The following is a 112,811-nucleotide window of genomic DNA, read 5'->3' on the forward strand; positions in this document are numbered from 1 at the left end:
GAGAGTAGGACACTGCCAGGCATCAAACAAAGTCGAAAGCCTCATGCGAAAGCATGAGGCTTTTTGCTTTGCAGAAAACAGACTGTAATCTCTTCTTATTTTCATTTCACTATTTAATATTCATCACAAAAACTGCGTTTTGCCCCTTGTTTCATCACATATCCTTCGCCCGCGGTCAGGTTTAATTGTTAACTTAAACATAACAACAAAGTAATAATTAAACGGCGGGACGCCGACTTCACTGCTTATCTGGCTCGGAGAAGACAACATGACAGAAACAACCTCGGCCATTGGGGATGGGGATGCCGCCGAACTGGCGGTTCAGGATAAAAAACAGCGTATTTTCGCTATCGTTGGGGCTTCATCGGGAAACCTGGTGGAGTGGTTCGATTTTTACGTTTACTCTTTCTGTTCGATCTATTTCGCCGCCTCGTTCTTCCCCGCCGGTAACAGTACAACCCAGTTGCTGCAGACCGCCGGCGTCTTTGCTGCGGGCTTTTTTATGCGCCCGATTGGTGGTTGGCTGTTCGGTTATATCGCGGATAAGCATGGCCGTAAAAATTCGATGTTGATTTCGGTCTGCATGATGTGCGCCGGATCGCTGGTGATCGCCTGTTTGCCAACCTACGATTCGATCGGCAGTTGGGCACCGGTATTGCTGTTGGTGGCTCGGTTGTTCCAGGGCCTTTCCGTCGGGGGAGAATATGGCACCAGCGCTACCTACATGAGTGAGGTGGCGATCAAGGGAAAGCGCGGGTTCTATGCTTCCTTCCAATACGTGACGCTGATTGGCGGCCAGTTACTGGCGCTCTTGGTGCTGGTAGCGTTGCAGCAAATCCTTTCTACAGAAGAGCTGAAAGCTTGGGGTTGGCGCATTCCATTTGCGCTGGGCGCAGTGTTGGCGGTGGTTGCGCTGTACCTGCGACGTTCACTGAATGAAACGTCCGATGCGAAAACCAGGAATCATAAAGATGCCGGTTCGTTGAAAGGTCTGTGGAAAAACCGTAAGGCGTTCCTGATGGTGCTGGGCTTCACCGCCGGCGGTTCATTAAGTTTCTATACCTTCACCACCTATATGCAAAAATACCTGGTGAATACCTCAGGCATGGACGCCAAGTTGGCCAGCGGCATCATGACCGCCGCGTTGTTTATCTACATGCTATTGCAACCGCTGGTCGGTGCGTTCTCGGACAAGATTGGCCGCCGTAGTTCAATGCTGGTCTTCGCTTCGTTTGCCACACTGATGACGGTACCTATTCTGATGACGCTGAAAAACGTGTCCAACCCTTATGCGGCATTCGGATTGATAGTTCTGGCGTTGTTTATCATCAGTTTTTACACGTCGATCAGCGGGCTGTTGAAAGCGGAAATGTTCCCGCCGGAAGTGCGCGCGCTGGGCGTAGGGCTGTCTTATGCGGTAGCAAACGCAATGTTTGGCGGCTCTGCGGAGTATGTTGCCTTGTCGCTGAAATCGTTCGGTGTGGAGAACGCCTTCTTCTGGTATGTCTCCGGCATGTGCCTGCTGGCACTGATCGTTTCGCTCAAGTTGCATCGCAAGGGGAAAGAGGTCCAACTGTGAATCATCGAGTGGCGTGATACAGACTATAGCCGGTCGCTGCACCTGCCACATCCCAGGCAAAATCTTTCCAGCTCCAGCCGGTGCCGCCTTCGCGGCTGTCATACAGCTCTTTGGCCGCACCGAGCCCAATTGAGAACATCAGGCCGAAGCTGCGGCTTCTGGCCTCATTCCAGTTTTGGTGATCGCCATAAGCGGCGCCGGCGGCGGCAAAGGCCGCAGAGGCGACAAAATGCTGCGCCTTATCTTTACCTGTCCAATTGTCGTTCGCCAGATGAGTGCAACCGCTGGTGAACAGCAAAAAGGGCAGGATAAGCAAGAGGTGGAATGGGCGCATAATGAAAACATCCTGTTGTCATGACATACAAAAAACCCCAGCCTTGGCCAGGGTCTGTGATAGCTGAATTATAGCGGGATTACAGTATACGGCTAATCAAGCGGTCAATACGGATACGGCGCAGACGACGGATCAGTTTGCGCACTTTGACCGGATACTGCTGAATAGTTTGTAATTCAAGGTAGTTGCCCACTACGGTGGTATGGGTGCGGATACACTCCAGCTCTTTGTGGCGTTGCTCGCGCATCTCCTGTTTCGGATCGTGGATCAGGATGGCGTTCTCCAGATCCAGCCGCCAGGCACGCGGATTGAGGTTGTTGCCAGTGATCAACTGCCACTCGTCATCTACCCACATGCCTTTCAGGTGATAGCTGTTATCGCCGTCTTTCCACAGGCGCACGATCAACTGGCCGGTATCGATATAACGCTGCAGGCGACTGAGAAAGCGTCGTAGGTTAATTTCGTAGAGGTAGGGCAGCGCCCCGATAATTTTGAACGGCTGATCTTCCGGAATGTAAAAGTCGTTGGCCGTTTTGTCGCCGACGATGATTTCAACCTGTTTGCCCTCGCGCAGCAGATAGATGATATTGCGCACCAGCAGCGCCGGCAGGTTGAAATAGGGGGTACACAGCGTCAGCTTTTGATCGGCGCAGGACATCAGATGATGAATGGTTTTATTCAGGACGCTCTGTTTGCCGAGCCCAACCAGCGGCGTTACCGCCAGTTCATCGTTGCCCGCCGTGTTGCGGAACTGATAACCGGCCCGGCGCAGGCTGAAGCGGAATAAACGCGTTTCGTTTTTGATCTCCGGGCTTTTCGGCCGATCGTCGCGATCCAGGCGCTGTACCGCGCCAGCGGCCAGCAGGTGCTGTTTGATGTAATCGATCAGGGCATTGGCCAACGCGCCATTAGTGATCAACTGATAACGATCGTAACGGTATTTCTCATGCTGATGCAGGTAAACGTCATTGATACTGGCACCGCTGTAAATAACGGTATCGTCGATAACAAAGCCCTTCAGGTGCAGCACTCCCAAGGCTTCACGGGTATTTACCGGCACGCCGTATATCGGAACTTGCAGCCCCGGATGCTGGTCTGCCATTGAGCAGTACCAGTCGGCATTGGTATTGGCGGCCGCAGCGCCAATGCGCCCACGCTGGGCTCGATGCCAGTCAACCAAGATGCAAATCTCCAGCTCCGGACGCCGTTGCTTTGCCTGATAAAGCGCATTGAGAATGTCACGCCCGGCGTCGTCATGCTCCAGATACAGAGCGACCAGATAGATGCGTCGGGTGGCATTAGCGATCAATTCCAGCAGCGTAGTACGGTAATCAGACGGTGCGTACAGGGTACGTACGTCAGCTACCGTCTGGGGGAGTTTTGGCAGTTGTGCAAGGTGTTGTTGATGTTTGCTACGTTTAAATTTTGACAACATCACAGTGCGCTTCTTCTCTCATGATTAGATGGCCGGAACGCCAAATACGTAAAAACAATAAATCGAATAATCGGGCGATAATACCACTAGTTGTCCCGATTGTGCGTATGTTTTGGCGTTAAGTGATGGATTCGTAGCACATTGCGACACTGGTCACTGCGCTTTGTCAGGCTGCAACGGCAGGGTCAAATTCACGATCCCGTCTTCAAGCTGCACATCAATACCAAAGCCCAGCCGTTGTGCCAGCGCAATCATACCGCGGTTGTTCGGCATGGTAATGCCGGTCAGGCGGGTCAGACCGTGGGCGCGGGCATAGGCGATCATTTTTTCCAGCAATTGGCGGCCGAGACCTAACCCTTTCAAATCTGAACGCACCAGCACGGCGAACTCCGCGTCGGTATTGTCCGGATCGGAAAGCGCACGTGTTACGCCGATAATTTGTTCGTCGCGCACGGCGACAAAAGCCATCTCCCGATCGTAGTCGATCTGCGTCATGTTAGCCAAATCGTCGTGGGTAAACTCATTGATCTCACTAAAGTAGCGGTAGTAGAGGTCTTCCTTGGTCACGCGATCGATAAAGTGCTTCAGGGTTGGCTCGTCTTCCGGCAGGATTGGTCGGAACAGGCATTGTGATCCGTCTTTCAGTCGGATAATTTCTTCCAGTTCATGAGGATAAGGGCGGATCGCCAGCCGTGCTTGCGGGTCGCCCTCGAACGGCGCTATTTGCATGGAAACGTCCAGAAGCGTGAATTCGCTGCCGGAGGCCAGCACCGGATGGATGTCCAGCCGGGTGATTTCAGGGCAGTCGAGGATCAGGTTGGATACCTGTACCAACAGGCGGCTCAGCCCGGGAATATCCAGCGGTCGCAGTGCGCTGCGCCCACGGATTTTTCCTCCTTTAACCGCCTGCAGCACCAGATAGCGCGCCAGCGCCATATTCAGCGGCGGCAAGGCTACGGAGACCTGATTTTCCTGCCGCCATTCAATGCCGCCTTCGCCCAGCATGATTAGAGGGCCAAAAATAGCGTCCTGCTCCACGGCAATGCGCAACTCTTGCGCTCCGGCACGGTTGGCCATGCTTTGCACCAGCAGGCCGTGAATGCGGGCCTGCGGATAGGTACGTTTTACGCGATCGAGAATAGCGTCCGCCGCACGCTGGACCTCGGTGGCGGTGCGCAGGTAGAGCATAACGCCCTGCACCTCTGATTTGTGAGGAATATCCGGCGAGCGCAGTTTCAGCGCCACCGGATAACCGATTTGCTCGGCGATGTGTACCGCTTCGGTGCTGTCTTCGGCAATCCAGGTGGGCAAGGTGGTCAGATCATAGGCTTGCAGAATGGATTGCACTTCGTGGGTATCGAGCTGTGTCGCCCCTTCAGCCAACGCCTGATGGATCAACCGGTGGGCATCGGCGGTGTTGGCCGTCAGGCCGACCGGGAGCGCCGGTGTCTCTTTCAGCTGCTTCTGGTTGCGGCGATATTCCACCATATGCATAAAGGCGGTCACCGCACCTTCCGGGGTGCGGTAGGTCGGGATACCGGCCTCGGTAAACAATCGTCGGGCTTCTTGCGACGAGTATTCACCACACCAGTTGGTGAGTAGCGTGATGCGTTTACCGCGCGGGTGCTGGCGAACTGCATCGATAATGCGTTCGGCGGTGGCGGTGCCCGGTGCCGCCGCACTTGGGGCGTGGATCAGCAACAGGGCATCGTAGTCGTGGCTGTCGAGCAGCGCCTTGACTGCCGCCAGATAACGTTGCGGCGTGGCATCATCGCGCAGATCGATCGGGTTACCGGCGCGAATAAACTCCGGCAATGCCGCGCCGAGCTGCGCCAGGCTCTCTTCCCCCAACTGCGCCAGCTTGCCGTTGCGGCCTAGCAGTTCGTCTAACGCCATCGCTGCCGGTGCAGCGCCGTTGCTGACGATCATCAGCCGCTCACCGCGCAGCGGATGCATGTGGCTCAGAGTTTCCACCGCGGAGAACAGTTCGTGGGTGTCCTGAACGCGCAGCAAACCCGCTCGCTGGATGGCGGCATCATAAGCTGCGTCCAGACCTTGCTGGCTGTTGAGCAGCAGTTGGGCCTGTTGGCTGCGACCGCTTTTGATCACCAGTATCGGCTTGTTGCGCGAAGCGCTGCGCGAGGCAGACAAAAAGCGGCGTGCGTCGCTGATGTTTTCCAGATACAGCAAGATGGCGCTGGTTTTACTGTCGCGAGCCAGAAAATCCAGCAGGTCGTCGACGTCAATATCCAGGCTGTCACCCAGCGCGATAAAATAGGAAAACCCGACCTCGCGCTGCTGCGCCCAGTCGAGAATGGTATTGGCGACGGCGGCGGACTGAGAAATGAACGCCAATTTGCCCTTGAGGATCGGCACCGGAGAGAAGCTGGCGTTGAGACCTTGCCATGGCGCCAGCAGGCCCAGGCTATTTGGTCCAAGCAGACGCATCGAGTAACGTTGTGCGCAGGCTTTCAACTCGGCGAACTGTTCCGGTGGGGATGAGAGCACAATGGCGGCTTTACAGCCGCGTTTGCCCAGGGCTTCAATCAATGCCAGATTGCGTTGCGCGTGGGTGCAGAGTATCGCCAAATCGGGGGTAAGCGGCAGGCTGGCGACGTCAGGGTAGGCCATCACGCCGCACACGGCCTTATAACGAGGAGTGACCGGCATTACCGGCCCGCTGAAGCCACCGGCCAGCAGGTTGCTCATCATCAGGTTACCGGCGCGGCCGGGCTGTTGTGAAGCGCCGAGAACGGCAATCGATTTAGGACGTAAAAGCGCTTCTAACCCTCGCTGGCTCATGCACGGCTCCTTTTGGCAACGTTACCCCTGATTCTAGGCGTTTTGCGGCAGCTTTGCTGTGACCGGTGCCTCCGGGCGCGTAGGTTTCCCGGCCAGATACTGTTGACGGAAATAACGAAAATGCTGGTTCAAACCTTCAGATGCGGCGGCATCGCCGGCCTGCTGCAACAGCGCCGCCGCCACTTCTGCCGTGCAGTGCTGCTCGGTGCGGCTGGCTTCACGCAGTTGGTAATTGGAAGCGGCGGTCACATTGAGTGAGAATACCGGGAATGCGTTCAGATACGGGCTCTTGCGGAACATCTTGCTCGCCTCGGTCCAGGTGCCGTCGAGCATGATAAACAGTGGCGGCTTGCCACCGACCGGCAGTTCGCTGAACACCGGCCGCTCAGGCGCGGCGTAGGAAGCGGGGAAGACTACGTAAGGCTGGCGTTGCGGATCGTTAATCGCCTTCAGCAACTCGGGGTCGATCTCGGTACGCGACCAGAGGAACGCTTGGGTATCCGGCAGGATATCGGCTATCAGGCGGCCGGTATTGCTGGGTTTCAACGGCTCCGCGCCAAACATGATCAAACAGAAACGGCTGGCGGCCGGCTGCGGCTGGATGGTGTCGCACAGGCAGTTTTTATGGGGCAGCAGGCAGCCCTGACAACGCGGTACGCGATTACCGCGCGCCAGAAAAGGGCGGGTAGAGCGTTCCAGACGAAATTGGCGCAGGCGGAGTACGGCGTTGTCAGTCATAAATATCCTGGGGAAAACGGCTATTGTAGCGCAGAAAAAAGCCCGGCGGGAGCGCGCGGGCCAGTTCGAATGGCGGCGGTGTCGTCCACAATGGGCAACACCGCCTATACCCTATGGATTTCAAGTTGCAGCCAGGCGCCCAGCTCACTCACCCCAGGAGCTTACTTGGGTAAGTGACTGGGGTGAGTGAGTGCAGGTAACAACGCTGCAGCTTGAAAGGCGACGGGTATATACTTTCTGCGTTAAACTAGCTCATTAAGCCAGTTATCGAACGGCGTTTTCGGCATCGCGCCGTTGAGCATGTCGACCATTTTGCCTTCACGGAACAGCATGATGGTCGGAATGCTGCGGATACGGAAGCGGGCGCTCAGTTCCGGTTCAGCTTCGGTGTTCACCTTCACGAAGCGTACTTTGCCGGCGCGTTCTTCGGCAACGTCCTCGAAGACGGGCGCAAAGTTGACGCAGGGGCCGCACCACGGCGCCCAGAAATCGACCACTACCGGCAGGTCATCCTGCAGCAATTGGTCCAGCGTGGCTGCGGTGGCGTTGATCACTTCGCCGTCAAATAGCGGGTGGCCGCAGCGGCCACATTTCGCGCCGTCCGTCACACGTTCTTCAGGTACGCGATTGGTGGCATTGCAAGCTGCACAGACTGTATTCATGTTTACCTCGGAGACTGGGAAAGCATTCCACGCCGCAGTCAGGTTGCGGAGTTGTTTCTTTAATGCTGGTTATTATCGGTAAAAATGGCGCATTGAACAAAGAGGTTTGTTCAATGGATACGATAGTTGTTAGCTTTTGGCGCAACAAGTAGGTGGCTTAGCACCCCAACATCAGGTAATCTTCGCGCCCTGCGCGTTGGTGGAGAAGACAATGAACGATTCATTTAGTGGCAAAAACGGTAAAGTTAAAGTGATGTACGTCCGCAGTGACGACGACAGCAGCAGCGACGACCGTAACAAGAATAAACGTCCGGCCGGCAAAGGCCGTCCGGCTGACGGTGCGCGCTCGGGCCGTACCGGTCAGGACAAGCCGCGTGGCAATAATGATCGCCGTGGCTCAGATTCTCGCCGCAGTGAAAGCGATCGTCCTAGCCGTCCGGCGCGTACTGAAGACCGTGGCGGTTATGATTCGCCGTGGAAAACCGTGTCACGAGCCCCGGAAGAAGAGCCGGCGTTCGATCACGGTGGTATCAGTGGCAAAAGCTTTATCGATCCAGAGCAGTTGCGCCGTCAGCGTGCGGAAGAAACCCGCGTCTACGGTGAGAATGCCTGTCAGGCACTGTTCGCCAGCCGTCCGGACGCCATTGTCCGTGCCTGGTTCGTGCAGTCCGTTACGCCGCGTTTCCGTGAAGCGCTGCGCTGGATGGCGGCTAACCGCAAAGCCTACCACGTGGTGGATGAAGAAGAGCTGGCGAAAGCGTCCGGCACCGAACACCACGGCGGCGTGTGTTTCCTGATCAAAAAGCGTCAGGGGCTGGATGCGCAAACCTATCTGAAAGAAGCTCCGGCGAAAGATTGCGTGCTGGCGCTGGAAGAAGTGGGCAACCCGCACAACCTGGGCGCTATTGTCCGTTCTTGCGCCCACTTTGGCGTGAACGGTGTGCTGTTGCAGGATCCGGCGGTGCTGGAATCCGGCGCGGCGGTGCGTACTGCTGAAGGCGGCGCGGAACACATCAAAGCGATTAACGCCGATGATTTCCTGTCGGTGCTGGATACCTTCCGCAAAGCGGGTTACACCATCGTCACCACCTCAAGCCACAAAGGCACTCCGTTGGCGCAGGCCAAGCTGCCGTCCAAAATGGTGCTGGTGCTGGGCCAGGAACGTGACGGTCTGAGCGACAGCGCGTGGCAGCAGGGTGATATGAGCGTGTCTATCGGCGGTACCGGCAAGGTGGAAAGCCTGAACGTATCGGTCGCGACCGGCATTTTGCTGGCCGATTGGTGGCGTCAGAATCAGGCGTAACGGTTAGAAACCCGGAACCTTTGAAGCCGCTGTGCTATGGCGGCAACTTGCCATCCGCTGGGTATCATCGGAAATATAAAGAACGGGCGCCTCAGAAGGGCGCCCGTTTTGTTGGGTGAGATTCAGTGAGCGCCGCCGCCCCCGCCGCCGGAGCTGAATGGCGGTTTCGCCACCCAGACCAACGCCAGCAGGATCAGGAACACCCCCGCCGCCAGCCAGAATATCTCGTTGGCAGAGATAATCAGCCCCTGTGCGGTGATCTCGTTGGCAATGTAGGCCGAGGCTTGCTGTTTGCTCATGCCAACCTGTTCCAGCTGTCGGTACATCTCCTGCGACTGCGGGTTGTAAGGGTTTACAAACTCCGCCAGTTGCGAGTGGTGCTGCGACTCGCGCTGGGTCCACAGCGTGGTGGTAATCGAGGTGCCGATTGAACCTGCCAGCGTACGGGTAAAGTTCGACAGGCTCGATGCCGCCGCCATGCGCTCCGGTGGCAGGCCGGACAGCGTAATGGTGATCAATGGCATAAAGAAGCAGGCGATGGCGAAGCCCTGGACAAACTGCGGCCAGGCCGAAGCGCCAAAATCCATTCCCGGCTCAAATGTATAGGCGCGCCAATAGAAGCACACGGCATACATAATGAAGCTGAAGGTCACCAGCCGCCGCATATCCAGCCGATTGCCGAACTTACCGATGATCGGTGACAGCAACACAGGTAACAGCCCGATAGGTGCCGAAGCCAGGCCGGCCCAGGTGGCGGTATAGCCATAGACCTCCTGCAACAGCTGCGGCAACAGCACGATAGAGCCGAAATACAGCATGTAGGCCAGGCTGATGCACAGGCAGCCGATGGTGAAGTTGCGCGATTTGAACAGCGACAAATCCACCACCGGGTGGTCATCCGTCAGTTCCCACACCACCAGGAACAGCAACGCCACCACGGCGACTACCGTCAGGACGATAATCTCCGTCGAGTTGAACCAGTCCAGCTCTTTACCCTGATCGAGCATCACCTGCAACGAACCGATCCCGACAATCAGCAACACCAGACCGACGGTGTCGATCGGTTTGATCTCGGTTTTGGTTTCTCTGCCTTTCAGCGTCGCCATCGCCACCAGGATCACGAACAGACCAATCGGAATGTTGATGAAGAAGATCCAGCCCCAGTGATAGTTGTCACTGATATACCCGCCGAGGATCGGCCCGAAGATCGGCGCCACGATCACCGTCATCGACCAGAGCGCCAGGGCCATCGATCGCTTGGCGGGGGGATAATTATTCAGCAACAGGCTTTGCGACAGCGGGATCAACGGTCCCGCCACCAACCCCTGGATCACGCGGAAGAAGATCAGCATGCCCAGGCTGTTGGAAATGCCGCACAGCCAGGAGGCGAGGGCGAACAGCGCGGTGGACCAGAGGAACAGGCGCACTTCACCGATGCGCTTGGCCAACCAGCCGGTGATCGGAATGGAGATGGCGTTCGCCACCCCAAACGAGGTGATCACCCAGGTTCCCTGCGAGTTGGAGGACCCGAGGTTACCGGCGATGGTCGGGATCGCCACATTGGCGATGGTCGAGTCCAGTACCTGCATGAAGGTCGCCATGGCGAGCGCGACCGTCATCCAGGCTAACTGTGCGCCTTCAAGCGGTTTCTGTGCCAAGGTAGCCTCCTGCGCGCTTAGCCGGCATTCGCATGGATCACGTCGGCGATCATCTGATCAACCGGCGCCAGATTCAACGCCAGCGCGTTGGTCTGGTACAGCGGCTTGTCACGCACCACGTCAGACAGCACGCGGCCGTCCAGATTGGTGGTGTCCACTTTCACCTGCGTCGACAGACCAATGCGCAGCGGATGATCGGCAATCTGTTTGGCATCCAGCTCAATACGCACCGGCAGACGCTGAACCACTTTGATCCAGTTACCGGTGGCGTTTTGTGCAGGCAACAGCGAGAACGCGCTGCCGGTGCCCATATCGATGCCGACGACTTTGCCGGTGTACACCACGTCGTCGCCGTAAATGTCACTGACTACGGTTGCCGACTGGCCGATGCGCATATTGGCGATCTGGGTTTCTTTGAAGTTGGCGTCAACCCAGATGTGCTCGGCAGGAACCACCGCCATCAGCGGGGAACCGGCGGCGATTTGCGCGCCCACCTGTACGCTGCGACGGGAAACATAACCGGTGATCGGGCTGATGATTTTAGTCCGTTGCAACGCCAGCCAGGCGTCGCGCATCTGCGCGGCGGACTGCTGAATTGCCGGTTGTTTCTCCAGCGGAGTATCCAGCACCATCGCCTGATTGGCGTTGTATTGCTGTACCGCCACTTCCAACGCCGCTTTGGCGCTGTCGACGGCATCACGCGCATGTTGCAGTTCTTCGCGACCGATGGCGTCGACGCTGCCCAACACCACGCGGCGTTTGAGATCGTTCTCCGCCTTGCTCAGGTCAGATTTGCGCAGGGCAATATTGGCCTGATACTGCTTGCTGTTGATGATCAGCTGGTGGGTCTGGCGCACGCTGTTGGCCAGGCTGGTCTTGGCGCGCTCCAACGCCTGTTCGGCATCGGTCGGATCGAGCGTCAACAGGACATCGCCTTGTCTGACATAGTCGGTGTTATCGAAATTGACGCTGTTTACGCTGCCGTTCACCTGCGCCATGATCTGCACCTGGTTGCCGGATACATAGGCATCATCGGTTTCCTGATGATGACGCAGCACCAGGAACCAATACACTAAATAAGCCACCCCAATAACAATGAAAATAACCGTCAGCAACAGCAGCCAAAACTTGCGCTGCTTCTTTTTGCCGCTCGGCTGCTGCGGGTTTTGAGTCTCCGCGCTTGCGCTCATGGTATTCTCCAAGCTCTCTATTTTATTATGCTTTTGAATCCGCTACGGCCGGGGCTTGATAGCCACCGCCCAATGCGCGGATCAGTCCTATCTTCGCCTGCAACAAATTGCTGCTGGCTGTCAGTTCCGCCTGTTGCTGCTGCAAGAGCTGCGTCTGGCTGGTCAACAGTTCGTCGCGCCCGATAATCCCTGCCTGGTATCGTGCGTTTGCGACTCGGTACACCTGCTGCATCGATTGGGACGCGGATGCCGCCTGCAACTGCTGTTGCGCAGTACTTTGCTGGACGGTGATGGCATCGGCGGTTTCCTGCACGGCATTCAGGATGGTTTGGTTATAGGATTCCACCGCTTCGTCATACAGCGCGGATTCCTCACCCAACTTGCTGCGCAGTGCGCCGGCGTGGAAGATCGGCAGCGAAATCGCAGGCATCACGTTCCAGGCCTGGCTGGCCGCTTCAAACAGATTCGGGCTGGTGCCGGGGGTATTGGTCGTGGTCAGACCGGCAAAGGCCGAAATGGTCAGGCTGGGGTAAAATTCTTTACGCGCGGCGCTGACGCGCTGGTTGTAGGACTCCACCAGTTGACGCTGGGCGGCGATGTCCGGGCGTTTGCCCAGCAGATCGGCGGTCAGTTCACCTTTTGGCGCCATCAGCGTATTGGCGGGCAGCGCTACCGGATGCAGATTTTGCATGGCGCTCGGGCCTTGGCCGGCGAGGGCCGCCAACTGGTGTTTCAGCTGTTCAATCTGCGATTGCAACTGGAGGATCTGTTGCTTGGCGCTGTCGGCCTGCGCCTGGGTTTGTTGCGGAATATCAATGCCGGTGATACCGGCTTTATACTGCCGCTGGCGTAGTTCCGTCAGGCTTTGGTTGTTGTCCACTTCCTGTTGCAGCAGTTTTTCCTGCGCGAAATTGCTCTGCAGCTGGTAATAGGAGGAAGCCACCGAGCTGGTCAACGTCAACGCAGCCTGTTCCTGCTCGGCACGGGCCGCATCGACCTGGGCCTTGGCGGCGTTGACCTGGTTGCGGTACTTGCCCCACCAGTCAAATTCATAGGCCAGATTCAGCCCCAGCGAGTTGGAGCTTTCGTAGATGGGTTTATGCGGATACCCCAGCCCCATATTGACGTTTTGCGGGACTTTCTGGCGATTGGTGCTGGCGTTCAGATCCAGGTTCGGGCCGTTGGCGGCATTGGCTTGGCCCATGACGCTCTGCGCTTCACGCACGCGGGCCGCGGCCTGGCGCAGCGTCGGCGAGCTTTGCAGCGTTCGGGTCATCAGGGCATCGAGCTGTGGATCGTTAAGCGCACGCCACCACTGCGGGCTGACGTTCAGCGAGCTGACCTTAGGTTGCGACAGCTGCAGGCTCTGCGAGTCCATCAGAGTGGATTGCGGGGCAATATTATCGGTAGATGCACACCCGGCCAGCAGTAATACCGCGAACAGCGGGGTGAACCTCCAGTTAAATGGGGATCGCATAAGTAAGTACCTGAACAGAAATTGTGAATTAGGATAACTGTTCTGTGATTTCCATTTGATCCAGACGTGCCAATAGTTTGCGCGTCAGCTTTTCAAGCTGTTGCTGTTCATCATTGTCCAGCGTGGACCACAGGAAATGCAGACATTTGTGCTGCGGTGGCAGCAGTTGACTGAGAAACTCTTCGCCCTGCGGCGTCATATGCAGATGCAGGCAGCGGCGGTCATGGTCGCTTTCACGACGCTCAATCCAGCCGCGTTTTTCCAGCTCATCGGCAATGCGCGTAGCATTGGTGCGCGAAGAACCCAGTGCAGAGCTTAGCTCAGAAGGCTGAATGCTGTGATTTTCCTGAGCATCCAGGGTAATCAGCGCCATAAACAATGTTTCGTTAATCCCTTGTGCCTTGAGCATTTTATTGCGATTTTCCAGCAGCTTACCTTGCATGTGCATACACAGCCGGGTCAGCAGAATTTCCTGATAAGGAAAATCCTTCTGACGTTTTGCGCGAAAATTAAGCATTTGTTCAATGGGAGTAAACGAGCTTTCCATAATTTAGGGCCTCATTAATTTCGTTCGAGATAGTAACGATAGTGATTAATAATGTAAATGTTCAGCAGAGTGAATAATTTAGCTATTCGTGTCATTTGTCAGCTTTTTGTAAACGACCTATGCCCGAAAAAAGCTTTCGTGTGATGTGGCGCACGAAATTACAGGTTACTTCGGCTGAAAACCATAAGTAATTTTAATGTTAAACCAAGGATTGTCGTACTGATTTGTATGGGAAAAATGATGCTTTTGCTGCGATAAAGCCTGGATCCAGCGCGATAAAACCGGCCAGCACTTGCCACGACCTGATCGGTTGGTGCGAGACTACGGGGGCGGTAATCGCAGACTGGTTGGCGGCCACAGGGGTTAGACAAGAAAAGAAAAGGTTCTCGAGCGGGGAGGATCCCGGCTTGACGGCGCTCAGACCAAAAGCAAAGGCCACTGGCATAGAGCCGATGACGACCGGCAAACTCTCGACGATGCCGTTGATGAAAGGCGTTCTGCCGGTGAGGGCATTGTCGTTTTCTGCAGTTTGGCTTTGCATTTTGTATTCTGATCGCAGGGTATATAGGACATCAATAGTTCATGCCCAGAACATTACCAGAGAGTGAGTAACGTTTATACCCTGCGACGCTAATAAATTTCTAATATGATTATTCGCGTGCTAATCAGATTGCTGCCGGTCCCTGCGGGTCATGATGCTTGCCGCGCCACCAGATCAGCAGATTCAGCACGCACAAAACGCCTCCCGTGGCGGCGACACCAGACCACCCAGCGTGCTGATAGGCCGAGGCGGATAACAGAGAACCGAGCGCACCGCCGATAAAATAGCTGGTCATATAGCCGGCGGTCAGGCGGTTGCGCGCTTCCGGCATAATGCGGTACATCACGCTCTGATTGGTGACGTGCACGGCTTGCACTGCAAGATCGAGGATCAGAATGCCGACGATCAGCGCCCACAGCGATTGCGTAGCGAAAGCGATGGGTATCCACGACAGCAGCAGCAGCGCCAGGCCCAGAGTCGTGGTTAAACCGGCTTTACCCTTGTCCGCCAGATGCCCGGCGCGGGAGGCGGCCAGCGCACCGGCGGCGCCCACCAGGCCGAACAGGCCTATCACCCCTTCGGAATAACCAAAAGGCGGCGCCGCCAGCAGGAAGGCCATCGAAGTCCACAGCACGCTGAAATTGGCGAATGACAGCGCGCCAATCGCGGCGCGGGTACGCAGCAGCGGCGTGCCGTAAAACAAGGTGAAGATTGATTTCAGCAACTGAGGGTAATTCAGGCCGGAATGCAGTTTGTAACGCGGCAGCGCGCGCCACAGGATCAGTGCCATCAGGATCATCAGTCCGCTGGCTACCCAGTAAATGGTACGCCAGCCGCCGATCGACGCCAGCGCCCCGGCTACGGTGCGCGCCAGCAAAATGCCGAGCAGCAGGCCGCTCATGATGATGCCGACGGTTTTGCCGCGTTTTTCCGGATGCGCCAGGGTGGCGGCCAGCGGCACCAGGATCTGCGCCACCACCGAGAACAGCCCGGTAAGTGCGGTACCGAGGATCATCACCGGCAAGGTGGTTGAACTGGCGGTGATCAACATGCCGCCGGCCGCCAGCAGCGTCATGAAGACGATTAGCCCACGCCGTTCGAACATGTCGCCGAGCGGGACCAGCAGCAGCAAGCCAGCGGCGTAACCCAACTGAGCGGCGGTGACGATGAAACCGGCCTGATTGACCGACAGCGCAAAGTTCTTGGCAATGGTTTCCAGTAGCGGCTGCGCATAATAATTACTGGCGACGGCCAGGCCGGTGGCGATGGCGATCAGGGCAATCAGCGCTGGGCTGAGGCCCGGATGGGGATTTTGTTGGCTCATAAAGGCTTAATCACAAGAAGAAGTGATGCGCAGTATCGGGCAGGACAGTACGCGAAACCAATGTATAATTTTCATTTGATTAATCTCTTTTTGCGATAGATTCCATGAACCTGAAACAGATCCGCTTTGCACTGGCGGTAGCCGAAGAGCAGAGTTTTACCCGTGCGGCGCAACGCTGTCACACGGTGCAGTCGGCACTCAGCCATCAGATCGCCAAACTGGAGGAAGAGCTGGGCTGCGCATTGTTTGAGCGCACCTCGCGCCGGGTCAGGCTGACCAGCGCCGGACAGGCGTTTATTCTGCCCGCGCAACGGCTACTGGCGGCCAAGCAATCGCTGGTGGAAGAGGTGGTGGCAGCCAACGGGACGATTTCCGGTACCTTGACCATCGGGACCATTTCCACCATAAACGCGATTGATCTGACCGAAAAACTGAGCAAGTTTCATCGCCACTATCCGGCGGTTAACATCAGGTTGTATGTGGGCATGAGTGAGGAACTGCTTGAGGATGTCCGCCAACAGAAGACCGACGTGGCGTTTGTCGGGATCTGGCCGGGAGATATCGATATGCTGCCGGTATCCCATCGTCAGTTGACCGACGAGCCCCTGGTGGCGCTGGTGGCGGCGCAGCACCCCTTAGCCAGCCGCCAGCGGGTCAATCTGCAAACCCTGTCGGAAGTGCCGCTGGTGGATTTTTACAGCGGTACCGGCGCCCGGCGCCAGACCGACCGCGCGTTTCAGGCGGCGGGCATCAAGCGGCATATCAGTTTTGAAATCGATCATATCGAATGGCTGGAGAATCTGGTGCAGCGGGGGTTGGCGGCGGGCATTGTGCCGATCTCGACGGCGCAGCGCCTGAGCGCGCTGGTGTCTATCCCGATTGAAGATGGCCCACGGCGGCAGGTGTATTGCGTATGGCCGCAGCAGCTATCGAGGACCGCCGAACGCTTTTTGCAATTCAGCGGGATTGAACTGACGCAATAGGGGGCGCAGTGACCTGCGCCCCGCAGGGGGTTATTTCTTCGCGGCTTCCGCGGCGGTTTTCACCCAACCGTCGAAGGTCGCCTGGTGCGCCTTGATCCAGCCGTTAACATGGTTTTGGATATCGGCGTCGGACGCCTGGCCTTCATGCATACGCAGATTCTGCGCATTCACGTCGGCAATCGGCAGCTTCATAATGGCGAACAATTTGGCGGCCGCCGGGTTGGCTTCGGCCCACTTTTTGTTGGCGGCGATACGCATGGTGTTCACCGGGAAACCATAGTTGGCACCGTTCGGCAGCTTGGTATCCACATTTTTCTGCTCGCCCGGCAGGGAAGAGAACGGCACCTGCAGCCAGACCACGTCGCGCCCCGGCACCAACACGTCGCTTACCCAGTACGGTGTCCAGGTGTAGTAGAGTATCGGTTTGCCTTCTTTGTAGCGGGTAATGGTATCGGCGATCATCGCCGCGTAGTTGCCCTGGTTGTGCTCGACGGTTTTGCTCAGGCCATAGGCCTCGATATGGTGGTTAATCACCGCCTCGCAACCCCAACCCGGCGTACAGCCTGTCAGATCCGCCTTGCCGTCGCCGTTGGTGTCAAACAACTTGGCGATCTTGGGATCTTTCAATTGCTCTACGTTGGTGATGTGGTATTTATCGGCGGTTTTCTTGTCGATCAGGTAACCCTGTGCCGCGCCGTTGACGTACACCCCTTCGCGGTAGAATTTGGCGTCGCCACCAGCGGCCTTGTACTGATCGGCGTGCAGCGGGTCCCAGTTCACCGCGAGGAAGGTGGCGTCGCCGGAGGCGATGGAGGTGTAGGCGACGTTATAATCCACTTCGCGGGTGTCTTTGACGTCATAACCGAGCTTTTCCAGCGCCTTGCTGACCAACTGCGTCTGGAAGGTTTCTTCAGAAATGGTGCTCTGTAGCGGCTGTACCGTTACGCCTTTTCCCGGTAAGTCAGCGGCGAAAACTGCCTGCGAGCCAATCAGTGTCGTAAGGGCAACCGCCCAGATTCCTGTAGTGCGCATAGTGAAATACCTTTTTATGTTGTGAAGTCGGGATTATTTCGCTGCCGCGGCAGCGGTGTTTACCCAGCCGTCAAAAGTGGCCTGATGGGCCTTAATCCAGCCGTCTACGTGGCGCTGTATATCGTCCGCTCCGTTCTCGCCGTTGTGCATGCGCAGGTTTTGCGCGTTCACGTCCGCCAGCGGCAATTTCATGATGGCAAACAGTTTGGCGGCAGCCGGGTTGGCCTGCGCCCACTGCTTGTTGGCGACGATATGCTCGTTATTGACGGCGAAACCGTAGTTCTTGCCGTTTGGCAACGCGGTATTGCTGTCTTTCAGTGAGCCCGGGCTGGCGGAGAACGGAACGGTCAGCCAGACAACGTCCCGACCGGGCACCAGTTCGTCGCTGACCCAGTAAGGCGTCCAGGTAAAGTACAGCACCGGTTTACCCTGCTTATAGCGTGTCAGGGTATTGGCGATGATGGCGGAGTAGTTGCCCTGATTTTGGGTCACTGTGCCGCTGAGCCCGTAGGCTTTGATATGGGTGTCAATTACGCTGTCGCACACCCAGCCCGGTTCACAGCCGGCCAGATCGGCCTTGCCGTCGCCATCGGCGTCAAACAGCTTTGCCAGCTTGGGATCTTTCAACTGGGAAATATCGCTGATGTGGTATTTGTCGGCGGTTTTTTTATCGATCAAATACCCCTGCGCCGCATTGGCGATATAAGCGCCCTGGCGATAAAACTTCTTGTCGCCGCCGGCGCTGTTGTACATATCGGTTTGCAGCGGATCCCAGTTCACCGCCATGTAGGTGGCGTCGCCGGAGGCGATGGAGGTATAGGCGACGTTGTAATCCACCTCGCCGGTGGGCTGGACGTCGTAGCCCAGTTTTACCAACGCGCGGTTGACCAGTTCGGTCTGAAAACTTTCTTCCGCGAGTGTGCTTTGCAGCGGTTTAACCGTGACGCCTTTGCCGGGAAGTTCGGCGGCGAACGCCTGTGTGCTTAGCAATGAAGTCAGGGCAACAGCCCAAATTCTTGTCGAGCGCATAGTGTTTCCTTCGGTTTTATGGAGCGGCCAGCGCCCCCGACGGTTGGCCGGGGGCAGGGCATTAAGGCTTTTTGATGAAGGGGCGGGTAAGCAGCCCGATCGGGCCGTGAGCGTACCAGCGGCCCATGCCTTTGCTGCGGCGATCGCGCCCCAGCGATTGGGTGAGACGATCGAGAATAATCGCCAGGATCACGATGCCGACACCGCCCACGGCGGCCAGCCCCATATCCAGCCGGCCGATGCCGCGCAGCACCATTTGGCCCAGACCGCCGACGGCGATCATCGAGGCGATAACCACCATCGACAGTGCCAGCATCAGGGTTTGGTTAACGCCGGCCATAATGGTCGGCATCGCCAGCGGCAACTGCACTTTGAACAGAAGCTGGCGCGGGCTGGAGCCGAAGGATTCGGCCGCCTCGATCAGATCTTCCGGCACCTGTTTGATGCCGAGAATGGTCAGACGCACGATCGGCGGCAGCGCGAAGATAATGGTGACCACCACCCCCGGCACGTTGCCGATACCGAACAGCATGACGATCGGCACCAGATAGACGAACGCCGGCGTGGTCTGCATGGCGTCGAGCAAGGGGCGTATGATCTTGGCGGCATGTTTGCTGCGCGCCAGCCAGATGCCTAGCGGCAATCCGATGACAATGCAAAAGAACAGAGCGGTCAGCACCAACGCCAGCGTTACCATGGCCTGCGACCAGGCGCCAATCGCCCCTATCGCAATCAGGGACACCAGGGTAGCGGCACCCATGCTGAGGCTGGAGATCTGCCAGGCGATCAGTGAGAACACCAGAATGGCGATCGGTGCCGGCATGCCGAGCAGTAACTGCTGAAAGCCGCCGAGGATAAAGTCGACCGGTACGCGTATCCCCTGAAACAGCGGGCGGAAGTGCAGGACCAGCCAGTCTATGCCTTGAGTCACCCAGGAATCGAACGGCACCCAGGCCTTGTGGAACGGATCGAGCAGGTTGAAATGCTCCGGCTGGGCCGGTGCGCTGTTAAGCCAATCAGACCCCTGAGCGGCCTGATTGGCCGCGTCGTGTGTTGCTGGTGGCGGTGCGCTGGACCAGGCATCGCCGCCACTTTCGGCAGGAGCTGCAGAAGCGGCGGCATCAGTCGCCGGTGCGGCGCTGGAGTCGGCAGGCGCGGTGGCCCATGGATCCTGTGTTGTATCACTCATTCGCTGGGCCCTCTTTATCCAAGGCCTGTAGCAGCATGGCCTTGGAAATAATTCCGATATAGTTGTTTTCTTCGCAGACTACCGGCACCGCGCACGGGGCTTGGGCAACCAGGGAAATCAGTTCGCTCAGCGGCATATCCGCCGGTACCGGTGCCGGGGCGTCCAGCAGGGCGTCATCCAGCGTCTGGTTGGCGGCCAGCGCCTGTTTGAGCGAATCTACCGACACCACGCCGATAAATTTCTTTCCGCGTTCAACAACATAACCATAATCACGGTCTTCATCGCGCAGCAGCTGCAACGCCGAGCGCGGACCAAAACCGGGGGTTTTACGAATCAGGGCCACCGGGCGGCGTTTGGCGATATCCTTCGCGCTGAACACGTGGCTGATATCCACGCCACGGAAGAAGGTGCGGACATAATCGTTGGCCGGATTATTTAATATTTCCTCCGGCGTACCGACCTGAATCACCTCGCCGCCTTGCATAATCGCAATGCGATCGCCAATACGCATCGCTTCATCCAAATCGTGGGAAATAAACACGATAGTGCGCTGATGCCGGGCCTGTAATTTGACCAGCTCATCTTGCATTTCGGTGCGGATTAAGGGGTCGAGCGCCGAGAAGGCTTCATCCATCAATAATATGTCCGGATTATTCGCCATGGCGCGGGCTAATCCAACACGCTGGCGCATCCCACCGGAAAGCTCATCGGGATAAGAATGCGCATAATTCTCCAGGCCGACTTGTCGCAGGGCATCCAGGGCTTTTTCCTGACGCTCCTGTGGCGGTATTCCGGCTAATTCCATGCCGAAGGCGGTATTATTCAATACGGTCATATGCGGCATTAAGGCGAATGATTGGAACACCATGCTGATCTTATTTCGGCGTACGGTGCGTAGCGCACTGTCGGATATTTTCGATATATCCTCACCGTCAATCAGCACCTGCCCTCGAGTGGGTTCTATCAGACGATTGAGAAGGCGTACCAGGGTGGATTTTCCCGAACCGGAAAGCCCCATGATGACAAATATCTCGCCTTCTTCAATGGCCAGAGAGGCGTCTTTCACGCCGAGCGATAATCCGGTTTTTTCAAGCAGTTGGTCTTTTGTCAGACCTTTCTCAATCAGTTTGAATGCTCGTTCCGGATGCTCACCAAATATCTTATACAGGTTCTTTACTTCAAGTTTAATTGCCATGCAATTTGCTGTTTCCTCTGATGAATTATCAAACGATAAAAACGTCCTAATAGAAAATAATAGTCGCCTATACCCTAACACAGTGAAGTTCTGAGACAACCCTCAATGTCCCGGAATGAGAATATTGGCGGTTTACATCGGCCTGTCGATTAGTTATGGTAGCTTGGCCCACGTTAAATTATTGTTAGGATGTTTCTGAATTATATTTCTTGCTGAAAGGTGATATTTCACAGGAATAATGGCAAAAAAATCTCTCTTTATTTCCCCTGTAGACTGCCGTTCAGACAATAAAAAACCCGACCAGAGGCCGGGTAAAAGTCATCAGTATTTCATCAGTATTCAACGACAGGTGCCGATATCGAGGGGGATATCGTCGCAAGCAGTGTATCCCCCTTATATGACAGCCATATTGCAGCTTAAGCTTTGCGATACAGGCGGCGTGGATGGCCGATATTGCCGTACATCATCTCCACGCGCACGAATTGGTTGGCGACGCAGTATTCCAGGTAACGTCGGGCGGTGGTTTTGCTGATGCCGACCTGCTCGACGACGTCTTCCACCGCGTGCGCGATCTCCGGCCGGTTGATAAACAGCGCCTGCACCAGCTCCAGCGTATTGGCTTCGATGCCTTTGGCGCTCGGTTCGCTGGAAAACTGTTTGGATTGCAGGTTATACAGCGCGTCGACGCTGCTCTGGTCTATCACCTTAAAGCTGCGCTGGGTCTGTACAAACTGCATAAAACGCTCCAGCGAGTTACGCAACCGCTTGTAGGACACAGGTTTGATGATGTAATCGAAGGCGCCGTTGCGGATCGCCTGGCTGCAGGTATGCATATCGCTGGCGGCGGTAATGAAGATCACCGAACACCCGGGGTTTTTCACCGCCGGCTCTTCCATCAGCTCAATGCCCTGGCCGTCCGGCAGAAAGTTATCCAGCAGGATCAGCCGCGGCTGATGCGAGTTGACTTTGGCCCTGGCTTCGGCCAGCGTGGCGGCATAAGCCACCACCCGCAGAGCAAAGTTCTGCTCGATGAACTCTGCGTGCAGCGTTGCCAACTGTGGCTCATCTTCCACGATCAAAACATCCAGTGCTTCGTGTTGCATAATCGGGTGCTCAAGACTGTTATAAGGTTTTTAGGTCTCTATCCGTCGTCTTTCAAACCTCGGCGTTGTTGCCTGCGGCCTGAAATTCATAGGGGATAAACAAGGAAAATATGGCACCGTGCGGATCGTTGTCCGACACTTCTATGCTGCCGTGTGCCTGCGCCACGTGGCTGGCGACCAGATGCAGGCCGATGCCGTGGTCGCCTTTGTCGTCTTTGGTGGTGACGCCCTGTTCAAACAGCGTATCGCGCACCTCCGCAGCAATGCCGGTACCGCGATCGGCCACTTCAATCACCAGCTCATTGCTGCTGTCGCTGATATAGAGTTCTACCGCTTCGTGTGGCGCGTCGCAATGCAGCGTAGCCTCTACCGCATTATCCAGCAAATTACCGATGATCGACATCAGTTCGGTTTCATTCAGCGCCGCCGGGATCTGCCGCAGCTGGCAGGCGGGATCAAAGCGCAGCTCGACGCCTTTTTCCTTTGCGCTGGAGTATTTGCCCAACAGCAGGCCACACAGCGCGGCCGAGCTGAAGCGCTGCGAGATAAAGTCGAGGATCTCTTGCGCGCCTTCCGACTGAGCCTCCACATAACGGATTGCCTCGTCGTAACGCTGCATATGCAGCAGCCCGGCGAGGGTGGCGGTCCAGTTCAGCTGTTCATGGCGCATGATGCGCAGGTTGTCGGCGTAGCGCTTTACCTGGCTTAGCTGGCTGCTCAGGGTATTGATGTCATTTTTGTCGCGGAAACTGATCACCCAGCCTTGCAGCACTTCTTCTTGCATAATACGTACCCGGCTGGCGATCACCCGCACGTGGTTGAAGCGGCAAACCTCATCGTGCGTGTCGTGCCCCAGTTGCGACGCGCCGAAGAAGTCCGGCTGCGACTGGATCACTTCGCCGATTTCACGGCCCATCAAGGTGCTGGCGGGTTGCCGCAGATCCAGCAGTTCGCGCGCCGCGTGGTTGATGGTAATGATGCGCAGTTGGGGATCGACGGCAATCACGCCTTCGTAGATCGCTTCCAGCAGGGCCTTTTGCTGGCGCACCAGCAACGCAATTTCTTTGGGCTCAAGCCAGAACATTTGGCGTTTTAAATTTTTCGATAACAGCCAGGAAAAAATAAACAGGGCGATTAACAATAGCACAATGGAACCGACGATCTGCGTCAGGGTTCTGGCATTCAAATTATCGATATGTGACTTCAGATAGCCAACCGAAACAATGCCGATGACGTGATTATTTTCATCCAGTATCGGCGCTTTGCTGCGCAATGAAATACCGATGCCGCCTTTGCGGAACGAAATAATGCTTTTCCCTTCCAACACTTCTTTATTATCGCCACCGACCATCGGGGTGCCGAAGCGATCGGCGTATTCGGAATGGTAAAGATGCCGGGCGCGATTATCGCCGATGACAATATAACTGGCATCGCTGCTGGCGCGTATTTTCTTCATCAGCGCGGCGACTTGCTCAGGGTCGTTTTTTTCCACGGCGCTGACCAGGGAGGGGATCAGAGCTATCTCCCGCGCCTGCACCTGCGCCCGCGCGCCAAGGTCACGGTGCAACTGGGCATCCAACTGATAGTAGGTGTAAGCGCCAATCAACGTCAGCAGCAGACAGGAGAAGGCGACCAGGCACAGGAACAGCTTGATTTGAAATGAGAGTTTTACGCGCATGGCCGGGGTTCACCGTGAGAGTTCCTGAGCGCTTACCCTATCATGAGTCGCGGTTAATGTAATATTGCGTCCGATCAAGTTGTGATCGCAGACACGGGATTATGCTTGCCGGGCATCGTTATTCAATGGCTGCGATAAAACGGATAAGTTTTAAATAAAAAATAACATTAACACCATTAAAACCATGTCTGATTTTACATAACTACAATTAACGCCATAGAAACCATAACCACCATTAAAAACCCTTTTTTATTTTGAACAAAATCACAGCAGTTAAACCGTGCATTTCTCTATGATGGCTGAACAAACTAATAAGAGGCCAGATTATGAGCACAACAGATGATTCTTACCTCGTCGCCAAAGACAAAACGGCTGAAATACCGCTGAGAGAAAAATGGTGGCACATACTGGACAATTACAAAGTAGGGATTATTCCGTTACCGTTCTTTATTCTGGCCGGCGTACTTATTTTACTGGATTGCCTGGAAGGAAAATTACCGAGCGATATCGTGGTGATGGTCGCCACGCTGGCTTTCTTTGGCTTTGCCTGCGGCGAGTTTGGTAAACGTCTGCCGCTGATCGGCAAAATGGGGGCGGCGGCGATCTGCGCCACCTTTATCCCTTCCGCATTGGTGCATTACGGTCTGCTGCCGGACGTGGTGGTGGAATCGACCACCAAATTCTATAAGTCGACCAATATTCTTTATCTCTATATCTGCTGCATTATCGTCGGCAGCATTATGAGCATGAACCGCCAGGTGCTGATTCAGGGCTTCCTGCGGATCTTCGCGCCCATGTTGTGCGGTGAGATTGTCGGCATGCTGGTGGGGATGGCGGTCGGCATGGCGCTTGGGCTTGAGCCCTTCCAGATCTTCTTCTTCCTGATCCTGCCGATCATGGCCGGCGGCGTCGGCGAAGGTGCGATACCGCTGTCGATGGGGTACGCGGCGATCTTGCATATGGAGCAGGGCGTGGCGTTGGGCCGTATTCTGCCGATCGTCATGCTCGGTAGCCTGACCGCCATTATCCTTGCCGGCTTGCTCAACCAACTCGGCAAACGCTATCCGCATCTGACTGGCGAAGGCAGCCTGATGCCAAGCAAACAAGGTGACAGCGACATGTCCGCCGTGGATAAAATCAGCGGCAAGGCAGACGTCAGCACCCTTGCCTGCGGCGCGTTGTTGGCTATTTTGCTGTACATGGTGGGGATGTTGCTGCACCGCATGATTGGCCTGCCCGCGCCGGTCGGCATGCTGTTTGCCGCCGTGGCGGTGAAGCTGGCGCATGGCGTGTCGCCACGCATTCAGGAAGGTTCGCAGGTGGTATATAAGTTCTTCCGCACCGCAGTGACCTACCCGATCCTGTTTGCCGTTGGCGTGGCAATCACCCCGTGGCAGGAGTTGGTGAACGCCTTCACCCTTCAGAACCTGGTGGTGATTGTCAGTACCGTCTGCGCGCTGGTGGCGACCGGCTTCTTCGTCGGCAAGAAAATTGGCATGCATCCCATTGATGTAGCGATTGTCTCCTGCTGCCAGAGCGGGCAGGGCGGCACCGGTGATGTCGCTATTCTTACCGCCGGCAACCGCATGTCGCTTATGCCGTTCGCCCAGATTGCCACCCGTATCGGCGGTGCGATTAACGTCTCGCTCTCCCTGCTGGTACTGGCGAAATTTTTCTCATAACAACTAATAAGACCTTAGCATTTCTTTGCCTTTCCCCGCCCCCGCGGGGATTTTTTTTGCCCGTTCGGCGCTCAGGCCGAGCGGGCGGGGGATTACTGGTTACGCCGCCTGTTTGACGGCCGCGTCATACCAGGCGAAATAGCGTTCTACACCCTGACGGCCGGATTCAATCAGTGCGCGTTTTTTGGCTTCGCTGATGGCGAAATCCAGCGTGCCGACGTCAAGGGTGTCTACGTAAACGGTCCGCTTCCAGTCGTCGCTGTCCAGATGCACCTTGGTCTGAATATCCAGCAGGGTGTTAACCACCGCCAGGGTGAAATCGCACAGGTTATTGATGGCGGTTTTATTGACCGATTGGCCCGCCGCCTGTGCGATTTCGTTGGCGGAGTCCAGACGAATACCCAGGGTTCGGGTATTGATCTGTTGCGTGGTGACATCGATATAGGGTGGCGATGCGGTGAAGTCGTAATCGAACATCCGTACCGGATAGTTATCGATGGTGCCGCCATCGATACACAGATCGCCCAGCTGATTGTTTTTAGCGACAAAGGCAAAGGGGAATGACATGGAGATCCGCAATCCATCTGCCACCTTCATGCGCGGCGTTGTTTGGTGGGAATATACCTCGCGCAGCCCGCTGTTTAAATTGGCGCCGATAAAGTAGAGGGATTTAAATCCTTTTGTTTCTTTCAATGCTTCAAATTTCTCAAAAGTAATATCCGCATTTCCGGAATATCGCTTGATAATATTACGCGACCAAGAATAAAAATAATCGCCAGGGGCAATGCCATATTGATTAAACAGGCGATGCGCATCGTAGATAGAGCCAAAAAAACCGCCGTTATAATCGAGGAATTTCTTGAAATCCATGTCGGACAGAATTTTTGTGACCTCAGCGGCGCTGCAGCCCAGACCCACCAGCAGTGCGGCGATTGCACCGGCCGAAGCCCCGGAGGTTTTTTTGATCTGCGGCATAATGCCTTTGGCTTCCAGCAGATCCAAAACGCCGCCATAAGCGATACCTTTTACGCCGCCGCCTTCAAACACCAGATTTTCAAATTGATATTTCATAATAATTCCTTACTCGTTGTTTGGGTGAGTAAAGAAAATAACGGATTCGCGATTTATTAAATATTGATTGGGGCTGTGTGACGTTTCAGACAAAAGCATTCAAATTAAATATAATTTTTAAAATGATATAATTTAAATTTATTTATTGTGCAGGCGCGTCGGCGGTTTTGGGGTAATACTTACCGCTGTCTAATCACAACAAGGAGTCATCATGTTCTGGAAACGCTACCTGTTAGGTGCGGCATTGGCGGTTATGGCGTTGCAGGCTACGGCCGCCGCACCGCAGGTAAAAACGCCTTCACCGGGTTTTTACCGCATCATGCTGGGCAGTTATGAGGTCACTGTTTTGTCTGACGGCGTGATCCGTCTGCCGGTGGATAAACTGCTGCTCAACAGTACGCCGCAACAAATTGCCGAAGGCCTGGCTGAACATCATCAGAGCCTGCCGGTGGTTACCTCGGTCAATGCCTATCTGATCAACACCGGCAGTAAGCTGGTCATGATCGACGCCGGAGCCGGTAAGCTGTTGGGTGACGGCCTGGATCAACTGGTGACTCATCTTCGGGCGTCCGGCTATCAGCCGGAACAGATAGATGAAATTTATCTGACCCATATGCATCCGGATCATTTGGGCGGGTTGACGGAAAACGGTCGGGCGCGCTTCCCGAATGCCCTGGTGCGCGCTTCGCAGCAGGATGCCGATTTTTGGCTGAGCGAAAAGCACCTGCAACAAGCGAAGGCGCAAGAGAAGGCCAATTTTGAAAACGCGATAGCGGCGATCAAGCCCTATCAGGCCGCCGGGCATTTCAAACCCTTCAGCAACGACGGCGAGCTGTCGCCGGGCATTGCCGCATTCGCTGCCCACGGTCATACGCCGGGCCACAGCGTTTATCAGGTGACCAGCCAGGGTAAAAAGCTGTTGTTGATGGGCGATTTGATCCACGTGGCCGCAGTACAGTTTGCCCATCCGCAGGTGGCGATCCGTTTCGACAGTGACGCCAAAGCGGCGGTCACGCAACGGCTGCGGGTGTTTGGCGACAGCGCCCGACAGAGTGAACTGGTCGGAGCCGCGCACCTGTCGTTCCCTGGGCTGGGTTACCTGAACAAAGAGGGGGAAGGCTACAACTGGGTGCCGTTGGATTACGGCGCTTTGTAGCCCTCAGGCCGCCGAACAGGCGGCTTGTTATTGATTGTGTGCGGCAAAAACCTTGCTGAACCAGTCGATAAAGACCCTCACCCGTGGCGACAGTTGACGGTTGCGCGGGTACAGCAGCGAAACCGGCATCGGTGTGGAGAGGCATTGCGGCAGCAGCGGCAGCAGGCTGCCGTTGGCCAAATCGTCAAGCAGGTGATAACGCGGCACCTGAATAATGCCCAGCCCCATGCGCGCCGCCGCGACCAGGCTTTCCGCTGCACTGACCGACACCGTACTGGGCAATGTCACCTGCTGCGGCAGGCCGTTGACGTTAAATTCCAGCGGCATCACCGCGCCGGTAGCCGAGGAGCGGAACCCGACCATGCGGTGCCCCTGAAGTTGATCAAGGCTCAACGGCGTACCGAAGCGCCGCAGGTATTCCGGCGCGGCACAGGTGATTTCTTCCAGCTCCCCCAAGCGGCGCGCCGCCATATCGCTGTCTTTCAGCTTGCCGACGCGCACCACGCAGTCGATGCCTTCCCGCACCGGATCCACCAGTCTGTCGCCTTCGCTCATGTAAAATTCGATATCCGGGTACTGCGCCAAAAAGTCGGGCAGGCCCGGCAGCAGAAAGTGCCGAGCCAGCGTGCCATGCACGTCGATGCGCAATAGCCCGCGCGGCTTGGCGCCGGCAAACGCCATCTCGGCATCTTCGATATCCGCCAGAATGGTCAGGCAACGCTGATAGTAGGCTTCGCCATCCAGCGTCGGGCTGACATGGCGCGTGGTGCGCTGCAACAGTCGCACCTGTAACCGCGCCTCCAACTGTTTGATGGCATCGGTCACCGTCGAACGCGGCAGGTTCATATCCTGTGCGGCTTGAGTAAAACTGCGCTGTTCCACCACGCGGGTGAACAGGCGCATGGCATCAATTCTGTCCATCGTTATTGTTCGTTAATTTCGGATAGTGATAACGAATTTTAGGTAATTATTCGCTGGTGCGAAAGGTGCATGATCACTCCACGTTGGCAAGCCTGCCGACGCTTAACCGAAGAGGATGAGAAGATGAACAACAGCAACCCGCAAATCGCCATTGTGACCGGGGCCTCTCGCGGCATTGGCGCCGCCATCGCTGAACGCCTTGCCGCCGACGGCTTTACCGTAATCGTCAACTATTCGGGCAACCAGGCATTGGCGGATGAGCTGGTACGTAAAATTGAACAAAACGGCGGCCGCGCGCTGAGCGCCAAAGCGGACGTCAGCGATGCGGCTGCCGTCGCCCAACTGTTTGATCGCGCCGAACAGGCTTTCGGCGGCGTTGATATCCTGGTGAATAACGCCGGAGTGATTGCTCTGGCGCCTGTGGCGGAAATGAGCGATGCCGACGCCGATCGCCTGATCGACATCAACCTGAAAGGCACCTTCAACACACTGCGCGAAGCGGCAAAGCGTTTGCGTGACAATGGGCGCATCATTAACTTTTCATCCAGCGTGGTGGGGTTGTTGCAGCCGGGTTACGGCATGTATGCCGCCAGCAAAGCCGCCGTCGAAGCGCTGACCAGCGTATTGGCGAAAGAACTGCGCGGCCGCAACATTACCGTCAATGCGATTGCGCCTGGGCCGACCGCCACCAGCTTGTTCCTGGATGGCAAAACGCCGGATCTGATCGAGCGTCTGGCGCAGATGGCGCCGCTGGAACGTCTGGGCCAACCGCAGGATATCGCCGCAGCGGTATCCTTCCTGGCCGGTGCCGACGGCAGTTGGGTCAATGGTCAAACCCTGCGCGCCAACGGCGGCATCATCTGATCCTGCGCAAAGTTCGCGGTTTCCCGTTGCCGGATCGGGTATCCTGTGGCGGGCAAATTTAGGGGGCGTTTTATGGCGGGTAACAATAACTCAGGGGACGACGGCGTTCGCTCGCCCTGCATCGCCCTTTGTCGGATCGATGCCGATAAGCAGTGGTGTCGGGGCTGTTGGCGCACGCTGGATGAAATCGCCGCCTGGCCAACCGCCAACGACGAGGAGAAACGCGCCATCTGGCAACGCCTCCGGCTGCGCGCAGAGATGTTTCGCCATCATGAAGAGTAGGGGCGCTGTATGCAGCGCCCGCTCACAGGTGAGTACTACAGGGGCGAAGTGACTCGCCGCTGCGTGCCCCTCAGAAATCCCAGTCTTCATCCTCGGTATTGACCGCTTTGCCAATCACGTAAGATGAACCGGAGCCGGAGAAGAAATCGTGGTTCTCATCGGCGTTCGGCGACAGCGCCGAGAGAATGGCCGGATTGACCTCCGCCATCGCCGGTGGAAACAGCGCTTCATAGCCCAGGTTCATCAGCGCCTTGTTGGCGTTGTAGTGCAGGAAGGTTTTCACGTCTTCCGTCCAGCCCACGCCGTCATACAGCTCCTCGGTATAGCGCACCTCGTTGTCGTACAGATCCTGCAGCAAATCGAAGGCGAAATTTTTCACCTGCTGGCGGCGCGTGGCATCAACTTTCTCCAGCCCTTTCTGGAATTTATAGCCGATGTAATAACCGTGCACCGCTTCGTCGCGAATGATCAGGCGGATCAAATCGGCGGTGTTGGTCAGTTTGGCGCGGCTCGACCAGTACATCGGCAGATAAAAGCCCGAATAGAACAGGAAGGATTCCAGAAACACGCTGGCGACCTTCTTCAGCAGCGGATCGTCGCTGCGGTAGTGGGCCAGAATGATGTGGGCTTTTTTTTGCAGCGCTCGGTTCTCCTCGCTCCAGCGGTAAGCATCGTCCACGTCCGGTGTTTGGCACAGGGTGGAGAAAATCGAACTGTAAGAGCGGGCGTGCACCGCCTCCATAAAGCCGATGTTCGAATAGACCGCCTCTTCGTGCGGAGTCATTGCATCGGCGATCAGTGCCGGCGCGCCGACGGTATTCTGAATAGTGTCCAGTAGCGTCAGCCCGGTGAACACGCGGATGGTCAGCTGTTGTTCTTTCGGCGTCAGCGTGGCCCAGGAAGGGATGTCGTTCGACAGCGGTACCTTCTCCGGTAGCCAGAAGTTGGAGGTCAGACGGTTCCAGACTTCCAGATCCTTATCGTCTTCGATGCTATTCCAGTTGATGGCGCGCACCAGCGGCGCCGGTTTAACGATAGTCATAAGTTGCCTCACAGCGCGCAGGACACGCAGCCCTGCACCTCGGTGCCTTCCAGCGCCATCTGACGCAGGCGGATGTAGTAAATGGTTTTGATACCCTGACGCCAGGCGTAAATCTGCGCCCGGTTGATATCGCGGGTGGTGGCGGTATCGCGGAAGAACAGCGTCAGCGACAGCCCCTGATCGACGTGCTGGCCGGCGGCGGCGTAGGTGTCGATAATCTTTTCCGGACCAATGTCATAGGCATCCTGGTAATACTCCAGGTTGTCATTGGTCATATAGGGTGCCGGATAGTACACGCGGCCAATTTTTCCCTCTTTGCGGATCTCGATGCGCGACACGATCGGGTGAATGCTGGAGGTCGAATTGTTGATGTAGGAAATAGATCCGGTCGGCGGCACCGCCTGCAGATTTTGGTTATACAACCCGTGCATCATCACCGACTGGCGCAGCGCCAGCCACTCTTCACGGCCTGGGATGGCGATATTGGCATCGGCGAACAGCGTGCGAACCCGTTTGGTCCGCGGCAGCCATTCCCGTTCGGTATATTTGGTGAAGTAGTCGCCGGAAGCGTAGGTGGAATGCTCGAAGCCTTCGAACGCGCTGCCGCGCTCGATCGCCAACCGGTTTGAGGCGCGGATGGCGTGGTAAGCCACGGTATAGAAATAGATATTGGTGAAGTCGATGCCTTCTTCCGAGCCGTAGAAGATACGTTCACGCGCCAGATAGCCGTGCAGGTTCATCTGGCCCAGGCCAATGGCGTGCGAACTGCGGTTGCCTTCGGCGATCGACGGCACCGAGCGAATATCGCTCATGTCGGCCACGGCGGTCAGCGCGCGAATGGCGGTGTCGACCGCTTTGCCGAAATCCGGCGCATCCATGGTTTTGGCGATGTTCAGCGAACCGAGGTTGCAGGAGATGTCCTTGCCCACCCGATCGTAGCTCAGGTCATCGTGATAAGTGCTGGCGCGGTTGACCTGTAAAATTTCCGAACACAGGTTGCTCATGTTGATGCGCCCGGCGATCGGGTTCTCGCGGTTGACCGTATCTTCGAACATCATGTACGGGTAGCCGGATTCAAACTGGATCTCCGCCAGCACCTGGAAGAACTCGCGGGCATTGATGCGCGATTTGCGGATGCGCTTGTCATCCACCATCTCGCGGTATTTCTCGCTGATGCTGATTTCCGAGAACGGCACGCCATACACCTGCTCAACGTCATAAGGCGAGAACAGGTACATCTCTTCGTTATTTTTGGCCAGTTCGAAGGTGATATCCGGGATCACTACCCCCAGCGACAGCGTCTTGATGCGGATTTTCTCGTCGGCGTTTTCGCGCTTGGTATCGAGGAAACGCAGGATGTCGGGGTGGTGCGCATTGAGATACACCGCGCCGGCTCCCTGACGCGCACCCAACTGGTTGGCGTAGGAAAAGGCGTCCTCGAGCATTTTCATGATCGGGATGACGCCGGAAGACTGGTTTTCAATGCGCTTGATGGGGGCGCCCACTTCGCGAATGTTGGTCAGCAGAAACGCCACACCGCCGCCGCGTTTCGACAATTGCAGCGCGGAATTCACCGCCCGGCCGATCGACTCCATATTGTCTTCGATGCGCAGCAGGAAGCAGGAAACCAGCTCGCCACGCTGCTGTTTGCCGCAGTTGAGGAAGGTTGGCGTCGCCGGCTGGAAACGGCCGGAAATCATCTCTTCCACCAGATCCTGCGCAAGCCGGGTATCCCCCGCTGCCAGCGTCAACGCCACCATGCATACGCGGTCTTCGTAACGTTCCAGGTAACGTTTGCCGTCGAAGGTTTTCAGCGTATAGCTGGTGTAGTATTTGAAGGCGCCGAGGAAGGTCTCGAAGCGGAATTTTTTGGCGTAGGCCTGTTGAAACAGCTGTTTGATAAAGCTGAAGTCGTACTGCGCCAGCACCGCCTGCTCGTAATAGCCTTCCTCCACCAGATAGCGCAGCTTCTCTTCCAGATTGTGAAAGAACACGGTGTTCTGATTCACGTGCTGCAAGAAATAGTGCCGCGCCGCCAGCCGATCCTTATCGAACTGGATACGGCCTTCGGCATCATAAAGATTGAGCATCGCGTTGAGCGAATGGTAATCCAGCGCGCCGGAGGCGGGCCTGGTCAGTTCTGTCGTTGCCAAAATGCGGTTACTCCCTGTCGAACGTTTGCAACGTCTTGCGTGGTGCCGAGCAGCTCAAAGCGGTAAAGAAAAGGCACCTGACATTTCTTGGCGATAATGTCGCCGGCAATGCCGTACGCTGCGCCGAAGTTGGTATTCCCGGCGGCGATAACGCCGCGCAGGTATGAGCGATTCTGCGGATCGTTGAGAAAACGGATCACCTGGATCGGCACGGCCCCCACGGCGCTGCCGCCGCCATAGCTGGGCACAATCAGGATATAGGGTTCTTCCATCAGCAATTTGCTGCGGGCGCCGGCGATGGGAATGCGCATCGCCGGCAAGCCCAGTTTTTCAACGAACCTGTGGGTGTTCTCCGAACTGCTGGAGAAATAAACCAACGGGTGCATGGCGGGCCTCAGGACGCGAGGGCGTGGGCCAGGGCGCCAATCTTGTCGGGGCGGAAACCTGACCAGTGATCGTCACCGGCGATAATCACCGGAACCTGCTGATAACCCAGAGATTTAACATGGTTAAGCGCCTGTTGATCCTGAGTGAGATCGATCACCTGGTAGTCAATGCCTTGTCGATCAAAGGCGCGATAGGTGGCGTTGCACTGGACACAGTCCGGTTTACTGTAAATAATAATGCTCATGATTCGCATTTACCTTTTAAGGTGAAGGAAAGGCGGACAGGTCAGATAACGGAGCATTGAACGGCGTTTCTGACGGCGTTACCCAGCGACAAATTATACCGACACCGGATAAGCTGAATACTATATGTTGATATTTTATTTATCAACCACGCTATATATGGTGTTTTGATGATTTTTTCGTTAAGGCCGCGGTGGGGCTGGATCTGGGGGCGTGAAATTTATTTCGAGGGTATTCCGGTGGGAGAGACCCCTCTCGCAAGGAGAGGGGAAGTGCAGTCTGGTTACTGACGCATGCTGACGGCCAGGCGGTTAAAGGCGTTCATGATGCTGATGGCGAAGGTCAGATCGGCAATTTCTGCGTCGCTGAAGTGCGCCTGCAACGCTTCAAATGCGCTATCCGGTGCGCCGGTAGTGGCGATCAGGGTCACGGATTCCGCCCACTCCAGCGCCGCGCGTTCGCGCTCGTTGAATGCATTGCTGACGCGCCAGCCCGCCAGTTGGTCCAGTTTGTCGTTACTGATGCCGCTCTCGCGCAGTGCCTTGCCGTGCATCTCCAGGCAGAAGGCGCAGCCGTTGATTTGGGAGACGCGCATAAACATCAGCTCGATAGTCGCCTTGTCCAGTGCGCCTTTCTCCAGCGCCATCAGCGCACTTACCAGGCCTTTGTAGGGGGCGGCAGAGAGTTCGGCGTATTTCAATCGTTGCTTAATCATGGTCAACCTCAGTTAGCGGATAGCAAAATCATGGGGGCTACTTTAGCGGCGACATGGACTATGCTATAGGGCCATAAAATGATTATTTAACCGGGCCATGATGCGCCAATTTCTTTCCTCCCTGCGGCTGGATAACCAGCTTACCGAGCCGCTGTACCGGCAGATTTATCTGCGTATTAAAGACGCTATTGCGCAGGGGGCGCTGACGGCGGGCAGCCGGTTGCCTTCGGTGCGTGGATTGGCGAGCGATCTGGGCGTAGCGCGTGCCACCGTCGAAAGCGCCTATGCTCAGTTGATTGCCGAAGGTTTTTTGCAGAGCCGGGGGCAGGCGGGCACTTATGTTTCACCGCAGCTACCTAACCTGCCGGTACGCGCCGCGCCGGTGGCGGAACCCTTGCCGGCGGTGGTATCGAACTCGCTGCATCCGAACGGAATGATGCCGCCGTTTCAACTGGGGCTACCGGCGCTGGACGCCTTTCCGCGTGCGCTGTGGCAGCGAATTGTCGCTCGCCAGCTGCGCACCGGTACTACGGCATCGCTGGCGCATCCGCCCACCAATGGCCTGCCGGAACTGCGTGCGGCCATCGTCAATTATTTGCATCTTTCTCGGGGCATCAGCTGCCGGCCGGAGCAGATCTTCGTGTGCGCCGGTTATCAGGCGTTGCTGGACCGGGTTATCGGCACCTTGTTAACGCCGGGTGATGACGTGTGGCTGGAGGATCCGGGGTATCCGGTGACGCTGCCGCTGTTTCGCGCAGCCGGCATGCGGCCAGTGGCGGTGCCGGTTGACGATCAGGGGATGGATATCACCGCCGGTATTAGCGCCGCGCCAGGCGCACGTATGGCGGTGTTGACGCCGACGCATCAAAGCCCGCTGGGTGTGTCGCTCAGCCTGGCCAGGCGTGTGGCGCTGTTGGAATGGGCGCAGCAGCGCGCGGCGTGGATCCTTGAAGATGACTATGACAGTGAGGTCCGTTATCACGGCCGGCCGCTGCCGCCGCTGAAAAGCCTCGATCGCCAGGGACGGGTGCTGTACGCCGGCACCTTCAGCAAAACCCTGTTTCCTGCGTTGCGGATGGCTTATTTGGTGGTGCCTGCCGAACTGGTGGAGGCCTTTAGCCACAGCAGCCGGCTGCGGGGCTGCGGTTGCCCGCCGTTGATGCAAGCCGGCGTGGCGGACTTTATCAATCAGGGGCATTTTTACCGCCATTTGAAGCGAATGCGGCCTATCTATCGTCAGCGGCGTGAATGGTTGGCGCAGGCGATCGAGCAACAGTTGAGCGTGCATCTTGCGGTGGCATCGCAGGCGGGCGGCATTCAGTTGTTGGCTCGCCTGACAACGTCGTCGGGGCAGGATAAGCGTTTGGCACAGCGCGGCTGGGAGGAAGGGCTGTCGCTGCAGGCGTTGTCGGATTGGCAGATAACTCACCCTTCAGGAGAGGGGCTGTTAATGGGCTTTGCCAACTTCACACAGCGGACGGATGCGGAACGGGCGGTGGCCAGACTGGCCAGGTTATTCAACGGCGGAAATTAAACGGCCCACGGTTTCCCGTGGGCCAGACGCACATCTGTTTTATCTTTATGACTGCAAGGGGTGTTAACGCCGGGCCAGCAGAACGCCGAGGACGATGCCAACAGCGGCCCCGATCCCTACGCCCTGCCAAGGTTTGTCACGTACATAGCTGTCGGCTTGATCGACGGCGTCGCGTGCGTGTTGTGTCAGACTGTTGGAACCATTGAAGCGGGCACGGGCATCGCGTAATACGCCTTTTGCCTTGCTGTGCAGCTCTTTCAGCTCCTCTTTGGTCTTGTCACCGGATTCGCGTAGCACCTCATCCAGCGTGTCTGCCAGAAGGGTGACGTCCTGATCGATGTCGCGTTCTACTTTTTCAGATTTCCTAAACATTCGACTCTCCGTTTCGACACATGTCTATTAAGTGTAGACCATGTTTCAAACTGTGTTGGCGATCACGGAAAAAACCGCGGTTATGCTTTGTTTTCGTGACCGTTGGCCGCGTGATAACCGCTATCAACAACCGGCGGCAATAAAGTCGCCGTTGGCGCTGATCGGGATGACGGAGCTGAATAGCAGCAGAGCAAACAACACCAGCAGAACGCCGCCGACAATCATTGCCAACTGCGACGCCTGCGCCAGTCGTTTGCCCGTAAGGTTGCCGTTGGCGGCAATAAACTTTTCCCGTGCGTAATGAACGAGGGTTGCGAGGATCATGATCGACAACGCGGTCCCGAGCGCCATGCTCATGGCGGAAATCACTCCCCAGGTGAACATGCCGACAGCATTGGCAAATACGAGGATCAGGATTGCGCCGCTGCACGGACGGATGCCTATCGAGAGGACAAGCCACAGCGCATTACGCCAGTCTCCGGTCATTTCCGCAGCCCTGGGCAGGTGCCGGTGGCCGCAGGCGCAATCGTCGGTATGGCCCTGGTGCTCTGCCGTTGTTGCCGGTTTTAGGCTGTTGATTATCAGCGATTTACGCCGTTGCAGGCCGATAGCGCGCAGGATCACCACCAGTCCAAAAGCGGCGATAAACAGGGCGCTGCCTTTCTCCAGCCAGTAGCGGCTCAGGCTGAGGTCACCCATTGACAGGTTTAGCGATACCGCCAACACCAATACGAACAGGATTGCCACAACGCCCTGCAGCAGGCTGCCGAACAGAGTGATCAGGCGGCTGGCGTTCAGCTGTCGACGGTGGGTTGCCAAATAGGTGGTAATCACGAATTTACCGTGGCCAGGGCCGACGGAATGCAGAAAACCGTAAATAAAGCTGCCCAGCGCCAGCATCACGCCGCCGCTGTACTGGTGATTGCGTTGCTGCAACAGATACAGCACCAGATAGCGATGCAGGTAGATCTGGGCATTGATACAGTATTGGACGAACTCCGCCCAGTGGCGAGCAAACAAAGAGATCACGGCCAGCAGCACCAGAGTGCCGGCACCCAGACTGGCAAATTTTGCCGGCGTAATCTTCATCGATGTCGTTTTCATGGCAGGTTCTGCTTATAGAGAAGAGGGGCGTACCTACGCTCAGCATATACCTGTGTACGTTGTTCACAAGCCTTGTACATTTGGTTACGCGGCGAAACCAATCACTCACGGAAGCGGCCCATCGATTCCTCTAGTATCTGTTTCAACGGCCCAACAGGGCTTACCGAAAAAACACTCTGAGGATTTAAAGATGAAAAAAGTATTAGCCCTGATCGTTGCTGCTACCATGGGTCTGTCTTCTGTTGCTTTCGCTGCTGATACTGCAGCTGCTGCTCCAGCAACTACCACTCCGGCTGCAACCACCACCACTACTACCGCTGCGCCGGCCGCTGCTGCTGCTGAGAAAGCACCAGCTAAAGCAACGCATCACAAGAAAGCGAAGCACCACAAAAAAGCCCCAGCTCAGAAAGCTCAGGCCGCTAAAAAGCACCACAAAAAAGCCGCTGTTCAGAAAGCCCAGGCTGCCAAAAAGCACCACAAAGCCACCAAGCAAGCGCCAGCTCAGAAAGCCCAGGCTGCTAAAAAACACCACAAAGCGCCAGTACAGAAAGCTCAGGCCGCTAAAAAACACCACAAAGCTGCCAAAAAAGCCGCTACTCCAGCCGCTTAATTGAGTGAAAAATGCGGGGCCTGAAGGCGCCGCATGATCCAGACAGTATTCAGACACCCGGTCCGCCGGGTGTTTTCTTTGAGGGTTATCTCATGATGATCAATCGCTATCTGTTTGAAGTGATTTTCAGCGCCGTCACCCTGTGCGGGCTGATCGTCGCCTGGGAACTGTTTCTGGCCGACGGTTTCCTGTGATTATTGTGCGAGGGGGGTCTCATGCAGATGCCGCCAGCCCAGACCGCTTTGGGTCTGTTCAAATACGACCGTTGAGTTACGCAGCGTGGTTGCCTGTCCGGGCAGCGTTTGCCTTTCGCGATAACTGACTACCGCCCCCGTCGGCCATTCGGCCACCAACGTCATTTCTTCTATTGCGATTTCCAGGCCCGGTTTGGCAGCGCGATGCGCGCGGAAAAACGCGCACAATGCGGTGAAGTCCAACCTGCCGCCGTTTAGCGCAATCATGCTGAAGGCCGGATCAAAACGCGCCAGCAGCGCTTGCTCGTCACCCGCTCCTTTTTCCAGCCAGTTTTCAATAGCGGCGTGAGCGTCGATTACTTCGGTAAAATATCGGTTCATGAGGTTTCCTGTTGAGCGTTGAGACGGCGCACGATGGCGCGATTAGCGATGCGCAGACACAGCAGCAGCGGGATCAGCGTGCTGGCGGCGGCAAGGTAAAAACAGCTTCGATAAGCGACAATTGGCGGAAAATGTTCAAGCAGCAGATTGAGTAACAGGCTGAGCAGCGCGACGCCCAGGCAAAAACTGAGTTGGCGATTGATATTCCACAGCGCGCTGGCGTCCGCCAACTGCTCATCGGCGATATGCAGGAACGCGCTGCTCTGTGCGGTGCTGCTGCATAGGCTGCCGCCAAAGCCCATCAGGGCAAAGGCGCTAATTTGCCATCCATGATCCGCGGCGTGGGCAATCTGCGACAGCGCCAGAATACCCAACCCCTGCAACAGGCAGCCGGTAATAAATAGCGGCCGTGGGCCAAAGCGGTTGAATTTCCTGCCGGTCAGCGTGATGGCAAGGAATGAGGCCAGCGACCAGGGCAGCATCAGGCCGCCGACCTGCGCGGCGCGCATGCCCAGCTGATTTTGCAAATACAGCATGGCGACCAGGCTAACGCCGATGAACAGGCCGGGAATGCACTGATAAATCATCATCGAGGTACGCAGCAGCGGATCCTGTACCAGCCGCAGATTTAACAGCGGCTGGGCGATGCGCAGGCTGCGCCGCAGGTAATGAGCCAGCACCAGCGCGCCGCCGACCAGTAACAGCAAGCCCTGCAACAGGTTGTCGGCCTCACCTAATCGAGTCAGGCCAAGCAGGATCAGCGTCAGGGCGGCGCAGGCGCTGAGCAGCCCCTGGACGTCGAGCGCTTTGCGCTGCGGATCTGGGGCCTGGGCGCGCAGCCAAAGTGCGGCCAGCAGCAGCGCCAGGGCCGCCAGCGGCAGGTTGGCGAAAAATACCCAGCGCCAGTCGAGCCTATCGACAATCAGCCCGCCCAGCGCCGGTGACAGCGCGGGAGCCAGCAGGCCGACCAGCATAATGGCGGCGGAAAGCCCGGCGCGTTCATGGCTGCGATACAGCTGATAAGTCAGCGTCTGGCCGATGGGGATCAGCAGCCCGCCGCCCATGCCCTGTATAACCCGCCAGCCAATCAACTCGCCGATTGAGCCGGCATAGCCCGCCGCTGCGGTCGCCAGCATGAACAGCGTCAGCGACAGCAAAAATACCCGCCGCCCGCCAATGCGCTGCGCCAGCCAGGCGCTGAGTGGGATCACCAGCGTCAGGCCGAGAATATAGCCGTTGCTGACCCAGGCCAGTTCGCCGACCGAGGCGTGCAGCGCATGGCCGATGGACGGATAGGCGACGTTGGCGATAAACATGTTGATCAGATCGACGAAAAATCCGAGCAGATAGACGATTGCGACTTTGATGCGATAGGGCATGGAGCCTCCGGTTGAAGGCTGGCAGTGTAGCGGTGACGAAAGTGCGGATAAATCGGCTGAGGACGATTACACTGTCAAAAATATTTTGACAATAAAGAGTGGCAGCATGCTTAACCTGCAACGGTTGGCTATTTTCGTGGCGGTGGTGGACGCCGGGAGTTTCACCGCTGCGGCGGTGGCGCTCGGGCAAACCAAGGCGGTGGTGAGTTTCAATGTCAAACAGTTGGAGAGCGAACTGGGCGTGTCGCTGCTGGTGCGCAGCACCCGGCGGCTGGCGCTGACCGATGCCGGCGAGCGATTTTATCAGCGGTGTTTGCGGCTGTTGCAGGATGCGGAAAACGTGCTGGACGATGTACGCCGCGATCACCACGGATTGAGCGGCGTATTGCGCATCACCACCACACCGGAATACGGCGCTCAGGTGGTGGTGCCGGCGCTGGCTGCATTTTCACAGTTGCATCCGCGTTTGCGCATTCAGCACGTTTCTTCCTCTTATCATGCCGATTTGATTTCGGAACGGTTCGATGTGGCTATTCGGCTGGGGCAACTGGCGGACTCCAGCCACCGTGCCGCGCTAATCGACAGCTTTGCCATTTTGCCGGTCGCGGCGCCGGATTATCTGGCCCGCCACCCGGTCGGCTCGTTGACGCAACTGGCGCAGGCGCAGTGGATCGCCCACAGCCGCCTCAGTTCACCGCTGAGCTGGCAGGTGATCACCCCGCAGCGGCAGGCGATGCTGTTCAAGGTTGAAGACGCCGCCACGCTGATGGGCGACAGCGCCGCCGCGCTGCTGGCGTTTGCCCTGCATGGCGCCGGGGTAGCGCTGTTGCCAGAATGGCTGGTACGACCGGCCATCGCCGAAGGCAAGCTGTGCGCGCTGTTGGCGGACCACCAGTTTCCCGCGCAGAGCATCTATGCGTTGTACCCAAATACTCGCCACGTACCGGAAAAGGTGCGGGCGTTTATTGATTTCCTGCGTGAGCGGGTAGCCACGGGCGGATAAACGCCAGGATAGCCGCCAACGTTTGCCGGTGTACCGCTTCGCGCTGTTCGCCGGAAGCGGCGCACAGCATTTCACCGTCGCCTTCTTCCTCCAGTATTTGTCGCCCGTTGGGCCGGCAAAGCGGCAGAAAATCAAAATGATTGCCGCCGGTCAGCTTGAGCGCGCGGATCGGTTGCCGCCCGGCGTACGTGGCCAGCGCCGCGCCGCCAAGGCTTTGTTGCCGGTTGCCTGGCAAATAGCGTTGCGGTTCGACGATCAGCAGCGGCGCGCCGAGCCGATGCAGGCTGGTTGGCAGCAGATAGGGCGCCATACCGGGATCGAGGGCGACGGCAAAGCGGATGCGCGGGTCCCTGTAGTCGGCGTCAAACTGCCCGGCGGGGAGTTGGGCCAGTTCTACCTTTGCCCGAGTATAGAATTGGCAGTCAGGTGACTGAGGGCGTTGTCGACAACCGGCGATAAAATCGGCCAACCTGATCCGGCCGCCGAGGGCGGCAATGGCGCTGTAGCCGCCCTTGGAGTGGCCGATAACGCCGATCGCCTGACGGTTGATTGACTGGCGCCAGCGGGGATCGTCGGTCATGGCGTCAATCAATGCGGAAATATCGCCGGTCTGTAGCCACAGTTGGGCGGAAAGCGCAGGAATTGAGTTGCCGGTGGTGCTGCCTGGATGATTGGCCGCTACCACCACGGCTCCCTGCTGAACCAGCGCTGCCGCCAGCCACGCCTGGCTCGCATTATTGCCGCCGCTACCGTGGCTGATCACGATCAACGGGAAACGGCCCTTTGCCACCGGTGCATCCGGCTGGCTTTCGATGCCCGTAAACACCGGGTTTTCTCCGACCCCCTGTGGTGCGCCGGTGGCTGAGGTCGGGTAATAAATACGGCTCGCCAACTGGCGTGTACCGGCCTGAAATACCTCATCGTGTGTGGCGACCCGGTAAGTGGCGGCATTAGCCGTTCCACACAGCAGCAACCACAGAAACAGCGCTCTTTTCATTTTTACTCCTCAAGATGTATGTCAATACGCAGAAGGCTGGCATTTGCCGCTTAATCCGGCGACCTCGATCGCGATCCGGGTCGTTAAATAATTGTTTTGACAGGTTTAAGGTCCTACACTGCAGATCCCGAATGAAGACAACAAGATGTCGCCGATGCCGCTTATTCCTGTCACTTTTCTGTTTGGCCTGCTGTGTCTGGGGTTGCTGTACCGCCTTGGCCGACCGCAGGCGCGGCGCTGGGTGTTTCAGCTGTTGTTGCTGTTATGCGCCTGGCAGAGCCTGCTGGTGGGGCTGCGTTACGGCTATGGACTGACGCAGTTCAACGGGCTGCAACCCTTCGGTGCGGTGGCGATACCGCCGCTGACCTATCTGGCATTTCTTGTCAGCACTCAGGGCAGGCTGAGGTGGCGTGAGCTATGGCACCTGACGCCGTTATGCCTGACGCTGCTGGCAAGCCTCTTGGCTCCGTTCTGGCTGGATATACTGATCGTCGTCACCGATCTCGGCTACGGCGCTGCCCTGTTGTACGCGCTGCGACGCGGCGAAAATGCGTTGCAACAGGTGCCGCTGGCGGAAAGCTGGCTCAGCTATCGGCTGTGGCGCGGGTTGGGGATGTTGCTGGTGGCGATAGCGGTGGCGGAAGGGGTGATTGTGCTTGATTTCGCTTATTTCGAGGGACGACATGCCGCGATGCTGGCGACCTTCGACAACCTGCTGGTGGCGTTGAGTATTTGTCTGGTGCTGTCCCGCAGTCGGCCTTCGGAAACCCCGACAGAAAGAGTGCCTGAGCCGCCTGACAGCGTCGCGGAAGACGAAGAGCGGCTGGCGGAGTGGTTCGGTCTGGTGCAACACCGGCTGCGGCAGGATGATCTTTATCTGGAGCCTGAGCTGAATCTGGCCCGGCTGGCGCGCAAGGCAGGCTTACCGGCGCGTCGCGTTTCCCAGGCCATCAACCGGCATACGGGGATGAATGTGTCGCAGTATGTGAACCAACTGCGTATTCGCCAGGCAGCGCAGTGGCTGCTGGCCGGCGACGATCCGGTGACGGATATCATGCAAAGGGCCGGGTTTACCACCAAATCGAATTTTAACCGTGAGTTTCTGCGTATCCAGGGCGTCAGCCCGAGCGAATGGCGCAGGCAGCAAAAGGTTAGTTAAATAATAATTCGTTATAACTCTCATATTTATGATCGGATCGCGCCGGGGTATGCTGAACGCTGTTGCTTACCCCGATTTGATGCGAGCCGCCCTCGATGACCGCAGTCAGCGCCAAAGAAAATACCTTCCAGCTTAACAGGCGGATCTTGTCCGTGGTGATGTTTACCTTCGTCTGCTACCTGACCATCGGTTTGCCGCTGGCGGTATTGCCGGGGTTTGTGCATAACCATCTCGGGTATAACTCGGTGCTGGCCGGGTTAATCATCAGCGCGCAGTACTTCGCAACGCTGTTCAGCCGGCCGCATGCCGGGCGCTATGCCGATCAACTCGGGCCGAAAAAGGTGGTGTTGTTCGGGCTGGCCTGTTGCGGCGTGAGCGGGGGGTTTTACGCCGTCGCCTTTTGGTGCGACGACCTGCCGCTGCTGAGCCTGATCCTGCTGTGCGTCGGCCGGGTGTTTCTCGGCGTCGGCGAAAGCTTCGCCAGCACCGGTTCCACGCTGTGGGGCATAGGTCGGGTGGGGCCGATGCACACCGCCCGGGTGATTTCGTGGAATGGGGTGGCCACCTACGGCGCGATGGCGGCTGGCGCGCCGCTCGGCGTTTATCTCAATCAGCTTTGGGGACTGGCCGGGGTGGCGGCGCTGATCGTGTTGGCGGTGGCGGTTTCGCTGTGGCTGGCGGGCGGTAAACCGAACGTGTCGATCTCCGCCGGCAAGCGCCTTGCCTTCAGCGCGGTGTTTGGCCGCATCTGGACCTACGGCCTGGGGTTGGCGCTGGGCACCGTGGGCTTTGGCGTGATCGCCACTTTTATTACCCTCTACTATGCTGATAAGGGCTGGAGCGGGGCGGCGTTCTCGCTGACGCTGTTCAGCTGCGCCTTTGTCGGAATCCGGCTGATCTTCAGCCACACCATTAACCGTCACGGTGGTTTGAAGGTTACGCTGGCGTCATTCCTGATTGAAATTGCGGGGCTGTTGCTCATTTGGCTGGCCAATGATCCGCTGATGGTGCAGGCCGGGGCGTTGCTGGCCGGTGCCGGTTTCTCGCTGGTATTTCCGGCGCTGGGGGTGGAGGCGGTGAAGCAGGTGCCGCAGCAGAATCAGGGCACCGCGCTTGGCACTTACTCGGCGTTTCTCGATTTGGCGCTGGGGATCACCGGGCCGCTGGCCGGTTTGCTGATGAGCCGGATGGGCGTGCCGTCGATCTACCTGGCGGCAGCCTTGATGGTATTCCTGGGAGCCTTGCTGACGCTGCGATTGTTGTTGCAGAACCGAGCAAATACCTAGTTAAGGATTATTCCTAAACCCACATCCATACCGAGAAATTTATTGTTTCATCTCATGATTACGGTAAGGTCGCTCAGCGGTCCAGAACGAGAGGAGAAATCGATGTATTTACGGCCGGATGAAGTGGCTAGAGTGTTGGAGAATACCGGCTTTGAACGTGATTATATCACCGATCAAGCCTATGGTTACCGCAAGGGTGAGCACTACGTGTATGTGAATCGCGAAGCGCGTATGGGCAGAACGGCGCTGGTGATCCACCCTGCGCTGAAAGAGAAAAGCGTGCATTTCGCCACGCCGACCTCGCCGATTCGCACCAGCGAGCAGTACCTTGAATTTCCCCTGGATTTAAGCGGCGATGCCCCGAGTGCGCGTTATGGCATTCCACACGGCTTTAGCTCGCGTGATGCGCTTTCGCGCTATCTCTACAGCATGTTCCTGTAATCGATCCCCCGCCAGCGGGGGAGTATTTCACCCGTTGGCGATCGCCTCGCGGTTAAAGCGCTCATTGTAGGCGCGGCGAAACTGCGCCAGTTCGAAGGCATCAATATCCAGATCGGCAAAGTAAAACAGCGCGGCCTCGGTGTGCTCGGCATGCAGCTCCGGCGACAGCCCGGCGCGCAGCAGCGTTTCACGCCACAGGGCGATTTGCTCGTCGCTCGCCTGCTTGATAAAGGTCAGATAGATAAACAGCAGATAAGCCGCCTGGTGCATCTCTTCGGTATAACCGTTGTTCAGCATGCGGATAAAGGTCTGGCTGTTGCGGCTGCCCATTTCCTGAATCATCGATTCAATCAGCATCGGTTTAACTTTCAGCAGGTGGGCCAGCGAGTCGATAGCTTTGCGGGTGTCTGAAGTCAGAATGCGGTAACCAATAATAAATACAACGATCAGGGCTGCGATGATGATCCAGGTCATTTAGGATTTATTACACTCTCAGAGCGCCAGTATTTGGCAGGAGGCGCTGTGCTACAGCGCCCGGGGTCAACGCTGTTCGCCGCTGAAGTTGTCGGCTGCCCGCTGTTGATTGTGCAGGTGATGGTTGAAGGTGGCGGCGTCTTTGGCCAACGCATCCAGATGTGCGCCCAGCATTTTGATTTGCTTCACCAGCGCGTGCTGTTCCGGCACCGAGTTGGCGGTGCTCAGTTTGCGCACCAACTGCGCATTTTGCATATGTAGCGCCGCTTCGCGTTGTTTGGACTCTTCCAATAACTGTTGCAGAGCCTGATAGCTTTGCTGCCATTCACGGTGCTGCTTTTCGAAGCTGGCCTGCAACTCGCTCATTGCATTTTGAAACTGGATTTCCAGCTCGCGCATTCTCATGGTCTCTTCCTTTGCGGCACTCAATAATGGTTTGCAGTATAACGAAAACTGCACAGAACCTCACTCGTTGACGACGATTGCAGATAATTCTCGCAGCTTTACCGGGGGGCATCTCTTGCGCAGCATGGCATGTCGAAGAGGGGAGAGTCAGGAAAACAGCCGGCAGCGTTGCCACCGGCCGTTGTCAGAAGAGCGTTACTTATTAAAGAATTTATAGTCCAGCGAATAACGTCCGGCGCCGGTAACTGCCAGAAGCAGCAGCCCGCCGATAATACTGATGTTTTTGAAGAAGTTTATTTCATTGCCCATCATTTCCATCCCGGTCATTTTCCAGAATGGATGGCCGATAAAAGCGGTGCCGAGCACATAAACGGCGAAAATAACCGCGATAGGGCGGGTAAATATGCCGAGAATAAGTGCGATGCCGAAAACAAACTCAACCACCACGGCGATAATCGCCGCCAAATACGGCATTGGGGTACCGTAACCCTCCATTGCGCTCACCGTTGCGCCAAAGCTGGTCAACTTCATCCAGCCAAAAATGATAAACAGGACCATCAACAATATTCGAGATAGCAAAATAACACCGTCTTTTGAGCCGTCACCCATTTTGAACTCCTTAGCCACTACAGAATTATGTTGTGTTACTGATTAAAGACTAGACTAACCCTAGGTTATTTCTAGTGACAGCAGGCCATTACGCATTTAAATATCAGGAGGAAGGCTGTGGAACTTAACATTCTGGAAGATGAGAAACGTTTCTATATAAACGATAAGCAGGGTAAGACGATCGCCGAGATATCTTTTGTGCCGAGCGGGGATAAATTAACCATTATCGATCACACCTGGGTAGATGAGGTATTGAAAGGTCAGGGGGTGGGTAAAAAGCTGGTGGCGCTGGTGGTGGCGAAAATGCGTGCGGAAAACCGTAAAATCATTCCGCTGTGCCCGTTCGCCAAACACGAATTCGACACCACGCCGGGCTATCAGGACATTCGCGCCTGAAAGCTTAGCGGGGCGCAGCAGCGCCCCGATCGTTCAGCATACGCCGAAATCGCCGTCTTCATGATAGAGCGCCACATCGTTGGCCTGGACTTCCGCACGCTGCTCGGTGCCCAGTTCGTTCCAACTGCAGACCAGCGTGTCACCATCAATGGCCACCACGATCATCTTTGGGCCGCCGGTAGTGCGCTGTACAAAATCGCCGACAGTAAATGCCATTGTTTTCTCTCCGGTTCAAAGGGGTTAAAGCTTAAGTATAGTCGGCTGTTGGCAGGCTTTGCGCAAGAAGGCGCCGCCGCCAGGGGCGGAATAAAACATTGGGGGGAGGCGGCCTCCCCAAGCGTGGATGTATTAAGGATGTACTGCGAAAGGGAATAATCAGGCGGGTTTATGGGCGGCCAGGATAAAGATCATCGGGCGTTCTTTTTCTTCATCGAGCGCCGGGTTCTCCGCGATTTGCTGCGCCGAAGGGCCCCATTCATTCAAATAGGTGATGACGAACCCCTGTTGCACCAGCAGGTTGATATAGCTGCCGAGCATGCGGTGTTGCTTGATGACGCCTTCCGCCAGCCAGTTGGAGGTCCGCTGCCCTTCCTGCTGATAGCCGTTGACCGGCCAGGATTTTTGCCCGTGTTGATCGACCAGCCAGCCCTGATGCTGCGGCGCAGTATAAATCGGGTGCTCTGCGGTGAAGATAAACTGCCCACCCGCCGCCAGCGCCTGATAAACCGTGGCGAACAGCCGGGCCAGATCTTCGATATAGTGCAGCGTCAATGAACTGTAGGCCAGATCGCAGGATGCCGGCGGCAGTTGAAGCTGCTCCAGATCTTGCCGGCGGTATTCAATGCCGGCGTCCTGCGTCATCTCCCGCGCTTTGTTCAGCATTTTCTCGGAGAGATCCATGCCAAGTACGCTCGCGGCGCCCTGTTCGCGTGCGCTGCGGCAGAACCAACCGTAGCCGCAGCCGAGATCGACCACCTTCTTGCCGTGCAAATCCGGCAATATGCTGCGGATAGTCGGCCATTCCGGCGCGCCGTCCAGCCCGTTTACCGAGCGACTGAGCTGGGCATAACCGTCGAAGAAGGCCTGATTGTCATAAATATTTTGCGTCATAACGGCTCCTGTTCGGGAAAAACACTGCCGAATCTTTGGGCAGTGACGCCATGTTATCCGCACATCCGGCTGATTTCTATAATAAACACCGTGCTAACCCCTTTCGCTTGCCGCATAATTTTAAGCCGGTTTAAGCAGGGAAAATAACCACAGGAACGGATATGAACATGATTTCGGTGCGTCAATCACCTGAGTTTGCGCAACAAGCGATTCGCTATTTCCAGCAACACTGGGCTTCACCCGACACCCTGATGATGTATGAAGATGCCATTACCCGCTGCATTGGCGCAGCCAATCCGCTGCCGCAGTGGTATTTGCTGATGGATAACCACGATATCCTGGGTTGTGCAGGGCTGATTACCAATGATTTTATCAGCCGCGGCGAGTTGTACCCCTGGCTGTGTGCGCTGTATGTGGAAGAAGCGCACCGTGGGCGGGGTTACGGTGCGTTGCTGATTAATCATGTGGCGGAAGAGGCGCGAAAGATTGGCTTCCCGCAACTGCATCTGTGCACCGATCTTGAGGGCTACTACGAAAAACAGGGTTTTGCTTTTAACGGATTGGGCTATCACCCCTGGGGCGAGGCTTCACGGGTGTATACGCGGGCGCTGTAAAGACCGCCGCAGCCAGGCCATCGAAGTCAAATAAGGCGAGTGCATCGTTTAGGGCGTATTAAGGGCCCTGAACGGTCATTTAATAACGCTTTGGCAGCCGGTTAACCGCGTATAAAACCCCTTTTTCGATAGTAATGTAATCCCCCTTACGCAGGTCAGATAATATTTTCATGATGCCGCTGCGTGAGAGTTGCGTTCTTTGCTGGATATAGCGTGGAACCGTGGTGGATAACCGAAAAGCTTCTTTTTCATTCATTAACATGCGTAGGTGATTACAAACTATCTCATAAGTATCGTTGCCCGAAAGCAATTTATCGCGAATGCTCAGAGTTTGGATAATATAAGCTTGTATATAGACCAGGCTCTGCCAAAGGTTTTCTCGCGCCAGGGTTTCCAGCACGTCGCTTTCCTGATACATCAGAAGTTCAACCGGTGATTCAGCCAGGAAGAAGAGCAGTTCTTTAGGGTAGAAGGTTTCTGCTATGCCGGCGAGTGAGGGCTCTCTAAAATTGGCTATTTTTAACCCATCGCTGTCACGACATGCAGACATTTCACCTGACTGGAGCAAAAACCAATGACGTATTCCGTTGTGAAATAAACGGATTTTCTTTCCAGCAGGAAACGAGCATTTCTTTCCAAATGGCGTTAAAGCGTGCTGAAGTGCCAAGATATGTTCTGTGGGTTTATCATCTTGCGTGAATAAGGCCGGGGCATTTTTTTTCAGGGGAGTTAAGGTGATTTCTGCTGCCATAATTTGATAGTCCAAAGGCGAGAGCTTATTACGGTGAACCCTGAATTCAGTTTTTTCGCATACTATATTATACCTTGCTGCGATGCAATTGAGCTGCCTTATTACTAAGGCCTCGGAGAGGGGTTATTGGTAAGGTGGAGTGAATGTTTATATAAATCAATATATTGGAAAGTGTGCATTTTTGGACAGATGATCGGCTATGAGGCGATTACTGTTGGGAGTAGTATGCAGGGCGTTTGATGCTCCCACTATGGATGATAATAATGAAGCCGTTTTCAGTTTCTCTGCTTTCCTTTTTTCTGAGGAAAGTATCTCATATTAATGTTTTTTTGATTTTCGCTTCTCTTGTTTACCCTTCGGTTTCATCCGCTGCAAGCTGGTCTTTAGGCGCAGCCGCTATGCTAAACGATTATGGTTATGTTGATACCGATACCAAAACACAGGGGCTTCCTACGGTAAATTATGAGAAAGGGAATTTTTATATTCATTCGTTGGCTGCCGGTTATTATTTACTGAATACGCCAAAGGATCAGATCTCGGTTATTACTTACTATTCTCCTCTGGGTTTTGATCCGGACGACAGTCATAACAGCCAAATGAAAAGCCTGGATAAGCGTGACGGCACATTAATGGCCGGGATGGCTGTCACCCATAAAGAGAGATGGGGGGTTATTCGTGCGTCACTGGCCGGAGATACCCTCGATAACAGCAATGGAGTCGTGGGCGATGTAGCTTTCCTATACCCGATCAAGGCGGGCAAGTTGCGGATTACGCCCGGAGTGGGTGCGGTTTACAACAACGGCAACCAAAATGATTACTACTATGGCATAAGCCAGGCCGAGGCAAGGCGCAGCAATTTCTCGGCATACTCGGCTGGAGAGAGCTGGAGCCCTTATGTAGAACTGAGCGCCAACTATCAGTTTAGTGACCATTGGTATGCCACCGCATTATTGCGCGCGGTACGGCTGAGCAGTGAAATCACCGATAGCCCAATGGTGGATAAAGACATTTCAAGCCAGGTCTTGCTGGGCGGTGGCTACAGGTTTTAATCCACGTGTTCGAGAGCATATTCTGTCCGCAGGGGAGTCGTGCCTGTCTGCCGTGGTGATTTGGCTATGCTCTTGAACCCAATGACGATCGGGAAAGACCGATAAAAGGTAACTGTCGACGGTTCGGAAAGACGAACACTAAAACCCTGCTTCGGCAGGGTTTTGTTTTTTGCGGTATAACTGGCGCCGTGTGTCAGACGAGAGCGTCCAGTGCTTTAGCGATATCCTTCGTCCACGGCAAATCAGGCACCGCGAGGTTTTCGCGCAAATGACCGATGGAGGAGGTGCCCGGTATCAGCAGAATATTGGGCGAACGGTGATACAGCCACGCCAGCGCGGTTTGCAGGGGCGTGGCCCCAAGACGCACGGCGATATCCGATAACGCCGAGGATTGGAGAGGCGTAAAACCGCCGAGCGGGAAAAACGGCACATAAGCGATGCCTTCCTGGGCCAGATGGTCAATCAGCGCATCGTCGCCGCGGTTTATCAGGTTGTAGTGGTTTTGCACGCAAACAATGCTGCAAATCTTGCGCGCCTGCGCCACCTGGGTCGGTGTCACATTGCTCAGGCCTATATGTTTCACCAACCCCTGGCGTTGAAGCTCTGCGAGGATCGTCAGGGGTTCTTCTATCGAGCCTTCCGCCGGGCCATGGGTATCAAGCATGATCCTGAGATTGACCACGTCCAGCGCTTCAAGGCCCAGATTACGCAGATTGTCATGTACCGCACTGGTCAGTTCTGCGGCGGAAAAGGCCGGTAGCCATGAGGCGTCCGCACCCCGGCGCGCGCCGATTTTGGTGACAAGGGTCAGATCGTCCGGATAGGGCGCCAGCGCTTCGCGAATCAATTGGTTAGTGATATGCGGGCCGTAAAAGTCGCTGGTGTCGATATGGTTGACTCCCAGCGCAACGGCTTCCCGCAGTACCGCCAGGGCGGCATCAGGATCCTTCGGTGGCCCGAACACGCCGGGGCCGGCCAACTGCATGGCACCGTAGCCGAGCCGCTTGACGTTTCGATCGCCAAGGGGAAATGTGTGATGCTTGTCGTTAATGGACATAACCTGTCTCCTGTTGGGATAGCCAGCGGGGTAGCCGCATTTATTTATAATAGGCGCAGCTCACCCCCGTGATAAGTAGTGGGGCAGTGGACGGGGTGTACGGGGAAACGAACAATGAAAACCGATTTAGAAGACCTGCATGCTTTTCTCGCTGTCGCGCGCTCAGGGGGATTTCGGGAAGGTGCGCGAACGTTGGGCCGGAGCGCGTCCGGGCTCAGCGATGCCATTCGGCGCCTGGAGAAACAGCTTGGCGTCCGGCTGTTTAACCGCACTACGCGTAGCGTAACGCCAACCGCCGCCGGTTACGGCTTGCTGGAAAGGTTGGGGCCAGCGCTGGCCGAGGTGCAGGGCGCGCTCGATGTGGTGAATGGTTTTCGCGATAAACCCGCTGGAACGCTTAAGCTGAATGTCCCGGTCAGTGCGGCGCGTCTGGTGCTGCCGGCGTTGATTCCTGCCTTTCTCGCCGCCTACCCGGATATCAAGGTTGAAGTGCAGACGGAAGAAAGCTTTGTCGATGTATTGGCCGCCGGCTGTGATGCCGGTATCCGCTATGAAGAGCGGCTGGAAAAAGACATGATTGCCGTGCCTATTGGCCCCCGGGTACAGCGCTTTGCCGCAGGCGCATCTGCGGATTACCTTGAACGGCGTGGGCGGCCTGCGCATCCGCATGATTTGTTTACGCACGCTTGTATCAAGGGGCGTTTCCCCAGCGGCAAAAGTTACCCTTGGGAGTTTGCAAAGGACGGGGAGAATGTCTCACTTCACCCTGAGGGGCCGCTGACGGTACAGGCCGGTGGCGCCACGGATCTGGCCATCGCGGCGGCGGTGGCCGGCGTGGGGATTGTCTATCTGTTTGAGGATTGGTTGAAACCTTACCTGGCCAAGGGGAGCCTGGAGCCGGTGCTCGAACCCTGGTGGCCGCAGTTTTCCGGCCCGTTTCTCTATTATTCCGACCGGCGGTTTATCCCCTCGCCGCTGCGCGCCTTTATCGATTTTATTAAGCAGGGGGCGGGTTGAGAAGCCGGTTATTCCTGATTATGAATGGATCACATACGGGGGGCCGGGTAAACAAATCGATGTTACCAACTGAGGGTTGTGTCTAATACTGGGGGCAGGTCAGCGCCCCAAAGGACGTCTTGCGGTTCTATTCATTCAAGAGCTAAGTACCAACGCTACGGTTAAGCTGACGGAATGGTTTGGTGGAGAAAACATTGTGGTGCTTTTCGCTAATCCAAAGTTGCATTAGGTTGTCTTCCCTCTGACAGTGACCTTTCCCCGAAAACCATAATAGTTTTCCCTGGGCCAAAAGGATTGGATTTAATTAGGTGAGTTCAGACTCGAGAGGGCACAAAAAAGCCCGCAACTGAGTTGCGGGCTTTCTCGCTATTATCACCGGATCTATCTGGTATCACCGGTGACCTATTTGGTGGAGCTGGGGGGATTTGAACCCCCGTCCGGAATTACTACACCGTCGGCACTACATGCTTAGTCCAATCATTACATTCGCCGGTCAGCTGCGGATGGACACGCCACTAACAAACTAGCCTGATTGGGTTTAACGCTTCAGCCCCAGGCAGGACATCCACGCGATCTCTTTTGGGTTTGACCTCTCTTGATCCCCGTCCTAAGAGCGGAGGCTAGGGAGAGAGGGAATCTTCAGTTTCTTAGGCTGATTAAGCTGCTAAAGCAGCAGATTCGAATTGCGAGTCGTTTGCAATTATTTTTTTTGCGGCTTTTAACGAGGCCAACCGCCCCTCGGCATGCTCCTAAGGCCTCACAATCCCGTCGAATCCAGAATCAGCCCCAAGTAACTTTGTTCAGTATACCAGAAGTTTAACCCGTTAAGCCAGAGGCTTATCGGTTGGCATGCTTCATGATACGGGATTTCGCCGTCTGCCATTCACGATCTTTGATGTCATCGCGTTTATCGTGTTCTTTCTTGCCTTTGGCTACGCCGATCTTGATCTTGGCCCAGGCATTTTTCCAATACATGGACAAGGCAACCACGGTGTAGCCGTCGCGGTTTACGCGGCCGAGCAGTGAGTCCAGCTCACGTTTTTTCAGCAGCAATTTACGGGTACGTGTCGGATCGCATACCACATGCGACGAAGCTACGTTGAGCGGTGAGACAGTGGCCCCAAACAGATAGGCTTCACCATCGCGGAAGGTCACGTAGCTGTCGCTAATGTTGGCTTTGCCGGCACGCAGCGATTTTACTTCCCACCCTTGCAGCGACAGGCCTGCCTCGAACTCTTCTTCAATGAAGTATTCGAAACGCGCTCGCTTGTTCTGCGCAATGGTGGCGGAACCGGGTTTGTGTGCTTTTTTCTTTGTCATAGTTTGTTCATTATACTGGATGATTCGACGAAAGAAATCCTTTACCGCTCAGCACCTGCGCAATTTTTCGCATTTTTGGCCCTCGCGTTGCATAGCAGATTTTTTGTTTGGCGATAGATAAATGGTATTATCTGTATGTTTTGTGTCTCACAGGAAATGATATGCCCCAGATCAGTCGGTCTGCGTTAGTGCCGTTCAGCGCCGAGCAGATGTATCAGTTGGTTAACGATGTTCACTCTTACCCCGATTTTCTGCCAGGTTGCACCGGCAGCCGGGTGATTGACGCGTCCAACAATCAAATGACCGCCGCGGTTGACGTTGCCAAAGCCGGTATCAGCAAAACCTTCACTACGCGCAATACGTTGCAGGATAACCAGAGCATCAATATGCAACTGGTTGATGGTCCGTTCCGCAAGCTGATGGGGGGATGGCAGTTTACGCCGCTGAGCCCGGAAGCCTGTAAGGTTGAGCTGCACCTGGATTTTGAATTTACCAACAAACTGATCGAGCTGGCGTTCGGCAAGGTGTTCAAAGAGCTGGCCGGTAATATGGTGCAAGCCTTCACCCAGCGGGCGAAAGAGGTTTACAGTGTCTGATATTCGGGTGGAGGTGGTTTACGCCTTGCCGGAGCGTCAGTATCTGCGCAAGGTTACGCTGGCGGAAGGGAGCAGCGTTGAGCAGGCCATTACGGCCTCCGGCTTGCTGGAACTGCGTGGTGACATTGACTTGCAAAGCAATAAAGTGGGCATCTACAGCCGCCCGGCCAAGCTGGGTGATGTGCTAAACGATGGCGACCGGGTAGAAATTTATCGCCCCCTGATTGCCGACCCTAAAGAACTGCGTCGGCAACGGGCAGAGAAAGCAAAAAAATAAGGCGCTGAATGCGCCTTATTTTTTATCAGAATGTTATCTTCCGAGTTGCAGCCTGTTACTGTCATGAAGAACTTGAGTCGCCCCTCACGGGCCGGACGATAGCTCCTGCGCTGATTACTTGGTCAGCGCCGGTTTGTTCTGAATATCGGTCAACACGCCCGCGCTATCAAAGGTCAGCGTCAGGGTTTGCTGGGTGATATCTTCATGGCCAGGTTGCTGGCGGAATACATAGAACCACGTCTGAGTACCGAACGGATCCTGTAACATTGGGGTTCCCAATGTATAAGCGACCTGTTGCTGGGTCATACCTTTTTGGATTTTAGCCACGTCGGTCGACGTCAGGTAGTTCCCTTGGTTGATGTCAGGCCGATAAACCACCTTCTCAAAAGTAGAACAGCCTGCAGTCAGCATCACAAGAACCACAGCGGCAGCAGCCAGCGTTTTACAGCGCATAGTAATCACATTCCTTTAGGGCATAGGATGCCGATGATAATAGACCTTGCAGCAGTTGGAAACCTTTATACCCTTCATCTTTCAAGTTGCTGCTGAGATTACTTCGCTCTCGCGCCTCAGCCGCTTAGCTGACTAAGCGGTTGAGGGATGGGGCGGTTGTCGCCTTGCCGCACCTTGAAATCTGCCGGGTAAACAGCGCCAAAGTCAGACCTCGGAAAAGTGAAAAAGTTGAGCTTTTTTATGCGGCCAGCAGTTCTTTTGCGTTTGCCAACGTGTTGCGGGTGACTTCACTGCCGCCAAGAAGGCGCGCCAACTCCTGCAAACGGGCACGTTTATCCAGCGGCGACATCTGCGTTTCGGTTTCCGTGCCGTCGGTCTGCTTGCTGACAAACAGATGCTGATGCCCACAGCCCGCGACCTGCGGCAAGTGGGTGACGCACATCACTTGTGTAGACTCCCCGAGCTGGCGAAGCAGGCGGCCCACGATGGCGGCGGTCGGGCCGCTGATACCCACGTCCACTTCGTCGAAAATCAGCGCCGGGGTTTCCATCTTGCGGGCGGTGATAACCTGAATCGCCAGCGCAATGCGTGACAATTCGCCGCCGGACGCCACTTTAGCCAGCGCCTGTAGCGGTTGCCCCGGGTTGGTGGACACGCAGAACTCGGTGCGGCTTGCCCCTTCGGCGCTCAAATATTGGGGCTCGAAGCGCACATCGATGTTGAATTTGCCGTGTGGCATAGAGAGCGCCTGCATGCTGTCGGTAATCAGCGTGGTCAGTTCGGCGGCGTAATGCTGGCGTTTCTGGTGCAATTGTTCCGCCAGAACCAACGCCTGCTGATGGTGCAGGGCGACCGCTTCGTTAAGGTGCTCGTGGTCGCTTTCCTGTTGCGACAGCAATTGTTGCTCATCGAGCAACTGCTGGTGTAGCTGCGGCAGCTCTTCTGGCGCTACGTGATGTTTGCGCGCCAGGTTGATTTGTCGCGACAGGCGCTGTTCCAGTTCATGCAGGCGGTTGGGATCGAGATCCATGCGGTCGGTATAGTGGCGTAGTTCATCGCTGGCCTCGCTGATCTGGATTGAGGCTTCTTCCAGCATGTTCAGCAGTTCGCCGAGTTTTTCATCCATGCCGACCAGTTCGACCAGCAGGTGTTTGGCGGTGTAGAGCTGGCTGAGCATGTTGTGTTCTTCGTCATCGGCCAGCAATTGCAGCGTTTGCTGGCTAAGGGTCAGCAACTGGCCGCTGTTGGCCAGGCGCTTGTATTCCGCATCTGTTTGTTCAAATTCACCGGCCTGCGGGGCGAACTCATTCAGCTCTTTCAACTGATATTGCAGCAGCTGTTTGCGCGCGTCACGCTCGAGGGACTGTTGTTGGTGATGAGCCAGTTCGCGGCAGCTTTGGTGCCAGCGCTGGTAAGCTTGTTGCATTTGCGCCAGCAGAGCGGGTTCGTCTGCATAGGCGTCCAGCAGCTGTTTTTGATGCTCGGGTTTGAGCAACAGCTGATGAGCATGCTGGCCGTGGATTTGAATCAGGCATTGGCCAAGTTCGCGCAGTTGCGAAAGCGGCACGGCGGTGCCATTGATAAAGCCGCGCGAGCGGCCGTCTGCGTTGATCACCCGGCGCAGCAAGCACTCATTGCTGTCGTCCAGTTGGTTCTGCTCAAGCCATTGGCGGGCTGAGGGAGTATCCGCCAGAGAGAAGCGCGCGCAGATATCGGCACGGGCGGCCCCCAGGCGCACCACATTGCCGTCGGCGCGGTTGCCGAGGCACAGGCCCAGCGCGTCGATGGCGATGGATTTGCCGGCGCCGGTTTCACCGGTAATCGCCGTCATACCCGGTTGAAAATCAATCTCCAACTCACGAACGATAGCAAAATTGCTGATGGTCAATTGCGCCAGCATGGGAACCTTCCTGTGTATAAACACATAACTGTAGTTTCATACAGTATAAACTGGTTTTATATACAGTAAAGTAGCTGGCGACGTTTTTAGAACAATTTTTTTGACCAGCCGAGCTTTGTGCTTAACGTATTGAAATAGCTGTAGTCCTTTGGATGAATAAGATTCAAATGGAAATCACTGCGGCGTATCAATACCTCTTCGCCTTCCTGGATAGGCAGCGCGATCTGGCTGTCGCAGCTGATTTCCAGATCGCTGCCGATCTGCGAAAACTTCAGCCGAATGGTGCTGTTGCCATTGATCACCAGCGGGCGGGCGGAAAGGGTGTGCGGGAACATCGGCACCAGCGCAATGGCCTCCAGCGAAGGCGTCAGGATCGGCCCGCCGGCGGAGAGCGAGTAGGCGGTCGACCCGGTCGGCGTGGCGATAATCAGCCCGTCGGAACGCTGCGAGAAGGCGAAACGATCGTCGATGTACACTTCGAACTCGATCATGTGCGCCACTTTGCCGGGGTGCAGCACCACTTCGTTGATGGCGGTGCTGATGCGGCACTGCTGGTTCTCTTTGTGCACGATGGTTTCCAGCAGGAAGCGCTGTTCATCGATGTATTCGCCTTCCAGCACGTCGGCCAATTGCTGCAACGCGTTGTCGGGGTCGAGATCGGTCAAAAATCCGAGATTACCGCGGTTTACGCCGATCACTTTAATATCGTAACGCGCCAATACGCGCGCCGCGCCGAGCATATTGCCGTCACCGCCGACCACCACGGCCAGGTCGGCTTTCTGGCCAATGTCTGCCAGGCTGCCGGTCACGACGTCTTTCAGGCCCAAATCCTGGGCTATCTGCCGTTCGAGCATCACCGAGTAGCCTCGGGCGACCAACCAGTGAAACAACATCTCATGCGTTGCCAGCGCTGAAGGGTGGCGCGGGTGACCCACAATGCCAATACAGGCGAATTTCTTATTCATTGCTGTGATTTTCCTCACCGGGACGAGTTTATGCCCCACATTGTGACCGGTTGACTTGAAACCCCGGTTTTGATCCCCATAATAAGCCAAGTTGCGAGATTAATGCTAAAACGCGGAGATATTCATGAGTAGTAAAGAACAGAAGACGCCAAACGAGCAAGTCTCGGAAGAAATGGACCAGCAGGAAGTTTTGCCGGAAGTGGCTGAGGGCGTCGATCTGCGGGATGCGCGCATTGCCGAGCTGGAAACCCAGCTGGCTGAATCCCAGCAGCATGAACGCGACAGCCTGCTACGCGCCAAAGCGGAAATGGAAAACGTTCGCCGCCGTACCGAGCTGGATATCGAGAAAGCGCACAAATTTGCGCTGGAGAAATTCGCGGGCGACTTGCTGCCGGTGATTGATAACCTGGAGCGCGCGCTGGATCTGGCGGATAAAAGCAATCCGGAACTGACGGCAATGATCGAAGGCATCGAACTGACGCTGAAATCCTTGCAAGACGCAGTGAGCAAGTACGGTATCGAAATCGTCGGCGACATCAACGTGCCGTTCAACCCGGACGTGCATCAGGCGATGAGCCTGATGGAGTCTGCCGATCACCAGCCGAACCACGTAATGATGGTGATGCAGAAAGGCTATACGCTGAATGGCCGCCTGCTGCGCCCGGCGATGGTTGCGGTTTCCAAAGCCAAGGCTTAAGCGGAATTAAGTAAGGAAAAGGCACCTGCGGGTGCCTTTTTTGCGTCTGGACTTTGTCTGAGTCATGCCTGCGGCAGTTGCGGCAGCCAATCGATAGGTTTCAGCCCCTGCTGTTCCAGCAGTTGGTTGGCCTGCGAGAAATGGCGGCAGCCGAGGAAGCCGCGGTGGGCCGAGAGCGGCGAAGGGTGCGGCGCTTTCAGCACGTGGTGGCGCTTGCTGTCGATAATGTTGCCTTTCTTCTGGGCATGCGAGCCCCACAGCAGAAACACCACGCCTTCGCGGTTGTCGTTCAGCGCGGCGATCACTCTATCCGTAAAGGTTTCCCAACCCAGTTTGGCGTGGGAATGCGCCTGGCCGCGTTCAACGGTCAATACTGTGTTCAGCAGCAGTACGCCCTGTTCCGCCCAGCTTTGCAGGCAGCCGTGGCTTGGCCGCTCAAACCCCGGGATATCCGTCGCCAATTCTTTATACATGTTTACCAGCGAAGGTGGAGCCGGCACGCCGGGAAGCACCGAGAAAGACAGACCGTGGGCTTGATTCGGGCCGTGATAAGGATCCTGGCCGAGGATCACCACTTTCACGTCTGCCAGTTCGGTATAGCGGAAGGCGTTGAACACGTCTTTCTGTGGTGGATAAATGGTCTTACCGGCCTGACGTTCAGCGGCAACAAAGGCAAGCGTTTCATGAAAATAGGGTTGCTCTTTTTCCTTGCCGATGACGTCATGCCAGGTGAGAGGGGTGGACATAAACGCTCTCCTTTGTTTTCGTTAACAATTCACTAGCCCTAGCTTACCGTTTACCTTCACGCAGTGAAACCCGCTTTTGCCGTTGGACTACCTATCTTGGCACAAGGATTTTTTAAAATTTACAAAAATAATTGTTTTCGGCGGTATGGGGAAAATTGACATAAAACAGAAACTTGCCCCTTCACTATGTATGGGTAACCCATAAGAATTGATTTTAATCAAAGAATTGCTCCGACCAGGCTGGTATACAGAACAATAAGACAACAATGGTTTTACCAAATGGCCGAAACCAACATTGAATTTTCTCACGAAAGAGAATTTTTCGTCCTTGTACGGAGGCAACAAAATGATTACTGGTATTCAAATCACTAAAGCGAACGACCAGGCGCTGGTGAACTCTTTCTGGCTGCTGGATGATGAAACGTCAGAAGCCCGCTGCGTTTGCGCTAAAGCCAACTATGTAGAAGATCAGGTTGTGCCGGTCAACGATCTGGGCCAAATCGAGTACCGTGAAGTGCCGCTGGAAATGCAGCCAACCGTGCGCGTAGAGGGTGGCCAACACCTGAACGTGAACGTACTGCGCCGCGAGACGCTGGAAGATGCGGTCAAGCACCCGGAAAAATACCCGCAACTGACCATTCGTGTGTCCGGTTATGCGGTGCGCTTCAACTCGCTGACGCCAGAACAGCAACGTGACGTGATCGCACGTACTTTTACCGCCAGTCTGTAATGATCTGCGCAGTCACTGAGGGAGCTTCGGCTCCCTTTTTTATTGCTCGCCGGCCAGTAAAGTGAATCCGGATCACATTCCTCGCAAAGATAATCGTCTGCATTACAGAACTGCTCCGACCTGCCGATAGCTACTTTGGCACCCGAATTGGGTGCGGCATTGATAAGCCTATCGACAAGGAGTCGGCATGAGTATGTCTTTGAGTTTTACCTCTGCGGTTAACCCTGCGACCATTCAATCCCCTGTAGCACGTGCGGCACTGCAACCGGTGAGTTCATCGGAGCCCGTCGAATCACCGGCGGCCGGGGCCGCTGCGGCCACGCTTTCACCGAATAACCTGAATACCCGGAACCTGCTGAACGCGCTGGTGAGCGATATGTCGGCTGCCGCGCCGGCCGCCACGCCCCAAGGGGTAACGCGCGGCCAGCAGCCACAACAGGGAGATTATACGCTCGCGTTACTGGCTAAAGACGTTTACAGCCTGAACGGCCAGGGTGTGGAAGGATTCAACCGCCTGAGCGACAGCGCGTTGCTCGGCGCGGGTATTGATCCCGCCAGCCTGCATGATGTGGCGTCGGGTTTTCAGGCCGGTATTTATAGTGACAACCAACAGTATGTCCTGGCCTTTGCCGGCACCAATGACATGCGCGATTGGCTGAGCAATGTGCGGCAGGCGACCGGTTACGATGATGTGCAGTACAATCAGGCTGTCGCGGTAGCTAAAGGTGCCAGGGCGGCGTTTGGCGATGCGCTGGTGATTGCCGGTCATTCTCTCGGCGGCGGGCTGGCGGCAACGGCGGCGCTGGCGACCGGTACTGTGGCGGTCACTTTCAACGCGGCGGGCGTCTCCGACTATACATTAAACCGTATGGGCATCGATCCGACGGCGGCTAAGCAGGATGCGCAAGCCGGCGGTATTCGTCGCTACAGCGAACAATACGACATGCTGACCGGGACGCAGGAATCCACTTCGCTGATCCCGGATGCCATCGGGCATAAAATTACCCTGGCCAATAACGACACTCTGAGCGGCATTGACGACTGGCGACCGAGTAAACATGTGGATCGCAGCTTGACCGCACACGGCATTGATAAGGTCATCAGTTCGATGGTGGAGCAAAAACCGTGGGAGCTGAAGGCCAATGCCTGAAAGGCGTTGGGTTAGGCAGACGTTGATTATCGTCGTGCTGGCACTGATAGTGGTCGCCGGCTTGCTGATTATGGCTAAGGAACAACAGATGAATCAGTCTATTTCCCCGTTCACCGGGCGCGGCAATCAGGCGTTGGCGCAGGCGGTGATGCGCGGTGATACGCACGGCATAGCCGAACAGGCAACACGGCCGCGTTTGAGTGAGCAGGGCGATCGCCAGGTCACGCTGCTTCAATGGGCGATTCTCTCGCAGCAACCGCAAAGCCTAAGTTCGCTGCTGGAGCTGGGGGCTGATGTCGCCGTGCCGGGGCTGGAGGGGAACAGTGTGCTGCATACCGCCGCAACGGTGCGGGATCCGCAGTATTTGCGGCTGCTGCTGACGCATGGCGTGCCGGTTAACCTGCGCAATGCGGTGACCGACGCGACGCCGCTGTCCGCTGCGGTACTTGCGGGGCGTGAGGAGCAATTACGGTTGTTGCTGGCAGCCGGGGCGGATACCACATTGAGCGATAGGCTGGGGGACTCGCCTTTGCACGTGGCGGCGAAAATCAATGCGCCGCAGTTGGCGTTGATGTTGCTGCAGGCGGGAGCGGACGGCAAAGCCCGTAACCGGCAAGGCATGACCTTCCAGTTCTATTTCTCACTGACGCCTGCGCACCTGCAGAGTGAAGAGATGCGCGATCGTTATCGGCAACTGGATGTCTGGTTAAAAGCCCATCACCAGGCGACGCATTACGCACAGCCGTAATGGAGGCATAAAAAAACGCCTTCAGGTGAGTGAAGGCGTTTTTTATTCACGGCGGCAGCATTACTTTGCGCCGTTGCTCTCAGGCTTGGCCTTTGGCTGGCGGCGTTTGCCAACGTTTTTCGCATCGCGATGACGGACCTTCACCTTGGCTTTTTCTTTGTTCTTTTCTTTGTCTTCCGCACGTTTGGCCAGCACCTTCTTCGAAGGTTTGCCGTTGCTCTTTTCGCTTGGCACTTTGGTTGACGGCCGCAGCTCATCGATCACTCGCGCTTTCAGCGGTTCGTTCAGATAACGGCCCACTTTGCCCAACAGCAGGTGGTCGTGCGCCTCAACCAGCGAAATCGCGGTACCTTTGCGCCCTGCGCGGCCGGTGCGGCCGATGCGGTGCAGATAGGTGTCCGCAGTACGCGGCATGTCGAAGTTGAATACGTGGGTGATATCCAGGATATCCAGACCACGGGCAGCGACGTCGGTGGCGACCAGCACGTTGACGCGGCCGTCCATCATGCGTTTTACCGCTTCGTTGCGCTTGGCCTGCACCATTTCGCCTTCGAGATAGCAGGTGTTGATGCCTGCCTCGCGCAGCCAGGCCGCCAGCTCGTGCACGCGCTCGCGTTTACGGACGAAGATCACGGACTTCAGCACGTCCGGCTGTTGCAGCAAATGCACCAGAATGGCGGTTTTGTGCTGCACGTCGTCGGCACGGTAGTACCACTGCAGGATCTTTTTGCGTTCGCGGCGTGAAGGATCAGCTTCAATTTCCACCGGCTCTTTCAGAATGCGCTCGGCGAATTCGCGGATGGCATCGCCTTCCAGCGTCGCGGAGAACAGCAGGGTCTGGTTGCGCCAGCGGGTTTCGGCGGAAATGGTTTCGATATCCTGCGCGAAGCCCATGTCCAGCATGCGGTCGGCTTCATCGAGGATCAGCGTTTCTACCGCGCGGCAGTCGAAGTTTTCTTCTTTGATGTATTGCAGCAGACGGCCGGTGGTGGCGACCACCACGTCTTGGTTTTCGCTGAAGACTTCCGCGTGGTTCATATAGGCGACGCCGCCGGTGATGGTGGCGATATCCAGCGAAGTATGGGCAGCCAGTTCACGTGCCTGGTCGGCTACCTGCATCGCCAGTTCGCGCGTCGGGGTGAGGATCAGTACGCGCGGTGGGCCGGACTTCTTGCGTGGAAAGTCCAGCAGATGCTGCAATACCGGCAGCAAAAATGCGGCGGTCTTGCCGGTGCCGGTTGGCGCCGAACCCAATACGTCGCGCCCATCCATCGCAGGTGGGATAGCCTCGGCTTGAATGGCGGTCGGGCGTTCGTAGCCTTTATCGCTCAGGGCTTTTATCAGGCGTTCATCGAGATCGAGTTCGGAAAAATTGGTTGCTGTCATGGTCTACCTCTACTTGGGGCGCCGATTATAGACGGGTTGGCCGCGTTCTTCACCTATTTAAGCGGAAAGCAGCTCTTTTCCCACAAATCAGATTGCCTTATGCTACGCCAGTTTTGTATCCAGGTGGTTATTGTGAGCAATCAATCGAAAGCAAATTTTACCCCGCGTCGCGGCGGTTTTACCTTCAAACAATTTTTTGTCGCTCACGATCGTTGCGCAATGAAAGTGGGCACCGACGGCGTGCTGCTCGGCACCTGGGCACCGCTGGCGCAGGCGCAGCTGGTGCTGGATATCGGCAGCGGCAGCGGGCTTATTGCGCTGATGCTGGCGCAAAGATCGGCCGATAACGTACTGATTGATGCGGTGGAGTTGGACGAAGCCGCCGCCGAACAAGCGCGTGACAACGTGCTGGCATCCCCGTGGCCGCAGCGCATCCGGGTGCATGCGCAGGATATTCACCATTTTGCCCGGCATCATGCGGGTGAGTATGACCTGATCGTCAGCAACCCGCCGTATTTCGAGCCGGCGGTCGCCTGCCGCGATCAGGCGCGCCACAATGCGCGCTATACCGAGACCCTGACTCACGATGCCTTGCTGGCAAGCGCTGAGCGGCTGATCGCTGAGCGGGGCGCTTTTTGCGTGGTGCTGCCGCATGATATTGGTGAGGCATTTGAAAGTAATGCGCACCGGCGTGGCTGGCATACTGCACAGCGATTGAACGTCAGCGACCGTGCCGATACGCCGCTGCACCGGGTGTTGTTGGTGCTGACGCGTCAGCCGGTCGAAGAAAAAACGGAGCAAAGCCTGGCGATTAAACAGGCCGACGGCAGTTACACCGATGATTTCCGCCGCCTGATTACCGATTTTTATCTTTTTTACTGACACCGCCAGGGCGCCCCGGCGGTGTCAATCATGGCTGCAGTATGGTCGGCAGCGCTTCCGGCAACATATCCGGATAGTCCAGCGTATAGTGCAGCCCGCGGCTTTCTTTGCGTTCCATGGCGCTGCGAACGATCAGTTCCGCTACCTGCACCAGGTTACGCAGCTCCAGCAGATTGTTGGAAATACGGAAGTTGGCGTAGTACTCATCGATTTCAGCTTGCAGCGTATTGATGCGGCGCAGCGCGCGTTCCAACCGTTTAGTGGTGCGCACGATCCCGACATAGTCCCACATGAATAGCCGCAGCTCATGCCAGTTGTGCTGAATCACCACCCGCTCGTCCGCATCGTCTACACGGCTTTCATCCCATTGCGGCAACTGTTTCGCCAGCTTGATAAATGGCAGGCGCAGTTTGATGTCCTCCGCCGCCGACCAGCCGTAGACCAGGCATTCCAGCAGCGAGTTGGACGCCATGCGGTTGGCGCCGTGCAGGCCGGTGTAACTGACTTCGCCAATGGCGTAAAGCCCGTCCAGATCGGTACGGCCGTGCTGATCGACCATGACGCCGCCGCAGGTGTAATGTGCGGCGGGTACGATAGGGATCGGCTGTTTTGTCAGATCGAAGCCCAGCGTCAGCAGTTTCTCATGGATCATCGGGAAGTGCTGGGTAATGAATTCAGCCGGTTTATGGCTGATATCCAGATACATGCAGTCTGCACCCAGGCGTTTCATTTCGTGGTCGATGGCGCGCGCTACAATGTCGCGCGGGGCCAGTTCGCCCCGCGGGTCAAAATCGGGCATAAAGCGGCTGCCGTCCGGCCGTTTCAGATAGGCACCTTCACCGCGCAGCGCTTCGGTCAGCAGGAAATTGCGCGCCTGCGGGTGGAACAGACAGGTCGGGTGGAACTGGTTAAATTCGAGGTTGGCGACCCGACAGCCTGCGCGCCAGGCCATGGCGATGCCATCCCCGGACGAGATGTCCGGGTTGGTGGTGTACTGATACACCTTGGCTGCCCCGCCGGTGGCCAGCACTACCGTTTTGGCGCGGTAGGTTTCCACCTGCTCCAGTTCGCGGTTCCAGACATAGGCGCCGACCACGCGGCGGGTGCCCGGCAGGCCGATTTTGTTCGAGGTGATCAGATCGACCGCGTTACGGCGTTCCATCACGCAAATATTAGGGTGGGCGCTTGCTTTCCCTACCAGGGTGGTCTCTACTTCTTTACCTGTAGCGTCGGCGGCATGCAGAATACGGCGGTGGCTGTGTCCTCCCTCACGCGTCAGGTGGTAATGTTCCTCGCCTTGAGCATTGACTTCGGTGTCGAACAGTACGCCCTGATCGATAAGCCATTGCACGCAGTGGCGCGCATTGCCGGCGATGAACTCAACGGCATCCTTGTCACACAGGCCGGCTCCGGCAATCAAAGTGTCATCAACGTGTGAGGCAATGCTGTCCGTCTCATCGAAAACCGCGGCGATCCCGCCTTGGGCATAAAATGTGGCGCCTTCGTTGAGCGGCCCCTTGCTGAGTACGGTAACCTTGCAATGCTGCGCGAGGCGCAGCGCCAGTGACAAACCCGCAGCACCGCTGCCGACGATCAAGACATCGCTAACATGTTCAGATGATGGTTGCATAACGTATGATGTGTGCAGAAGAAGAGTGAAATTCATGTTAGCCTAATTGTCCGGGCAAAAGCCACGGATTGGATGACATCAACAGAAAAAACAATGGCGATACGGAACTTCGTGTTCCGTATGAACTCCAAGCGAGTGCTTGCTCAGGAAAAGAATGTATGGCTGGCAGTACAATTTTACGCGTGGAGACGGATTTGGGGAGAATTTACCTCGGATGAGCGAGCAGTTAACGGATCAAGTTCTGGTTGAGCGGGTCCAAAAAGGCGATCAGAAATCGTTTAACTTACTGGTAGTGCGTTACCAGCATAAGGTTGCGAGCCTGGTTTCCCGATATGTACCGCAGGGCGATGTGCCCGATGTGGTGCAGGAGTCGTTCATTAAAGCCTATCGCGCACTGGAATCGTTCCGTGGGGATAGCGCTTTCTATACCTGGTTATATCGAATTGCCGTGAACACGGCAAAGAATTATCTGGTTGCTCAGGGGCGTCGTCCGCCGTCCAGCGATGTGGATGCCAACGACGCTGAAAATTACGAAAGTGCGGGAGCACTGAAAGAAATTTCGAACCCTGAGAACTTAATGTTGTCAGAAGAGCTGAGACAGATAGTTTTCCGTACCATTGAGTCTCTCCCCGAGGATCTTCGCATGGCGATTACCCTCCGGGAGCTGGATGGTCTAAGCTACGAAGAGATAGCTGCCATCATGGATTGCCCGGTAGGAACCGTACGTTCGCGTATTTTCCGCGCCAGGGAGGCTATCGATAATAAAGTTCAACCGCTGATTCAACGTTAGCAATGGCGGACACAGGAAGGGTACTTAGGCATGCAGAAAGAAAAGCTTTCCGCTCTGATGGATGGAGAATCGCTCGACACTGAGCTGCTGAGCTCATTGTCAAATGACAGAGCGCTTCAACAAACCTGGCAGAGCTATCACCTGATACGCGACACACTACGGGGTGATATCGGACAAGTAATGCATCTCGATATCGCAGATCGTGTTGCTGCTGCACTTGAGAAAGAACCTGCACGTCTGGTTCCTTCCGCAGTGCCGGAGTCTCAGCCGCAACCGCACACCTGGCAGAAAATGCCGTTCTGGGACAAAGTGCGCCCCTGGGCCAGCCAGATCACTCAGATTGGCATGGCCGCCTGTGTTTCGCTGGCGGTGATTGTAGGCGTACAGCAATACAATCAACCGGCAGCGCAGCCTGGCGCAGCTGAATCACCGGCGTTCAACACCCTGCCGATCATGGGACAGGCGTCACCGGTTAGCCTCGGCGTACCGGCAGACAGTTTCTCCACCGGCAGCGGGCAACAGCAGCAGGTGCAGGAACAGCGCAAACGTATTAACGCCATGCTGCAGGATTATGAATTGCAACGTCGTTTGCATTCCGATCAGCTGCAGCTTGAGCAAAGCAACCCACAACAGGCTGCCGTTCAGGTTCCCGGAACCCAGTCTTTAGGAATGCAACAGCAGTAATGAAGCAACTTTGGTTCTCCGTCTGTCTATTGACGGGCAGCCTGCTCTACTCAAGCATCGCCCCGGCGCAGCCCACTGCTTCCGGGGCGTTGTTACAACAGATGAGCAGTGCCAGCCGTTCACTCAATTACGAACTCGCCTATATCAGCATCAGCAAGCAGGGGATTGAGTCGCTGCGTTACCGCCATGCGGTAATCGACAAGCAGCCACTGGGTCAACTTTTGCATATGGATGGGCCGCGCCGCGAAGTATTGCAGCGCGGTGAGGGCATCAGCTATTTTGAGCCAGGTCTGGAGCCCTTTACGCTGTCTGGCGATCATATCGTCGATGCGTTGCCGGCTATCGTCTACGCCGATTTTGACCGCTTGGCGAAATATTACGATTTCATCTCTGTCGGCAGCACCCGAATCTCCGATCGTCCCTGCGAGGTGATCCGTGTGGTTGCGCGTGATGGTTCGCGCTACAGCTATATCGTCTGGATGGATGTGGATACCAAGCTGCCGCTGCGGGTGGATTTACTCGATCGTGATGGCGAAACGCTGGAGCAATATCGGGTGATTTCGTTTGTGGTGGGGCCGGAAGTGCAAGGCGTGATGCAGGGGCTGATCAAGGCTAATCTACCGCCTTTGCTGTCGCTTCCTGCGGTAGACAACGTCAAACTGGGCTGGAGCACCGGCTGGTTGCCGGCCGGCGTGGATGAAGTGGCGCGTAATCGCCGTAAATTGCCGAACGTGACCGAACCTGTCGAGACGCGGCTATACAGCGATGGTCTGTTCAGTTTCTCGGTCAACGTCAGCTCGGCGGGCAGCGGTGCCGGTCAACAGTATTATCGCCAAGGGCGGCGTACTATTCAGACTGAAGTGCGTAACGGCAACGAGATCACCATCGTTGGCGAACTGCCGCCCGCGACGGCCAAGCGTATCGCTGACAGTATTTCCTTCAAGGTGTCACCATAATGATGAAAGAGTGGGCCACGGTGGTTTCGTGGCAACAGGGCGTGGCGCTGCTGCGCTGCGAACCCAAAGCCGGCTGCGGCAGTTGCAATGCCCGTTCGGGCTGTGGCGCGCGCGCGTTGAACGAACTGGTGCCGGAAACCGAACATCAGTTGCAGGTGCGTATCGAGCAGCCGCTTGAGCCGGGCCAGCGGGTTGAAGTGGGTATCGCCGAGGGCAGCCTGCTGCGTTCGGCTATGCTGGTCTATCTGACGCCTTTGCTGGGCATGATGCTAGGGGGGAGCCTGCTGCAATACTGGCTGGGCACCGATGCCTCCGCGGCGCTCGGCGCGCTGCTCGGCGGCGGCGCGGCCTTTATGTTGGCGCGTAGCCTGGCGCACCGCCTCGGCGAGCAGGCGAATTACCAACCCATAGTGCTGCAAATCGGTTTGCCGCCTGGGGCCATGCGCCTGCAGACGGACACTGAACCCCTGCGCTAAAACTGCTGCCGCGTCATCGCCGTATTATGATAGGCGGGGATGCGGTTGTAGATCATATGCTCCAGCAGCGCCATAAACAGATCGGCGCTTAGCAGCGAAAAATACCCGACCGTAAACAGCGCTTTGCCTTGATTATCCAGCAGGCGGATGATGCCGCGCTGCGTGTTATTCTCCAGCGTGCGGATCTGCTCAATCGGAATACTCCCCTGCGGCGTGATCAGCGCCGTAGCGCTCAGCCGCAGCGTTTGGGGCGTTTGCTTCTTGCGTTTGCCTGGCAGTAAATGGTTCAGCCAGAGGGCACTGCAGCTCAGATAGCTAAACGATAGCACTTCCCCCTGATACAGCGCATTCAGCGCCTGTGGTCCACGCAGTTGGATTTGTTGGCTGATAATGACATCGGCCAGCCGCCAGGAATGGGACAGATTGCTGAACACCGTGCACCAGGGTTGTTCGGCAGAAGTACGAAATGCCATCACGTTGCACAGCCCGCCAAACAAGCGCCCACCGCGAAAACGATAAATATCGCCAATTTTTTCAAAGGGGATAAACCGTTCTTTGTGGTTATGGTCATTAATCACCCGAACGCCGTGCTCATACAGACGATAAGTCAGCGTTGGCCGCAGATAGTGGCGCAGCGCCAACAGACTGCCGCCGAGTAAAATAGTGGCTGCGCCGGTTTGCAGCAAGGTCAGTACCGCATTTTCATCCATGTTGCTCAGCAGCGGCAGCAACAGCAGCACCGCACCGACAGTTAACAGCAGCGCTGCCGCTGCCAGAATGCCCCAATTGACCTTGGAAAAATCGTGCCGGCTCAGCATTTGCCCTTTATCGATCATTACGCACCTTCCAATCAACGTACAGAGATATGCTGGTGAACTCCGGTGGGCATGCCGATGTAGTGCCCTGAATAATATTTTGTCGCGGAGTTCTGTCCCATTTCTATAGGAGGCTCCGAAGGGCGTATATGGGTATTTTCCGAAAGCCGGAGGGGAGGGGTGCAATTCTAAGATGTTGATCCCAATATTATTTATTCCGGATTTAGGAAGGGGTTTATTGCGTTATCGGCGGTTATGTATTAGCGCCGAAGATGAAGGTATGCGCAGCACATGATTTCCGTTGATTCGGGGGTGCAGGCAGTGGTTTTTCATTCGTCGGCTTTTGTTAACATCTTCTTTCACAACCTGGAGCGCCGTGTAACACTAAAGTGCGCATAATAGAATGCCTTCACTGCACCGATCGCTAGGTTTTCAGTGTTGTGGCATGTAGAATGCAGCGATTCAGGCGGAAGACGGCCGAACCCATTCACTGTCGCTTTAGGTCCATACGGGTTTCTATAGGCGAGTAATTCAGAAATACCAAGGCAGAAAAACTTTTATAATGAAGCATATACGAAATTTCTCCATTATTGCCCATATTGACCACGGTAAGTCGACGCTGTCCGACCGTATTATCCAAATTTGCGGTGGCTTGAGCGAACGCGAAATGGCTGCGCAGGTGCTTGATTCTATGGATCTTGAGCGCGAACGTGGCATTACCATCAAAGCGCAGAGCGTAACGCTGGACTACAAGGCGACAGACGGTCAAACCTATCAACTCAACTTTATCGACACCCCAGGGCACGTTGACTTCTCCTACGAAGTTTCTCGTTCGCTGGCTGCCTGCGAAGGCGCGCTGCTGGTGGTGGATGCCGGGCAGGGCGTAGAAGCTCAGACGCTGGCCAACTGTTACACCGCGCTGGATATGGATCTGGAAGTGGTGCCGGTACTGAACAAAATTGACCTGCCGGCCGCCGATCCCGATCGCGCCGCGCAGGAAATTGAAGACATCGTTGGCATCGACGCCACCGATGCGGTGCGCTGCTCGGCCAAAACCGGCGTCGGCGTGCCGGAAGTTCTCGAACGCCTGGTACGCGACATCCCACCGCCGGAAGGCGATCCTGAAGCGCCGTTGCAGGCCTTGATCATCGACTCCTGGTTCGACAACTATCTGGGCGTAGTTTCCCTGGTGCGTGTCAAGAACGGTACGATGCGCAAGGGCGACAAGATCAAGGTGATGAGCACCGGCCAGACTTATAACGCCGATCGCCTCGGGATCTTTACCCCGAAACGCGTCGATCGCGACGTGCTGAACTGCGGTGAAGTAGGCTGGCTGGTTTGCGCCATTAAAGACATCTTGGGCGCGCCGGTGGGCGATACCCTGACGCTGGCTCGTCAACCGGCAGACAAAGCGCTGCCAGGCTTCAAAAAAGTGAAGCCGCAGGTTTACGCAGGCCTGTTCCCGATCAGCTCGGACGATTATGAAGCCTTCCGCGATGCGTTGGGCAAACTGAGCCTGAACGATGCTTCCCTGTTCTATGAGCCAGAGAGCTCCACCGCGCTGGGCTTCGGCTTCCGTTGTGGTTTCCTCGGTCTGCTGCACATGGAGATCATCCAGGAGCGTCTGGAGCGTGAATACGATCTGGAGCTGATTACCACCGCCCCAACGGTAGTTTATGAAGTTGAAACCACCGGCAAAGAAACCATTTACGTCGACAGCCCATCCAAGCTGCCGCCGCTGAACAATATCATGGAGCTGCGCGAGCCGATCGCCGAGTGTCACATGCTGATGCCGCAGGAATTCCTGGGCAACGTAATCACGCTGTGTATCGAAAAACGCGGTGTACAGACCAACATGGTCTACCACGGCAACCAGGTCGCGCTGACCTACGAAATCCCGATGGCGGAAGTGGTGCTCGACTTCTTCGACCGTTTGAAATCCACCTCTCGCGGTTACGCGTCGTTGGATTACAACTTCAAACGCTTCCAGACGTCTGACATGGTGCGTGTCGACGTGCTGATCAACAACGAGCGCGTGGATGCGCTGGCGTTGATCACCCACCGCGACAACTCGCAGTACCGTGGTCGTGAGCTGGTGGAGAAGATGAAAGAGCTTATTCCGCGTCAGCAATTCGACATCGCGATCCAAGCCGCTATCGGCACTCATATTATCGCGCGTGCCACGGTGAAGCAGTTGCGTAAAAACGTTCTGGCTAAATGCTATGGCGGTGACGTCAGCCGTAAGAAGAAGCTGTTGCAGAAACAGAAGGACGGCAAGAAACGCATGAAGCAGGTCGGTAACGTTGAGTTGCCGCAAGAAGCGTTCCTGGCCATTCTGCACGTGGGCAAAGACAGCAAGTAACCGCGATAAGGTCGCGTAATTAGGGAGTTTGCATGGCGAATATGTTTGCCTTGATCCTGGCCATAGCCACATTGGTCACCGGGATCATATGGGCTTTTGAGCGCTTCAAATGGGCGCCGGCCCGCCGGGAGAAGATTGCGGCGGTGAATGCACAGGCTACGGGCGCCGTAGACGATAAAACGTTGGCGAAAGTAGCGAAGCAGCCAGGTTGGATCGAAACCGGCGCGTCGGTTTTCCCGGTATTGCTGCTGGTGTTTGTGGTGCGTTCGTTTATTTACGAACCTTTCCAGATCCCATCAGGTTCAATGATGCCGACGTTGTTGATTGGCGATTTTATTCTGGTGGAGAAATATGCCTACGGCATTAAAGATCCTATTACCCAGACCACGCTAATTGAAACCGGTCATCCGAAGCGCGGCGATATTGCGGTATTTAAATATCCGCTGGATCCGAAGTTGGATTATATCAAGCGCGTTGTAGGTCTGCCGGGTGACCGGGTGACTTACGATCCGGTTAATAAACGCGTGACCGTTCAGCCATCCTGTAATAACGGCCAGTCTTGCGATACTGCACTGGCGGTGACATACAACGATGCGCAACCAAGCGATTTTGTACAGATGTTCAGCCGCAGCGGCATGGGCGAAGCCAGCAACGGTTTCTACCAGATCCCATTGAGCGATAACGTGCCGCAGGGCGGTATTCGCCTGCGCGAGCGCCAGGAAACGCTGGGCACTGTCTCTCACCATATTCTGACCGTGCCGGGCACGCAGGATCAGGTGGGCGCTTACTACCAGCAGCCGGGTAACCAACTGGCGGAATGGGTTGTGCCGGCGGGGCATTACTTCATGATGGGTGATAACCGCGACAACAGCGCCGACAGCCGTTATTGGGGCTTCGTACCGGAGAAAAACCTGGTGGGTAAAGCCACGGCTATCTGGATGAGTTTTGAAAAGCAGGAAGGTGAATGGCCAACCGGCGTAAGGTTTAGCCGTATTGGTGGAATTCATTAACCGCGCGCTTATAAACGCAGCATTATATTTCCACTCGTTGTAGAATACCTCCTCGAGCGATAAAAAGTTGGCTCCCTGTTGGGAGCCACTGCAAACGAAACAGCTTTGGATTGGCTTTCGGCGAAGCAGGCCTGTTCCGTATGCTGCAAGTTTTTGACGCATTCTTGATCTATTGGTAACTCATGAACCCCATCGTAATAAACAGGCTGCAGCGGAAGCTGGGCTACACTTTTCAACAGCAGGAGCTCTTACTGCAAGCGTTGACTCACCGTAGCGCCAGCAGTAAACACAATGAACGTCTTGAGTTTCTGGGTGACTCTATTCTTAGTTTTGTCATCGCCAATGCGCTCTACCATCGTTTTCCTCGCGTAGACGAGGGCGATATGAGCCGCATGCGTGCCACGCTGGTGCGCGGCAATACGCTGGCAGAGATGGCGCGCGAGTTCGACCTGGGTGAATGTCTGCGCCTCGGGCCGGGTGAGTTGAAAAGTGGTGGATTCCGCCGCGAATCAATCCTGGCGGATACGGTGGAGGCATTAATTGGCGGCGTGTTCCTGGATAGCGATATCCAAAACGTCGAACGACTGATTTTGGACTGGTATCGTAGCCGGTTGGACGAAATCAGCCCCGGTGATAAGCAGAAAGACCCGAAAACCCGCTTGCAGGAGTTTTTACAAGGTCGTCATCTGCCGTTGCCTTCTTATCTGGTGGTGCAGGTTCGCGGTGAGGCGCACGATCAGGAGTTTACTATCCACTGCCAGGTGAGTGGTTTGAGCGAACCTGTAGTGGGTACCGGCTCAAGCCGCCGTAAAGCCGAACAGGCAGCAGCGGAACAAGCGTTGAAAAAGCTGGAGCTTGAATGAGCGAAGAAAAACAATACTGTGGTTTTATTGCGATAGTCGGTCGTCCCAACGTGGGCAAATCCACGTTGCTCAACCAACTGCTGGGGCAAAAGGTCTCCATCACCTCGCGTAAACCGCAGACGACCCGTCACCGCATTATGGGTATCGACACCGATGGCGCCTATCAGGCTATCTACGTCGACACCCCGGGTCTGCATATCGAAGAAAAACGCGCCATCAACCGTTTGATGAACCGCGCGGCCAGCAGTTCAATCGGCGACGTAGAGCTGGTGATCTTCGTGGTAGAAGGCACTAACTGGACTGCCGACGATGAAATGGTGGTCAACAAGCTGCGCAGTCTGAAATGCCCGGTCCTGCTGGCGATCAACAAGGTCGACAACGTTACCGACAAATCCAAGCTGTTGCCGCACATTGCGTTCTTGAGCCAGCAGATGAATTTCCTCGACGTGGTGCCAATTTCTGCCGAAAAAGGCATGAATGTGGACACTATCGCCGCTATCGCGCGCAAGCTGCTGCCGGAAGCGGAACACCACTTCCCGGACGATTACATCACCGACCGCTCCCAGCGCTTTATGGCGTCGGAAATCATCCGTGAAAAGCTGATGCGTTTCTTGGGTGAAGAGCTGCCTTACTCGGTTACGGTCGAGATCGAACAGTTTGTGCCGAACGAGCGCGGTGGTTACAACGTGCACGGGTTGATTCTGGTTGAGCGCGAAGGCCAGAAGAAAATGGTCATCGGCAACAAAGGCTCGAAGATCAAAACGATCGGTATCGAAGCTCGCCACGACATGGAACAGATGTTTGAAACCAAAGTGCATCTGGAACTGTGGGTGAAAGTGAAATCGGGCTGGGCGGACGACGAACGTGCGCTGCGTAGCCTGGGCTATACCGACGACCTGAAGTAACTTCTCCAATGGACGGCTGGGAGCGCGCTTTCGTCCTGCATGGGCGACCGTACAGTGAAACCAGCCTGATGCTGGACATGTTCACGGAAGGTCATGGGCGGGTGCGCTTGCTGGCAAAAGGCGCGCGCAGCCGCCGCTCCAATCTAAAGGGTTGTCTGCAACCCTTTACTCCCCTGTTAGTGCGCTGGGGCGGCCGTGGCGAAGTGAAAACGCTGCGTAACGCCGAAGCGGTTTCTCTCGGTTTACCCCTTAGCGGCATGATGCTGTACAGCGGCCTGTACGTGAACGAACTGCTGTCGCGGGTGCTGGAGCAAGAAGCCAACTACTCGGTATTATTCTTCGATTACCTGCAATGTTTGCAGGCGCTGGCGGCGGAAGACATTTCCCCGGAGCAGGCGCTGCGCCAGTTCGAATTGGCATTGCTGAATCACCTGGGCTATGGCCTTGATTTCCTGCACTGCGCCGGCAGCGGCCAGCCGGTGGACGATGGCATGACCTACCGTTACCGCGAGGAAAAAGGCTTCATCGCCAGCCTGGTGGTGGATCATTACAGCTTTACCGGCCGCGAGCTGCGTGCGCTGGCAGAGCGTCAGTTCCCCGATGCGCAAACCTTGCGCGCCGCCAAACGCTTCACCCGCATGGCGCTGAAACCCTACCTGGGCGGCAAGCCGCTGAAGAGCCGCGAACTGTTTCGTCAGTTTGTCCGCAAGCAGCCGGATACGCCGGTCGACGACGCCTGACCTTTTCCCCTTTTGCGGCTCTGCGCCCGCGTGTAAACTGCTGGCACTGAAAATCGTTTTTAGAGGGTTGTCATGGCTGATTTGCTGCTGGGCGTTAATATCGATCACATCGCCACGTTACGTAACGCGCGCGGAACCCAATATCCGGATCCGGTTCAGGCGGCATTTATCGCCGAACAGGCGGGGGCTGACGGGATTACCGTGCACCTGCGTGAAGACCGCCGCCACATCACCGATCGCGATGTGCGTATTCTGCGTCAAACCATCCAGACGCGCATGAATCTTGAAATGGCCGTGACCGACGAAATGTTGGATATCGCCATTGAATTGAAGCCGCAGTTTTGTTGTCTGGTACCGGAAAAGCGCGAAGAAGTCACCACCGAAGGTGGGCTGGACGTTGCCGGGCAACAGGACAAAATGGCCGTGGCGGTGGAGCGCCTGGCACAGGCCGGCATTCTGGTGTCGTTGTTTATCGACCCGGATCATCGTCAGATTGATGCGGCGGTGGCGGTTGGCGCTCCCTATATTGAAATCCATACCGGTGCCTATGCCGAAGCCACAGGCGAGCTGGCGGTGAAGGCCGAGCTGCATCGTATTGCGGTCGCGGCTACCTATGCCGCCGGCAAGGGCCTGAAGGTCAATGCCGGTCATGGCCTGACTTACCATAATGTTCAACCGATAGCTGCGTTGCCAGAGATGTATGAACTGAATATCGGGCACGCCATTATCGGCCAGGCAGTAATGAGTGGGTTGCCGGCAGCGGTTGCCGACATGAAATTGCTGATGCGGGAAGCACGTCGCTAATGGCAGTGCTGGGGCTGGGTACCGACATCGTTGAGATGGCGCGCATCGAAGCCGTGGTGGAGCGCAGCGGCGATCGCCTGGCACGCCGTGTGCTGAGCGCGGCCGAGTGGGAGGTGTATCAGCAGCATCAGCAGCCGGTACGTTTTCTCGCCAAGCGCTTCGCGGTGAAAGAAGCGGCCGCCAAGGCTTTCGGTACCGGCATCCGCAACGGGCTGGCATTTAATCAGTTTGAAGTGTTCAATGACGGTCTCGGCAAGCCGAACATTCGCCTGCATGCTCGCGCAGCCGAGCTGGCGCAGGAGATGGGCATTACCGCCATCCACGTCTCGCTGGCGGATGAACGCCGTTACGCCTGTGCCACGGTAATTATTGAAGGCTAAGGCGGCATCAGCCGTAAAACAAAAGGGCGCCTGTTGGCGCCCTGAGGTTGATGACAAAGTTGTCTTTGAGTCCGAGATACCCGGGCCTAGCGCACCGAGGGGCCATTATGGGACACATCCCTGTGTCCCACCCTGCGGGTCGACGGCCAAGGCCGTTACGACCCCTTCGGCACGCTCTCCCTAATAACGGGCTTTGTCAGCCGTCTGAGGGCGCCTGTTGGCGCCCTTGTCGATCGGAAGGTGGCGGTTACAGCCGATCGGCGTGATGCAGCATCACAAACTTGTCCCACAGCTGTTCGTTGCTTTCACTGTGCTGCGGGTTAACGATAATGGTGTTATCGATCGGGCATACCTGCTGGCAGGTTGGGATATCGTAATGGCCAACGCACTCGGTGCAGCGATCGGTGTCGATCTGGTAGATATCCTCCCCCATCGAAATGGCCTGATTCGGGCATTCCGGCTCGCACATATCGCAGTTGATGCATTTGCGTGTGATTAGCAGGGCCATGGTTTATCTCTCATCATTAATAGGGGTATTTTGCGCAGCGCGGATTATAACGTCTAAACCAGTTTTTTCACTAACTGTTCGCTGTGTTTGATACGGTCGCGGGCATGATCGAGATCGTGCTGAATCAAGGCCATGAACAGCAGGTCGGTGAGGGCGAACTGGGCGGTGCTGGAAGAAATAGCGGCGCTGCGGGTGTTGGGTTCCTCTGCGATGGTATACAGGCAGTGATCGGCGCGTTGCTGCAGCCCGTTCGGCGAGAAACTGGTCAGCGCCAGCACCTTGGCCCCGGCCAGGCGGGCTTCCTCCGCCGCCAGGTTGATTTCCCGCCGTTCCCCGCTGAATGAGATCGCCAGCAGCAAATCCCGCTTGTCCAGTGCCTGTACTGCCGCCAGTTGGACATGCATATCCGGCTCTGCTATCGCCATCACGCCAATTTTCAGCAGCTTGTAGGAGAAATCCTTGGCGACCAACCCGGAAGCGCCGATCCCCACCAAAATGATCCTTCGCGCCTGACGCAGCATATCCAGCGCCTGATGCAGACGCTCTTCGCTATTGATATCCAGCGTGGCGCGCAACGCGGATTGCTTTTCCACCAACAGCTTTTCGCCGACCGTTTTCAGCGCATCGCTGCTGAGGATCCGGTTATGCACGGTGACCGCCGGCTCGGCCTGCGGCTGGGCCAGGGTTTCGCTCAGCGCCAGCTTCAATGCAGGAAAGCCTTTGTAGCCCATCTTCTGAGCAAATTTCACCACGCTCGACTGACTGACCCCAGCCAACTGGGCCAGCTTTTGCGAGCTGAGATGGCGCGCCTGCTGAGCATTATGCAGCAGGAAATCCGCCAGTTTGCGGTCGTTTTGAGCCAGCGTCGGATACATCTGACGAATGCGAAGAAGGGTACTCATAAGGTTGTGTCCCATAATTGATCGTGGCACCGTCGCAGACCCAAAAGTCCGTAATCAAGGCGGAGGGTGCAAAGCATAGCGGACCTATGTTTAAACCCGACAACACAGAGTGCGGGCTTTTGGGGCGCGACCCGAAGGGCTGGGGCCATTTGAACGCGCACCTGTGTTACGAGCCGCTTATTTGGCCCACCAAACCTCACGACTCGTGCCTGGTTGCGCGCTCACATGACCGCCAGCGGTGCTCACGTGCAACTATGGGGCGCAACCCGTATTTCCCTGGAAACCAGCGGGTATTCTGCCACGCCGGCGGCGAAAACGCGCAGTGAAAATTTTTTGTGAGCTCGTCTTTAAAATAGCAAATAGTGCTCGCTTTAATGAATAAAATATTCAAATAATGTTTTTATGTTTGGAATTAAAAATTCAAAGGTAAACAAATGAACCTAGGCGCATTGGTATCTGAAACCCGTAACCCAGCCACCATGGGGCTGGATGAAATGTCGACGCTGGAGATGGTGAGCTGCTTTAACCGGGAAGACCGCAAGGTGCCGGAAGCGATTGAAAAAGTGCTCCCGGCCATCGCGGAGGCGGTGGATCTGGCGGCGGCGGCGTTGAAGGCCGGCGGCCGGTTGATTTATCTGGGGGCGGGTACCAGCGGCCGTCTTGGCGTGCTTGACGCCTCCGAATGCCCGCCCACCTTCGGCGTGCCGCATGGCAGGGTCGTTGGGCTGATAGCCGGCGGGCCGGGCGCGCTGCTGAAGGCGGTTGAAGGCGCAGAAGATGATGCAGCCCTGGGAGAGGCCGATTTGCAAGCGCTGACGCTGACGGCCACCGACATGGTGGTGGGGCTGGCGGCGTCCGGGCGTACGCCTTATGTGATCGGCGCCTTGCGCTACGCGCGTCAGTTGGGGTGCCCGACGGCGGCGATTTCCTGTAACCCGGATTCACCCATCGCCCACGAAGCGCAGGTGGCGATTTCACCTGTAGTGGGGCCGGAGGCGTTGACCGGCTCGACGCGCATGAAATCCGGCACCGCGCAAAAACTGGTGTTGAACATGCTGTCGACCGGCGCGATGGTCAAACTGGGCAAGGTATATCAGAACCTGATGGTGGACGTGAAAGCCACTAACGTAAAACTGGTGGATCGCGCCTGCCGCATCGTCGCGGAAGCCACCGGCGCCGAACGCAGCCAGGCGGAGGCGGCGCTGACGCAGACCGGTTTTGAAGTCAAACCGGCGATTCTGATGATTCTGGCCGGTATTGGTGCTGAAGAAGCGCAGCGTCGCTTGCAGCAGCACGACGGCTATTTGCGTGCGGCATTGACGCGTTAAACCACACTTGGGGCGGGCGATGGACAAGACAACGGCACTGGCAACACAGATACTGGCGGGGATTGGCGGCGAGGAGAATATCCTCAGGCTGGAGAACTGCATGACGCGGGTTCGTGTCGAAGTCCGCGACGAACTGCGCCTGGATTTACCGGCGCTCAAGCAGTTGCCGGGCGTTAAGGGCTATATCAAGCAGGGCGATCAGCATCAGTTTATTGTCGGTCCGGGCGCCGCCGCCAAGGTGGTGGACGCCATGCGTTCGCTGCTCAACGGTGCTCCCGCCGTGCTGGCGGGCGGTGATGATATCGCTCGTACCAAGGCGCAGGCCAAGCAGAAATACGCAGCCCCGATGAGCGGCGCACTGAAAAAACTGGCCGATGTTTTTATCCCGCTGATACCGGCGTTCATTGCCTCGGGCCTGATTACCGGCATCATCAATCTGCTGAAGCGGCCCGACATCGCCGGCGAGCTGGCGGTTAACTACCCCAACGTACTTGGGTTGCTGGCGATTTTCGGTAGTGCGGTGTTCGCCATCATGAACATTTTGGTGGGAGTCAACGCCGCCCGGGTGTTTGGCGGTTCGCAGGCGATGGGCGGCGTGATGGCCGGCATTCTCTCCAGCCCGGCGCTGGCGCAGATTACGCTGTTCGGCGAGGCGTTGCAGCCGGGGCGCGGCGGGGTGATTGCGGTGCTGCTGGTGGTGGCGCTGATGTGTTGGGTGGAAAAACGTCTGCGCAACCTGCTGCCGGAGTCGATCGAGCTTATCCTCAATCCGTTGTTGACCACGTTGGTGACCGCGTCGCTGGCGATTATGATTTTGCAACCGCTCGGCGGCTACATCTCGGACGCCATCGCCCACGGTGCCAATCTGGCGATCGACAAGGGCGGGTTGCTGGTGGGCGCGGTACTGTCCGGGTTGTTCCTGCCACTGGTGCTGTCCGGTCTGCATCAGGGATTGGTGCCGATACATGTCGAGCTGGTGCAGGCGCACGGCTCCAACCCGCTGCTGCCGATCCTGGCGATGGCGGGAGTGGGGCAAGTGGGAGCTGCATTGGCGGTATTAATGAAAACCCGCAACGCGCGCCTGAAAAAGGTGATCAAAGGGGCGCTGCCGGTCGGTATTCTCGGCATTGGCGAACCGCTGATTTTCGGTGTGACTTTGCCGCTGGGTAAGCCTTTTATTGCCGCCTGCCTCGGCGGCGCGGTGGGGGGCGCGCTGATCAGCTACTGGAAAGTGGCGACGGTGATTACCTTCGGTATTTCAGGTTTGCCTTTGGCGCTGACCATTGTCTCGGGTAAGGTGATGTTGTATCTGGCCGGTATGGTGATTACGATTGTGGCTGGATTTATTTTCACCTGGATAATGGGATTCAATGATCCTGAGGAGTAACGTTTGAGCGAGAAACAGAACCAGGAGGCCGTGGAAGGTCGCCGCGTGGTGTTCTTTGATCTGGACGGTACGCTGCATCAGGAAGACATGTTTGGCAGTTTCTTGCGTTTCTTGCTGCGTCACCTGCCGCTTAATCTGCTGTTGGTGGTGCCGCTGTTGCCGGTGGTCGGGCTGGCGATGTTGATGATGGGGCGCGCTGCGCGCTGGCCGATGAGTGTCTTGCTGTGGTCGATCACCTTTGGCCGTTCGGAGACCAGGTTAAAGGCGCTGGAACAGCAGTTCGTCAGCTATTTCCGCAATAAGGTGACCGCGTTTCCGGTGGTGCAAATGCGTCTGCGTCAGTACCTCGATGTGCACGATGCGCAGGTGTGGCTGATCACCGGTTCTCCGGAACGGCTGGTGGAGCAGGTTTATCGGGACTCCGCTTTCCTGTCGCGGGTGCGCCTGGTCGGCAGCCGCATTGTACGCAGTTACGGCGGCTGGGTGTTGACTATGCGCTGTCTTGGCGTCCAGAAAGTGACGCAACTGGAGCAGCGTCTCGGCGCGCCGCTCAGGTTGTACAGCGGTTACAGTGACAGCAAGCAGGACAACCCGCTGCTGTATTTTTGCGAGCACCGCTGGCGGGTCAGCAAGCTGGGTGAGTTGCAGCAGTTGGAGTAAGCAAAGGGGCGGATTTCCGCCCTTTGCCGTTTATATCCCCTCTGGTTTTCCAATTGAAGCGTGAAAGACGGCAGCCATAGCGCCTTAATCATCGGTCAGATCGTGCGGCTTGCGTCCCAACTGCCATATTTTCTCCGCATAGTGCCCCAGCGCCCACAGGCTCAGACCGAGCACCACAAAGAAAATCGCCTTGGGCATGCTGTCCCAGAAAAATTCGAAGAAGCGGGTATAAAGGTTGATGCACAGGAAGGTCAGACCGAATCCGCGCAGCATGGCGTCATCACGTTTCAGCCCCAGCCAGATGACCACTGCGGCGGCGATACCGAACAGCAGGCTCCAGTGGAACAGTTCGATCTGGCGCACGCTATACCAGCTGTCAAGATCGCCGTAATTGCCGAAGATCGACAGCAGCCACAGGGCGATAAACAAATACAGCAGCCCCATCGCCAGCGAAACCCGCTCCAGCCCACGCCGTGCAAGCAGCGGTTGCAGCAGCAATGCTGCGGCGATCAGGGCTGCGCCGAAGGCGATAAAGCGAATCGGGAAGCTCATGCCCAGCCAGTAAGCGCCCCAGCCGGACAGGTAACCGGTTTCGGCGCCGAAGGCGTTGCCAAGCGACAGCAGGGCAAACCACCACACCAGCCCGGAGCGGCTGAACCAGCCAATCAGGCCGTAAAGCAGAGCGGCGAACATCAGCAGCAATGAAACCCGGCCACTGCCGTTGTCCAGCCAGACGCCCATTTGCCACAGCGCGCAGGCGGTGAAGAGCACGGCAATGAACAGCGCGGCCTCATTACCGTAGCGTTTTTCCGGGTGGCGACGGCGACGGCGCAAGGCCCAGGTATAGGCCAGCGCGGCCAGTATGCCGGCCATCGCCATGCGAACCGGCGCATCGAAGCGGAACAAGCCGCTCAGCCAATCCAACAAATCGCTGTCGGCGAACAGGCTGGTGATGGCAATGACCAGCGAGGCCAGTGCGGCGAGAAACGCATAACGCGCCAGCCGCCGCCAGTCGAAAGGCTGGACTTCTACATGCTGCAACAACTGCTCTTGCTGTTGCACCGTCAGCGCGCCTTCGCCTACCCAGCCGTTCAGGGCTTTGCGTACCACGGCGGCGTTCTTCTTGCTGAATTTCATGTTTCTTATCCCTGATAACATTGCTATTCGTTCAGTATATACCCGTTGCATTTCAAGCCGCAGCGTTCGGCTCCGCACCCGGCCGGCAGGGGCGAATATATTCACCCCGGTTAACGCGGGCGCAGCATGCAGCGCACCTACTGTGTATAATGCCCGCCGCAAAAGCGCACGAGGAATTATGCGATGACTGAATATAACGATGAATACTGGATGCGTCAGGCGTTGCTGCTTGCCCAGCGTGCTCAGGAAGAAGGCGAGGTGCCGGTGGGTGCGCTGCTGGTGCTGGACAATCAGGTGATTGGCGAAGGCTGGAACCGGCCGATTGGCCGTCACGATCCTACCGCGCATGCGGAGATCATGGCGCTGCGGCAGGGCGGAGCGGTGTTACAGAACTATCGCCTGTTGAATGCCACGTTGTATGTCACCCTGGAGCCGTGCGTGATGTGCGCCGGCGCAATGGTTCACAGTCGCATTCGTCGGCTGGTGTACGGCGCGGCCGATGTGAAAACCGGTGCGGCAGGGTCGCTGGTGGATATTTTGCGCCATCCCGGCATGAACCATCAGGTGGAGATCGCTTCAGGCGTGTTGGCGGACGAATGCGCCGCGACGCTGAGCAACTTTTTCCGCCTGCGCCGCGAGCAGAAAAAAGCGCTTAAGCTGGCGCAACGTGCGGCGGATAAGCCAGAGTAATTAGTGGTTAAGTGCCAGTTCCGGTATAACAACCGGATAGCCTTCCCCCAGCGCCGCCTGTTCGGCCGCTTCCTGCGCCGCCTTCCTCTCTTTTTCTTGCAGATAGCCGACCAGGCTGACCTGATAGCGGCGAATGTTTTCCACGTAGTTATAAGCTTCGCGTCCGCGCGCATAGCCGTAGGTCAGCTGCGGGTAATAACGTTTTTGGCTGAGCATCGGCAGGCGCTGTTTGACGTCCACCCAGCTGTCCGGGTTGCCTTTTTGCATTTTGGTCAGCTTGCGGGCGTCGAGCATATGGCCCCAGCCCATGTTGTACGCTGCCAGCGAGAACCAGATGCGTTCATCTTCCGGTACGCTGTCGGGCACTTTGGCCATTAACCTCTGCAGGTAAAGTGCGCCGCCCTGAATGCTTTCCTCGGGATCCAGACGATCGTTGACCCCCAGGCCGTCGGCGGTGGCCCGCGTCAGCATCATCAGGCCGCGCACGCCGGTGGGCGAGGTTGCCTGCGGGTTCCAGTGCGACTCCTGATAGGCGATGGCCGCCAGCAATTTCCAGTCGATCTCATTTGCGTATTTTTCAAACAGCGAGCGGAAGGTCGGCAGCACCGAGTCGATGGCTGACAGAAAGGTTCGGGTATCGACGTAATCGAAACTGCCGACGTGGCCGAGATACTTCTCTTCCAGCCGCGCCAGCGTGCCGTCGTCCACCATCTGGCTATAGAAATCCAGCATCGCCGCATACAGGCTGTCATCGTTGCCGCGCTTCAGATACCAGGTGACCGGCTCTTCATCGGTGACGTCGAACGCAACCGCCAGTTGCGGGTGGATGCGTTGCAGCAGGGCAATAGTCACAGAGTCGCCCAGGGTATAGTCCAGTTTGCCGTCGGCCACCTGTTCCAGCAACTCTTTTGAGGTCAGATCGCTGGAGGCTTCCCAACTGAGGTCCGGGAATTTACTTTGCTTAAGCTGTTTCAGCGTGCTGACGTGCGCGGAACCGGAAGCGACCGCCAGCTTGCCTTTAATGTCGGCAAAGGTTTTTGGCCGTGGGGTGCCCAGGCGATAGACCAACTGCTGGGAAACGGAATAATAGGCCGGGCCGGTGCGAGCGCGGCTGAGGCGATCCTGGTTGTAGATCAGGCCGGCGGCCAGCAGATCGGCGTCGTCATCGTCCAGATCGTCAAACAGGTCATTGATATTGTTGTGCGGGATCACCACCAGCTTCACGCCCAGGTAATTGGCGAAGCGTTTCGCCAGCTCGTAGTCGAGCCCACCCGGCCCCTGCTTGGTGGTGAAATAGGTTAGCGGCGTGTTCAGCGTACTGATACGCAGCTCGCCACGGGATTTGATCTCTTCGAGTTGCCCTCCCTGGCCACCGCGCCAGGCAATATTGGGCCACAGGGCGAGCGCCAGAAGCAAGGTAACAACACCGATGAGAATGTAGTTTATTTTTAGGCGTTTCAAATAGTTATCCAGTGGTAGTACGGGTGCGCCGGTGACCGATGGTCAGTCTTTTCTTATGGTTAAATCACCAGTGCGGGAGCATTTTGCGCAACAAAACGCCAGCGTGCAACTTTATTGACACGTTATGACAATTCGAGGGGGCGAACAGCTTTTATCAATAATAGCTGCGCAAACGGTTTCGTCGGCGGCGTAGATTCTCTATAATGGCGCGCGTTTTCCCCTGTTGCGCCCAAAGAAGTGCTGAAGTCAGTTGCTTCGAAGACGAGAGAACTTTGATTATGGAAATACTGCGTGGTTCGCCCGCTTTGTCGGCTTTTCGTATTACCAAACTGCTGTCCCGCTGTCAGGACGCTCAACTTCCGGTCAGTGATATCTACGCCGAATACGTCCACTTTGCCGATGTTAACGCACCGCTAAGTGCCGAAGAACATGGCAAGCTCACGCGCCTGCTCAAGTACGGCCCCTCTCTCGCCGAACATGCCCCTGAAGGCCGCCTGCTGTTGGTGACGCCGCGTCCGGGTACCATTTCCCCCTGGTCTTCCAAAGCCAGCGATATCGCCCACAACTGCGGTTTGAAGCAAGTGGTGCGGCTGGAGCGCGGCCTGGCGTTTTACGTCAAGGCGCCGACGCTGACCGAAGCGCAGTGGCAACAGCTTGCCGCGTTGCTGCACGATCGCATGATGGAAACGGTATTCAGCGAACTGCAGCAGGCAGAACAGCTTTTTGCTCAGCATCAGCCGGCGCCGTACCAGGCGGTGGACGTGCTGGGCGAAGGTCGCTGCGCGCTGGAACAGGCCAACCTCAAGCTGGGGCTGGCGCTGGCGCAGGATGAAATCGACTATCTGCTGAATGCCTTTACCGGTCTGGGGCGCAACCCGACGGATATCGAACTCTATATGTTCGCGCAGGCCAACTCCGAGCACTGCCGCCACAAGATTTTCAACGCCGACTGGATCATCGACGGCGAACAGCAACCTAAGTCGCTGTTCAAAATGATCAAAAACACCTTCGAGCAGACGCCGGATTACGTACTGTCTGCTTATAAAGACAACGCGGCGGTTATGGAAGGCTCTCAGGTTGGCCGTTTCTTTGCTGCGCCGGAAAACGGCCAGTATGACTACCATCAGGAAGACGCGCATATCCTGATGAAGGTGGAAACCCATAACCACCCGACGGCGATCTCCCCATGGCCGGGTGCCGCTACCGGTTCCGGCGGCGAGATCCGCGACGAAGGCGCCACCGGTCGCGGGGCCAAGCCCAAGGCGGGTCTGGTGGGCTTCTCGGTTTCCAACCTGCGTATTCCTGGTTTCGAACAGCCGTGGGAACAGGACTTCGGCAAACCGGATCGCATCGTGACCGCACTGGATATCATGACCGACGGCCCATTAGGCGGCGCGGCGTTCAACAACGAATTCGGTCGTCCTGCGCTGGTAGGCTACTTCCGTACTTATGAAGAGCAGGTCAACAGTCACAACGGCGTCGAACTGCGCGGCTACCACAAGCCCATCATGTTGGCAGGCGGTATCGGCAACATCCGCGCCGATCACGTGCAGAAGGGCGAAATCACCGTGGGCGCCAAGCTGGTGGTGCTCGGCGGCCCGGCGATGAATATCGGCCTGGGCGGCGGTGCGGCTTCTTCCATGGCGTCCGGTCAGTCCGATGCCGATCTGGATTTCGCCTCGGTGCAGCGCGACAACCCGGAAATGGAACGTCGCTGTCAGGAAGTGATCGACCGCTGCTGGCAGTTGGGCGAACAAAACCCGATTCTGTTTATCCACGACGTAGGTGCCGGCGGCCTGTCTAACGCCATGCCGGAACTGGTCAGCGACGGTGGCCGCGGTGGCCGTTTCGAACTGCGCGACATCCTTAACGACGAGCCGGGCATGAGCCCGCTGGAAGTGTGGTGCAACGAATCGCAGGAACGCTATGTGATGGCGATTGCGCCGGCGCAGATGGCGCAGTTTGACGAAATTTGCCGCCGTGAGCGCGCACCTTATGCGATGATCGGCGAAGCTACCGAAGAACTGCATTTGACGCTGAACGACAACCATTTCGACAATCAACCGATCGATATGCCGTTGGACGTGCTGCTGGGCAAAACGCCGAAAATGACGCGTGACGTGACCAGTCTGCAAGCCAAAGGCGAGCCGATCCAACGTGCGAACATCACCCTGGAGGATGCGGTAAAACGCGTTCTGCATTTGCCGGCGGTGGCAGAGAAAACCTTCCTGATCACTATCGGCGACCGCACCGTAACCGGCATGGTAGCCCGTGACCAGATGGTTGGCCCGTGGCAGATCCCGGTAGCCGACTGCGCGGTGACCACCGCCAGCTTGGACAGTTACTACGGTGAAGCGATGTCGATTGGCGAACGTGCGCCGGTTGCCTTGCTGGACTTCGCCGCCTCCGGCCGCCTGGCGGTAGGGGAAGCGCTGACCAACCTGGCCGCGACCGAAATCGGTTCGCTCAAGCGCGTGAAGCTTTCCGCTAACTGGATGGCGGCAGCCGGTCACCCGGGTGAAGACGCTGGCCTGTATGCCGCGGTGAAAGCGGTGGGCGAAGAGCTTTGCCCGGCGCTGGGCATCACCATTCCGGTGGGCAAAGACTCGATGTCGATGAAAACCCGCTGGCAGGAAGGCGAAGAGCAGCGCGAAATGACGTCGCCGCTGTCGCTGGTGATCACCGGGTTTGCCCGCGTGGAAGACGTTCGCCACACAGTGACGCCGCAACTGCGTACCGATAAGGGCGAGAGTGCGCTGTTGCTGATCGATCTGGGCAACGGCCATAACGCACTGGGCGCTACCGCACTGGCGCAGGTTTACCGCCAACTGGGCGACAAGCCGGCCGACGTGCGCAATGTAGAACAGCTGGCAGGCTTCTTCAACGCCATGCAGCAACTGGTGGCCGATCGCGCGTTGCTGGCTTACCACGACCGTTCCGACGGCGGCCTGCTGGTCACGCTGGCGGAAATGGCATTTGCCGGCCACTGCGGCGTGAACGTGGATATCAAAGGGCTGGGCGACGATGCGCTGGCAGCGCTGTTCAACGAAGAACTGGGCGCGGTGATTCAGGTCACGGCCGACCGGCTTGAAGCGGTGCAACAGGCCTTTGCTCAACACGGCCTGACGGACAATGTGCATCACATCGGCAGTGTGCAGGCCGGCGATCGCTTTGTCATTACTCAGGGCGACAAAGCGCTGTACAGCCAAAGCCGCGCGACCTTGCGCACCTGGTGGGCGGAAACCACCTGGCAGATGCAACGCCTGCGCGATAACCCGGAATGCGCCGATCAGGAGCACCAGGCCAAGCAGGACGACCGCGACCCGGGGCTGAACGTCAAGCTGACCTTTGCGCCGGAAGAAGACATTGCCGCGCCGTACATCGCCAAGGGCGCACGCCCTAAAGTGGCGGTGCTGCGCGAGCAGGGCGTCAACTCCCACGTTGAGATGGCGGCAGCCTTCCACCGCGCCGGCTTCGATGCGGTAGACGTTCATATGAGCGATCTGCTGGAAGGGCGTCGCGATCTGCAAGACTTCCATACGTTGGTTGCCTGTGGTGGTTTCTCATACGGCGACGTACTGGGTGCCGGCGAAGGCTGGGCGAAGTCGATTCTGTTCAACGACCGCGTTCGTGACGAATTCGAATCCTTCTTCCACCGTCCGCAAACCCTGGCATTGGGTGTGTGCAACGGTTGCCAGATGATGTCGAACCTGCGCGATCTGATCCCGGGTGCCGAACACTGGCCACGTTTCGTACGCAACCTGTCGGATCGTTTTGAAGCGCGTTTCAGCCTGGTGGAAGTGGCGGCCAGCCCGTCGCTGTTCATGCAGGGCATGACCGGTTCACGCATGCCGATCGCCGTATCCCACGGTGAAGGGCACGTTGAAGTGCGCGATGCAGCGCATCTGGCGGCGTTGGAAAGCAGTGGTCTGGTGGCATTGCGCTTTGTGGACAATGCCGGTCAGGTAACGGAAACCTATCCAGCTAACCCTAATGGTTCTCCAAACGGCATCACCGCAGTGACCAGCAGCAACGGCCGTGCGACGGTGATGATGCCGCACCCGGAACGTGTATTCCGTACCGTGAGCAACTCATGGCATCCGGAAGAGTGGGGCGAAGACAGCCCGTGGATGCGCATGTTCCGCAACGCCCGCAAGCAATTGGGCTAAGCGGTTACCACGCGGTAATGAAAGGGGCGCAAGAGATTGCGTCCCTTTTTACTTATTGCGCCGGTGCCGGTTTGCCGTTGTCTGCATTTTGCGACAGAGAACCTTTTTCATGTCTCTAAAAAGAGACACTTAACTCATTGATTTGTAATGGTGAAAAATTAATTGGCTTAAGTTGTCGGTTTTTGGCGACAGGGTGATTATTTTTTAATCGACCCATGGCAGGTCAATTTGATCTTATAGGCTGTGTTTTTATTTATTTATTAATATATTCAATGTGTTAATAAATGTATTGAAAAGTTGGCACGTAAAGTGCATTATTATCCCCAGTTGCTCATTCAACTTTTTATGACGGCCCCGTATTTAGACGGAAGTTTGCCTCATAAGCCTCCGAATGATGCCAAAGAAATGGTGCCTATCGTCCAACCAAACCGATAACAGACGCGCAAGCGGCTTTATCAAGCATCGGGCGACACGTGGAGTGAGGCACCGCCTGTATCCAACTGTGATGAGTGTTCATCAATCCCGGATACTTATGGATGCTATTCGTCCTGTTCGATGCCAGCCTTGTGCTACATCACCCTGGGGACGAGATTCAAGGGCATCCACACTTTCTTGCGATGGGGCAGTCCTGCCCCAGCGTCAAATACCCCTCATACTTGAAGCTGCATCTGTGTTGACTGCACTTGTGCGCCCCAGTCACTTACTTGAGTAAGCTCCTGGGGACTTACAAGCTTGTCGCCTTGATGCAACTCCAATTATTTTGGGTATATACGATAGGTCCAAACGCAAACTCCCTACCTACGGCACGCTTCCCTATATTTTCCTGACGCTTCGCCGAACGCCGGGCTTTCCTCTCACCGGTGACTCGGTTAGCATCGAAGCAGATGAGAGACAATGAGATGATTTCGTTGAAAAGATGGCGTTTATTCCCCCGCTCGCTGCGTCAGCTGGTCCTGATGGCGTTTCTGCTGGTGCTGCTGCCGCTGCTGGTGCTGGCTTATCAGGCTTATCAAAGCCTGGATCATCTCAGCGCGCAGGCGGCGGATATCAACCGTACCACGCTGGTGGATGCGCGGCGCAGCGAGGCGATGACCAGCGTGGCGCTGGAGATGGAGCGCAGCTACCGTCAGTATTGCGTGCTGGTCGATCCCACCCTGGAGCGGCTGTACCAAAATCAACGTAAGCAGTATTCGCAGATGCTGGACGCCCATGCGCCGATCCTGCCGGATGAACGCTATTATCAAACGTTGCGCAGCCTGCTGACCCAGCTCGCTGCGATTAAATGCCAGAGCAGCGGGCCGGACAAACAGGCATCGACGCTGCTGGAGTCTTTCTCGCGTTCCAACGCCGAGATGGTGCAAGCTACGCGCGCCGTAGTGTTCTCGCGCGGCCAGCAGTTGCAGCAGGCGATTGCCGAACGCGGCCAGTTTTTCGGCTGGCAGGCGCTGATGCTGTTTCTGGTCAGCGTGTTGCTGGTGGTGCTCTTCACTCGCATGATTATCGGCCCGGTGAAAGCGGTGGAGCGCATGATCAACCGTCTGGGGGAGGGGCGAGCGCTGGGCAGCACCGAGTCGTTTAAAGGCCCGCGTGAGCTGCGTTCGTTGGCGCAACGCATCATCTGGTTGAGTGAACGCCTGGCGTGGCTGGAGTCGCAGCGGCATGAGTTCCTGCGCCATATCTCGCATGAATTGAAAACGCCGTTGGCCAGCATGCGCGAGGGGACGGAACTGTTGGCAGACGAAGTGGCCGGCCCGCTGACCTCCGATCAGAAAGAAGTCGTGACTATTCTCGATAACAGCAGCCGCCACCTGCAACTGCTGATAGAGCAGTTGCTGGATTACAACCGTAAACTGGCCGATGGCCCGGCGGAGCATGAGAATGTTGAGCTGCGCGATATGGTCGAGTTGGTGGTCGCCGCGCACAGTTTGCCGGCCAGGGCGAAAATGATCCGCACCGAGATCACATTGGATGCGGAAATCTGCTGGGCAGAGCCTACGCTTTTAATGCGCGTGCTGGATAATCTCTACTCCAATGCGGTGCACTACGGCAAGGAATCCGGTAACATTTGGATTCGCAGCCGTCAGGTTGGGCAACGAGTGCAGATTGATGTCGCCAACAGCGGCACGCCCATCCCCGAGGCCGAACAAACCATGATTTTTGAGCCTTTTTTCCAGGGTAGCCACCAGCGAAAAGGGGCGGTAAAAGGAAGCGGTCTGGGGTTGAGCATCGCTCAGGATTGTATCCGCCGGATGCGCGGTGAATTGCAGCTGGTCGAAGTCGCCGGCGCAGACGTCTGCTTCCGCATTGAATTGCCATTAACCGCCGAGAATGAATAAATAATGTACACATGGTCTAAACGCCTTCGTCTATTGCAGACCGAACGTTCACCGCGTGCCACGCAGAGCGCGCCACTCGGCAAGCGTCGTCTTTCCTTTTTAGGCAGCGTTCTTTGCATGCCGTTTTTGCTGGCAGGCTGCGTCGATCGTGCGGTCAGCAGCGGCCTGAGTCAGCAGCAGCAAGAAGCGATCCCGGACACCAAAGTGGTGGATTACCGCATCGCAGCCTGCGATACCCTGTGGCAGCTCGACGACAAAGACGCGTTGAATAATTCACTTTACTGGCTGCGCGCGATGGATTGCGCCGATCGCGTAGGATCGACCCAGGCGCGCTCGCTGGCGAAAACCCTGCCTGGCGACAGCTGGGACGGTATTTTCAAGCAAAGTATTCTGCTGGGCAGCGCCGAGCCGACGTCGGGTGAACGCCGCCAGATGATCGATCGTCTGAACAGTTACCGCCTGGCGTTCCCAAGCTCCTTGCGCCCGTTGCTGCAACTGTGGCGTCAGCAGCAGGTTCTGCAGATCACCTTGTTCGACGAAAAGGCGCGCTATCAGCACCTGCAGGAAAGCTCGGACAGCCAGATAGATGCGCTGCGCCAGAGCCAGATCCGCTTGCAGGCCCAGTTACAGGATACTTCGCGCAAACTGGAGAATCTGACCGATATCGAACGTCAGCTCTCCTCGCGCAAGCAGTTACAGGGCGAAATCCCGGATAACGGCGCGACACAGCAAAAAACCGACGCCGCAGATAAAAATGCCGCGTCGGCCAAGGCCGCAGAGCCGGAAGCCGAACCGGAAAAGGGCACCGCCCTGCCGGTGGATCCGGAAGATACCTACGCGCCGCCCCCCGCTAACAAGGAGTCTCACGCGCGATGACAGCACGCAAACCGGCCAATCTGTTATTGGTTGACGACGATCCCAGCTTGCTCAAGCTGCTGGGTATGCGCCTGACCAGCGAAGGTTTTCATGTCACCACCGCCGAAAGCGGCCAGGAAGCGCTGCGCCTGTTGGGGCGCGAACAGATTGATCTGGTGATCAGCGATCTGCGGATGGACGAAATGGACGGCATGGCGCTGTTTGCAGAAATTCAAAAGCACCAGCCTGGCATGCCGGTCATCATCCTCACCGCCCATGGTTCGATCCCGGATGCGGTAGCCGCCACCCAGCAGGGCGTGTTCAGCTTCCTCACCAAACCGGTGGATCGCGATGCGCTGTACAAGGCCATAGATGAAGCGCTGTCACTTTCGCTGCCGGCCGGTGACGACAGCTGGCGCGAAGATATCGTCACCCGCAGCCCGATTATGCTGCGCCTGCTGGAGCAGGCGAAAATGGTGGCGCAGTCCGACGTCAGCGTGCTGATCAATGGCCACAGCGGCACCGGTAAAGAAGTGTTGGCCCAGGCGATCCACGGTGCCAGCCCGCGCGGCAAAAAGGCGTTTATCGCCATTAACTGCGGCGCCTTGCCGGAACAACTGCTGGAGTCTGAGTTGTTCGGTCACGCCAAAGGGGCGTTTACCGGTGCGGTCAGCAGCCGTGAAGGGCTGTTCCAGGCGGCGGCGGGCGGCACGCTGTTCCTCGATGAGATCGGCGATATGCCGCTGTCGTTGCAGGTTAAACTGCTGCGCGTGCTGCAGGAACGCAAGGTGCGCCCGCTGGGCAGCAACCGCGATCTGGACATCGACGTGCGCATTATTTCCGCCACCCACCGTGACCTGCAAAAGGCGATGGCGAAAAACGAGTTCCGCGAAGATCTCTACTACCGCCTGAACGTGGTGAACCTGAAGATCCCTGCGCTGAATGAACGGGCTGAAGATATTCCGCTGCTGGCCAACCATCTGCTGCGTGAATCCGCCAAGCGTCACAAGCCGTTTGTCCGCAGTTTCTCTTCCGACGCCATGAAGCGCCTGATGACCGCCACCTGGCCGGGCAACGTGCGCCAACTGGTGAACGTGATCGAGCAGTGCGTGGCGCTGACGTCTGCGCCGGTGATCAGCGAAGCGCTGGTGGAGCAGGCGCTGGAAGGGGAAAATACCGCGTTGCCGACCTTCGTCGAGGCGCGCAATCAGTTTGAATTGCATTATCTGCGCAAGCTGTTGCAGATCACCAAGGGTAACGTAACCCAGGCCGCACGCATGGCGGGCCGCAACCGTACCGAGTTTTATAAATTGCTGTCGCGCCACGAGCTGGACGCCAACGATTTTAAAGAATGATATTTTCCGCCATGGCCTGCGCGCGCAGGTTCTCAACAAACGTGGCGGAATGATTTACACTCCGTTCTCTTTGTCGTGGCATGACCGGGCGTAGAGAACCATGGAACGTATTGAGCAGGATCCTAAACAATGAGCAGATCACTTTCCATCGCATTGGCCCAGCTGAATTTGCTGGTCGGTGACATTGAAGGCAACACGGAACGCATGTTGCAAACCGTGCAAGAGCAGCAGAAGGCGGGAGCCGATCTGGTCATGTTCACCGAGCTGGCGCTGTCCGGTTACCCGCCGGAAGACCTGCTGTATCGCGACGATTTCTACCAACGTTGTGACGCGCAGCTTCATCGCCTGCGGCAGGCGTCCACCGATGTGGCGATCCTGGTCGGCCACCCGTGGCGCGAAGGTGACAAGCTTTATAACGCGTTGTCGCTGTTCTCTGAAGGGCAACTGTTGGCGCGCTATTTCAAGCAACAGCTGCCGAACTACGGCGTCTTCGATGAGAAACGCTACTTCCACGCCGGCAACGAAACCTGTGTAGTGAACCTGAAAGGTTACCGTCTGGGCCTGCTGATTTGCGAAGACCTGTGGTTCCCGGAGCCGGTCGATGCCGCCAAGGCCGCCGGCGCCGAAATGATTTTGTCGATCAACGCCTCGCCGTACAATCGCGAGAAGCCGTATATCCGCAAGACGCTGATGGCCGGCCATTGCCAGCGCACCCATCTGCCGCTGGTGTATCTGAACCAGATCGGCGGGCAGGATGAATTGATTTTTGACGGTTGCTCGAAGGTGTTCGATGCGGCCGGCAACATGACCCACCGCCTGGCGGCGTTTGCCGAGCAGGTGACGCTGCTGAGGTTCAACGAGCTGGACGTGGTGCCGATGACCGCACCGGCCGCCGAGTTGCCGCAGCTGGCGCAGGTTTATGAAGCGCTGGTGCTGGCGGTGCGCGATTACGTGACCAAAAACGGCTTCAAGGGCGCGGTGTTGGGGCTGTCCGGCGGTATCGACTCGGCGCTGACGCTGGCGATTGCCGTTGATGCTCTGGGTAAAGACAAGGTGCAGGCGCTGATGATGCCGTTCCGCTACACCGCGGATATCAGCATCGCCGACGCCAAGGAAGAAGCTGAAATTCTCGGCGTCGAGTTCGATATCGTCTCCATCGAACCGATGTTCGACGCCTTTATGGGCCAGCTGACGCCGATGTTTGCCGGTACCGAACGCGACACCACCGAAGAAAACCTGCAGGCGCGCTGCCGCGGCGTGGTGCTGATGGCATTGTCCAACAAGCGCCGCAGCATCGTGCTGACCACCGGTAACAAAAGCGAGATGGCCGTAGGCTACGCCACGCTGTATGGTGATATGGCCGGTGGCTTTGACGTACTGAAAGACGTGCCGAAAACGCTGGTGTTCAAACTGTCCGAATACCGCAATACCGTCTCTTACGTGATCCCGCAGCGCGTTATCGATCGTCCGCCGTCCGCCGAGCTGGCGCCGGATCAGGTCGATCAGGACAGCCTGCCGCCGTACGACATTCTGGATGCGATTCTGGAAGGTTACGTCGAACGCGATAAGTCGGTTGCCGATCTGGTGGCCGAAGGCTTCGACGAGGCGATCGTGCGCAAGGTTATCCGCCTGGTGGATATCAACGAATACAAGCGGCGTCAGGCCGCCGTCGGGCCGCGTATTACCGCCCGCAATTTCGGCAAAGACCGCCGCTACCCAATCACATCCGGCTTTGGCCGCAAAAATTGGTAATTAAGGAAAGAAGATGAAAAAAATTGACGCGATTATCAAGCCGTTCAAACTGGATGACGTCCGCGAGGCCTTGGCCGAAGTTGGCATTACCGGTATGACCGTGACCGAAGTGAAAGGCTTTGGCCGCCAGAAAGGCCACACCGAGCTGTACCGTGGCGCGGAGTACATGGTCGATTTTCTGCCGAAGGTGAAAATTGAGATTGTCGTGGCCGACGATATCGTCGACACCTGCGTGGAAACCATCATGCAGACCGCGCAAACCGGTAAAATCGGCGACGGTAAAATCTTCGTCTTCGACGTGGCGCGCGTGGTGCGTATTCGTACCGGCGAACAGGACGAAGAAGCGATTTAATGTGATCCTCTACCGAGCACCGCCGGCTTGAGCCTGGCCGGTGCTCGGTTTCTTACCCCCCCGCTAAAAACGTCCCAAGGCTTTATCTCTCAGTCATTTCCGCCATAAGCATTCTAAAAAAGCGAAGGCTATCGCGTTTTTGATAGTTTTTTCGATCGCTTTCCTCACGGGATCTACACTCAACTCAACTATCTTGATTAAGGCGATCCCCATGAATGTCAAGTTGCGGCCAGGCGGCAAGGGCGTGCATCCCCAGGATCTTTCTCGCGTAAGTGGTTGTAAGCGCACGCAGACAACAACGCAGCGGCTTGAAAGGTGATGGGGATGATGACGCTGCGCCAAATCCGCCACTTTATCGCCGTGGCGGAAACCGGTTCGATCTCCGCCGCCGCTCAGGCGGTGTTCGTTTCACAGTCGTCGCTGACGCTGGCCATCCAGCAATTGGAAACCGACATTGGCGTGCGGCTGTTTGATCGCCACGCCAAGGGCATGAACCTGACGCATCAGGGCCATCAGTTCTTGCGCCAGTCTTACCTGATCCTCGCCACGGTGGATAACGCCAAGCGCAGCCTGCAACTCGGCACCGAAAGCCTGACCGGAAAACTGACCATTGGCGTCACCAGCCTGGTGGCGGGCTACTTTCTGGTGGAACTGCTGAAGCGGTTTAAATCGGCCTATCCTAACGTCACCATTCAGGTGATAGAAGATGAACGTCCCTATATTGAGCATCTTCTGGTGAGCGGGGAGATCGATATCGGTGTGCTGATCTTGTCGAATATCGAAGACCGCGATGCGCTGCAAACCGAAGTGCTGATGCATTCGCCGTATCGCCTGTGGTTGCCACCGCTGCACCCGTTGCTGGAACACGAAAGCATCAGCCTGGCAGACGTGGCGAAGCAACCGCTGATCCAGCTTAACGCCGACGAAATGGACGTGCATGCGCGGCGCATCTGGGCGCGCGCCGGGCTGAAGCCGGAGATCGCCATGAAAACCGCTTCGACCGAAGCAGTGCGCAGCCTGGTGGCGGCGGGGATGGGGGTTTCCATCCAGCCGGACATGGCGTACCGCGCCTGGTCGCTGGAAGGCAATATGATTGAGGCGCGCAAGCTGGCGGATCTGCTGGAGCCGCTGGATATCGGCCTGGCGTGGCGGCGGGGCAGCGCGCGGCCGGAACTGGTCACGCCGTTTCTCACCATCGCGCGTGAGAATGGCAATATGCACGCCGCCGGCCTGAAGCATTCGATTTAATCGAACGCGGCCTTCAGTATTTAGAATTTGTTGGCTGCCTGATGCTCGCATAGTCTGATTAAAACTAACTTATTCACATTTGGTTAACGTTTTCGTCACTCAGGGGCAGCAGGCAATGGCAGATGTGCATTTCCTTACAGGCTTGACCTGTCAGCAATTTATTAACGGTGAGTCGGTCGAAGGCGAAGGCCAGCAAGAGTGCATCGTTAATCCCGCCAATGGCGAAACGCTGGTTTCGATTACCGAGGCCTCATCGGCACAGGTCGGCAGCGCGGTCAAGGCTGCACAACAGGCTTTTGGTCAATGGTCGCGTACCACCCCGGCTTACCGAGCTTCTATTTTGTTACGCATCGCCGACGCAATCGAGCGGCAGGCCGAGTATTTGGCCGGGTTGGAAGCGCTTAACTGCGGCAAGCCGCTGCACCAGGCACGCAGTGACGATCTCCCGGCAGCCATCGACGTTTTCCGCTTTTTTGCCGGCGCAGTACGTACCCAGCAGGGGCAGCTAGCCGGCGAATATATCGAAGGGCACACCTCAATGATCCGCCGCGATCCGATCGGCGTGGTGGCCTCTATTGCGCCGTGGAATTATCCGCTGATGATGGCGGCATGGAAAATCGCCCCGGCGCTGGCCGCGGGCAACACCGTGGTATTCAAACCTTCCGAACATACCCCGTTGAGCATTTTGGCGCTGGTGCCTGCATTGCAGGAGATCCTGCCGCCGGGGGTGTTGAACGTTCTGTACGGCGGTGGGGAGGGCGTCGGCAGCCATTTGGTCGGCCACCCGCAGGTTCGGTTGGTATCGGTGACCGGTGACATCGTGACCGGGCAAAAAATTCTGCAGGCGGCGGCGAAAAGCGTCAAGCGCACGCATCTGGAACTGGGCGGTAAAGCGCCGGTGATTGTCTGTGACGATGCCGATCTCGACGAGGTGGTCAGCAGCATCCGCACTTACGGCTATTACAACGCCGGCCAGGACTGCACCGCCGCCTGTCGTATCTACGCGCAGGCGGGGATTTACCCGAAGCTGGTGGACGCGTTGGGTGAAGCTGTCGCCAGTCTGCGCTTTGCCCGCAAGCGCGATGAAGACAACGAAATCGGCCCGCTGATCAGCAGCCGTCAGCGCGATCGCGTCGCCAGTTTTGTCGAGCGGGCGCTTAGCCAGCCGCATATCGAATTGATCACCGGTGCCGCCGCGCACTCCGGCCCGGGGTTTTACTACCAACCAACGCTGCTGGCCGGCTGCCTGCAAAGCGATGAGATCGTTCAGCGCGAAGTGTTTGGCCCGGTCGTGAGCGTAACCCGCTTTGACCATCTGGAGCAGGCGGTCAACTGGGCCAACGATTCCGAATACGGGCTGGCCTCATCGGTATGGACGCAGAATATCGACAAGGCGCTGCATATCGCAGCCCATCTGCAATACGGCAGCACCTGGATCAACACCCATTTCACCCTGGCGAGCGAGATGCCGCACGGCGGCCTGAAGCGTTCCGGCTACGGTAAGGATCTTTCCAGCGATTCGCTGCAGGATTACAGCGTTGTAAGACACGTAATGGCGAAATTCAAAGCCAGCTTCTAGCGGTTTCATAAAGCAAAAAACCGCGGCAGCCGTTCCCTGCCGCACACAGATACGCAACACAGGGGTAATTACGATGGGAAAAACTACCGCAGTCACCACCACGCTCTCCGCGCTCTGTATCACCGTGCTTTGCGGCTTGGCCCAGGCGGCCGAGTTGCCGCAGGCGCTCGGTAAAGGCGAAGGACGGCTGGATATCATCGCCTGGCCCGGTTACATCGAGCGCGGCCAGTCCGACAAAAACTATGACTGGGTCACCCAGTTTGAGAAACAAACCAGCTGCGCGGTGAATGTGAAAACCGCCGCAACCTCCGATGAAATGGTCAGCCTGATGGCCAAGGGCGGTTACGATCTGGTCACCGCGTCCGGCGACGCCTCACTGCGATTGATCCTCGGCAAGCGGGTACAACCGATCAATACCGCGCTGATCCCCAACTGGAAAAGCATCGACCCACGCCTGCTGAACGGCGCCTGGTACACCGTGGACGGCAAAACTTACGGTACGCCGTATCAGTGGGGGCCAAACCTGCTGATGTACAACACCAAAACCTTCCCGACGCCGCCGGACAGCTGGGGCGTAGTGTTCCAGCAACAGAATCTGCCGGACGGCAAAACCAATCAGGGGCGGGTGCAAGCTTATGACGGGCCGATTTATATCGCCGATGCGGCGCTGTTCCTGAAGGCTACTCAGCCACAACTTGGTATCAGCGATCCGTATCAGCTTAATGAAGAGCAGTATCAGGCGGCGTTGAAGCTGTTGCGCACTCAACACGCGTTGATCCACCGCTACTGGCACGATACTTCGGTACAGATGAGCGATTTCAAAAATGAAGGCGTGGTCGCTTCCAGCGCCTGGCCGTATCAGGCCAACGCCCTGAAAGGCGAGGGCCAGCCGATCGCCACGGTCTTCCCTAAAGAAGGGGTTACCGGCTGGGCGGATACCACCATGCTGCATGCCGACGCCAAACACCCGAATTGCGCCTATCAGTGGATGAACTGGTCGCTGGAGCCGAAGGTGCAGGGCGACGTGGCCGCCTGGTTCGGTTCAGTCCCTGCTTCTCCGGCAGGCTGCAAGGCCAGCGCGCTGCTGGGCGAGAAGGGCTGTGAAACCAACGGATTTAATCAGTTCGACAAGATCGCCTTCTGGAAAACGCCGCAGGCGCAGGGGGGCAAGTTCGTGCCGTACAGCCGCTGGACGCAGGACTATATCGCCATCATGGGTGGCCGCTAACGAACAGGGGCGCAGTTCGCTGCGCCCAAACAGCATCAGTGTGGAGCGTACATCATGACCATTGCCGTGCAATTTATCGATGTTTCGCGGACCTTCGGCGATGTTCGTGCCGTAGACCGAGTGTCTATCGAGATCCAGGACGGAGAATTTTTCTCCATGCTCGGGCCTTCCGGCTCGGGGAAAACCACCTGCCTGCGGCTGATCGCCGGTTTTGAGCAACTGAGCGCCGGCTCGATCCGCATACACGGGCAAGAGGCCGCCAACCTGCCGCCGTATCAGCGTGACGTGAATACCGTGTTCCAGGATTACGCGCTGTTCCCGCATATGTCGGTGCTGGAAAACGTCGCTTACGGGTTGATGGTCAAAGGCGTCGCCAAACGCGAACGGCTGGCGCGTGCGCAGGAGGCGCTGGACAGCGTGGCGTTGGGGTTTGTGGCAGAACGCAAACCGGCGCACCTTTCGGGTGGACAGCGGCAGCGCGTTGCGCTGGCCCGAGCCTTGGTCAACCGGCCACGGGTGCTGTTGCTGGATGAACCGCTCGGCGCGCTGGATCTCAAACTGCGTGAGCAGATGCAGGGCGAACTGAAAAAACTGCAGCGCCAGTTGGGCATCACCTTTATTTTCGTCACCCACGATCAAAGCGAAGCGCTGTCGATGTCCGATCGCGTGGCGGTGTTCAACAATGGCCGCATCGAGCAGGTCGATGCGCCGCGCGAACTGTATATGCGGCCGAAGACGCCGTTCGTCGCCGAGTTTGTCGGCACCTCCAACGTGGTGCGCAGCGAACTGGCGCAGCGGTTGCTTGGCCAGACCGCCACCTTCTCGATTCGCCCGGAGCATATCCGCCTGGCGGATCAGGCCGGTGCGGCACCGGATGAAATCCAGGTGCAGGGCAGGGTGCAGGAGATCCATTATCAGGGCGCGGCAACGCGTTATGAAATCGCGCTGAGCAGCGGTGAAAAACTGCTGGTCAGCCAGGCAAATCCCCAGTGGCATGCCGGTGGGCAGCAGCGTTTGATCGGACAGCCGGTCACCGCCTGCTGGTCGCGTGAGGCGATGGTGCCGCTGCTGGAGGAGAGGTGAGATGGATATGAGCATCGACTTTCCCGCGCCGCGCCGCGGTACTCTGCGCGCTCTGTCGACCTGGTTCTATCGCCGCCCGACGCTGTATCTGTTGCTGCTGTTGGTGCCGCCGCTGCTGTGGTTTGGCGCGGTGTATCTCGGTTCGCTGTTGACGCTGCTGTGGCAAGGGTTCTACACCTTCGACGACTTCACCATGACGGTGACGCCGGATCTGACCTTCGATAACCTGCGGGCGCTGTTCAACCCGGCCAACTACGACATCATCCTACGCACCCTGACGATGGCGGTGCTGGTGTCGCTGGCCAGCGCGGTGCTGGCGTTCCCGATTGCCTATTATATGGCGCGCTACACCAGCGGCCGCGTCAAAGCGTTCTTCTACATTGCGGTGATGATGCCGATGTGGGCCAGTTATATCGTCAAAGCCTATGCCTGGACGCTGCTGTTGGCTAAAGACGGCGTAGCCCAGTGGTTCCTGCAACACCTCGGGTTGGAACCGGTACTGGCGGCAATCCTGAGCGTGCCGGGCGTAGGGGGCAACACCCTGTCGACCTCTGGGCTGGGGCGTTTTCTGGTGTTCGTGTATATCTGGCTGCCGTTCATGATTTTGCCGATCCAGGCCGCGCTGGAGCGCTTGCCGCCTTCGCTGTTGCACGCCTCGGCGGATCTGGGCGCGCGCCCGGCGCAGACTTTCCGTTACGTGGTCCTGCCGCTGGCGGTGCCGGGCATTGCTGCCGGGTCGATATTCACTTTCTCGCTGACGCTGGGGGACTTCATCGTGCCGCAGCTGGTGGGGCCGCCGGGTTACTTTATCGGCAGCATGGTGTATGCCCAACAGGGGGCGATCGGGAATATGCCGATGGCGGCGGCCTTTACCCTGGTGCCGATCGTACTGATCGCGATTTATCTTTCCATTGTGAAACGTCTGGGGGCCTTCGATGCACTCTGAACGCGCGCCGTTAGGGCTGAAGTTGGCCGCCTGGGGCGGTTTGATCTTCCTGCATTTCCCGCTGGCGATTATCGCCATCTATGCCTTCAACACCGAGGATGCTGCGTTCAGCTTCCCGCCAAAGGGGTTTACGCTGCATTGGTTCAGCGTGGCCGCCGGCAGGCAGGATATCCTCGATGCGATGCTGCTTTCGGCGCAAATAGCCGCGCTGGCGACCGCCGTGGCGCTGGTGCTGGGTACCCTGGCGGCAGCGGCGCTCTACCGGCGTGATTTCTTCGGCAAGGACAGCATTTCGCTGCTGCTGCTGTTGCCGATCGCGCTGCCGGGCATCGTCACCGGTCTGGCGCTGCTGGCGGCGTTCAAGGCGCTGAATATCGAACCGGGGGTGCTGACCATCGTCATCGGTCATGCCACCTTCTGCGTGGTGATCGTGTTCAATAACGTGATTGCCCGTTTCCGCCGGACCTCTTACAGCCTGATCGAAGCGTCCATGGATCTGGGCGCCGACGGTTGGCAAACCTTCCGTTACGTGATTTTACCCAACCTGGGGTCGGCGCTGCTGGCCGGCGGCATGCTGGCGTTTGCGCTGTCGTTTGACGAAATCATTGTCACCACCTTCACCGCCGGGCATGAGCGCACGTTGCCGCTGTGGTTGCTAAACCAGCTCGGCCGCCCGCGCGACGTGCCGATCACCAACGTGGTGGCGTTATCGGTGATGTTGCTGACCATGATCCCGATTTTGGGGGCCTATTATCTGACTAAAGGCGGCGAAAGCGTCGCCGGCAGCGGCAAATAATTTCCTAACCAGACATCTTACAAAAGGATAACCCTATGCAAAGCCAACTGCTGATTAACGGTCAACTGGTTACCGGCCAGGGGACGTCGCTGCCGGTGTATAACCCGGCGACCGGAGAGGTGATCTTGCAGGTAGCGCAAGCCAGCCTGGAGCAGGTGGATCAGGCGGTGCTGGCGGCCGACGCCGCCTTTGCCGAATGGGGGCAGACCACGCCGAAAGAGCGTGCCGACTGCCTGCTGAAGCTGGCGAATCTGATCGATAGCCACGCGGAAACCTTTGCCCGGCTGGAATCGCTCAACTGCGGCAAACCTTATCACTGCGTGCTGAACGACGAACTGCCGGCAGTGGCCGACGTATTCCGCTTCTTCGCCGGTGCCAGCCGCTGCCTGAGCGGGCTGGCGGCCGGCGAGTATCTGGCCGGACACACCTCGATGATCCGCCGCGATCCGCTGGGCGTGGTGGCCTCGATTGCCCCCTGGAACTACCCGCTGATGATGGCGGCGTGGAAGTTGGCCCCGGCGCTGGCGGCGGGCAATTGCGTGGTGATTAAACCGTCGGAACAGACCCCGCTGACCACCTTTAAGCTGGCCGAACTGGCCGCCGGGCTGTTCCCGCCGGGCGTGCTTAACGTTCTGTTCGGCCAAGGCGTCGGTGTCGGCGATCGGCTGACCGGCCATGACAAGGTACGAATGGTGTCGCTCACCGGTTCGATTGCTACCGGGGAACACATTATCGCGCATACCGCGCCGGGCATTAAGCGCACCCATATGGAGCTGGGGGGTAAGGCGCCGGTGCTGGTGTTTGATGATGCCGACCTGCAACAGGTGGTAGAAGGCATCCGCAGCTTTGGTTTTTACAACGCCGGCCAGGACTGCACCGCCGCCTGCCGCATTTATGCCCAGAAAGGCATTTACCCCGAACTGGTGAAGCGGCTGGGCGAGGCGGTCGCCAGCCTGAAAATAGGGTCGCCGGAGGACGAAAGCAGCGAGCTTGGCCCGCTAATCACCGCCCAGCATCTGGAGCGGGTGGCGGGGTTTGTCGAGCGGGCGAAGGCGCTGCCGCATGTGCAGGTGGTGACCGGCGGTGAGCGGGTTAACGGCCCCGGCTACTATTTCCAGCCGACGCTGCTGGCCGGTACGCGGCAGGAAGATGAAATCGTGCAGCGGGAGGTGTTCGGCCCGGTAGTCACTATCACCGAGTTTGACGATGAGGCGCAGGTGCTGGCCTGGGCCAATGAGTCCAACTACGGGTTGGCATCGTCGTTGTGGACCCGTGACGTGGGCCGTGCGCATCGGTTGAGCGCCCGCCTGCAATACGGCTGCACCTGGGTGAATACCCATTTCATGCTGGTGAGCGAAATGCCGCACGGCGGCCAGAAGCTGTCGGGCTACGGCAAAGATATGTCGATGTACGGGCTGGAGGACTACACCGCGATCCGGCATGTGATGTTTAAACATTGATTTTACTGTATTTACCCGCACAATAGCGCACATTCAGACCGGTTTCGACCGGTCTGATTGATAATAAGAATTGAAAGGAAGCTAATATGGGAATCACCCGACGCGATTTTCTCAACGGGGTGGCGATCACCATCGCCGCCGGGCTGACGCCGCTGCAAATTCTGCGCGCGTCACCGCAAACCGCCAATCAAACCTTGTACTATCCGCCTGCGCTGACCGGGCTGCGCGGTAACCATCCGGGATCCTTCGAGCACGCGCACCAACTGGGGCGCGACGGCAAGGCATTCGATTTCGGCAGCGTACCCGCTACGGAAGAGTTTGACCTGATCGTGGTCGGTGCGGGTATCAGCGGGCTGGCCGCCGCCTGCTTCTGGCAGCAAATGAAGGGCGCACAGCAGCGTATTTTGCTGATCGACAACCACGATGATTTTGGCGGCCACGCCAAGCGCAATGAATTCAGCAGCGAAAACGGCACTATTCTCGGCTATGGCGGCAGTGAGTCGCTGCAATCACCACGCTCGAACTTCAGCCCGGTGGCGATGGGGCTGCTGCAAAAACTCGGCGTCAGCATCGACAACCTGGAAAAGGCGTTCGATAAAACCTTCTACCCGGATCTGAACCTGAGCCGCGGCGTCTATTTCGATCGTAAAAACTTCGGCGTCGACAAAGTGGTGAATGGTGATCCGGGGCGTATGGTGGCGGATGATATTCCGCATGATCGGCTTAATGGCCGCTCCTACGAAGCCTTTATCGGCGATTTCCCGCTGCCGGAAAGCGACCGACAGGCGTTGATCGCGCTGCACACGGTGGACAAGGATTATCTGCCGGACCTGACTCAGGAACAAAAGAGTGAATGGCTCGACAAGCACAGTTATACCCAGTTCCTGCGTGAAAAGGTCGGTCTGAGCGAAATGGCTATCCGTTATTTCCAGCAGACTACCAGCGATTTCCAGGCGGTGGGCATTGACGCCACTTCGTGCAGCGATGCGCGCATCTGCGATCTGCCCGGCCTGAACGGCATGAACCTGCCGCCGCTGGATGAGGAGTCGCAGGCGGATCTCGACGATCCTTACGTGTTCCACTTCCCGGATGGCAACGCCACGCTGGCGCGCCTGATGGTGCGTCATCTGATCCCGGCAGTGGCGCCGGGCGGCAAGGATATGAACGACATCGTGCTGGCGAAGTTCGACTACAGCCGGCTCGATTGGCCGGAATCGCCGGTAAAACTGCGCCTGAACAGCACCGGTTTGCACGCGGCGAACGTCGGCGACAAGGTTGAAGTGACCTATATGACCGGCGAGAAAATGACCAAAGTACGCGCCGGGCAGGTGGTGATGGCCGGTTACAACATGATGATCCCGTATCTGGTGCCGGAAATGTCGCATGAGCAGCAAGAGGCGCTGAAGCAGAACGTGAAATCACCGCTGGTGTACAGCAAAGTGGTGATCCGCAACTGGCAGCCGTTTATCAAGCTGGGCGTGCATGAGGTGTATTCGCCGACCGCGCCTTATTGCCGCGTGAAGCTGGATTATCCGGTGAGCATGGGCGGTTATGAACATCCTCGCGACCCGAATCAGCCGATTGGCCTGCATATGGTGTACGTGCCGACGCTGGCGGGCAGCGGGCTAAGCCCTCGCGAACAATCGCGCAAAGGCCGCGCCTTGCTGCTGGGCACGCCGTTCGAGGTGCATGAGCAGATGATCCGCGAACAGTTGCAGGGCATGCTGGGTTCCGCCGGTTTCGACCATCAGCGCGATATTCAGGCGATCACCGTTAACCGCTGGTCGCACGGCTATTCCTACTTCCTCAATGGGCTGTTTGATGATGAAGAGGAGGCGAAAAAAATCATCGAGACGGCGCGTAAGCCGATAGGCAAGATTGTCATAGCCAACTCGGATTCGGACTGGAGCCCGTACGCCAACTCGGCAATCGATCAGGCATGGCGAGCGGTCAATGAACTGGCCTTCGGCCAGGCGGCCGTCAAGGAGGGAGCATGAGTTTACGTTCATGGTATCTGCTGACCTTGCTGGCGGCGGGCGGTTCGGCTCAGGCGATGTCGGCCGGGGAATACGTGGCCAAGGCCGGTGACTGCACCGCCTGCCATACCGCGCCGGGCGGCGCTTTGCTGGCCGGTGGCATGAAGTTCCCGACGCCGCTGGGCGCCATTTACGCCACCAATATCACGCCGGATAAGCAGCACGGCATCGGCGCTTATTCTTTTGACGAGTTTGACCGTGCCATGCGCCAGGGCATCGCCAAAGATGGCCATCGCCTGTATCCGGCGATGCCCTATACCTCTTACGCCAAGATGAATGCGGCGGATATGCGCGCGCTGTACGATTATCTGATGCAGGAAGTGCCGGCGCAGAACGCCGCCAACCGCGCCAGCGATATCCGTTGGCCGTTGTCGATGCGTTGGCCGCTGGCGGTTTGGAATCAGCTGTTCCATGACGATGCCCAATATCGGCCGGACGGCGGGCAGAGCGCCGAGTGGAACCGCGGCGCTTATCTGGTGCAGGGCGCGGGCCACTGCGGCAGTTGCCATACGCCGCGCGGCTGGGCGATGCAGGAAAAGGGGCTGGACAGCAAGGAACCGGCCTTCCTGAGCGGGGCCGAGCTGGACGGCTGGTTCGCGTCTAACCTGCGCGGTATGTCGCAGGAAGAGGTGGCGGCACTGTTGAAAACCGGCCGCAGCCGACATGCTGCGGTGGCCGGGCCGATGAGCGAGGTGGTCACCCACAGTACGCAGTATCTTACCGATGGCGACCTGAACGCCATTGCCACTTATCTGCACAGCCTGGCGGCGGAAAAACCTCCGGCAGAGAAAGCCGTTGCCCCGGAGGCCGGCAGTCAACAGGCCGGGCAGCGCACCTATGCAATGTACTGTTCAACCTGCCACGGCAATAAAGGCGAGGGCAGCGACAACACCATTCCGGCATTGGCGGGCAACGCGACGGTGACGGCGGACAATCCGCTGACGGCGCTGCGAGTCTTGCTGGAAGGGGCGCAAACGCCGATCACTCAACAGGCTACCGCGATCGCCATGCCAGGTTACGGCTGGGCATTGAATGACCGGCAGGCAGCCGATCTGATGAGTTACTTACGCGGAAGTTGGGGCAATCAGGCTGGGGCGGTAACGGCGCAGCAGGTGCAGGAGGCGCGTAAGCTGGCGGAGAAATAACGGTGGGGCGCGGTGCTGTTCACAGACCGCGCCCCGTTTGATTACAGTACCTTATGCGGGCCGAAGCATTCGTAATGGATACGTTCGGCGTTCACGCCCATTTCCAGCAGTTGTTTGCCGACATGCTGCATAAACGGCACCGGGCCGCAGAAGTAGTAATGCATCTGTGGATCGTCGAGCGTTTCGCGCAGTGCGCTGAGGTCCATCAACCCGCTGCTCTGATAATCGCGGCCTTCCACGTCGTCGGTGCCCGGCTCGCGGTACCAGACGTGACTGCTCAGGTTTGGCATGCGGCCGGCGATATCCGCCACTTCATCTGCGAAGGCGTGAACGCTGCCGTTTTCCGCTGCGTGCAACCAGTGCACGTTCGCCTGATGTTGACTGTCGTGCAGGGTATTGAGCATACCGAGCATGGGCGTTTGGCCTACGCCGGCGGAGATCAGGGCTACCGGGGTGGTTGGCTGCACGTCAAGGAAGAAATCCCCGTGCGGCGGCGCCAGATAAAGTACATCGCCCTCTTTGGCCTGCTGATGCAGGAAATTCGAAACCTTACCTTGATCTTCACGCTTCACCGCGATGCGGTAGTATTCGCCGTTAGGCGCGGTGGTCAGTGAGTATTGGCGGATTTCCTGATTTTCCATGCTGTCGTGATTGATATAGACCGCCAGATATTGCCCCGGCTTGAAGTCAACCACGCGGCCACCGTCCACCGGCGCCAACACGAAGCTGCAAATCACGTCGCTTTGCGGCTGCTTTTTGACAATGCGGAAAGCGCGCCGTTCGCGCCAGCCGCCATTCGCGTTTTCACTTTCCTGATAAATCTGGCCTTCACGCTGGATGAATACGTTCGCCAATACGCCGTAGGCCTTGCCCCAGGCATCCAGCACTTCCTGGCCAGGGCTGAACATTTCGTCCAGCGTCGCCAGCAGGTGGCCGCCGACAATTTGATACTGCTCCGGCTGGATATTCAGGCTGGTGTGCTTTTGGGCAATACGCTCTACCGCCGGCAGCAACGCCGCCAGATTTTCTATATTGGCGGCATAGGCGCAGATCGCATCGAACAACGCCTGGCGTTGATCACCGTTGCGCTGGTTATTCATGTTGAAAACATCTTTCAACTCAGGATTGTGTTCGAACATGCGATCGTAGAAATGAGCGGTCAGTTTAGGCCCGGTCGCAGCCAGCAAGGGGATTGTGGATTTTACGGTGGCGATGGTTTGGCTATCCAGCATGGTAGCGCTCCTTTGGCTTCAATTATTGGTATATTTAAAAAGTTGTATATTAAATGCATCTTTATGTTTGCGCAAATACTAGCGATTTCCGCCGGGGCTGTAAATACCCTTATTTTTGTTGCGGAGTTGTTAAGCGTCGATCTCGCTCACAGAACATGAAAAAACCGCACCCTCAGTATGAGTAAAAGTCCGTTGCCGAATGGCGTGATATATAGGATCAAAGCCTTGCAGCGCGTCATGCCAATCGTTTGCGTAAAAACCTCTGTCAAGACCTATCCTCGGTAGGGGAAAACAGTTTACACTGTTGCCCAGAACCCAACCGGGTAGTTATTTGGTGATTTTTTAGTTAGCCGATTTAAGTCAGGAGATGCCGGATGTTAAAGCGTGAAATGAACATTGCTGATTACGATGCCGAACTGTGGCGTGCAATGGAGCAAGAAGTCGTGCGTCAGGAAGAGCACATTGAACTGATTGCGTCTGAGAACTACACCAGCCCGCGCGTAATGCAGGCTCAGGGTTCCCAGTTGACCAACAAATACGCTGAAGGCTATCCGGGCAAGCGTTATTACGGCGGCTGCGAATATGTGGATATCGTTGAGCAACTGGCCATCGACCGTGCTAAAGAGCTGTTTGGCGCAGATTACGCCAACGTGCAGCCGCACTCCGGCTCCCAGGCTAACTTCGCCGTCTACACCGCGCTGTTGCAGCCGGGCGACACCATTCTGGGCATGAACCTGGCGCACGGCGGCCACCTGACCCACGGTTCACCGGTCAACCTGTCCGGCAAGCTGTACAACGTGGTGCCTTACGGCATCAACGAAAAAGGCGAAATCGACTACGACGATCTGGCCAAGCAAGCGCAGACCCACAAACCAAAAATGATCATCGGCGGCTTCTCGGCCTTCTCCGGTCTGGTTGACTGGGCAAAAATGCGTGAAATCGCCGACAGCATCGGCGCTTACCTGTTCGTTGACATGGCGCACGTTGCGGGCCTGATCGCCGCCGGCGTTTATCCGAACCCGGTTCCGCACGCGCACATCGTTACCACCACCACCCACAAAACCCTGGCGGGCCCGCGTGGCGGCCTGATCCTGGCGAAGGGCGGTGATGAAGATCTGTACAAGAAGCTGAACTCCGCCGTATTCCCTGGCGGCCAGGGCGGCCCGCTGATGCACGTGATCGCCGGTAAAGCGGTGGCGCTGAAAGAAGCGATGGAGCCTGAGTTCAAGGTTTACCAGCAGCAAGTTGCCGATAACGCCAAAGCGATGGTGAAGGTGTTCCTGGAGCGCGGCTACAAAGTGGTTTCCGGCGGTACTCATAACCACCTGTTCCTGCTGGACCTGGTTGACAAAAACCTGACCGGTAAAGAAGCTGACGCCGCCCTGGGCCGCGCCAACATCACCGTGAACAAAAACAGCGTGCCTAACGATCCTAAGAGCCCGTTCGTTACCTCTGGCATTCGTATCGGTACGCCGGCTGTGACCCGCCGCGGCTTCAAAACCGCTGAAGTGACTGAGTTGGCCGGTTGGATCTGCGACGTGCTGGACAACATCAACGATGAAGCCACCATCGAACGCACCAAGAAGAAAGTGCTGGATATCTGCGCCCGCCTGCCGGTCTACGCATAATTTTGCTTTCTCTTTAAAAACCCGCTTCGGCGGGTTTTTTTATGCCTGTTACCGGCAAATTGTGAACTGCTTGGCACTCTATCCCCTTGATCGTGGATGAATGTTGCTCGTGAGTGTGAGCTCTGTCAAAGTATCGCCTACACACCGGAGGGATCATGGTTCTGCAATCAACGCGTTGGCTCGCTCTCAGTTATTTCACCTACTTCTTTTCTTATGGCATCTTCTTACCGTTTTGGGGCGTTTGGCTGAAAGGCGAAGGCATAGCGCCTGAAACCATAGGTCTGTTGCTCGGTGCCGGTTTGGTTGCGCGTTTCCTCGGCAGTTTGCTGATTGCTCCCCGGGTTAAAGATCCTTCCCATCTGGTGACGGCACTTCGCCTGCTGGCGTTGCTGACGTTGGCCTTCGCCGTCGGGTTTTGCTTCGGCAACGGCTGGGGTTGGCTGATGCTGGTGATTGCCGGCTTCAACCTGTTCTTCTCGCCGTTGGTACCGCTGACCGACGCGTTGGCCGCCACCTGGCAAAAACAAATCACCATGGACTACGGTCGAGTCAGGCTATGGGGTTCGCTGGCGTTCGTGATCGGTTCTGCGCTGACTGGGCAAATGGTGTCGGTTTGGGGCCATAACGCTATTCTTTATAGCCTGATCGCCAGTGTGCTGGCGATGCTGCTGGGCATGATGCTGAAACCGAGCGTGATGCCGCAGGGGGAGACGCGTACCCAAAGCGGGCCAGACCGCTCACTGCGCGAAATGCTCAAGGAAGGGCCGGTCTGGCGTTTCCTGTTGTGCGTCACGTTGTTGCAGGGTGCGCATGCCGGCTATTACAGCTTTGGTTCTATCTACTGGCAGGAAGCCGGCTACTCGGCTTCGACGATTGGTTATCTGTGGTCGCTGGGCGTGGTGGCGGAAGTCATCATTTTCGCCAGCAGCAATGTCCTGTTCCGCCGCTGGAATGCACGCAATCTGCTGTTGCTTTCCGCCTGCTGCGGGGTGCTGCGCTGGAGCCTGATGGCTTACAGCACCGAACTGGGCTGGCTGCTGGTGATCCAGATCCTGCATTGCGGCACCTTTACCGTTTGCCATCTGGCGGCGATGCGTTTTATCGCTGCACGCAAAGGGCCGGAGGTGATCCGGTTGCAGGCGATTTACTCGGCGCTGGCGATGGGGGGCGGTATTGCGATTATGACGGTGATTGCCGGCTTCCTGTTTGAACATCTGCAAGGCGGGGTATTCTGGGTGATGGCGGCGGTGGCGTTGCCGGCGTTGTTTATTCGCCCGCCGGCCGTTGCGGTCAGCGGCAACCGTTAAGTCGTTTCCAGCAGCGCGCGGATGGCTTTGCGCTGCTGGCGTTCTAACGGCAATTCGGTATAAATCAGCGGCGGTTGCGGTTCACTGTGTACCGCCGCATAAGGGCTGATCACCAGCGTGATACCCTGCGGCGCGCCGGAGCGCAGGTAATCGCGCAGCGGCAGATACTTGATATTTAATGGCAACAGCGTTAATTCGCGGATCTGATATTCCACTTCCTCTTCTAACTGCGGGTTGTCCAGCGTCAGTAACAGCACCTGTTTTTCCTGCAGCGCATTACCCTGCATCAGCCAGGCGCCGAAACTGATGGCAACCAACCCCGCTTCCTCGCTGGAAAAACGAATTTCATATTCCTGTTCGAGGGGCGCCAGCGCTTCCTTGGTGGTGCGCATCAGGCGCGGGTACATGCGTAACACTTCCTCGAGCAGCATATTGTCAATGCCGATGTCAAAACGACAGCGCTCGACCGCAGGCGCCAGATGGGCGAACAGCTGGCTGATCAAATCTTCTTTACTGCTGAAGGTCATGCCGGAAATCTGCTGGAAGCGCTCGACCATGTTTTCAATCGCTCTCATTAAGCGCAGATCTTCCTCCGAGTCGTTGCTGTGGTAGCTGTGGTTTTTCAGCATGGTGAACATCAGCACCAGAAAATCGCTTTCGCTGGTCTCGGGTTGCAGGGCGAAAAGCTGATTCAGCGATTGATGAAGCAAGCTGGCCGCATGATGCTCTGGTTTCTGATGCAGCCAGGCGCGCTGGGTGGCGGTGAATAGCGGGTGCCGCTGGCGCTGGGTTTCCCAGGCGCAGTAACACAGATAATACTGTAGAAATTGGCGATCGCGCTGATCGAGGGGCCGGTTGAGCAGCGGTTCACAACTGCTGATGTAACTTTCCAACTGCGGCGACGGATCGGCGTTTACCGCCAACGCCTGGTGCAGCCAGGGGGCAAAATGCTGGTCGACAAACTCCGGGCTGCAGCGCAGGGCTCTGCGCAACCAGTGGAGCAGGCAGAGGCGTTGGTTGAGCGCGCTTCCCTTGAGCCGGTAGCCTTCGTCGGAATTGCCGACGAGCTCCAGATGGTGGAAACGCTGGATTTCACTGGCAACCTCGGCTATATCTTGCCGGGCAGTAGGGTGGTCGACGCCGTTGATTTGGCTGATAGTCTCCAGTTGTACTGCGGGCACCGGCGCATACAGCATCAGTAACAGATGGCAGCGCCGTTGTTGACCGGAGAGCTCAGGCACAGGGTCAGTGTCCAGGCTCATATCACCTTCTGGTGCGTAACGTTTAAATTATGAATAAGCATAGCAAAAGGCTATGCAGCGGCGGGGCTGCGGCGCCCGGTTTTATTTCGGCTTACCACTTTCGTCACAATTATTGTGCCGATTAACGGCGGTTGAAGGTTGGTTGATGTTACTTTATAACAATAATGAGTATCGTTTGATGATGAAGTTACGTTTTATTGTGGCCGGTTTTTTCGCGTTATTCAGCGCCGGCGTCGTCGCACACCCGCACAGCTTTATTGATATGAACACCACCTTTGTGGCGAAAGATCAAAAACTGGTCGGCTTGAAAATGGTTTGGGTAATGGATGAAATCACCTCGGCGGATCTGTTGTACGATGCGCAGAACGCGAAAAGCGACTCGGAAGTGTGGAAAAAGCTGGCGGCGGAAGTGATGGCCAACGTGCTCGGTCAGCACTATTTCACCGAC

The 112,811-nt window shown here is 56.9% G+C and carries 107 protein-coding genes and 1 other RNA gene (1 of these 108 running past the window's edge); 57 read left to right on the forward strand and 51 right to left on the reverse strand.

Translation table 11 applies throughout. The features are described 5' to 3' along the window. The first annotated feature begins 268 nt into the window (after nucleotides 1-268). A complete protein-coding gene (locus ACUTSW_RS20195; protein ID WP_233527754.1) occupies nucleotides 269-1,579 on the forward strand; it encodes an MFS family transporter in 1,311 nt (436 codons plus the stop codon). A gap of 1 nt (nucleotide 1,580) precedes the next feature. Here the strand turns inward: ACUTSW_RS20195 and ACUTSW_RS20200 are convergent, their stop codons facing one another. The 5 genes from ACUTSW_RS20200 to trxC all read right to left on the reverse strand — a co-directional run bounded on the left by ACUTSW_RS20200 (nucleotide 1,581) and on the right by trxC (nucleotide 7,550). Then, nucleotides 1,581-1,913, reverse strand: coding sequence for a YfiM family lipoprotein (locus tag ACUTSW_RS20200; RefSeq protein ID WP_445585203.1), 333 nt, complete (start codon nucleotides 1,911-1,913; stop codon nucleotides 1,581-1,583). A gap of 79 nt (nucleotides 1,914-1,992) precedes the next feature. Further along, entirely contained in the window at nucleotides 1,993-3,348 is a 1,356-nt protein-coding gene (gene pssA, locus ACUTSW_RS20205) for a CDP-diacylglycerol--serine O-phosphatidyltransferase (RefSeq protein WP_062868358.1), read from the reverse strand. 153 nt (nucleotides 3,349-3,501) lie between these two features. Continuing rightward, nucleotides 3,502-6,150 carry a bifunctional acetate--CoA ligase family protein/GNAT family N-acetyltransferase gene (locus ACUTSW_RS20210; protein WP_445585204.1) on the reverse strand — a complete coding sequence of 883 codons (2,649 nt, stop codon included), beginning with the start codon at nucleotides 6,148-6,150 and terminating at the stop codon, nucleotides 3,502-3,504. A gap of 33 nt (nucleotides 6,151-6,183) precedes the next feature. Continuing rightward, entirely contained in the window at nucleotides 6,184-6,888 is a 705-nt protein-coding gene (locus tag ACUTSW_RS20215) for a tRNA-uridine aminocarboxypropyltransferase (protein ID WP_062868356.1), read from the reverse strand. Between the two features lie 242 nt (nucleotides 6,889-7,130). Beyond that, nucleotides 7,131-7,550: a thioredoxin TrxC gene (gene trxC / locus ACUTSW_RS20220; RefSeq protein ID WP_004953796.1), complete on the reverse strand. Its 420-nt coding sequence runs from the start codon at nucleotides 7,548-7,550 to the stop codon at nucleotides 7,131-7,133. 211 nt (nucleotides 7,551-7,761) lie between these two features. On the opposite strand from trxC, the gene ACUTSW_RS20225 reads away from it, so the two are divergent. Further along, on the forward strand, nucleotides 7,762-8,853 hold the full coding sequence (locus tag ACUTSW_RS20225; RefSeq protein ID WP_006327493.1) for a tRNA/rRNA methyltransferase: 1,092 nt from the start codon (nucleotides 7,762-7,764) through the stop codon (nucleotides 8,851-8,853). 122 nt (nucleotides 8,854-8,975) lie between these two features. On the opposite strand, the gene emrB is transcribed toward ACUTSW_RS20225, so the two are convergent. The 6 genes from emrB to ACUTSW_RS20255 form a co-directional block, all read right to left on the reverse strand. Next, entirely contained in the window at nucleotides 8,976-10,511 is a 1,536-nt protein-coding gene (emrB, locus tag ACUTSW_RS20230) for a multidrug efflux MFS transporter permease subunit EmrB (RefSeq protein WP_004953787.1), read from the reverse strand. 17 nt (nucleotides 10,512-10,528) lie between these two features. Continuing rightward, nucleotides 10,529-11,701, reverse strand: a complete 1,173-nt coding sequence (gene emrA / locus ACUTSW_RS20235) for a multidrug efflux MFS transporter periplasmic adaptor subunit EmrA (protein ID WP_004953783.1) — start codon at nucleotides 11,699-11,701, stop codon at nucleotides 10,529-10,531. Between the two features lie 25 nt (nucleotides 11,702-11,726). Continuing rightward, nucleotides 11,727-13,178 (reverse strand): efflux transporter outer membrane subunit, encoded by a 1,452-nt coding sequence (locus ACUTSW_RS20240; RefSeq protein WP_062868355.1) that lies wholly within the window; start codon nucleotides 13,176-13,178, stop codon nucleotides 11,727-11,729. Between the two features lie 28 nt (nucleotides 13,179-13,206). Continuing rightward, nucleotides 13,207-13,725, reverse strand: a complete 519-nt coding sequence (mprA, locus tag ACUTSW_RS20245; protein ID WP_004953780.1) for a transcriptional repressor MprA — start codon at nucleotides 13,723-13,725, stop codon at nucleotides 13,207-13,209. Nucleotides 13,726-13,924: 199 nt separating this feature from the next. Continuing rightward, nucleotides 13,925-14,266 (reverse strand): hypothetical protein, encoded by a 342-nt coding sequence (locus ACUTSW_RS20250; RefSeq protein WP_197929840.1) that lies wholly within the window; start codon nucleotides 14,264-14,266, stop codon nucleotides 13,925-13,927. A gap of 124 nt (nucleotides 14,267-14,390) precedes the next feature. Then, entirely contained in the window at nucleotides 14,391-15,590 is a 1,200-nt protein-coding gene (locus ACUTSW_RS20255) for an MFS transporter (RefSeq protein ID WP_445585205.1), read from the reverse strand. 104 nt (nucleotides 15,591-15,694) lie between these two features. Here ACUTSW_RS20255 and ACUTSW_RS20260 point away from each other — a divergent pair, with 104 nt between their 5' ends. Then, the gene (locus ACUTSW_RS20260) at nucleotides 15,695-16,573 is read left to right on the forward strand and encodes a LysR family transcriptional regulator (protein ID WP_006327484.1); all 879 of its coding nucleotides are present in this window, start codon (nucleotides 15,695-15,697) and stop codon (nucleotides 16,571-16,573) included. Nucleotides 16,574-16,603: 30 nt separating this feature from the next. Here ACUTSW_RS20260 and proX (ACUTSW_RS20265) read toward each other — a convergent pair whose 3' ends face one another. The 6 genes from proX (ACUTSW_RS20265) to ACUTSW_RS20290 form a co-directional block, all read right to left on the reverse strand. Next, the gene (gene proX / locus ACUTSW_RS20265; RefSeq protein ID WP_004953772.1) at nucleotides 16,604-17,605 is read right to left on the reverse strand and encodes a glycine betaine/L-proline ABC transporter substrate-binding protein ProX; all 1,002 of its coding nucleotides are present in this window, start codon (nucleotides 17,603-17,605) and stop codon (nucleotides 16,604-16,606) included. Between the two features lie 33 nt (nucleotides 17,606-17,638). Continuing rightward, nucleotides 17,639-18,634 carry a glycine betaine/L-proline ABC transporter substrate-binding protein ProX gene (proX, locus tag ACUTSW_RS20270; RefSeq protein WP_445585206.1) on the reverse strand — a complete coding sequence of 332 codons (996 nt, stop codon included), beginning with the start codon at nucleotides 18,632-18,634 and terminating at the stop codon, nucleotides 17,639-17,641. A gap of 61 nt (nucleotides 18,635-18,695) precedes the next feature. Next, nucleotides 18,696-19,823, reverse strand: a complete 1,128-nt coding sequence (gene proW, locus ACUTSW_RS20275; RefSeq protein ID WP_445585207.1) for a glycine betaine/L-proline ABC transporter permease ProW — start codon at nucleotides 19,821-19,823, stop codon at nucleotides 18,696-18,698. Further along, nucleotides 19,816-21,018, reverse strand: a complete 1,203-nt coding sequence (gene proV / locus ACUTSW_RS20280) for a glycine betaine/L-proline ABC transporter ATP-binding protein ProV (protein WP_062868350.1) — start codon at nucleotides 21,016-21,018, stop codon at nucleotides 19,816-19,818. Before proV ends, proW begins: the two co-directional genes overlap by 8 nt. 416 nt (nucleotides 21,019-21,434) lie before the next feature. Next, nucleotides 21,435-22,121, reverse strand: a complete 687-nt coding sequence (locus ACUTSW_RS20285; protein ID WP_004953764.1) for a response regulator — start codon at nucleotides 22,119-22,121, stop codon at nucleotides 21,435-21,437. A 52-nt stretch (nucleotides 22,122-22,173) separates the two neighbouring features. Continuing rightward, complete coding sequence (locus tag ACUTSW_RS20290) at nucleotides 22,174-23,799, reverse strand: ATP-binding protein (RefSeq protein ID WP_445585208.1); 1,626 nt, start codon at nucleotides 23,797-23,799, stop codon at nucleotides 22,174-22,176. A gap of 326 nt (nucleotides 23,800-24,125) precedes the next feature. Here ACUTSW_RS20290 and ACUTSW_RS20295 point away from each other — a divergent pair, with 326 nt between their 5' ends. Then, complete coding sequence (locus tag ACUTSW_RS20295; RefSeq protein WP_445585209.1) at nucleotides 24,126-25,481, forward strand: 2-hydroxycarboxylate transporter family protein; 1,356 nt, start codon at nucleotides 24,126-24,128, stop codon at nucleotides 25,479-25,481. A gap of 99 nt (nucleotides 25,482-25,580) precedes the next feature. Here the strand turns inward: ACUTSW_RS20295 and ACUTSW_RS20300 are convergent, their stop codons facing one another. Continuing rightward, nucleotides 25,581-26,552, reverse strand: coding sequence for a patatin-like phospholipase family protein (locus ACUTSW_RS20300; protein ID WP_445585210.1), 972 nt, complete (start codon nucleotides 26,550-26,552; stop codon nucleotides 25,581-25,583). A gap of 211 nt (nucleotides 26,553-26,763) precedes the next feature. Here ACUTSW_RS20300 and ACUTSW_RS20305 point away from each other — a divergent pair, with 211 nt between their 5' ends. Next, nucleotides 26,764-27,708 carry an MBL fold metallo-hydrolase gene (locus ACUTSW_RS20305; protein ID WP_445585211.1) on the forward strand — a complete coding sequence of 315 codons (945 nt, stop codon included), beginning with the start codon at nucleotides 26,764-26,766 and terminating at the stop codon, nucleotides 27,706-27,708. Between the two features lie 27 nt (nucleotides 27,709-27,735). Here the strand turns inward: ACUTSW_RS20305 and ACUTSW_RS20310 are convergent, their stop codons facing one another. Then, the gene (locus ACUTSW_RS20310; RefSeq protein WP_445585212.1) at nucleotides 27,736-28,629 is read right to left on the reverse strand and encodes a LysR family transcriptional regulator; all 894 of its coding nucleotides are present in this window, start codon (nucleotides 28,627-28,629) and stop codon (nucleotides 27,736-27,738) included. A gap of 123 nt (nucleotides 28,630-28,752) precedes the next feature. On the opposite strand from ACUTSW_RS20310, the gene ACUTSW_RS20315 reads away from it, so the two are divergent. Together ACUTSW_RS20315 and ACUTSW_RS20320 are read left to right on the forward strand one after the other, a co-directional pair. Further along, nucleotides 28,753-29,493: an SDR family oxidoreductase gene (locus ACUTSW_RS20315; protein WP_006327455.1), complete on the forward strand. Its 741-nt coding sequence runs from the start codon at nucleotides 28,753-28,755 to the stop codon at nucleotides 29,491-29,493. A 72-nt stretch (nucleotides 29,494-29,565) separates the two neighbouring features. Further along, a complete protein-coding gene (locus tag ACUTSW_RS20320; protein WP_445585213.1) occupies nucleotides 29,566-29,775 on the forward strand; it encodes a DUF1289 domain-containing protein in 210 nt (69 codons plus the stop codon). A gap of 70 nt (nucleotides 29,776-29,845) precedes the next feature. Here the strand turns inward: ACUTSW_RS20320 and nrdF are convergent, their stop codons facing one another. From nrdF to ACUTSW_RS20345, 5 genes are all read right to left on the reverse strand, one after another. Continuing rightward, nucleotides 29,846-30,817 (reverse strand): class 1b ribonucleoside-diphosphate reductase subunit beta, encoded by a 972-nt coding sequence (gene nrdF / locus ACUTSW_RS20325; protein WP_197912382.1) that lies wholly within the window; start codon nucleotides 30,815-30,817, stop codon nucleotides 29,846-29,848. 8 nt (nucleotides 30,818-30,825) lie between these two features. Further along, the gene (gene nrdE, locus ACUTSW_RS20330; RefSeq protein WP_445585214.1) at nucleotides 30,826-32,970 is read right to left on the reverse strand and encodes a class 1b ribonucleoside-diphosphate reductase subunit alpha; all 2,145 of its coding nucleotides are present in this window, start codon (nucleotides 32,968-32,970) and stop codon (nucleotides 30,826-30,828) included. Next, nucleotides 32,952-33,356 carry a class Ib ribonucleoside-diphosphate reductase assembly flavoprotein NrdI gene (gene nrdI / locus ACUTSW_RS20335; RefSeq protein WP_004953744.1) on the reverse strand — a complete coding sequence of 135 codons (405 nt, stop codon included), beginning with the start codon at nucleotides 33,354-33,356 and terminating at the stop codon, nucleotides 32,952-32,954. Before nrdI ends, nrdE begins: the two co-directional genes overlap by 19 nt. A gap of 8 nt (nucleotides 33,357-33,364) precedes the next feature. Next, entirely contained in the window at nucleotides 33,365-33,601 is a 237-nt protein-coding gene (gene nrdH / locus ACUTSW_RS20340; RefSeq protein ID WP_006327451.1) for a glutaredoxin-like protein NrdH, read from the reverse strand. A 281-nt stretch (nucleotides 33,602-33,882) separates the two neighbouring features. Further along, complete coding sequence (locus tag ACUTSW_RS20345; protein WP_445585215.1) at nucleotides 33,883-34,314, reverse strand: carboxymuconolactone decarboxylase family protein; 432 nt, start codon at nucleotides 34,312-34,314, stop codon at nucleotides 33,883-33,885. Nucleotides 34,315-34,411: 97 nt separating this feature from the next. Between ACUTSW_RS20345 and pdxR the strand changes: the two genes are divergently transcribed. After that, nucleotides 34,412-35,848 (forward strand): MocR-like pyridoxine biosynthesis transcription factor PdxR, encoded by a 1,437-nt coding sequence (gene pdxR, locus ACUTSW_RS20350; protein ID WP_445585216.1) that lies wholly within the window; start codon nucleotides 34,412-34,414, stop codon nucleotides 35,846-35,848. A 63-nt stretch (nucleotides 35,849-35,911) separates the two neighbouring features. Here pdxR and ACUTSW_RS20355 read toward each other — a convergent pair whose 3' ends face one another. Continuing rightward, the gene (locus tag ACUTSW_RS20355) at nucleotides 35,912-36,220 is read right to left on the reverse strand and encodes a DUF883 family protein (RefSeq protein WP_004953729.1); all 309 of its coding nucleotides are present in this window, start codon (nucleotides 36,218-36,220) and stop codon (nucleotides 35,912-35,914) included. 123 nt (nucleotides 36,221-36,343) lie between these two features. Beyond that, nucleotides 36,344-37,324 (reverse strand): nickel/cobalt transporter, encoded by a 981-nt coding sequence (locus ACUTSW_RS20360; RefSeq protein WP_445585217.1) that lies wholly within the window; start codon nucleotides 37,322-37,324, stop codon nucleotides 36,344-36,346. A gap of 190 nt (nucleotides 37,325-37,514) precedes the next feature. Here ACUTSW_RS20360 and asr point away from each other — a divergent pair, with 190 nt between their 5' ends. Continuing rightward, nucleotides 37,515-37,934, forward strand: a complete 420-nt coding sequence (gene asr / locus ACUTSW_RS20365) for an acid resistance repetitive basic protein Asr (protein WP_445585218.1) — start codon at nucleotides 37,515-37,517, stop codon at nucleotides 37,932-37,934. Between the two features lie 194 nt (nucleotides 37,935-38,128). On the opposite strand, the gene ACUTSW_RS20370 is transcribed toward asr, so the two are convergent. Beyond that, a complete protein-coding gene (locus tag ACUTSW_RS20370) occupies nucleotides 38,129-38,509 on the reverse strand; it encodes a DUF4440 domain-containing protein (RefSeq protein WP_062791793.1) in 381 nt (126 codons plus the stop codon). Next, the gene (locus ACUTSW_RS20375; RefSeq protein ID WP_445585219.1) at nucleotides 38,506-39,888 is read right to left on the reverse strand and encodes an MFS transporter; all 1,383 of its coding nucleotides are present in this window, start codon (nucleotides 39,886-39,888) and stop codon (nucleotides 38,506-38,508) included. Before ACUTSW_RS20375 ends, ACUTSW_RS20370 begins: the two co-directional genes overlap by 4 nt. A 106-nt stretch (nucleotides 39,889-39,994) precedes the next feature. Between ACUTSW_RS20375 and ACUTSW_RS20380 the strand changes: the two genes are divergently transcribed. Beyond that, nucleotides 39,995-40,891, forward strand: a complete 897-nt coding sequence (locus ACUTSW_RS20380) for a LysR family transcriptional regulator (protein ID WP_445585220.1) — start codon at nucleotides 39,995-39,997, stop codon at nucleotides 40,889-40,891. Here the strand turns inward: ACUTSW_RS20380 and ACUTSW_RS20385 are convergent. Continuing rightward, a complete protein-coding gene (locus ACUTSW_RS20385) occupies nucleotides 40,851-41,888 on the reverse strand; it encodes an alpha/beta hydrolase family protein (RefSeq protein WP_445585221.1) in 1,038 nt (345 codons plus the stop codon). The genes ACUTSW_RS20380 and ACUTSW_RS20385 overlap by 41 nt on opposite strands. Before the next feature lie 145 nt (nucleotides 41,889-42,033). Here ACUTSW_RS20385 and ACUTSW_RS20390 point away from each other — a divergent pair, with 145 nt between their 5' ends. The 3 genes from ACUTSW_RS20390 (at nucleotide 42,034) to ACUTSW_RS20400 (ending at nucleotide 44,774) form a co-directional block, all read left to right on the forward strand. Further along, the gene (locus ACUTSW_RS20390) at nucleotides 42,034-43,047 is read left to right on the forward strand and encodes a helix-turn-helix domain-containing protein (protein WP_445585222.1); all 1,014 of its coding nucleotides are present in this window, start codon (nucleotides 42,034-42,036) and stop codon (nucleotides 43,045-43,047) included. Nucleotides 43,048-43,142: 95 nt separating this feature from the next. Further along, nucleotides 43,143-44,333 carry an MFS transporter gene (locus tag ACUTSW_RS20395; RefSeq protein ID WP_445585223.1) on the forward strand — a complete coding sequence of 397 codons (1,191 nt, stop codon included), beginning with the start codon at nucleotides 43,143-43,145 and terminating at the stop codon, nucleotides 44,331-44,333. 102 nt (nucleotides 44,334-44,435) lie between these two features. Then, the gene (locus tag ACUTSW_RS20400; RefSeq protein WP_006327427.1) at nucleotides 44,436-44,774 is read left to right on the forward strand and encodes a DUF2002 family protein; all 339 of its coding nucleotides are present in this window, start codon (nucleotides 44,436-44,438) and stop codon (nucleotides 44,772-44,774) included. A gap of 27 nt (nucleotides 44,775-44,801) precedes the next feature. Here the strand turns inward: ACUTSW_RS20400 and ACUTSW_RS20405 are convergent, their stop codons facing one another. The 3 genes from ACUTSW_RS20405 to ACUTSW_RS20415 all read right to left on the reverse strand — a co-directional run bounded on the left by ACUTSW_RS20405 (nucleotide 44,802) and on the right by ACUTSW_RS20415 (nucleotide 46,262). Then, a complete protein-coding gene (locus ACUTSW_RS20405) occupies nucleotides 44,802-45,248 on the reverse strand; it encodes a DUF1198 family protein (RefSeq protein ID WP_004953697.1) in 447 nt (148 codons plus the stop codon). Between the two features lie 66 nt (nucleotides 45,249-45,314). Next, nucleotides 45,315-45,653, reverse strand: a complete 339-nt coding sequence (locus tag ACUTSW_RS20410; protein WP_004953692.1) for an MbeD/MobD family mobilization/exclusion protein — start codon at nucleotides 45,651-45,653, stop codon at nucleotides 45,315-45,317. 195 nt (nucleotides 45,654-45,848) lie between these two features. Next, nucleotides 45,849-46,262 (reverse strand): DoxX family protein, encoded by a 414-nt coding sequence (locus ACUTSW_RS20415; protein ID WP_004953687.1) that lies wholly within the window; start codon nucleotides 46,260-46,262, stop codon nucleotides 45,849-45,851. A 117-nt stretch (nucleotides 46,263-46,379) separates the two neighbouring features. Here ACUTSW_RS20415 and ACUTSW_RS20420 point away from each other — a divergent pair, with 117 nt between their 5' ends. After that, on the forward strand, nucleotides 46,380-46,658 hold the full coding sequence (locus tag ACUTSW_RS20420) for a GNAT family N-acetyltransferase (protein WP_063197498.1): 279 nt from the start codon (nucleotides 46,380-46,382) through the stop codon (nucleotides 46,656-46,658). A gap of 33 nt (nucleotides 46,659-46,691) precedes the next feature. Here the strand turns inward: ACUTSW_RS20420 and ACUTSW_RS20425 are convergent, their stop codons facing one another. Then, nucleotides 46,692-46,874 (reverse strand): YodC family protein, encoded by a 183-nt coding sequence (locus ACUTSW_RS20425; RefSeq protein ID WP_445585224.1) that lies wholly within the window; start codon nucleotides 46,872-46,874, stop codon nucleotides 46,692-46,694. Between the two features lie 159 nt (nucleotides 46,875-47,033). Beyond that, complete coding sequence (locus tag ACUTSW_RS20430; RefSeq protein ID WP_197929864.1) at nucleotides 47,034-47,768, reverse strand: class I SAM-dependent methyltransferase; 735 nt, start codon at nucleotides 47,766-47,768, stop codon at nucleotides 47,034-47,036. 161 nt (nucleotides 47,769-47,929) lie between these two features. Here ACUTSW_RS20430 and ACUTSW_RS20435 point away from each other — a divergent pair, with 161 nt between their 5' ends. Continuing rightward, nucleotides 47,930-48,382, forward strand: a complete 453-nt coding sequence (locus tag ACUTSW_RS20435) for a GNAT family N-acetyltransferase (protein ID WP_445585225.1) — start codon at nucleotides 47,930-47,932, stop codon at nucleotides 48,380-48,382. A 79-nt stretch (nucleotides 48,383-48,461) separates the two neighbouring features. Here ACUTSW_RS20435 and ACUTSW_RS20440 read toward each other — a convergent pair whose 3' ends face one another. Next, on the reverse strand, nucleotides 48,462-49,133 hold the full coding sequence (locus tag ACUTSW_RS20440) for a helix-turn-helix domain-containing protein (RefSeq protein ID WP_434461210.1): 672 nt from the start codon (nucleotides 49,131-49,133) through the stop codon (nucleotides 48,462-48,464). A 263-nt stretch (nucleotides 49,134-49,396) separates the two neighbouring features. On the opposite strand from ACUTSW_RS20440, the gene ACUTSW_RS20445 reads away from it, so the two are divergent. Beyond that, entirely contained in the window at nucleotides 49,397-50,182 is a 786-nt protein-coding gene (locus ACUTSW_RS20445; RefSeq protein WP_445585226.1) for a MipA/OmpV family protein, read from the forward strand. Nucleotides 50,183-50,375: 193 nt separating this feature from the next. On the opposite strand, the gene ACUTSW_RS20450 is transcribed toward ACUTSW_RS20445, so the two are convergent. Then, on the reverse strand, nucleotides 50,376-51,239 hold the full coding sequence (locus tag ACUTSW_RS20450; protein WP_445585227.1) for an aldo/keto reductase family oxidoreductase: 864 nt from the start codon (nucleotides 51,237-51,239) through the stop codon (nucleotides 50,376-50,378). A 114-nt stretch (nucleotides 51,240-51,353) separates the two neighbouring features. Here ACUTSW_RS20450 and ACUTSW_RS20455 point away from each other — a divergent pair, with 114 nt between their 5' ends. Next, on the forward strand, nucleotides 51,354-52,256 hold the full coding sequence (locus tag ACUTSW_RS20455) for a LysR family transcriptional regulator (RefSeq protein ID WP_445585228.1): 903 nt from the start codon (nucleotides 51,354-51,356) through the stop codon (nucleotides 52,254-52,256). 407 nt (nucleotides 52,257-52,663) lie between these two features. On the opposite strand, the gene ssrA is transcribed toward ACUTSW_RS20455, so the two are convergent. Together ssrA and smpB are read right to left on the reverse strand one after the other, a co-directional pair. Further along, nucleotides 52,664-53,044, reverse strand: a transfer-messenger RNA (tmRNA) gene (gene ssrA, locus ACUTSW_RS20460). 49 nt (nucleotides 53,045-53,093) lie between these two features. Then, a complete protein-coding gene (gene smpB, locus ACUTSW_RS20465; protein ID WP_004953643.1) occupies nucleotides 53,094-53,576 on the reverse strand; it encodes an SsrA-binding protein SmpB in 483 nt (160 codons plus the stop codon). 161 nt (nucleotides 53,577-53,737) lie between these two features. Between smpB and ACUTSW_RS20470 the strand changes: the two genes are divergently transcribed. Both ACUTSW_RS20470 and ACUTSW_RS20475 read left to right on the forward strand, forming a co-directional pair. Beyond that, on the forward strand, nucleotides 53,738-54,172 hold the full coding sequence (locus ACUTSW_RS20470) for a type II toxin-antitoxin system RatA family toxin (RefSeq protein ID WP_004953639.1): 435 nt from the start codon (nucleotides 53,738-53,740) through the stop codon (nucleotides 54,170-54,172). Further along, nucleotides 54,165-54,449 carry an RnfH family protein gene (locus ACUTSW_RS20475; RefSeq protein WP_006327391.1) on the forward strand — a complete coding sequence of 95 codons (285 nt, stop codon included), beginning with the start codon at nucleotides 54,165-54,167 and terminating at the stop codon, nucleotides 54,447-54,449. Before ACUTSW_RS20470 ends, ACUTSW_RS20475 begins: the two co-directional genes overlap by 8 nt. A gap of 114 nt (nucleotides 54,450-54,563) precedes the next feature. Here the strand turns inward: ACUTSW_RS20475 and bamE are convergent, their stop codons facing one another. From bamE to nadK, 3 genes are all read right to left on the reverse strand, one after another. Next, the gene (gene bamE, locus ACUTSW_RS20480; protein WP_004953634.1) at nucleotides 54,564-54,902 is read right to left on the reverse strand and encodes an outer membrane protein assembly factor BamE; all 339 of its coding nucleotides are present in this window, start codon (nucleotides 54,900-54,902) and stop codon (nucleotides 54,564-54,566) included. A gap of 238 nt (nucleotides 54,903-55,140) precedes the next feature. Beyond that, nucleotides 55,141-56,802: a DNA repair protein RecN gene (recN, locus tag ACUTSW_RS20485; protein ID WP_445585229.1), complete on the reverse strand. Its 1,662-nt coding sequence runs from the start codon at nucleotides 56,800-56,802 to the stop codon at nucleotides 55,141-55,143. Nucleotides 56,803-56,888: 86 nt separating this feature from the next. After that, nucleotides 56,889-57,767 (reverse strand): NAD(+) kinase, encoded by an 879-nt coding sequence (gene nadK, locus ACUTSW_RS20490; protein WP_004953629.1) that lies wholly within the window; start codon nucleotides 57,765-57,767, stop codon nucleotides 56,889-56,891. Between the two features lie 124 nt (nucleotides 57,768-57,891). Between nadK and grpE the strand changes: the two genes are divergently transcribed. Beyond that, nucleotides 57,892-58,464, forward strand: coding sequence for a nucleotide exchange factor GrpE (grpE, locus tag ACUTSW_RS20495; protein ID WP_004953627.1), 573 nt, complete (start codon nucleotides 57,892-57,894; stop codon nucleotides 58,462-58,464). Between the two features lie 62 nt (nucleotides 58,465-58,526). Here the strand turns inward: grpE and ung are convergent, their stop codons facing one another. Continuing rightward, nucleotides 58,527-59,210 carry a uracil-DNA glycosylase gene (ung, locus tag ACUTSW_RS20500; protein WP_006318485.1) on the reverse strand — a complete coding sequence of 228 codons (684 nt, stop codon included), beginning with the start codon at nucleotides 59,208-59,210 and terminating at the stop codon, nucleotides 58,527-58,529. 346 nt (nucleotides 59,211-59,556) lie between these two features. Here ung and grcA point away from each other — a divergent pair, with 346 nt between their 5' ends. The 3 genes from grcA to ACUTSW_RS20515 all read left to right on the forward strand — a co-directional run bounded on the left by grcA (nucleotide 59,557) and on the right by ACUTSW_RS20515 (nucleotide 61,838). Next, nucleotides 59,557-59,940, forward strand: coding sequence for an autonomous glycyl radical cofactor GrcA (gene grcA / locus ACUTSW_RS20505; RefSeq protein WP_004953623.1), 384 nt, complete (start codon nucleotides 59,557-59,559; stop codon nucleotides 59,938-59,940). A 187-nt stretch (nucleotides 59,941-60,127) separates the two neighbouring features. Next, nucleotides 60,128-61,090 (forward strand): phospholipase, encoded by a 963-nt coding sequence (locus ACUTSW_RS20510; protein ID WP_445585230.1) that lies wholly within the window; start codon nucleotides 60,128-60,130, stop codon nucleotides 61,088-61,090. Beyond that, nucleotides 61,083-61,838, forward strand: a complete 756-nt coding sequence (locus tag ACUTSW_RS20515) for an ankyrin repeat domain-containing protein (RefSeq protein WP_445585231.1) — start codon at nucleotides 61,083-61,085, stop codon at nucleotides 61,836-61,838. Before ACUTSW_RS20510 ends, ACUTSW_RS20515 begins: the two co-directional genes overlap by 8 nt. A gap of 60 nt (nucleotides 61,839-61,898) precedes the next feature. Here the strand turns inward: ACUTSW_RS20515 and srmB are convergent, their stop codons facing one another. Further along, nucleotides 61,899-63,224, reverse strand: a complete 1,326-nt coding sequence (gene srmB / locus ACUTSW_RS20520; protein ID WP_006327386.1) for an ATP-dependent RNA helicase SrmB — start codon at nucleotides 63,222-63,224, stop codon at nucleotides 61,899-61,901. Between the two features lie 99 nt (nucleotides 63,225-63,323). Here srmB and trmN point away from each other — a divergent pair, with 99 nt between their 5' ends. Beyond that, entirely contained in the window at nucleotides 63,324-64,106 is a 783-nt protein-coding gene (gene trmN / locus ACUTSW_RS20525) for a tRNA(1)(Val) (adenine(37)-N(6))-methyltransferase TrmN (protein ID WP_445585232.1), read from the forward strand. Between the two features lie 28 nt (nucleotides 64,107-64,134). Here the strand turns inward: trmN and nadB are convergent, their stop codons facing one another. Continuing rightward, nucleotides 64,135-65,736, reverse strand: a complete 1,602-nt coding sequence (nadB, locus tag ACUTSW_RS20530; RefSeq protein ID WP_006327384.1) for an L-aspartate oxidase — start codon at nucleotides 65,734-65,736, stop codon at nucleotides 64,135-64,137. Nucleotides 65,737-65,950: 214 nt separating this feature from the next. On the opposite strand from nadB, the gene rpoE reads away from it, so the two are divergent. The 4 genes from rpoE to rseC are packed head-to-tail and all read left to right on the forward strand — an operon-like array spanning nucleotide 65,951 to nucleotide 68,642. Beyond that, nucleotides 65,951-66,526, forward strand: coding sequence for an RNA polymerase sigma factor RpoE (rpoE, locus tag ACUTSW_RS20535; RefSeq protein WP_004929136.1), 576 nt, complete (start codon nucleotides 65,951-65,953; stop codon nucleotides 66,524-66,526). Nucleotides 66,527-66,556: 30 nt separating this feature from the next. After that, the gene (gene rseA, locus ACUTSW_RS20540) at nucleotides 66,557-67,210 is read left to right on the forward strand and encodes an anti-sigma-E factor RseA (protein ID WP_004953606.1); all 654 of its coding nucleotides are present in this window, start codon (nucleotides 66,557-66,559) and stop codon (nucleotides 67,208-67,210) included. Continuing rightward, nucleotides 67,210-68,166 carry a sigma-E factor regulatory protein RseB gene (rseB, locus tag ACUTSW_RS20545; RefSeq protein ID WP_445585233.1) on the forward strand — a complete coding sequence of 319 codons (957 nt, stop codon included), beginning with the start codon at nucleotides 67,210-67,212 and terminating at the stop codon, nucleotides 68,164-68,166. The genes rseA and rseB overlap by 1 nt, the downstream gene beginning before the upstream one ends. Further along, nucleotides 68,166-68,642, forward strand: coding sequence for a SoxR-reducing system protein RseC (gene rseC, locus ACUTSW_RS20550; protein ID WP_006327382.1), 477 nt, complete (start codon nucleotides 68,166-68,168; stop codon nucleotides 68,640-68,642). Before rseB ends, rseC begins: the two co-directional genes overlap by 1 nt. Here rseC and ACUTSW_RS20555 read toward each other — a convergent pair. Then, nucleotides 68,639-69,478: a hypothetical protein gene (locus ACUTSW_RS20555; protein ID WP_445585234.1), complete on the reverse strand. Its 840-nt coding sequence runs from the start codon at nucleotides 69,476-69,478 to the stop codon at nucleotides 68,639-68,641. The two genes, rseC and ACUTSW_RS20555, sit on opposite strands and share 4 nt — an antisense overlap. 541 nt (nucleotides 69,479-70,019) lie before the next feature. On the opposite strand from ACUTSW_RS20555, the gene lepA reads away from it, so the two are divergent. The 7 genes from lepA to acpS all read left to right on the forward strand — a co-directional run bounded on the left by lepA (nucleotide 70,020) and on the right by acpS (nucleotide 76,521). Then, nucleotides 70,020-71,819, forward strand: a complete 1,800-nt coding sequence (gene lepA / locus ACUTSW_RS20560) for a translation elongation factor 4 (protein ID WP_006318464.1) — start codon at nucleotides 70,020-70,022, stop codon at nucleotides 71,817-71,819. Between the two features lie 32 nt (nucleotides 71,820-71,851). Next, nucleotides 71,852-72,829, forward strand: a complete 978-nt coding sequence (gene lepB, locus ACUTSW_RS20565) for a signal peptidase I (RefSeq protein ID WP_062868310.1) — start codon at nucleotides 71,852-71,854, stop codon at nucleotides 72,827-72,829. Between the two features lie 182 nt (nucleotides 72,830-73,011). After that, nucleotides 73,012-73,692, forward strand: a complete 681-nt coding sequence (gene rnc, locus ACUTSW_RS20570) for a ribonuclease III (protein WP_004953587.1) — start codon at nucleotides 73,012-73,014, stop codon at nucleotides 73,690-73,692. Continuing rightward, nucleotides 73,689-74,597 (forward strand): GTPase Era, encoded by a 909-nt coding sequence (era, locus tag ACUTSW_RS20575; protein WP_004953584.1) that lies wholly within the window; start codon nucleotides 73,689-73,691, stop codon nucleotides 74,595-74,597. The genes rnc and era overlap by 4 nt, the downstream gene beginning before the upstream one ends. Before the next feature lie 8 nt (nucleotides 74,598-74,605). Next, on the forward strand, nucleotides 74,606-75,337 hold the full coding sequence (recO, locus tag ACUTSW_RS20580; RefSeq protein ID WP_004953582.1) for a DNA repair protein RecO: 732 nt from the start codon (nucleotides 74,606-74,608) through the stop codon (nucleotides 75,335-75,337). 72 nt (nucleotides 75,338-75,409) lie between these two features. Then, nucleotides 75,410-76,141 carry a pyridoxine 5'-phosphate synthase gene (pdxJ, locus tag ACUTSW_RS20585; protein ID WP_004953580.1) on the forward strand — a complete coding sequence of 244 codons (732 nt, stop codon included), beginning with the start codon at nucleotides 75,410-75,412 and terminating at the stop codon, nucleotides 76,139-76,141. Then, nucleotides 76,141-76,521, forward strand: coding sequence for a holo-ACP synthase (acpS, locus tag ACUTSW_RS20590; RefSeq protein WP_004953578.1), 381 nt, complete (start codon nucleotides 76,141-76,143; stop codon nucleotides 76,519-76,521). Before pdxJ ends, acpS begins: the two co-directional genes overlap by 1 nt. A 247-nt stretch (nucleotides 76,522-76,768) precedes the next feature. Here acpS and ACUTSW_RS20595 read toward each other — a convergent pair whose 3' ends face one another. Both ACUTSW_RS20595 and ACUTSW_RS20600 read right to left on the reverse strand, forming a co-directional pair. After that, nucleotides 76,769-77,029, reverse strand: a complete 261-nt coding sequence (locus tag ACUTSW_RS20595; protein ID WP_062868309.1) for a YfhL family 4Fe-4S dicluster ferredoxin — start codon at nucleotides 77,027-77,029, stop codon at nucleotides 76,769-76,771. Nucleotides 77,030-77,082: 53 nt separating this feature from the next. Next, nucleotides 77,083-77,931: a MurR/RpiR family transcriptional regulator gene (locus tag ACUTSW_RS20600; RefSeq protein WP_004952146.1), complete on the reverse strand. Its 849-nt coding sequence runs from the start codon at nucleotides 77,929-77,931 to the stop codon at nucleotides 77,083-77,085. A 434-nt stretch (nucleotides 77,932-78,365) separates the two neighbouring features. Between ACUTSW_RS20600 and murQ the strand changes: the two genes are divergently transcribed. The 3 genes from murQ to yfhb are packed head-to-tail and all read left to right on the forward strand — an operon-like array spanning nucleotide 78,366 to nucleotide 81,306. Next, the gene (gene murQ, locus ACUTSW_RS20605; RefSeq protein WP_445585235.1) at nucleotides 78,366-79,259 is read left to right on the forward strand and encodes an N-acetylmuramic acid 6-phosphate etherase; all 894 of its coding nucleotides are present in this window, start codon (nucleotides 78,366-78,368) and stop codon (nucleotides 79,257-79,259) included. Nucleotides 79,260-79,278: 19 nt separating this feature from the next. Next, nucleotides 79,279-80,646 carry a PTS transporter subunit EIIC gene (locus ACUTSW_RS20610; RefSeq protein ID WP_434461178.1) on the forward strand — a complete coding sequence of 456 codons (1,368 nt, stop codon included), beginning with the start codon at nucleotides 79,279-79,281 and terminating at the stop codon, nucleotides 80,644-80,646. 3 nt (nucleotides 80,647-80,649) lie between these two features. Beyond that, complete coding sequence (gene yfhb / locus ACUTSW_RS20615; RefSeq protein ID WP_445585236.1) at nucleotides 80,650-81,306, forward strand: phosphatidylglycerophosphatase C; 657 nt, start codon at nucleotides 80,650-80,652, stop codon at nucleotides 81,304-81,306. Nucleotides 81,307-81,390: 84 nt separating this feature from the next. Here yfhb and ACUTSW_RS20620 read toward each other — a convergent pair whose 3' ends face one another. Then, on the reverse strand, nucleotides 81,391-82,443 hold the full coding sequence (locus tag ACUTSW_RS20620) for a DUF2157 domain-containing protein (protein WP_063197426.1): 1,053 nt from the start codon (nucleotides 82,441-82,443) through the stop codon (nucleotides 81,391-81,393). A gap of 183 nt (nucleotides 82,444-82,626) precedes the next feature. Between ACUTSW_RS20620 and tadA the strand changes: the two genes are divergently transcribed. After that, nucleotides 82,627-83,133: a tRNA adenosine(34) deaminase TadA gene (gene tadA / locus ACUTSW_RS20625; protein ID WP_004952136.1), complete on the forward strand. Its 507-nt coding sequence runs from the start codon at nucleotides 82,627-82,629 to the stop codon at nucleotides 83,131-83,133. Here tadA and mltF read toward each other — a convergent pair whose 3' ends face one another. After that, complete coding sequence (mltF, locus tag ACUTSW_RS20630) at nucleotides 83,134-84,594, reverse strand: membrane-bound lytic murein transglycosylase MltF (protein WP_445585237.1); 1,461 nt, start codon at nucleotides 84,592-84,594, stop codon at nucleotides 83,134-83,136. Between the two features lie 275 nt (nucleotides 84,595-84,869). Here mltF and purL point away from each other — a divergent pair, with 275 nt between their 5' ends. The 15 genes from purL (at nucleotide 84,870) to ACUTSW_RS20705 (ending at nucleotide 106,934) form a co-directional block, all read left to right on the forward strand. Continuing rightward, on the forward strand, nucleotides 84,870-88,763 hold the full coding sequence (purL, locus tag ACUTSW_RS20635) for a phosphoribosylformylglycinamidine synthase (RefSeq protein ID WP_445585314.1): 3,894 nt from the start codon (nucleotides 84,870-84,872) through the stop codon (nucleotides 88,761-88,763). 899 nt (nucleotides 88,764-89,662) lie between these two features. Further along, nucleotides 89,663-91,099 carry a sensor histidine kinase gene (locus tag ACUTSW_RS20640; protein ID WP_013814167.1) on the forward strand — a complete coding sequence of 479 codons (1,437 nt, stop codon included), beginning with the start codon at nucleotides 89,663-89,665 and terminating at the stop codon, nucleotides 91,097-91,099. Between the two features lie 3 nt (nucleotides 91,100-91,102). Then, nucleotides 91,103-91,975, forward strand: a complete 873-nt coding sequence (gene qseG, locus ACUTSW_RS20645) for a two-component system QseEF-associated lipoprotein QseG (RefSeq protein WP_073999748.1) — start codon at nucleotides 91,103-91,105, stop codon at nucleotides 91,973-91,975. After that, nucleotides 91,972-93,309, forward strand: coding sequence for a two-component system response regulator GlrR (gene glrR / locus ACUTSW_RS20650; RefSeq protein WP_004952130.1), 1,338 nt, complete (start codon nucleotides 91,972-91,974; stop codon nucleotides 93,307-93,309). Before qseG ends, glrR begins: the two co-directional genes overlap by 4 nt. Before the next feature lie 129 nt (nucleotides 93,310-93,438). Next, nucleotides 93,439-95,061: an NAD+ synthase gene (locus ACUTSW_RS20655; protein ID WP_445585238.1), complete on the forward strand. Its 1,623-nt coding sequence runs from the start codon at nucleotides 93,439-93,441 to the stop codon at nucleotides 95,059-95,061. Nucleotides 95,062-95,074: 13 nt separating this feature from the next. After that, nucleotides 95,075-95,413, forward strand: a complete 339-nt coding sequence (glnB, locus tag ACUTSW_RS20660; RefSeq protein ID WP_004847623.1) for a nitrogen regulatory protein P-II — start codon at nucleotides 95,075-95,077, stop codon at nucleotides 95,411-95,413. A gap of 324 nt (nucleotides 95,414-95,737) precedes the next feature. After that, the gene (locus ACUTSW_RS20665) at nucleotides 95,738-96,661 is read left to right on the forward strand and encodes a LysR substrate-binding domain-containing protein (RefSeq protein WP_004952128.1); all 924 of its coding nucleotides are present in this window, start codon (nucleotides 95,738-95,740) and stop codon (nucleotides 96,659-96,661) included. A gap of 115 nt (nucleotides 96,662-96,776) precedes the next feature. Next, complete coding sequence (locus tag ACUTSW_RS20670; RefSeq protein ID WP_062868302.1) at nucleotides 96,777-98,240, forward strand: gamma-aminobutyraldehyde dehydrogenase; 1,464 nt, start codon at nucleotides 96,777-96,779, stop codon at nucleotides 98,238-98,240. 73 nt (nucleotides 98,241-98,313) lie between these two features. Next, nucleotides 98,314-99,468, forward strand: a complete 1,155-nt coding sequence (ydcS, locus tag ACUTSW_RS20675) for a putative ABC transporter substrate-binding protein YdcS (RefSeq protein WP_062791754.1) — start codon at nucleotides 98,314-98,316, stop codon at nucleotides 99,466-99,468. A gap of 54 nt (nucleotides 99,469-99,522) precedes the next feature. Beyond that, complete coding sequence (locus tag ACUTSW_RS20680) at nucleotides 99,523-100,551, forward strand: ABC transporter ATP-binding protein (protein WP_063197416.1); 1,029 nt, start codon at nucleotides 99,523-99,525, stop codon at nucleotides 100,549-100,551. Nucleotides 100,552-100,558: 7 nt separating this feature from the next. Continuing rightward, the gene (locus ACUTSW_RS20685) at nucleotides 100,559-101,497 is read left to right on the forward strand and encodes an ABC transporter permease (RefSeq protein ID WP_445585315.1); all 939 of its coding nucleotides are present in this window, start codon (nucleotides 100,559-100,561) and stop codon (nucleotides 101,495-101,497) included. Beyond that, nucleotides 101,487-102,293: an ABC transporter permease gene (locus ACUTSW_RS20690; protein ID WP_006327351.1), complete on the forward strand. Its 807-nt coding sequence runs from the start codon at nucleotides 101,487-101,489 to the stop codon at nucleotides 102,291-102,293. Before ACUTSW_RS20685 ends, ACUTSW_RS20690 begins: the two co-directional genes overlap by 11 nt. 35 nt (nucleotides 102,294-102,328) lie before the next feature. Next, a complete protein-coding gene (gene patD, locus ACUTSW_RS20695) occupies nucleotides 102,329-103,753 on the forward strand; it encodes an aminobutyraldehyde dehydrogenase (protein ID WP_445585239.1) in 1,425 nt (474 codons plus the stop codon). Between the two features lie 86 nt (nucleotides 103,754-103,839). Further along, nucleotides 103,840-105,750 carry an NAD(P)-binding protein gene (locus ACUTSW_RS20700; protein WP_445585240.1) on the forward strand — a complete coding sequence of 637 codons (1,911 nt, stop codon included), beginning with the start codon at nucleotides 103,840-103,842 and terminating at the stop codon, nucleotides 105,748-105,750. After that, the gene (locus ACUTSW_RS20705; protein WP_445585241.1) at nucleotides 105,747-106,934 is read left to right on the forward strand and encodes a c-type cytochrome; all 1,188 of its coding nucleotides are present in this window, start codon (nucleotides 105,747-105,749) and stop codon (nucleotides 106,932-106,934) included. The genes ACUTSW_RS20700 and ACUTSW_RS20705 overlap by 4 nt, the downstream gene beginning before the upstream one ends. Nucleotides 106,935-106,975: 41 nt before the next feature. Here ACUTSW_RS20705 and hmpA read toward each other — a convergent pair whose 3' ends face one another. After that, nucleotides 106,976-108,166 (reverse strand): NO-inducible flavohemoprotein, encoded by a 1,191-nt coding sequence (hmpA, locus tag ACUTSW_RS20710; protein WP_445585242.1) that lies wholly within the window; start codon nucleotides 108,164-108,166, stop codon nucleotides 106,976-106,978. A 374-nt stretch (nucleotides 108,167-108,540) separates the two neighbouring features. Between hmpA and glyA the strand changes: the two genes are divergently transcribed. Both glyA and ACUTSW_RS20720 read left to right on the forward strand, forming a co-directional pair. After that, a complete protein-coding gene (gene glyA / locus ACUTSW_RS20715; RefSeq protein ID WP_062868295.1) occupies nucleotides 108,541-109,794 on the forward strand; it encodes a serine hydroxymethyltransferase in 1,254 nt (417 codons plus the stop codon). A 155-nt stretch (nucleotides 109,795-109,949) separates the two neighbouring features. Further along, entirely contained in the window at nucleotides 109,950-111,101 is a 1,152-nt protein-coding gene (locus tag ACUTSW_RS20720; protein ID WP_073440828.1) for a 3-phenylpropionate MFS transporter, read from the forward strand. On the opposite strand, the gene csiE is transcribed toward ACUTSW_RS20720, so the two are convergent. Continuing rightward, nucleotides 111,098-112,363, reverse strand: a complete 1,266-nt coding sequence (gene csiE / locus ACUTSW_RS20725; RefSeq protein ID WP_445585243.1) for a stationary phase inducible protein CsiE — start codon at nucleotides 112,361-112,363, stop codon at nucleotides 111,098-111,100. The genes ACUTSW_RS20720 and csiE overlap by 4 nt on opposite strands. Before the next feature lie 178 nt (nucleotides 112,364-112,541). Here csiE and ACUTSW_RS20730 point away from each other — a divergent pair, with 178 nt between their 5' ends. Then, a protein-coding gene (locus ACUTSW_RS20730; RefSeq protein WP_445585244.1) for a DUF1007 family protein crosses the window boundary here: on the forward strand, nucleotides 112,542-112,811 show its start. Its footprint extends 366 nt past the window's final position; the window shows 270 of its 636 coding nt (coding positions 1-270); the start codon lies at nucleotides 112,542-112,544; its stop codon lies off the right edge, out of view.

The sequence above is a fragment of the Serratia sp. TSA_198.1 genome, assembly GCF_052686505.1.

Coding starts and splice junctions, on each gene's coding strand:
- ACUTSW_RS20285 (WP_004953764.1), bottom strand. CDS start 22,121: ATGCAACACGAAGCACTGGATGTTTTGATCGTGGAAGATGAGCCACAG.
- ydcS (WP_062791754.1), top strand. CDS start 98,314: ATGGGAAAAACTACCGCAGTCACCACCACGCTCTCCGCGCTCTGTATC.
- ACUTSW_RS20295 (WP_445585209.1), top strand. CDS start 24,126: ATGAGCACAACAGATGATTCTTACCTCGTCGCCAAAGACAAAACGGCT.
- recO (WP_004953582.1), top strand. CDS start 74,606: ATGGACGGCTGGGAGCGCGCTTTCGTCCTGCATGGGCGACCGTACAGT.
- ACUTSW_RS20290 (WP_445585208.1), bottom strand. CDS start 23,799: ATGCGCGTAAAACTCTCATTTCAAATCAAGCTGTTCCTGTGCCTGGTC.
- ACUTSW_RS20385 (WP_445585221.1), bottom strand. CDS start 41,888: ATGAAAAGAGCGCTGTTTCTGTGGTTGCTGCTGTGTGGAACGGCTAAT.
- ACUTSW_RS20305 (WP_445585211.1), top strand. CDS start 26,764: ATGTTCTGGAAACGCTACCTGTTAGGTGCGGCATTGGCGGTTATGGCG.
- ACUTSW_RS20555 (WP_445585234.1), bottom strand. CDS start 69,478: ATGATCGATAAAGGGCAAATGCTGAGCCGGCACGATTTTTCCAAGGTC.
- bamE (WP_004953634.1), bottom strand. CDS start 54,902: ATGCGCTGTAAAACGCTGGCTGCTGCCGCTGTGGTTCTTGTGATGCTG.
- asr (WP_445585218.1), top strand. CDS start 37,515: ATGAAAAAAGTATTAGCCCTGATCGTTGCTGCTACCATGGGTCTGTCT.
- csiE (WP_445585243.1), bottom strand. CDS start 112,363: ATGAGCCTGGACACTGACCCTGTGCCTGAGCTCTCCGGTCAACAACGG.
- ACUTSW_RS20215 (WP_062868356.1), bottom strand. CDS start 6,888: ATGACTGACAACGCCGTACTCCGCCTGCGCCAATTTCGTCTGGAACGC.
- rseB (WP_445585233.1), top strand. CDS start 67,210: ATGAAGCAACTTTGGTTCTCCGTCTGTCTATTGACGGGCAGCCTGCTC.
- ACUTSW_RS20250 (WP_197929840.1), bottom strand. CDS start 14,266: ATGCAAAGCCAAACTGCAGAAAACGACAATGCCCTCACCGGCAGAACG.
- ACUTSW_RS20655 (WP_445585238.1), top strand. CDS start 93,439: ATGAGCAGATCACTTTCCATCGCATTGGCCCAGCTGAATTTGCTGGTC.
- ACUTSW_RS20380 (WP_445585220.1), top strand. CDS start 39,995: ATGCTTAACCTGCAACGGTTGGCTATTTTCGTGGCGGTGGTGGACGCC.
- ACUTSW_RS20720 (WP_073440828.1), top strand. CDS start 109,950: ATGGTTCTGCAATCAACGCGTTGGCTCGCTCTCAGTTATTTCACCTAC.
- qseG (WP_073999748.1), top strand. CDS start 91,103: ATGTACACATGGTCTAAACGCCTTCGTCTATTGCAGACCGAACGTTCA.
- smpB (WP_004953643.1), bottom strand. CDS start 53,576: ATGACAAAGAAAAAAGCACACAAACCCGGTTCCGCCACCATTGCGCAG.
- rnc (WP_004953587.1), top strand. CDS start 73,012: ATGAACCCCATCGTAATAAACAGGCTGCAGCGGAAGCTGGGCTACACT.
- rseC (WP_006327382.1), top strand. CDS start 68,166: ATGATGAAAGAGTGGGCCACGGTGGTTTCGTGGCAACAGGGCGTGGCG.
- nrdF (WP_197912382.1), bottom strand. CDS start 30,817: ATGACTATCGTTAAACCGGCGCCGCTGGTGCGCGCCATCAACTGGAAT.
- ACUTSW_RS20685 (WP_445585315.1), top strand. CDS start 100,559: ATGAGCATCGACTTTCCCGCGCCGCGCCGCGGTACTCTGCGCGCTCTG.
- rseA (WP_004953606.1), top strand. CDS start 66,557: ATGCAGAAAGAAAAGCTTTCCGCTCTGATGGATGGAGAATCGCTCGAC.
- ACUTSW_RS20355 (WP_004953729.1), bottom strand. CDS start 36,220: ATGTTTAGGAAATCTGAAAAAGTAGAACGCGACATCGATCAGGACGTC.
- acpS (WP_004953578.1), top strand. CDS start 76,141: ATGGCAGTGCTGGGGCTGGGTACCGACATCGTTGAGATGGCGCGCATC.
- proW (WP_445585207.1), bottom strand. CDS start 19,823: ATGAGTGATACAACACAGGATCCATGGGCCACCGCGCCTGCCGACTCC.
- ACUTSW_RS20390 (WP_445585222.1), top strand. CDS start 42,034: ATGTCGCCGATGCCGCTTATTCCTGTCACTTTTCTGTTTGGCCTGCTG.
- ACUTSW_RS20705 (WP_445585241.1), top strand. CDS start 105,747: ATGAGTTTACGTTCATGGTATCTGCTGACCTTGCTGGCGGCGGGCGGT.
- lepA (WP_006318464.1), top strand. CDS start 70,020: ATGAAGCATATACGAAATTTCTCCATTATTGCCCATATTGACCACGGT.
- trmN (WP_445585232.1), top strand. CDS start 63,324: ATGCTACGCCAGTTTTGTATCCAGGTGGTTATTGTGAGCAATCAATCG.
- glrR (WP_004952130.1), top strand. CDS start 91,972: ATGACAGCACGCAAACCGGCCAATCTGTTATTGGTTGACGACGATCCC.
- ung (WP_006318485.1), bottom strand. CDS start 59,210: ATGTCCACCCCTCTCACCTGGCATGACGTCATCGGCAAGGAAAAAGAG.
- ACUTSW_RS20345 (WP_445585215.1), bottom strand. CDS start 34,314: ATGATTAAGCAACGATTGAAATACGCCGAACTCTCTGCCGCCCCCTAC.
- ACUTSW_RS20670 (WP_062868302.1), top strand. CDS start 96,777: ATGGCAGATGTGCATTTCCTTACAGGCTTGACCTGTCAGCAATTTATT.
- ACUTSW_RS20435 (WP_445585225.1), top strand. CDS start 47,930: ATGAACATGATTTCGGTGCGTCAATCACCTGAGTTTGCGCAACAAGCG.
- ACUTSW_RS20425 (WP_445585224.1), bottom strand. CDS start 46,874: ATGGCATTTACTGTCGGCGATTTTGTACAGCGCACTACCGGCGGCCCA.
- ACUTSW_RS20700 (WP_445585240.1), top strand. CDS start 103,840: ATGGGAATCACCCGACGCGATTTTCTCAACGGGGTGGCGATCACCATC.
- nrdH (WP_006327451.1), bottom strand. CDS start 33,601: ATGAGCATTATTATTTACAGTAAACCGGACTGTGTCCAGTGCAACGCC.
- glnB (WP_004847623.1), top strand. CDS start 95,075: ATGAAAAAAATTGACGCGATTATCAAGCCGTTCAAACTGGATGACGTC.
- ACUTSW_RS20640 (WP_013814167.1), top strand. CDS start 89,663: ATGATTTCGTTGAAAAGATGGCGTTTATTCCCCCGCTCGCTGCGTCAG.
- nadB (WP_006327384.1), bottom strand. CDS start 65,736: ATGCAACCATCATCTGAACATGTTAGCGATGTCTTGATCGTCGGCAGC.
- ACUTSW_RS20665 (WP_004952128.1), top strand. CDS start 95,738: ATGATGACGCTGCGCCAAATCCGCCACTTTATCGCCGTGGCGGAAACC.
- grcA (WP_004953623.1), top strand. CDS start 59,557: ATGATTACTGGTATTCAAATCACTAAAGCGAACGACCAGGCGCTGGTG.
- ACUTSW_RS20225 (WP_006327493.1), top strand. CDS start 7,762: ATGAACGATTCATTTAGTGGCAAAAACGGTAAAGTTAAAGTGATGTAC.
- ACUTSW_RS20375 (WP_445585219.1), bottom strand. CDS start 39,888: ATGCCCTATCGCATCAAAGTCGCAATCGTCTATCTGCTCGGATTTTTC.
- ACUTSW_RS20595 (WP_062868309.1), bottom strand. CDS start 77,029: ATGGCCCTGCTAATCACACGCAAATGCATCAACTGCGATATGTGCGAG.
- emrA (WP_004953783.1), bottom strand. CDS start 11,701: ATGAGCGCAAGCGCGGAGACTCAAAACCCGCAGCAGCCGAGCGGCAAA.
- hmpA (WP_445585242.1), bottom strand. CDS start 108,166: ATGCTGGATAGCCAAACCATCGCCACCGTAAAATCCACAATCCCCTTG.
- proX (WP_445585206.1), bottom strand. CDS start 18,634: ATGCGCTCGACAAGAATTTGGGCTGTTGCCCTGACTTCATTGCTAAGC.
- ACUTSW_RS20620 (WP_063197426.1), bottom strand. CDS start 82,443: ATGAAATTCAGCAAGAAGAACGCCGCCGTGGTACGCAAAGCCCTGAAC.
- proV (WP_062868350.1), bottom strand. CDS start 21,018: ATGGCAATTAAACTTGAAGTAAAGAACCTGTATAAGATATTTGGTGAG.
- ACUTSW_RS20210 (WP_445585204.1), bottom strand. CDS start 6,150: ATGAGCCAGCGAGGGTTAGAAGCGCTTTTACGTCCTAAATCGATTGCC.
- grpE (WP_004953627.1), top strand. CDS start 57,892: ATGAGTAGTAAAGAACAGAAGACGCCAAACGAGCAAGTCTCGGAAGAA.
- ACUTSW_RS20260 (WP_006327484.1), top strand. CDS start 15,695: ATGAACCTGAAACAGATCCGCTTTGCACTGGCGGTAGCCGAAGAGCAG.
- ACUTSW_RS20300 (WP_445585210.1), bottom strand. CDS start 26,552: ATGAAATATCAATTTGAAAATCTGGTGTTTGAAGGCGGCGGCGTAAAA.
- ACUTSW_RS20405 (WP_004953697.1), bottom strand. CDS start 45,248: ATGACCTGGATCATCATCGCAGCCCTGATCGTTGTATTTATTATTGGT.
- ACUTSW_RS20445 (WP_445585226.1), top strand. CDS start 49,397: ATGAAGCCGTTTTCAGTTTCTCTGCTTTCCTTTTTTCTGAGGAAAGTA.
- ACUTSW_RS20320 (WP_445585213.1), top strand. CDS start 29,566: ATGGCGGGTAACAATAACTCAGGGGACGACGGCGTTCGCTCGCCCTGC.
- ACUTSW_RS20600 (WP_004952146.1), bottom strand. CDS start 77,931: ATGAGTACCCTTCTTCGCATTCGTCAGATGTATCCGACGCTGGCTCAA.
- nadK (WP_004953629.1), bottom strand. CDS start 57,767: ATGAATAAGAAATTCGCCTGTATTGGCATTGTGGGTCACCCGCGCCAC.
- ACUTSW_RS20240 (WP_062868355.1), bottom strand. CDS start 13,178: ATGCGATCCCCATTTAACTGGAGGTTCACCCCGCTGTTCGCGGTATTA.
- ACUTSW_RS20610 (WP_434461178.1), top strand. CDS start 79,279: ATGGACAAGACAACGGCACTGGCAACACAGATACTGGCGGGGATTGGC.
- mprA (WP_004953780.1), bottom strand. CDS start 13,725: ATGGAAAGCTCGTTTACTCCCATTGAACAAATGCTTAATTTTCGCGCA.
- proX (WP_004953772.1), bottom strand. CDS start 17,605: ATGCGCACTACAGGAATCTGGGCGGTTGCCCTTACGACACTGATTGGC.
- lepB (WP_062868310.1), top strand. CDS start 71,852: ATGGCGAATATGTTTGCCTTGATCCTGGCCATAGCCACATTGGTCACC.
- ACUTSW_RS20370 (WP_062791793.1), bottom strand. CDS start 38,509: ATGAACCGATATTTTACCGAAGTAATCGACGCTCACGCCGCTATTGAA.
- pdxJ (WP_004953580.1), top strand. CDS start 75,410: ATGGCTGATTTGCTGCTGGGCGTTAATATCGATCACATCGCCACGTTA.
- ACUTSW_RS20315 (WP_006327455.1), top strand. CDS start 28,753: ATGAACAACAGCAACCCGCAAATCGCCATTGTGACCGGGGCCTCTCGC.
- ACUTSW_RS20510 (WP_445585230.1), top strand. CDS start 60,128: ATGAGTATGTCTTTGAGTTTTACCTCTGCGGTTAACCCTGCGACCATT.
- patD (WP_445585239.1), top strand. CDS start 102,329: ATGCAAAGCCAACTGCTGATTAACGGTCAACTGGTTACCGGCCAGGGG.
- ACUTSW_RS20430 (WP_197929864.1), bottom strand. CDS start 47,768: ATGACGCAAAATATTTATGACAATCAGGCCTTCTTCGACGGTTATGCC.
- ACUTSW_RS20450 (WP_445585227.1), bottom strand. CDS start 51,239: ATGTCCATTAACGACAAGCATCACACATTTCCCCTTGGCGATCGAAAC.
- ACUTSW_RS20515 (WP_445585231.1), top strand. CDS start 61,083: ATGCCTGAAAGGCGTTGGGTTAGGCAGACGTTGATTATCGTCGTGCTG.
- ACUTSW_RS20195 (WP_233527754.1), top strand. CDS start 269: ATGACAGAAACAACCTCGGCCATTGGGGATGGGGATGCCGCCGAACTG.
- ACUTSW_RS20470 (WP_004953639.1), top strand. CDS start 53,738: ATGCCCCAGATCAGTCGGTCTGCGTTAGTGCCGTTCAGCGCCGAGCAG.
- ACUTSW_RS20360 (WP_445585217.1), bottom strand. CDS start 37,324: ATGAAAACGACATCGATGAAGATTACGCCGGCAAAATTTGCCAGTCTG.
- ACUTSW_RS20690 (WP_006327351.1), top strand. CDS start 101,487: ATGCACTCTGAACGCGCGCCGTTAGGGCTGAAGTTGGCCGCCTGGGGC.
- srmB (WP_006327386.1), bottom strand. CDS start 63,224: ATGACAGCAACCAATTTTTCCGAACTCGATCTCGATGAACGCCTGATA.
- ACUTSW_RS20395 (WP_445585223.1), top strand. CDS start 43,143: ATGACCGCAGTCAGCGCCAAAGAAAATACCTTCCAGCTTAACAGGCGG.
- murQ (WP_445585235.1), top strand. CDS start 78,366: ATGAACCTAGGCGCATTGGTATCTGAAACCCGTAACCCAGCCACCATG.
- ACUTSW_RS20200 (WP_445585203.1), bottom strand. CDS start 1,913: ATGCGCCCATTCCACCTCTTGCTTATCCTGCCCTTTTTGCTGTTCACC.
- glyA (WP_062868295.1), top strand. CDS start 108,541: ATGTTAAAGCGTGAAATGAACATTGCTGATTACGATGCCGAACTGTGG.
- ACUTSW_RS20455 (WP_445585228.1), top strand. CDS start 51,354: ATGAAAACCGATTTAGAAGACCTGCATGCTTTTCTCGCTGTCGCGCGC.
- ACUTSW_RS20310 (WP_445585212.1), bottom strand. CDS start 28,629: ATGGACAGAATTGATGCCATGCGCCTGTTCACCCGCGTGGTGGAACAG.
- ACUTSW_RS20415 (WP_004953687.1), bottom strand. CDS start 46,262: ATGGGTGACGGCTCAAAAGACGGTGTTATTTTGCTATCTCGAATATTG.
- trxC (WP_004953796.1), bottom strand. CDS start 7,550: ATGAATACAGTCTGTGCAGCTTGCAATGCCACCAATCGCGTACCTGAA.
- ACUTSW_RS20255 (WP_445585205.1), bottom strand. CDS start 15,590: ATGAGCCAACAAAATCCCCATCCGGGCCTCAGCCCAGCGCTGATTGCC.
- pssA (WP_062868358.1), bottom strand. CDS start 3,348: ATGTTGTCAAAATTTAAACGTAGCAAACATCAACAACACCTTGCACAA.
- rpoE (WP_004929136.1), top strand. CDS start 65,951: ATGAGCGAGCAGTTAACGGATCAAGTTCTGGTTGAGCGGGTCCAAAAA.
- ACUTSW_RS20680 (WP_063197416.1), top strand. CDS start 99,523: ATGACCATTGCCGTGCAATTTATCGATGTTTCGCGGACCTTCGGCGAT.
- recN (WP_445585229.1), bottom strand. CDS start 56,802: ATGCTGGCGCAATTGACCATCAGCAATTTTGCTATCGTTCGTGAGTTG.
- pdxR (WP_445585216.1), top strand. CDS start 34,412: ATGATGCGCCAATTTCTTTCCTCCCTGCGGCTGGATAACCAGCTTACC.
- tadA (WP_004952136.1), top strand. CDS start 82,627: ATGACTGAATATAACGATGAATACTGGATGCGTCAGGCGTTGCTGCTT.
- nrdI (WP_004953744.1), bottom strand. CDS start 33,356: ATGCACCCGTTGGTTTATTTCTCCAGCAGTTCGGAGAACACCCACAGG.
- ACUTSW_RS20410 (WP_004953692.1), bottom strand. CDS start 45,653: ATGAGAATGCGCGAGCTGGAAATCCAGTTTCAAAATGCAATGAGCGAG.
- era (WP_004953584.1), top strand. CDS start 73,689: ATGAGCGAAGAAAAACAATACTGTGGTTTTATTGCGATAGTCGGTCGT.
- ACUTSW_RS20440 (WP_434461210.1), bottom strand. CDS start 49,133: ATGGCAGCAGAAATCACCTTAACTCCCCTGAAAAAAAATGCCCCGGCC.
- ACUTSW_RS20400 (WP_006327427.1), top strand. CDS start 44,436: ATGTATTTACGGCCGGATGAAGTGGCTAGAGTGTTGGAGAATACCGGC.